Origin of the sequence: Azospirillum endophyticum, assembly GCF_016595245.1 — a bacterium.
GTDB classification, from domain to species: Bacteria; Pseudomonadota; Alphaproteobacteria; order Azospirillales; family Azospirillaceae; genus Azospirillum; species Azospirillum endophyticum.
In genome coordinates, this window is the sequence record NZ_JAENHM010000044.1 from 284,978 (window position 1) to 397,737 (window position 112,760).

The window sequence follows — 112,760 nt, forward strand, 5'->3', positions numbered from 1 at the left end:
TCGATCTGGTTGCGCACGCCGTCGGGGTTGGCGGGCTGGCCGCAATCCACTGCGGCGACCGCCCGGCGGACCAGCGTGCGGCCGGTCTCGCGGTCGACCTCCACCTCCATCGCCACCGCGCAGTAGGCGCCCAGATTCTTGTAGCGGGCGAAGGCCATGCCGCAGCCGCGCCGGCCGTCGCCCCTGGGGCGTTTCGCCCAGCCGAAACGGTCGGCGGCCGCCTGCATGACCTCGCGCGCCCGCTCATCCCGCATATGGTCGAGGCGGATCGCCAGCGGATCGATCCCCGCCGCGGTGGCCAGTTCGTCCAGCATGCTCTCGATGGAGAAGACGTTCAGATGCGCGCCCAGCGAGCGCAGGGCGGAGACGCGTGCCGGCATGTCCTTGAGGAAATGATAGACGACATGGGTGTTGGCGAAGTTGTAGAGGGGGTTGGAGTTGCGGCTGCCGTCGCCCTCCGGCATCGGGATCGGCTTGCCTTCGGGGACGGGGAAGGGCGGGTCGGCCTCGTTGCCGGCCAGCACGCCGCCGGCCCCGACCGGGCGGTTGTTGTGCGGGTTGCTCCAGACCGCATGGGTCCACGACACGATGCGGTTGTCGGCGCCCAGTGCCGCCTCCAGCTCGGTCATCATGCCGGGGCCGAGCGGCTCCCAGCCGAACTCCTGCTCGCGCATCCATTGCAGGCGGATCGGCCGGCCGGGCACGGCCTTGGCGATCACCGCCGCGTCGGCCGCCACGTCGTCGGCGCCGTTCTGGCCGTAGCAGCCAGCGCCCTCGGCATGGATGGCGTGGACCTTCTCCGGTGGCAGGCCGAGCAGTTCCACGACCACGCGGCGGACATCGAAAGTGCCCTGGCTGTGGGTCCAGACCGTCATCGTCCCGTCCAGATACTGGGCGATGGCGCAGGACGGACCGATGGAGCCGTGGCTGATCCAGGGGCGGGTGTAGCGCGCCTTGACGGTGCAGACCGCCGGTCCCGCCGGCTCGCTGGTGTCCATGATCGCGATGTCGCGCGCCGGCAGCGCTTTCAGCGTCGTGGCCACGGCATCGCCGGCGCCGTCCGCCGGCAGGGGCGGCTGTGGGGCACGTTCGTAAGCCGCGCGCTGCAGATGGCGCATCGCCTGGATCGCCGACCATTGCCGCTCCGCCACCACCGCCAGGAAGCCGCCCTGCCGGACGATCTTCACCACGCCCGGCATGCGGGCGACGGTGTCGAGGTCGGGCGATTTCAGGCTTGTACCGACGCTGGGGCCGCGGACGACGCGGGCGTGCAGCATGCCGGGCAGGCGCATGTCGTGCAGATAGGCGGCACCACCGGTCAGCTTCGCCGGGATGTCGACCCGCGGCAGCTCCCGCCCCAGCGTGCGGTAGTCGGACGGCCTGCGGAGCGGCGCGTCGGGCACCGCCTGCACATGCAGAGACAGCCGCGCCGCGACATCGCCGTAGGAAAGCGTCCGGCCATCCGGCGCGCGCAGCCTGCCGTCGCCGCCGGTGGTCACCTGTTCGGCGGGCACGCCCCAGTCGCGCGCCGCTTCGGCGGCCAGCAGCATGCGGACATTGGCGGCGGCGTTCTGGATCGCCGTGCCGCTGTCCTGCATGGAGTGGCTGCCGGCGGTCAACCCCTCGTCCGGCGTGCGTTCGGTGTCGGCGGTGACCAGGGTGACGACGGCGGGCGGGATGTCCAGTTCCTCCGCGGCGACCTGGATCAGCGCGGTGCGGATGCCCTGGCCCAGTTCCACCTTGCCGGTGAAGACGGTGACCCGGCCATCGGCGTCGATGCGGATCCAGGCATCGAGCCAGGGCGTCGATTTCAGGCTGCCCTTCAGGTCGGGCGCCACCACGGTGGGGCCGGCACCGCCCTCGCCTCCACCGGCAAGCTGGGCGAAGGCTTTAGGCGCAAGCGCGAAGGAGACCACCAGGGCGCCACCGGTCAGGAAGCTGCGGCGGGAGAGCATCGACGGGACCGGGTTCATGGCCGCACCTCCTGCGCCGACTGGGTGCCCTTGCGCAGGGCGACGGCGCGGCGGACGGCGCGCAGGATGCGCATGTGGGTGCCGCAACGGCAGAGGTTGGTCTGCATATGGGCGCGGATCTGCGCGTCGTCGGGGTCGGGGTTCCGGTCCAGCAGCGCCTGGGCCCGCATGATCATCCCGGCGATGCAGTAGCCGCACTGGGCGGCCTGTTCCTTTTCGAAGGCCTGCTGCAACAGGCCGGGCGCCCCGGCGCTGCCCAACCCCTCCACCGTGCGGATGCGGCGGCCGGCGACGGCGCCGACCGGCGTCAGGCAGGAGAAGGCGGGCTTGCCGTCGATCTGCACGGTGCAGGCGCCGCACTGGCCGAGCCCGCAGCCATATTTCGCCCCGTTCAGCTCCAGATCGTCGCGCAGCACATAGAGCAATGGCGTGGAAGGGTCGACGTCCAGCGCATGGTCGGCGCCGTTGACGGTGATGGTGACGCTCATGGCTGGGAGTCCTCCTTGCGCACGGTGGCGGCAGCGGTTTCCAGCGAGGTCCAGGCCGGGAGGTCGCTGAAGCGGGACCGCAGATAGGCGGCGAGATCGGCGACCTGGGCGTCGGTCAGGCTGGCGGCGAAGGGCGGCATCGCCGGACCGGCCGGACCGGTGGGCGCATGGATACCTTGCAGGATGGCGCGGATCGTATTGTCCGGCTGGTCGAGCCGCAGGGCGGTCACCGTCGACAGGCCGGGGCGGCCCTGGGTCATCATCGGCGCGCCGCCGTCGTGGCAGCCGGCGCAGGCCCCGGCGAACAGGGCGGCACCGCCCGGATTCGTCTTGGCGGCCTCCGCCGGACGGTCGGCCATGGCAGGCGCTTTCGCCGCCCGATCCGCCGACAGCGAGGCGATATAGCTGGCGATAGCGCGGACATCGGCTTCCGGAGCGCGCGACAAGCCATGCACCACCGGTCCCATCGGCCCGGCGGCGGCGCCATGATGTCCGTCCACCCCGGTGCGCAGGTAGGTGAAGAGGCTTTCTTTCGTCCAGGTCACAGCCGCCGGGCTGGAGCCGTTCAGCGCCGGCGCCACCCAGCCCTCGGCCAAGCCGCCGGAATAGGCACTGGCGCCCGTCTCCTCGGCCCCAGCAAGGTTGCGCGGACTGTGGCAACTGCTGCAATGGCCAAGTCCCTCGGCCAGATAGGCGCCGCGGTTCCATTCCGAATCGCGGTCCGGCCTCGGGGTGAACTCCTCCTGATGCAGGAACAGCAGCTTCCAGCCGGCCAGCAGCGGACGGAAGCCCAGCGGGAAGATCAGGTCGTTCTCCCTGGCCGGCGCGGTGGCTGCCGGGCGGGTCATCAGGAAGGCGTAGATGGCGTCCAGGTCGCCGTCATGCACTTGGCGGTAATGGTCGTAGGGCAATGCCGGATACAGATGGCTGCCGTCGCGCGACACCCCGTCGCGCATGGCCCGCTTGAAGGCCTCCTTCGACCAGCCGCCGATTCCGGTCTCCGGGTCGGGCGTGATGTTGGTGGAATAGAGCGTCCCGAACGGCGTCGCCAACGCCCGGCCGCCGGCATAGGGAACACCCCCGTCGGCGGTGTGGCAGACGATGCAGTCGCCGATGGTGGCCAGTGCCGCGCCGCGGGTCAGCATCTCCGCCGGGAAGGCGTCGGGCTTGGGCGGGGGACTGGCGGGCAGGCCGCTGCGGTGGGCAAAGCCCAGGATCGCGCCGACGCCGACAAGGCAGGCCAGGGCGCCGCCGGCCGCCCATCTGCCCACCGTCCGGCCGGTCCATCGGGTTCGTTTCATGCTGCACCTCCTCTGGTCCGTCGGAAGGCCCCGCGGGGCGGGCGGATAAGTCCAGGGAGGGTGCCGGAAATCCCGGCCTCACTATTGAAGATTGAAAGCGGGATTTTTTGAACAAAACCCGCTTTCGCTGCCTTGAGGGCGCCTCAGCGCGTCGCCGGAGCCAGGACCGTGGTGTAGTTTGCCGGCAGCCAGCTGTAGCCGCCGTCGTCGCGCCGGATATGGCCGATGCCGGGGAAGGAGATGTGCGCGGCGGCGATCCACTCGCCGTTCTTCGCCGCTTCCGCGAACAGCCGTTCGCGCTGCCGTTCCGCCGACGCCGCGTCGCTGTCGTATTTCACCGTGGCGTCCGGCTTGGGGAACTGGATGGCGGCGACATGGACGATGTCGCCCCAGGCCAGCAGGGTCTCCCCCTCGCTGCGGATGCGGTAGATGGTGTGCCCCGGCGTGTGGCCGGGGCCGGGGATGGCGCCGATTTCCGGCAGCAGCTGCGCCTCGCCGTCGAAGGGCTTCAGCCGGCCCGCCGCGACATAGGCGCGGAGCGAAGCGATGGCCCCGTCGAACATCGGTCCCAGATAGTCGGGCACCTTGGCCCTGTTCTTCGGGTCGAGCCAGAAATCGCTGTCGCGCCGGTCGACGCGGATGACCGCGTTGGGGAAGGCCATGGCGCCGCCGGCGTCGACGCCGCCGACATGGTCGCGGTGCAGGTGCGTCAGCAGGATTTCGTCCACCTGTTCCGGCGCATAGCCGGACGCCCGCAGATTGCCCATCAGATGGCCGCCGTCCTTGCCGTACAGGACCCCGGCCCCGCTATCGATCAGCACCAGCCGGTCGCCGGTGTTGACCAGGAACGCATTGATCGACCCCTCGACCGGGGCATGGAGGTCGGAGCGCTCCAGCAGCGCGTCGGCGCCAGCCGTGCCGATGCCCTGCATCACTTCGTGGACGGGAAAGGGATGGGTGCCGTCCAGCAGGGCGGTGATCTCGATCCTGCCCAGCATCATCCGGTAGAAGCCCGGCGCCTGGGTGCGCTGCTGCGGCGCGGCCGCCTCGGCCGGCCCGGCCGGGATCGCCAAGCCACCGAGCGCCGGAACCAGGGCCAGCGCCAGCAGGGCCGGGTAGAAATGCCGCTTCATCGCGTCGCCTCATCGGATTCTTGCAGGATACCGTCGAGGCATACGTCATCGGCGATGGTGGTTCTTGAAGGAAGACGGCGGTTCTTGACGGTTCCCAGCATCACAGGCCAGGCAACACACGGAAACCCGTCCGCCTCAGTCCAGCGGCTTCAGTTCGCCCAGCAGGGTCGGCAGCAGTTCGGCGACGGTCGGATGGATGTGGACGGCGCGTTGCAGGGTGGGGTAGGGCGCCTTGGCGTACATCATGTCCAGCACGCCGTGGATCGCCTCGTCGCCGCCGGGACCGAGGATGGCGGCGCCCAGGATCTCCTTGCTGTCGGCATCGACGACGATCCGCATGAAGCCCTGGGCCTCGCCCTTCTCCACCGCGCGGCCGACGCGGGTCATCGCCCGCTGGCCGACCAGTGCCCGCCGGCCGGAGCGGCGGACCGCCTCGTCGGTCATGCCGACGCGGGCGAGCGGCGGGTCGGTGTAGAGCGCATAGGCCTGGATGCGGTCGTCGACGCTGCGCGGGTCGTCGTCCAGCAGGTTCGCGGCGACGATCTCGAAATCATTGTAGGACGTGTGGGTGAAGGCGCCGCGCCCGTTGCAGTCGCCCATCGCCCAGATGCCCGCCACGCTGGTACGCAGCCTGTCGTCCACCGTGATGTAGCCGCGGGCGTCCATCGCCACCCCGGCCTTGTCGAGGCCGAGGTCGCCGGTGTTCGGCACCCGCCCGACCGCCAGCAGCACATGGCTTCCCACCACCGACGGGCTGCCGGAGGCACAATTTACCCCAACCTCCACCCCGTCGGCATGGCGGGCGAAGCGGATGCAGTCGGCCGACAGGCGGACGGTCACCCCCTCCCGCTCCAGCAGCTCCCGGATGGCGTCGGAGACGTCGGGGTCCTCGCGGCCGATCAGCCGCTCCCCCTTCTCCACCACCGTCACCTCGGCGCCGAAGCGGCGGTACATCTGGGCGAATTCCAGGCCGATGTAGCTGCCGCCGACCACCACCAGATGCCGCGGCACATGGTCGAGGTCGAGAATCGTGCCGCTGGTCAGGATGTCGACGTCACGCACGCCCGGCATGTCCGGCACCGCGGCACGGGCGCCGACGTTGAGGAAGATGCGCTCCGCCGTCAGCAGCTCGTCGCCGACGCGCAGGCTGTCGGGCGATTCGAAACGGGCATGGCCCTGGAGCACCCGGCAATTGGGCATGCCGCGCAGCCAGCGCTCGACATTGTGGCGCGAGCGGCCGGAAACCTCGTCCTTGCGCGCCTTGACCCGCGCCATGTCGATGCGCACCGGGCCGTCCAGCACCACGCCGTACTCGGCGGCGCGCCGGGCCATTTGGGCGACGCGGGCGCTGGCGATCAGCGTCTTGGTCGGGGTGCAGCCGGTGTTGACGCAGGTGCCGCCGAACAACTTGCGCTCGACGACCGCCACGCTCATGCCGGCGGCGGTGAGGCGCTCGGCGAGCGGCGGCCCGGCTTGGCCGGCTCCGATGATGATGGCGTCGACCATGGCGGGCTCCTGCGGCCGGATTCGTTCGGCGTGCGAAAAGGCGTGGGGCAGAATGGTAACGCCGGCACTGCGGCTTGCTCAAGCAAACCTCGGTATGATTGCCGACGGCCGGTCCAGATCTGTCAAGTCATCGGCAGATTCTTCAAGAAGCGGGCCGCTCACTCAGGCAAGCTGTCGACACCGGAACGGTACAACGCGGGGTTGGAGGCGGTTGCATGGGCGCAGGGTGGAGCGGTTCGCAGGCGTGGCGGCGGCCGAACGACCGTCGGATCGGCATCCTCGCGGTTCCGCTGTCCCTCACCGTGTTCATCGTCGACACCTTCACCGACATCGAAAGCGCCATCGCCGTCCTGTATGTCCTGGTGCTTCTCCTGGGCGCCACCGCCTTGTCGCGGCGGGGCCTCCTGCGGGCGGTGTCCGGCTGCGCGCTGCTGGCGGTGCTGTCCTTCTTCCTGTCGCACTGGCACGACATGGACCTGTCGTCGGTGCTGCGTTGCGGCGTGTCGCTGGCGGCCATCCTGATCACCGGCGCGTTGCTGGTGCGGGACCATGACGCGCGGGCCTTGCTGGTACAGGCCAACGGCGCGCTGGCGCGCAGCGAAAAGCGCCACCGCTGCATGTTCGAGCAGGCGCGCTTTTCCCTGTGGGAGCAGGACTTCACCACGGTGAAGGCGGAGCTCGACGCCCTGCGGGCGGGCGGGGTGACGGAGCTCGCCGCCCATCTCCAGGCCGATCCCGGATGGGTGCGGCGGATGGGCGCGCTGATCCTCACCACCAGCGTCAACGACGCCACCGTGGAATTGCTCGGTGCCGCCGACCGGACGGCGGTGCTGGGGCCGCTCGGACGCTTCCTTCCCGCCGAGGATCCGGCGATGGCGGACGTCCTTCTGGCGCTCTGGAACGGACGCAACCGCTTCGAGGGGCGGGCGCAGCTGATCGCCGCCGACGGGCGCCGGCTGACGGTGCTGCTGGGGATCAGCTTTCCCGACGATGGGGTCGGATTCGATCAGGTGGTGGTCGGCATCGTCGACATCACCCAGCGCGAACGCACGCAGGAGGCGCTGCTGGCGGCGCAGGCCGAACTGGCCCGCGCCGCGCGCGCCGCCACGCTGGGGGCCTTGTCCGCCTCGATCGCCCACGAGCTGAACCAGCCGCTGGGGGCCATCGCGCTGAACGCGCAATCCTGCCTGCGGTGGCTGCGCCGTGATCCGCCCGACATCGACACCGCCGCCAAGGCGGTCGACCGGATCGTCCGCGACGGCAAGCGGGCCGCCGACATCGTGCAGCGGACTCGCGGGATGTTGGTCAAGGACAGCCGTTGCGACGAGACCATCGACCTGCGCCAGCTGGTGGACGAGGTGGCACTGCTGCTGGACCGCGAACTGTCGGCCGCCGCCGCCGTCCTGGTCACCGATTTCGCGCCCGACGTCCCGCCGGTGCGGGGCAGCCGGGTCGGCTTGCAGCAGGTGCTGATCAACCTCGTCACCAACGGCCTGCATGCCATGGCGGAGGCGGGCTGCGGCCGGCGGGACCTGACCATCACGGTGGAAGGGCTCGCGGATCGGACACAGGTGAGGGCGGCGGTCCGCGACCGCGGCCGGGGCATCGACGAGGACAGCCGTGCCCGCCTGTTCGACCCCTTCTTCACCACCCGGCCGGACGGGATGGGGATGGGGCTGTCCATCTGCCGATCCACCATCGAATCCTGCGGCGGCACGCTGACCGCGCACAACCATGCCGAGGGTGGGGCGGTGTTCGAGTTCACCATCCCGTCGACGCTGTCCCCGCTCCCGGCGGCGCTTCCGCCGGCCACCGCAACGTCAGCCGCAGCACCCGCTCCGGCACGAGAGGACTGACCGCCATGCCGCAGACACCCGGCGGACCATCCGCCCTCAAGCCCGCTCCGTCGACCGTCAAGGACGATCCGCTGGTTCTCGTCGTCGACGACGATGCCGGGATGCGGGAGGCGGTGGTCGACCTGCTGCGGTCCGTCGGCATCGAAAGCCGCGCCTTCGGCAGCACGGCCGAGCTGCTGGCGGCGGCGGTTCCCGACCAGCCGGGCTGCCTGATCCTCGACGTGCGGCTTCCCGGACTGGGCGGGCTGGAGTTCCAGACGAGGCTGGAGAGCCTGGGCATCGCGCTGCCGATCGTCTTCATGACCGGGTTCGCCGACGTGCCGATGTCGGTCCGGGCGATGAAGGCCGGGGCGGCGGACTTTCTCATCAAGCCCTTCCGCGACCAGGACATGCTGGATGCGGTCGACGCCGCGATCGCCCGCGACCGCACCCGGCGGCGCGGCCGGGCCGCCTCGATGACGGTCGAGACGCTGGCCGCGACCCTGACCCCGCGGGAGCGCGAGGTGATGGCCGAGGTGGTCAAGGGCCGGCTGAACAAGCAGATCGCCGGCGATCTCGGCATCAGCGAAGTGACGGTGAAGCTCCACCGCGGCAAGGTGATGCGGAAGATGCAGGTGCGCTCGGTCGCCGACCTCGTGCGCAAGGCGGAGGTGCTGGACCCCGAGAAGTGACGGCCGCCGTTTCCCGGCCCGCGTCGGATCGTCGCTCCCTTCATGGACCGCCTCCGCATAGACCTAGGTGTGGTATCTCCCCATTGCCCCGTTCGGATAGGATGTGCTCGGCACCAGGGACCGGCGCCCCCATTTGGTCGAGGCATCACGACGTGTCCAAAGCACCCCTGATAGCGGTGGTCGACGATGACGAGGCGATCCGCGAGGCGTTGGACGATCTGCTGATGTCCATCGGCTTCCGGTGTCTGTCCTTCGTTTCGGCCGAGGATTTCCTGGCCCGTGCCGACCGGCCGGGCATCGCCTGCATCATCCTGGACGTGCGCATGCCGGGCCTGTCCGGTCTGGAACTGCAGGAACGGTTAAACGCCGATGGCGGCCGCCGTCCGCCCATCGTCTTCATGACCTCCTATGCCGACGACACCACGCGGATGCGGGCGATGGGCGGCGGCGCCTGCGACGTGCTGGGTAAGCCGGTCGACGCCCACATCCTGATCGCCTCCCTGAACAGCGCCATCGCGGCGGCCTGAGGATCGGCGAAACTCCAGTGCGCCGGGAAACCCATCCGGCGGAAGCCCGGCCCATTCGGAGTCGGGCATCTTCGGCACTCCCTCTTCCCATTGCCCGCGCTCCATCGAACGCGCGGTAGCCCCGACAATCCGCCATACCCCGACCCGATTCTTGCACAGGCCGGCATGGCCTGTGCCGAATGGCAATTGGGGCAATCGGCGATTTGACGGCAGCGTCCAGCCTCCCCGATGGTTGAAAGCAGGCGCAGTACCGGACGGAGAGCGGTGCAATGGCGGTGGCATCCCATGGGGCCGAGGCCGGGGACAGGGTCGGGATCGGGGCGCCATGAGCTTCCTGACGCGCCTTCTGCTGCTGGTGTCGCTGGCCCTTGTCCCGATCTGCGCGCTTGAGGTTTGGAACCAGATCGACTTGCGCCGCCAGCGTTCGGAGGAAATCCACGAGCATGCGCGGCAACTGCTTGGCTTGCTGGGCGGCGAGCAGCAGCGCCTCGTCGAAGGCGTGCGCCAGATGCTGGAACTGCTGGTGGAAACGTCGGTGGCACAATCCCTCGACGCGCCGGCCTGTCAGGCGCTGCTGACGCGCATAAGCGGGAGAATTCCGGATTATCTGACGATCAACCTCACGGGAGTGGACGGGGTCATTCTCTGCTCCACCAACCCGGTCCTGCCAGGGCGGACGATCGCCGACCGGATGCATGTGCGCGCCGCCCTGGAAAGCGATGGCTTTACCGTCGGCGAGTTCATCCGGCTGCGGCACGACGGCAAGCCGGCGATGCCGTTCGGCCTGCCGATCCGTCGCAGCGGTGCCGGCGGCCCGCCGATCGGCGTGGTCACCGCCCTGATCGACCTCGGCTGGCTCGAACGGTATCTGTCCGAACATCCGCTTCCCGACAACGCGGCACTTCTGGTGACCGATGACAGCGGCATCGTGCTGGCGCATGCGCCGGCACGGCCCGGGACGGTCGGCACCGCGCTTCCGCAACGCTTCCGTCCGCTGCTGGACGCCGACGCCGTGGGCACCGCACAACTGGTGGGAGTCGACGGTGTCGAGCGTGTGTTCGCCTATGTTCCGTTGTCCGTCGGGGTCCGGCATATCTTCGTGGCCGTCGGCATCGACCATGATGCGGCGATGAAAGGCATCGACGACGCTCTCCGGCGCTCGCTGGTCTGGATCGCCGCCACGCTGCTGCTCGGACTGCTTGCAGCGTACCTGATCGCCAAACGGCACCTCTACAGACCGGTGACGGCGCTGATCACCGCGACCGAGCGCTGGCGCGCCGGTGACCGTTCCGCCCGCGTGGGCGCGGTGGACGGCCCGGAGATGACCCGTCTGGGACAGGCGTTCGATGCGCTGGTCGAAGACCTCGAACGACAGATACGGGTCAACGAGGCTGCCTCCGCCGCGCTGCGGGCCAGCGAGGAATGGTCCCGCACGCTGGTGGAGAACGCGCCGCACATGATGTGGGTGAATCGCCCCGACGGGACCCTGGAGTTCGTCAACGCCGCATTCCGCGCCTATACCGGCCGCATGACGGTCGAGGCGAACCGGATGGACGACCTTCATCCAGACGATGTCGGGCGGATCCAGGCGGTCCGCGCATCCGCCATCGCCGCCGGAACAGCGCACGCATACGAGCTTCGCCTGCGCCGGGTCGACGGCGCCTACAGATGGCACCTCAGCCGCACCCATCCGATCCGCCAGGACGGCCGGATCGTCGCCTGGTTCGGCGGCGCCGTCGATATTCACGACATCCACCACGCCCGCGACGCGGCCGAGGAGGCCGGCCGCTCCAAAAGCCGCTTCCTCGCCGCCGCCAGCCACGATCTGCGCCAGCCCATGCAGTCGATCCTGCTGTTCGCCGAAGTGCTCCGTCCGCACGTGAACGAAGGCCCCGGCCTCGACGCGCTCGGCCGTCTCCAGCATGGGCTGGAAATCCTGAAAGGGCTGCTGGACGGCTTGCTCGACATCTCCCGCCTCGATGCGGGCATCGTGGCACCGCAGTTCGAGGAGTTCCGCGCATCGGAGCTGCTGAGGAGTCTGGACGACGCCTATGCCCCGCTCGCGCAGGAAAAGGGCCTCCTATGGCGGGTCTCGCCCTGCCAGGCGGTGATCCGCAGCGATCGTGTCCTGCTTGGCCGCATGCTGCGCAATCTGGTGGAGAATGCCATCCGCTACACCGATCGGGGTGAAATCCTGGTCGAAGCCGCCGTGCAGGCCGACCATCTGGTGATCGGGGTTCGCGACACCGGAAGCGGTATCCCGGCCGACCAGATCGACCGGGTCTTCGAGGAGCTGTATCAGGTCGACAATCCCGAGCGGGACCGCAACCAGGGCCTTGGGCTGGGGCTGGCGATCGTCCGCCGTCTGTCGACCCTGCTGGATCATCCCGTCGCGGTGCGTTCGCAGGCGGATCAGGGCTCGCTGTTCAGCGTGACCGTACCGCTGGCGACGGGGTCCGGCGTGCCGGAGGAGCCTCCGCCCGCGGAGATGGCGCCGGCACCGCCGGATCGGACGGAGCGGCGGCTCGCCGTGGTGGTGGACGACGACCCGATCGTGCTGGCGGGGATGGAGAGCATCCTCCGGGCGTGGAAGTTCGACGTCCTCGCCGCCGACTCCACGGACCGCGCGGTGGAGAGCCTGGAACGGGATGGGCGCCGGCCGGACATCCTGGTCGTGGACTATCGTCTGCGCGACAAGCGCATCGGAACCGAGGCGATCCTCCGCATCCGGGAGATGCATGGTTCCGACATTCCCGGCCTGCTGGTAACCGGCGAGATCGGCACCGAACCGCAGAACGATGCCCTCGCGCATGGCTTCGACCTGCTGCACAAGCCGGTCACTCCCCGCATTCTCGCCGCGGCACTCAGCCGGCACCTGACGGAAGCCGATGGAAAGGCGCACCCGCCGGCCAAACACTGAGACGTGGCATCCGGTCCCTCTCGCCTTCGGAGCGGGGGTAACGGCCGATACCGATCGTGATGCCACGCCATGCCAATTTTCAAGGCGCACACCGGCTTCCACGGAACATTTTCCTTACGCCGCGTTTGTCAACAGACACGGAAGTTAAGGAGCCTTTGGTGCCAGAGCCCATCCCGATCGAAAAAGTGCAGACCGGAATTCCGGAATTCGATTTGATCTTGCGGGGCGGGCTGCCGCGTGGACGAATACATCTGCTGGAAGGGGCGCCCGGGACGGGGAAGACGACCATCGCCCTGCAGCTTCTGATCCAGGCGCGCGCGGAGGGCCGAAGGGGGCTCTACATCACCCTGTCGGAAAACGCGAAGGAGCTGGAGTCGACCGCCGCCAGCCATGGCTGGTCGCTGGACGGCGTCGCGGTGTTCGACATCGTTCCGGTCGAAGCCCAACTGGATCGCCAACAGAGCGTGCTCTACCCGTCGGAGGTGGAGCTGGGCGAGACCGTGCGCCTGATCATCGACCGCATCGAGGAGGAAAATCCCGAGGTCCTGGTGATCGACACGGTGTCGGAACTGCGCCTGCTCACCCAGGATCAGCTCGGCTACCGTCGGCAGATTCTCGCCCTCAAGCAGTTCCTGCAGGACCGCCGGTGCACCACCCTGATCCTCGACGACCTGACCCACCAGTACAGCTCGACGGAGATGCACAGCCTGGCGCACAGCGTGATCGTGCTGGAACAGAGCGAGCGGTCCTACGGTGCCGCGCGGCGCCGCCTGCGCATCGCCAAGATGCGGGGAGCCGACTATCAGAGCGGCTGGCACGACTTCGCCATCACCAGGGAAAATGTCCTGGTCTTCCCCAGCCTGATCGCCGAGGAACACCAGAGCGACTTCGAACCGACCCTGATGGAGAGCGGCCTGCCGGCCTTGGACGAGCTGATGGGCGGCGGATTGACGCAAGGGACCACGACGATGCTCGTCGGCCCGTCGGGCGTCGGCAAGTCGTCGATCGCCCTGCAATATGTCACGGCCGCGGTCAGGCGCGGCGATCATGCCGCCTATTTCTCCTTCGACGAGAATTTCAAGACCCTGGAACTGCGCAGCGTCGCGTTGGGCATCGACATCGCGGAGTCGGTGCGCCGGAACCGCCTGGGCTGGCGGCGGGCGAACCCGTCCCGCCTGTCGCCGGGACAGTTCGTCTGGCAGGTGCGCCGCGAGGTCGAGGATCACGGCGCCCGCATCGTGGTGATCGACAGCCTGAACTCCTATCTCAGCACCATGCCGGAGGAGAAGGCGCTCGTCCTGCAGATGCATGAACTGCTCACCTACCTGAGCAACAAGGGCGTGGTGACCATCCTGATCCTGGCCCAGCAGGGGATCATCGGGGACGTGCAGAATCCCGTCGATCTCTCCTTCATGAGCGACACGGTGGTCCTTCTGCGCTTCTTCGAGGTCGAAGGCGAGGTGCGCAAGGCGATCTCGGTGGTCAAGAAGCGCACGGGCGTCCACGAGCTGTCCATCCGCGAGTTCCGGCTGTTCCCGGACGGCATGCAGGTCGGTCCGCAGCTGATGGATTTCCGCGGGGTCCTGACCGGGGTGCCGGAATATGGAGGTTCGGCGGAGCCCTTGCTCACCAGCCAGGCCGAGACCGGGTGATCGATGCCGATGCGCGAGTTCATCCTTGTCCTGGCCCCCGAAGGGCGGGATGCCGAGGTGATCGGCTCGGTGCTCGGCGAGATCGGTCTGGCGACGCAGCCATGCAGCGACATGGCGGCGCTTTGCCGAAGCCTCGGCGATGCCGCTACCGCACTGATCCTCTCCGAAAGCGCCTTGACCGATGCCGAGCCCCTCAGCAGCTGGCTGGATGCGCAGCCGCCCTGGTCCGACTTGCCCATCGTGATCCTGACCTCGCGCCGCACCCGCCAGGCCGGTCGGGGCCGGCTGGCCTTCTTCCAGACGCTCGGCAACGTCACGCTCCTCGATCGTCCCCTGCATCGCGAGGCCTTGCAGAGCGCCGTCCAGGCCGCCTTGCGCAGCCGTGAACGCCAGTACCGGACCCGCAGCCATCTGGACGAGATCACCCGGGCCACCGACCGCCTCGAAGAACGGGTGGCGGAGCGGACCCAGGCCCTGCAGATGGAAATGGCGGACCGCCGGCGGGCGGAAGCGGCCCTGCTCCAAGCCCAGAAGATGGAAGCGCTCGGACAGCTCACCGGCGGCGTCGCGCATGACTTCAACAATCTGCTCCAGGGCATCGTCAGCTGTCTCGCGGTCCTGGGTCCGACGGTGCCGGACGGCACCCCGCGCCATCTCTTCGAGGCGGCCAACCGGTCCGTCGAGCGGGGAGCACGCCTGACGCAATCCCTGCTGTCCTTCGCGCGGCGCCAGACGCTGATGCCGGAGCCGACCGACATCGGCGACCTGCTTTCCGGCATGAGCTCCCTTCTGGAGCGCACGCTGGGCGGCCAGATCGGCGTGACGATCGCGGCGGAGCCCGGGCTTCCGGCTGCGCTGATCGACCGGGCACAGCTCGAATCCGCCATCCTGAACCTCGTCATCAACGCCCGCGACGCGATGCCGACGGGCGGGCGGCTGTCGTTGTCCACCTTCGTCGCGGAGGTCGGCGGGGACGGCGAGGCAGGCGATCCGGCCGACAAGGCCGCGGAACCGGCGGCAGGCACCTACGTGGCGATCCGCGTCGAGGACACCGGCACCGGCATCGATCCGTCGGTGCTGCCTCATGTCTTCGAGCCGTTCTTCACCACGAAGCCGATCGACAAGGGCTCCGGGCTGGGCCTGTCGATGGTCCAGGGCATGGCGACGCAGTCGGGCGGCGGAATCCGCATCGACAGCAGGCCCGGTGCCGGAACCGCGATCACCCTCTACCTGCCCGGCGTTCCGGCCGTCGCCGCCACGCCGGACCATCCCGGCCCCGCGGCCGAGACCGGAGACGTGGACAGGGATGCGGACAGGAACGGGCATACCATCCTGCTGGTGGAGGACGACGCGATCGTGCGGATGGGAACGATGGCGGTGCTGGAGAGCCTCGGGCACCGGGTCATCGAAGCGGACGGCGGGGAAGAGGCCCTGGGCGTTCTCCGCGACGGAACCGTCATCGACGCCCTGGTCACCGACTTCGCCATGCCCGGCATGAACGGGGCCGCCGTGGTGCGGAATGCGCGGCGATTGCGTCCGGGGATCCCGGCGCTGATCGTGACGGGCTATGCCGACACCCCGGATTTCGGCGAGGCGGTGCAACTGCTGCGCAAGCCGTTCAGTCCCCGCCAGATCGCCGATTGCCTGGCGGCCATGCTGCCGAAGTGACCGGTGCCCAGGGTAATCGCATTTGGCAAATTTGATCCTATACAAGAAAACTTGTCATTCCTGCGAAGGAGCCTGTGAAGAAATCGGACTTATATGAGAAAGTCCTGATTCGGTAGGCGCGCACGTCTCCCACTCGTCATCCCCGCGGAGGCGGGGAACCAGGATTTCCAACACAAGTATTTGTAAAGGCTGGATTCCCGCCTTCGCGGGAATGACGGCCGAGGTAAGCACACGATGCGATGCGAGGCGACGCGCTTCAAACTTGAGGCCTCTCTCAGCGAGTACCCGATTTCTTCACAGCCTCCTCCGCGGGGATGACGGAGGTCCTTATCATAGGATTTTTACTTTCAAACGCGATTGCCCTGGACAAGCGCCGGGTCCGCTCCGTCCGGACTCAGCGTCACTTCGGAGCGTAGACCTTCAGCGCCTCCGGCATCAGGCGGTCCAGCTGGCCGATGCGGTCGTCGATGCCGGGGTGGGTCGACAGGAAGACCGGCGGTTCCGTGCCGGACTGGCGCATGTTGCCCCAGAGCGCGACGGCCTCGCGCGGGTCGTAGCCGGCGCGTGCCATCATCATCAATCCGACGCGGTCCGCCTCCAGCTCCTGGTTGCGCGAATAGGGCAGGATGAGGCCGTACTGCGCACCGGTGCCGAGGGCGGCGGCGATCTGCTCGCTTCCCGGGACGCCGCCGGCGCCCAGCGCCGCGCCGACGATGCCGGCCCCCGCCTCCGACGCCATCTGGGTGCTGACGCGCTCGGCGGCATGGGCTTCCTGATTGTGGGCGATCTCATGCCCGATCACCGCGGCCAGCTGCGCATCGTTCTTCGCATAGCGGAACAGGCCCTCATAGACCCCGATCTTCCGGCCGGGCAGAGCGAAGGCGTTGGCCTCGTCGCCTTCGAAGACGCGGACCTCCCACTGTCCCGCGTCGAGACCGGCGGCCTGCAGCAGGCGCGCGGACACCTCTTCCGCGCGGCGCTGATAGGTCGCGTTGCCGGTGGGCCGTGTCGTCGACACCAGGCGCTGCCAGTCCTGCTGGCCCAAATCGGCGAGCTGTTCCTGCGAGACGAGGTTGAGGCCCAACCCCGTCGCTCCACCGCCGCCGCATCCGGCCAATGCCAGACATCCGGCCATCATCGCCACGATGCGCAGCGGACGGATCGTTTCGTTCGACATGAATGATCGCTCCGTATGCTTTCCCTCCAGCTCAACCTTGGCACGGCGTGGTGGTTCCGGGTGAAATGACGGCGTGACATTGCATGTTCGCCCCGGACGCCTCCTCCGGGAAGAAACGGGGCGTCCGGGAGCGGCGACCTCGCCGTCAGTCGTAGCGCATGGCCTCGAGGTCGGCGATGAGGCCGGGTCCCTGCGGATGCCAGCCGAGCTTCGCCTGCGTCAGGGCGCTGGACGCCGCCATGTCGATGCCCGCGAACATCGCCATCCAGCCGAAATGCCCCGCCGCTTCGTCCGGCGGGATCGAGACCGCCGGGATCTTCAGGCCGCGCGCCAGCGTCTCCACCACCGCGCGCGTCTCGATGCCCTCCTCACCGACCGCATGGTAGCGCGCGCCGGGTTCCGCAGCCTCGATCGCCAGCCGATAGAGACGGGCGACGTCGCTCAGATGACCGGCCGACCAGCGATTGCCGCCCTCGCCGACATAGGCCGCCACGCCCTTCTCCCGGAAGATCGCGATCAGCGGGGTGATCAGCCCCTGCCTTTCCGTATTGTGGACCTGGGGCAGCCGCATCACCGCGACGTTGACGCCGGCCTCCAGCAGCGCGTTGCCGGCGCGTTCGGACGCGATGCGCGGATTGGGGTGGCTGTCGTCGAAGACGTCTTCACGGGCGAGCCGGCCATGGCCCGCCCCGCCGATGCCGGTTCCCGACGTGATCAGCAGCGGCCGGTCCGAGCCCTTCAGCACCTCGCCGAGCGCGCCGATGACTTGGCGGTCCTTCTCGCAATTCTCGACGAAGCGCGAGAAATCGTGATCGAAGGCGGTGTGGATCACCGCCTCGGCTTTTTCGGCACCGCTTCGGATGCTCGGCAAATCCTCCAGCGTGGCGAGATGCGCCTCGGCGCCGGCCGCCTCCAGCGCGCGGGCACCGTCTTCGGACCGGGTCATGCCAACGACGCGATGGCCGGCCTGCAGAAGTTCACCAAGCACGGCACGGCCGATGAAACCGGTGGCACCGGTGAGAAAGACACGCATGGGACATCACCTCGTCAATTCCGTGGCCTCCAGTTTGATGCTCCGTGCTATCCTGTTAAAGTAGTGACGTTTTCCTAGTATAATCATTACCAGGGTACAGTGATTGCCGGGATCGCCCATGCAGACCGATACCAGCCCGAAGCAGCCCGACAAGGCCAACACGCTCGCCGCCTTCCTGCGCGACCGCCGCACGCGGCTCGATCCGGCGGCCTTCGGCTTCTCGGGCCGCCGCCGCACGCCCGGACTGCGCCGGGAAGAGGTGGCGCAACGCGCCAACATCAGCCCGACCTGGTACACCTGGCTGGAACAGGGGCGCGGCGGCGCGCCGTCGGCCGACGTGCTGGACCGCATCGCGGCCGGCCTCATGCTCACCGACCTCGAGCGCGAGCATCTGTTCATCCTGGCGCTCGGGCGTCCGCCGGAAATGCGCTACAAGCCGGCGCAGGGCGTCAGCCCGCGCCTGCAACGGCTGCTGGACGCGTTCGACGCCTGTCCGGCCTTCATCAAGACCGCGACCTGGGACGTGCTGGCCTGGAATCGCGCCGCCGCGCTGGTGCTGACCGATTACGGCACGCTGCCTCCCGATCAGCGCAACATCCTGCGGCTGGTGTTCGGCAATCCGGCGATCCGCGCCAAGCAGAAGGACTGGCAGGGCATGGCGCGGCATCTGGTCGGCGCCTTCCGCGTCGATGCCGCCCGCGCCGGCGCCGTGAAGGAGATCGCCGATCTCGTCGAGGAGCTGTGCCGGGCGAGTGCGGATTTCGCCGCCTTCTGGAACGAGAACGACGTCTATGCGCCGAGCGAGGGGGTCAAGCACCTCCAGCATCCGCAACTCGGCGTCTTCGAGATGGAATATTCCGCCTTCGCCGTCGACGGCCGCCCGGACCTTGGTCTGTTGGTCTACAATCCGTTGGACGAGCGGATCAAGGAACGCATCCGTACCCTGACCAACCGCAGCGCTGCGACGGATCCGACGGATACGGGATAAAAGGAAGGAACGGCACCGGTGAACCTCTTCTCCCTTCTCGATCAGGCGGCGGGCCGCTTCCCCGAACGCGGCGCCGTGTTCCGCGGCACCGACGCGGTCCACAGCTTTGCCGGGCTGCGCTCGCGGGCCCTGCGCATCGCCGCCGGGCTCCGCGCCTCGGGCCGGCCGGGCGACCGGATCGCCATCGCCAGCGGGAATGTGCCGGAATATGTCGAGCTGTTCTTCGCCGTCTGGGCCGCCGGCATGGTCGCGACGCCGGTGAACGCCAAGCTGCATCCGCGCGAGCTGGTGCAGATCCTGGAGGATTCCGCTGCCTCCACCGTCTTCGTCTCGCCCAAGCTGGCCGGCGGGCTGGAGGAGACGCTGGTCGGCTCGCCGGCGGCATCCTGCCGCCGCATCGTCATCGGCGGGGACGGGTATGCGGCGCTGGCGGCCGGGGAGGAATGGGACGGCCCGGTCGATCCCGATCCGCAGGCGCTGGCCTGGCTGTTCTACACCAGCGGCACCACCGGGCGGTCCAAGGGGGCGATGCTGTCCCACCGCAACCTGCTGGCCATGACCATCGCCCATCTCGCCGACGTCGAGGCGGTCGACGAGGACTGCAGCCTGCTGCACGCGGCACCGATGTCCCACGGCTCGGGCCTTTACATGGCCGCCTATGTCGGCCGGGGCGCCCGGCAGGTGGTTCCGGCGTCGTCCGCCTTCGAGCCGGCGGAATTCCTCGACCTCTGCGACCATCACCCCGGCTGCGGCGCCTTCCTGGCTCCGACCATGGTGCAGCGGCTGCGGCTGGAGGCCGAGCGCACCGGCCGCCGGCCGGCCAACCTGCGCTCCGTCGTCTATGGCGGCGGCCCGATGTATGTCGAGGAGCTGCGCCGGTCGCTCGCCGCCTTCGGGCCGGTCTTCGTCCAGATCTACGGCCAGGGCGAGGCGCCGATGACCATCACCGGCCTGCGCCGCCGCGACCATGCCGTCGACGACGACGCAGTTCTGGGATCGGTCGGCTTCGCCCGCAGCGGCGTCGAGGTGGCGGTGGTGGATGCCGACGGCCGGCCGCTTCCCCCCGGCGAGGTGGGGGAGATCGTCTGCCGCGGCGACGTGGTGATGGCAGGCTACTGGAACAACGCCAAGGCGACGGCCGAGGCCCTGCGCGGCGGCTGGCTGTTCACCGGCGACATGGGCTCCTTCGATGCCCGCGGCTACCTGACGCTGCGCGACCGGTCGAAGGACGTGATCATCAGCGGCGGCACCAACGTCTACCCGCGTGAGGTGGAGGAGGTCCTGCTGCGCCACCCGGACGTCGCCGAGGTCTGCGTCACCGGCCAGCCCGACCCGGAATGGGGCGAGATCGTCGTCGCCTTCATCGTCGCCGAAGCCGGCCGCGACATTTCCCCCGCCGGCCTCGACGACCATTGCAACGCCAGCATCGCCCGCTTCAAGCGGCCCAAGCGCTACCTGTTCGTCGAGGGGCTGCCGAAGAACAACTACGGCAAGGTGGTGAAGCGCGAGCTGCGGGCGCAGCTGGCCGGCGGGACGCAGGGGTAGGGCAGGGGAGAGCAGCCTCAGCGCCCGGCCGCTTGGCGGCGCAGGGCCTTCAGCTCGTCGAAGCGTGCCGTGACGTCGCGCATGACCGCCGCCATTCCCAGCATCGCGCCATCGGCGTCCTTCAACGGAACGATGGTGAACTCGACCGAGATGCGGGTGCCGTCCTTGCGCGTCGCCGGAACCGACAGCAGGTCGCCGCTGCCATAGCGGCTCACCCCCGTCTTCATCACCTCGTCATAGCCCTCCCAATGGCGCTGGCGTTGCCGCTCGGGGATGATGATGTCGAGCGATTGGCCGAGCGCGTCTTCGGCGGTGAAGCCGAACATCCGCTCCGCCCCGGCGTTCCAGAAGCGGATGGCGCCTTGGCGGTCGGAATAGACGATGGCCTCGGCCGGGCTGTTCAACAGCGCCAACCCCAGCCGTTCCAGGTCGTTCTCGGTCATGGGTCCTCCCGATGGTCGTTTCGCGGTGAAATATCCGATTTCAAATATCCAGAACCAGTCTCGCACTCCGCGCACGCGACACGCACAGCATCATCGTCTTGCCGGCGGCGCGCTCGGCGTCGGACAGGACGCTGTCGCGATGGTCCGGTTCGCCCTCCAGCACCGCCGTCTCGCAGGTGCCGCAGATGCCCTGCTCGCATGACGAGACGACCGCAATGCCGGCGGCGTCGAGCGCCTCCAGCACGCTGGTGCCCGCCGCGACCGTGACCGTCACCCCGGACCGGGCGCAGACCACCTCGAAGCTGCCGTCGGGCGCATCCGCGCGGACCGCGTCCGCGCGCGGCGCGAACCACTCGAAGCGCACGTCCCGCCCCGGCGAGGCGGCTTCGGCGACGGCCTCCATCAGCCGCTGCGGGCCGCAGCAATAGATCGGGACATCGGCGGGCGTGGCGGCAAGCAGGTCGTCCACCGCCAGCCGCCGGCCCTCGTCGGCGGCATGAAGCTCGACCCGGCCCCGGGATCCCGGCAGGTCGGCCAGGGCACGGAGATCGTCGAGGAACGGCGCCGCCGACGCGCTGCGCATGCAATAGTGGAGAACCCACTCGGCTTCCCGGCGCGCCGCGGCGCGGATCATCGGCAACAGCGGCGTGATGCCGATGCCCCCGGCGATGAACAGATAGCGCTGGGCATCATCGAAGCGGAAGTTGTTGCGGGCCATGCCGATGGTGACGGTGGTGCCGGGTTCCAGGTTGCCATGGATGAAGCCCGATCCCCGCCCGCCCGGCACCTTCAGGACGGCGATCCTGTAGGCTTGGCTGTCCAGCGGATCGCCGCACAGCGAGTAGGACCGCACCGCACCGTCCGGCAGATGGACGTCGATGTGCGCGCCCGGCTCCGCCGCCGGCAATGCCTGGCCGTCGGGGTCGCGCAGCTCCACCAGCATGACCTGCGGCGCTATCCGGTCAAGACGATGGACCCGCAACGTCCGTGTCGCCGGGGGTGGGGGCGGGGATGAGCGCTGCATCGTCTCCGGCTTGGTGTCGGTCATCGTCTTTCCTGCCTGAGGTTTTTGCGTCTTATGGTCGGAACCGGCACGAAATGTGGCATACCAGATCCAATGCGATCACCCTAAGACCTCAACCTAACTTGAGGTCAAGCGGAAAAAACCTGCTGGAACTGCCCAAGCGGAATAGGAGCCGCGCCTGGCCGGCGTCAGGGTGGCAGGAGCAAGGCAGCCGCTTCCTCCAGATCCGCCACTTCGGCATAGGGCAGCCAGTCCGGATTGCCGGCCTCGTTCCGCCGGTTCACCCAGATGCCGCGGAACCCCAATTCATGGCGGGCCTTCATGTCCCAGTACATGCCCATCGCCACATGCACGGTCTCGTCCGGCGTCACCTCCATCTTGCCGTAGGCGTATTCGAAGAGGTGCCGCGACGGCTTATAGGCCTGCGCCTGCTCGGCGGTGATGACATGATCGAAGGGCACGCCGATACGCGCCACGGTCGGCGCGATGAGGTCGTCATCGGAGTTCGTGAAGATCGCCAGCCTGTAGCGCTCGCGCAGCCGTCGCAGGACATCGGGCACCTCCGGATGCGGTCCCATCGCCCTGGGCGACGACGCGATGCGCTCGATCTCTTCCGGGGCCGGCGTCAGGCCATGCTCGGCGAATGCAGCGGCGAAGCCGATGCGCAGGATGTCCTTGTAGAGGCGGTGCGGCTTCTCCGCCGTCAGGCGCCGCCCTTGCGCGGAGAAGCCGTCGAGGATGGCGGATGCGCTCACGCCGTCCGCGCCGTGCTTGGCCAGCGTCGCGCCGACCTCGCGCAGCAGCACCTCGTACCACTGCACCAGCGTGCCGTAGCAGTCGAAGGTGATGATTTTCGGCACGGGATCGAGCGTGAAGGTCGGGTTGTCGGGTATTGGCATGGGAAGAGCCTTGCTGCCGGTGGACGGTGGAAGGCTTGGCCGGGCGATGCCGGGCCGGACGACAGCGGTATGAATCCTGCCGGACCGCTTGGCCAGCCTTCGATATCGTCAAACAGCGTCCCGGCGCCATCGGCACCGGAAGACGGCAGCGGCAAGCCCGATCCTTGCGCGCGGCCGGTGGATCATCCGGCACTTGCCATGCGTTGTTGGCGAAACGGTGCGCAGTCGGCACCCCCAGCGGGAGGAACGGGCATGTCACGGAAGACGATCAAGGTCCTGGTTGCGGCAGTCGGATTGGCGGCAACGCCGGCGATTCCGGCGCTGGCCGCATCCGGCGACATCCAGGCGGTGGTCGGGGAGAAGGTCAACCTGCGCGCCGGCCCCTCGGACGACGCGGCGGTTCGCTCCACCATCGCCCGCGGCGAGGAGGTGGTCGAGTTGAGACGGGAAGGGAGTTGGCTGGGCGTCCGGGTGCTGCGCACCGGGGAGGAGGGCTGGCTCTTCTCCGATCTCGTCAAGCGGCAGACCGCCAGCACGCTGGGCGGCGGCGATACCGCCCCGGCGCAGGCCGGCTTCAGCCGGCTTTCCCCCGGCTTCGACGGGCTGGTCGCCAGCATCAGCGACACGCTCGGCTACCGCTTCGCCGACAAGGTGGAGCAGGGCGCCAACGGCAGTTTGCGCGTCGTACCGACCCAGGAATGGCTGTACAACACCGGCCGCGACGCCAAGATGTTCGCGGCGCTGTCGCTGTACCAGATGTGGAAGAACTACAACAACGGCAAGCCGGTGACGGTCACGCTGGGCGCCCAGGGACCGGCCGCCATCACCATCGCCGACGCCGCGAAGGGACCCGAAATCACCGGCCCAACCTTGGGGTCCGCACGCTGACGGCAGCCCGGGAGCGGCCGTCGCGCCAATCGGCGCGGACGCCTGCGGTCACCGTCGATGACCGCAGGCATTACAGGAACCGCCAAGCGAAGCCGCTCCCGTCGCGGGTCACGCGCCCGGCCGAGCTTTCGGCAAAATGGGCGGTGAACAGCGTCGTGCCGGTGTCGGCCACGGCGTCCAGCACCTTCACCCGCGACCGCCGCGCCTCGTCCGGCCTTTCGCAGAACATCGAATTCCAGTCGGGATGGTAGACCTGGATGGGATGGTGCATCAGGTCGCCGGTGAAGAGCGCCTTCCCGGCATCGCCGCAATCGAGCGCGATGCACATATGTCCGGCGCTGTGCCCCGGGGTGGGGTGGAAGCGGAAGCCACCCGCGACCTCGCCGCCGTCCGCTCCCACGAACTCGGCGAGGCCGGCGTCCAGCACCGGCTCGACGCTGTCGCGGAACAGGGCGGCGCGGTCACTGTCCGGTGCCGCCGCCGTCATGGCTTCCAGTTCCACCCGCGGCATCACGTAGCGGGCCCTGGGAAAGGTCGGAATCCAACGCCCCTCGGCCAGCCGGGTGTTCCAGCCGACATGGTCGGTGTGCAGGTGGGTCAGCAGAACCGTGTCGATGCTCTCCGGCTCCGCCCCGGCCGCCAGCAGGCGTTCCAGAAAGGGATCGCGCCGCCGGTGGAACAGCGGCTTACCCGGCCGCTCCTTGTCCGCGCCGGCCCCGGTGTCCACCAGGATGCGCCGGCCGCCGGTCTCGACCAGCCAGGCATGGACGCTGATTACCACACGATCCTGCGCCGCATTCAGGCTGCCGGGCACCAGCCCGGCGGCGTGCCGGCGGTCCGTCCCGAGGTCCCAGTCGGGCAACAGGCGCTCCGGAGCGAAGGCATCGCTGGCGAATTCCTCGATGCGGGTGATGCGGACGTCACCCAGATGGCGGGGTTGCGAATGGCTGAGCATGATGGTCCCACGACTCCTGCTTGCACGGACAGGGTGCTTCGACGGGCATCCCCTGTCCAATGCCGATGCGGGGAACGCATGATGCCCGGCAGGCATCGCAGCCGCCGCTTCCCAAACCGGGCGATGCATGTCATGGCTGGAAGCGGGCCGGCCGCGAGCGCCTTTCGAAGGTCACCGATCCATGGAACTGCGCCATCTCCGCTACTTCATCGCCGTCGCCGAGCATGAGAGCGTTCGGCTGGCGGCCAAGCGGGTCAACATCACCCAGCCGGCCATATCCCGCCAGATCCAGTATCTGGAGGAGGAGCTGGGGGTTTCGCTGTTCGACCGCGGCCCGCGCGGCCTGCGGCTGACCGCCGCCGGAACCCTGTATCTGGCGGAGGCGCGCAAGGTGCTGGCCCTGCTGGACGCGGCCGGCCGCTCGGCCCGTCTGGTCGCCGCCGGACAGGAGGGGCAACTCCGCATCGGCTTCGTCGAGAATGCCGGCTGGGACGGGCTGGTGCCGGAGTTGTTCAGCCGCTTCCAGCGCGAGGCGCCCGGTGTCCGGGTCGAGCTGGCGCCGCTCAACACCCCGGCACAGTTGGAGGAGCTGGCCGACGGGCGGCTCGACGGCGGCTTCGTCTACCTGTTCGGACCGGCGCCGGCGGGCCTGCACGTCCGTCCTTTGCTGGAGCACGACGTGGTGCTGGCGGTCCCCTGCGCCTGGAACCTGCCGGCCGACGCCCCCGTCCATGCCCGCGATCTCGCCGGCCGGCCTTTCGTCACCTTCCCGCGCCACACCTACCCGGCCTATTACGACCGCCTCATCGGCGCCTGCCAGCAAGCCGGGTTGACGCTGAACGTGGTGCAGGAGGTTTCCACCGAGGCGGCGATCCTGTCGCTGGTCTCCGCGGGCATCGGCGCCGCCATCGTGAACTCCGCCAACCGCGGGCGGCCGCCGGCCCTGGCCCGGTTCATCGAACTCGCCGACCTGTCGATCCCCCTGCCGCTGGCCTTCGCCTGCCTCGACGCCACGCACAATCCGGCGCTCGACCGCTTCCTGCGCGTGATCGATTCCGCAAGCTGACGCAGCGCCATGCGGTTGCCATCCATCGGGGGGAACGGCGAAGCTCCGCGCTGGGTGATGCCTTTCAGGCATCGATAGGGCGATAAAACGGTATTCGCCAGCATTCCGGCAATCCGCCACACTTTCAATCAGGCGCCGCTCCCGACGACCATCTCCACCGATCGTCGCGGGGCCGCAAATTTCCGAATTCCCCGACAGGCGAGATCCGCATGACCACCGCGACCTCCCATATCACGACGTCCCGCATTACGACCGACGTCGATTTCGAACGCGACGGCTTTCAAACCGGTACGCTGCGCGTTCCCCATTCCCACGACCGCTCCGCCTACGGGCACATCGCCATTCCGCTGGCGGTGCTGAAGGCCGGAAGCGGTCCGACCCTGCTGCTGACCGGCGGCAACCACGGCGACGAGTATGAGGGGCCGGTCGCCCTGATGAAGCTGATCAACCGCATGCCGGCGCTGCGGATCGCCGGGAGGCTGATCGTCGTTCCGGGGCTGAATTTCCCGGCCTACATGAACGGCAGCCGCACGTCGCCCATCGACAAGGGCAACCTGAACCGGATGTTTCCGGGGGCCCGCGACGGCACGCCGACCCAGATGATCGCCCATTACGTCGAGACGGTGCTGCTGCCGCTGGCCGACGTGGCGCTCGACCTTCATGCGGGCGGGGCGTCGATGAACCATCTGCCGACGCTGCTCGCCTCGCCGCCGCCGGACCGCGACCGGCACGCCCTCTACTGGCGGCTGGTCGACGGCTTCGGCGCCCCGCATGTGATGGTCGCCGACCTGCTCGGCGAGGACCGGACCTTCGCCGCCGCCGCCGAACGCCGGGGCAAGCTGTTCCTGTGCGGCGAGTTCGGCGGCTTCGGCACCTGCAACCCCGACGGGCTCGCCATCGTCGAGGATGGGGTGGAGCGTCTGATCGCGACGCTCGGCCTGCTGCCCGGCCACCCGGTGCCCGATCCGCGCCCCGGCCGGCTGATGCGGGTGGAGGGCGCGCGGCATTACCTCTTCGCGCCCGCGCCCGGCCTGTTCGAACCGGCCTTCCGCCTAGGGGACGAGGTGGCCGACGGCCAGATCGCCGGCCGTCTGTACGACCCGCATGCGCCGTGGCGCGAACCGGTGGACCTGCGGTTCCGCGGCTCGGGCGTGGTCGTCTGCGTCCGCAGCTTCGCCCATGTCCAGCCCGGCGACTGTCTCGTCCATCTGGCGTCCGACACCGTCCGGACCTGATCCCGCTCCTCCCCGACCGTCGTTCCGTCCGCCCTTCCGACCGGAGGCCCGCCATGCCGACCGCCCACCGCCCTTTCCCGCTCAAGCGCGCGATCCTGGGTGCCTGCGCCGCCCTTCCGCTGCTCACCGCCGGCACGTTCGCCGCTGCCGCATTCGCCGCCGACGCGCCTCCGGTCACGCTGCGCATGGTGCCGCAGGCGGATTTGAAGATTCTCGACCCGATGTTCACCACCAACTATGTGACGCGCAACTTCGGCTATCTCGTCTACGACACGCTGTTCGGACAGGATTCGCACGGCGTGGCCAAGCCGCAGATGGTGGAGCGCTACAGCCGGTCGGAGGACGGCCTGACCTGGCATTTCACCCTGCGGCCGGGCCTGGCCTTCCATGACGGCAGCCCGGTGCGCGCCGCCGACTGCGTCGCCTCGCTGCGCCGCTGGGCGGCACGCGACAATTACGGCCGCGCCATGACCGCCGCCGGGGCCGAATGGCGGGTCGACGACGCCGAGGATGGCGGCCGGAACTTCACCCTGACGCTGAAGAAACCCTTCGGACTGGTGCTGGAGGCGTTGTCGAAGGTCTCCGGCATGATCCCGGTCATCATGCCGGAGAAGCTGGCCGAACAGTCGCCGTCGCAGCCGGTCACCGAGGTGGACGGCTCCGGCCCCTACATGTTCAAACGCGACGAATGGGTGCCGGGCAGCAAGGTCGTCTTCGTGCGCAACCCGCATTATGCCGGCCGCACGGACGACCCCGACTTCCTCTCTGGCAACCGGACCGGCCGGATCGACCGCATCGAATGGATCTATCTGCCGGACGCCAACAGCGCGACCGCCGCCTTGACGACGGGCGAGGTCGACATGCTGGAACTGGTCCCGCCCGATTACATCGGCCCGCTGCGCGCCGACGGCGATGTCCGGGTGGTCGAAGGCGGCGCCTATCAGGCCAACCTGATCGTCAACCAGCTCCATCCGCCCTTCGACAACCCGAAGATCCGGCAGGCGGTGCTGCACGCCGTCAACCAGGAGGCGGTCGTCGCCGCCATGGGCTATCCGCCGGACCTGCGGCTGGCGCATTGCGCCAGCTTCTTCATCTGCGGCGGCGCCAACGACACGGCGGCCGGGTCGGAGCCATACCGCAAGCCGGACCCGGCCCTGGCGAAGCGCCTGCTGGACGAGGCCGGCTACAAGGGCGAGCCGGTGGTGGTCCTGCTGCCGACCGACTATGCGTCGCTGAACGCGGCGGCCCTGGTGGCGATCCAGACGCTGAAATCGATCGGCATGACGGTGACCGTGCAATCGATGGACTGGGCCACCCTGGTCGCCCGCCGGGCGAAGAAGGATCCCCCGGCGTCCGGCGGCTGGAGCGTCTATGTGACCCAGGCCGCCACCTTCGACGCCAATTCGCCGATCAACAACTTCATGCTGGGGGCCGCCTGCGGCAACGGGATGCCGGGATGGCCCTGCGACGAGGCGTTGGACGGGCTGCGCGCCGACTGGATCCGCGCCGGCACGCCGGAGGAGCGGCGAGCCCGGCTGGACGGCTTCCAGGAGCGCGCCTATCAGGTCGTGCCCTATGTGCCGCTCGGCCAGTTCTCCGCCGCCTTCGCCATCCGCAAGGACGTGAAGCACGCCGACCGCCTGTGGGGCGACGTCCCGCAGCTCTGGATGCTCGACAAGGCGGCCGGCGCGCCGTAATCCCGGCCCTCCAGCCGCTCCCCCAGCCGATTGCGGAGCCCCCGCCATGCGCCATCTTCTCAACCGCGTCGCCGCGACGCTGCCGGTCATGGCGGTGGTCGCGGTCCTGGTCTTCCTGCTGATCCATCTGTCGCCCGGCGACCCGGCGGCGCTGATCGCCGGCGACACCGCCAGCGCCGACGACATCGCGCGGCTGCACGCCGCCCTCGGTCTCGACCGGCCGCTGTGGAGCCAGTTCCTGCTGTGGGCCGGCCGGCTGGCCCAGGGGGATCTCGGCACCTCGATCTTCACCCATGTGCCGGTCAGCCGGCTTCTCGCCCAGCGGGTGGAGCCGACGCTGTCCATCGCGCTGCTGACCATGACCCTGGCGGTGGCGGCATCGATCCCCCTCGGTGTGCTGGCCGCCCACATGGCGGGGCGCTGGGTCGACCGGCTGGTGATGCTCTTCGCCGTGCTGGCCTTCTCGGTCCCGGTGTTCCTGGTCGGCTACCTGCTGATCTACGGCTTCGCCATCACGCTGGGCTGGCTGCCGGTCCAGGGCTACGTCCCGCTGTCCAAGGGCGTGGGACCCTGGCTGAGCCACCTGATCCTGCCCTGCGTGAACCTGTCGCTGGTCTACACCGCCCTGCTGACCCGGATGACCCGCGCCACCGTGCTGGACGTGCTGCACGAGGACCATATCCGCACCGCGCGCGCCAAGGGGCTGGGCGTCGTGGCGGTCCTCGGCCACGCGCTGCGCTGCGCCGCCATCCCCATCGTCACCACGATCGGCGTCGGCATCGCCTTCCTGATCGGCGGCGTGGTGGTGACCGAGACGGTGTTCGCCATCCCCGGCATCGGCCGGCTGGTGATCGATTCGGTGCAGCGCCACGACTACCCGGTGATCCAGAGCGTCCTGCTGCTGTCGGCCGGCCTGTATGTGCTGGTCAACCTGCTGATCGACCTCAGCTACCGCCTGTTCGATCCGCGCATCCGCGCCTGAGCCCCGGCGACCTCCAGGAGAATCGCATGACCATGACCTCTCCGGCTCCGGCGTCGGCCGCCCCCGCCGCCACAGAGCGCCACGCCCGGCGGAGCGCCCGGCGGCGGCGCTGGATGCGCAAGCATCCGCCCCTGATCCTGGGCGCCGTCCTGCTCGTCCTGGTGGCGGGGCTGTCGCTGGCCGCCCCATGGATCGCCACCCACGATCCGCAGGCGCTCGACCCGCTGGCCCGCCTGGCTCCGCCGTCGGCGGCCCATCCCTTCGGCACCGACGCGCTCGGCCGCGACCTGTTCAGCCGCGTCATGTGGGGCGGCCGGGCCTCGCTGGTGGTCGGCCTGACGGTGGCGGTGCTGGCGACCTCGGCCGGCGTCCTGCTGGGGCTGGCCGCCGGCTTCGTCCGCCGGGCCGACGGGCTGGTGATGCGGCTGATGGACGGGCTGATGGCGATCCCCGACATCCTGCTCGCCATCGCCCTGATGGCGGTGACGCGCGCCAGCCTGACCACGGTGATCGTCGCCATCACCGTGCCGCAGGTGCCGCGGGTCGTGCGGCTGGTCCGCTCGCTGGCGCTGTCGCTCCGCGAGCAGCAATATGTCGAGGCGGCACGCGCGCTCGGCACCCGCCTTCCGGTGATCCTGTGGCGCCATGTGCTGCCCAACATGGTAACGCCGCTGGTGGTCCAGGCCACCTTCATCGCCGCCACCGCCATGCTGACCGAGGCGCTGCTGTCCTTCCTCGGGGTCGGCCTGCCGCCGCAGATCCCGAGCTGGGGCACCATGATGGCGGACGGCCGCAACTTCGTCGCCGTCGCCTTCCATGCGGTGCTGTTCCCCGGCCTGTTCCTCGCCGCCACCGTGCTGTCCGTCAATCTGGTCGGCGACGGCCTGCGCGACGCGCTCGACCCCCGCCTTTCCCGCCAGCTTTAGGAGCCGGCCATGACCGTTCCATCCCCGCAGGCCGACCAAGCCGGCCGGCCGCCCCTGCTGGACATCCGCGACCTGCGCACCCATTTCGACACGCCGGACGGCACGGTACGATCGGTCGACGGCGTGTCCTACCGGCTGGAGGCCAGGGAGACGCTGGGCATCGTCGGCGAGTCCGGCTGCGGCAAGAGCGTCACCGCCCTGTCGGTGCTGCGCCTGCTGCCGACGCCGCCGGCCCGCTTCGCCGGCGGCGAGATCCGCTTCCAGGGCACCGACCTGCTCGGCCTGTCCGAACGCGAGATGCGCCGGATCCGCGGCAACCGCATTTCGATGATCTTCCAGGAGCCGATGACCTCGCTGAACCCGGTGCTGACCGTCGGGCGCCAGATCGCCGAGGCGGTGACGCTGCACCAGAAAATCGGCCGGCGACAGGCGTGGCAGCGCGCCGTGGAGATGCTGCGGCTCGTGCAGATCGCCGATCCGGAACGGCGGGCCGGCGAGTACCCGCACCAGATGTCGGGCGGCATGCGCCAGCGGGTGATGATCGCCCTGGCCCTGGCCTGCCATCCCGACCTGCTGATCGCCGACGAGCCGACGACCGCGCTCGACGTCACCATCCAGGCCCAGATCCTGGAGCTGCTGCGCGACCTTCAGGCGAAGCTGGGGATGGGGATCGTCATGATCACCCATGATCTGGGCGTGGTGGCCGAATGCTGCGACCGGGTGGTGGTGATGTATGCCGGCCGCAAGGTGGAGGAGGCGTCCGTCGCCGACCTGTTCGAGCGCCCCCTGCATCCCTACACCCGGGCGCTGATGGCCTCCATGCCGTCACTCCAGGGACGGGGAGGGCGGCTGGCCGAGATCCCCGGCATGGTTCCGGCGCCGCAGGAACTCGGCACCGGCTGCGCCTTCGCCCCGCGCTGCCCGCTCGCCACGGAACGTTGCCGGCGCGAGACGCCGGACTTCACCGGCGCGGCCACCGGTCACGGCGTCGCCTGCTTCGAGGCCGCGCCGGCCCGTCACCAGCCCGTCGTCCTTCACCGCCACGCCGGAGCCCGCCCATGATCCCGCCCATGATCGCGCCCACGAGCCCGCAAGCAGAACCGCAGCCGAATCCGCGACGCACGGCCACGCCGTCCGCACCGCCGCTTCTGGAGGTGTCGGATCTGACCAAGCATTTTCTCGTCGGCGGCAAGGCCGGGCGGGGCAGGGCGGGCGGCGTCAAGGCGGTGGACGGGGTGTCCTTCGCCCTGGACCGCGGCGAGACGCTGTCCCTGGTCGGGGAGTCCGGCTGCGGCAAGACCACGACCGGCAAATCGGTGTTGCGGCTGATCGAACCCACCGCCGGTTCGGTCCGGCTGGAGGGGGAGGAGTTGCTGGGGCTGGCTCCGTCGCGGATGCGGTCGCACCGCCGCGACATGCAGATCATTTTCCAGGATCCCTACGCCTCCTTGAACCCGCGCCTGTCGGCGGCCGAGATCGTCGCCGAGCCGATGCGCAACTTCGCCGATCCGGCTTGGCGCGGACCGGGGGCGCTCCGCGACCGGCTCGCCTGGCTGTTCGCCAAGGTCGGCCTGCGGCCGGAGGCGATGGCCAAGCTTCCCGGCGAATTCTCCGGCGGCCAGCGTCAGCGGCTGGGGATCGCGCGGGCGCTGGCGCTGAAGCCCAAGCTGATCGTCTGCGACGAGCCGGTCTCGGCGCTCGACGTCTCGGTACAGGCGCAGGTGGTCAACCTGCTGATGGATCTGCAGGCGGAGTTCGGCCTCTCCTATCTGTTCGTCGCCCACGACTTGGCCGTGGTCCGCCACATCAGCCACCGCGTGGCGGTGATGTATCTGGGGCGCATCGTCGAGATCGCGGAGTGCGAGAGGCTGTTCACCGACCCGCAGCACCCCTATACGAGGATGCTGCTGTCGGCGGCACCGATCCCGGCACCGGGGGCCAGGACCACGCGCGTGCTGCCCATCGGCGATCCGCCGAGCGCGCTGAACCCGCCTGCCGGCTGCCGTTTCCATCCCCGCTGCCCAATGGCCCGCCCGATCTGCCGGGAGACGGCGCCGCCGCTCATTCCCCACGGATCGGCGACGGGTGGGGCGCACCGGGTGGCCTGTCACCTGGTATCGTGAGACGCGCCGGCACCGGCACGCCTTCCTGCCGGGGAGCCTTCCTGCCGGGGAGAATGCCCGAAGACGCGCTTGTAGGCATGGCCGAAAGCGCTTTCCGAGGCATAGCCGAGCGCCGCCGCCAGATCCCCGACGGGGATTCCGCCATGGCGCAGGGCGGCCCGGGCACGTTCCATCCGGAGCCGCCTGAGATAGTCGAGCGGGGCGACCCCGGCCAGCCGGCGGAAGCGGGAGGCGAAAGCCGATCGGGACATGCCGGCGGCCGAGGCAAGCGCGGCGACGGTCCAGGAGCGGGCGATCTCGCCATGCATCAGGGTCAGGGCGCGGCCGATCCGCGGATCGGTCAGCGCGCCGACCCACCCGGCGCTCTCCTCGCCATGGTCGGCCACATAGGCGCGCAAGGCCTGGACCATGACGATGGCGGCGAGCCCGCGCGCCACCATCGCGCCGCCGATCTGCGGCTGCCTCATCTCCCGGTCCAGCAGTTCGAGCATACTGCGCAGAACCGCCGCCGCCGGACGGTCGGCCGGGATCGGCATCACCGGAGGCAAAGCCTCGACAAGCAGCCAGGCGCTGGTCTCCTCGAAGACCAGCCCGCCGCCGAGCATGACCGTGCCGCCATCGCCCAGGCGGACCGTGTCCTGTCCGTGATCCGGGAAAAGCGCCATGCCGTCGGCCGCCGGCAGGTCAGGATCGCTCGCCACGCTGTAGGGAGTGTCGCTGAGCAGGAAAAGATCGCCGGCTTGCAGAGGATGCGCGGGACGGTCGGGCAGCAGCAGCCAGCATTGCCCCTGCAGCACCGCCACCAACTTCAGGCGTGAGCGTCCGGGAAATGCCAGCGCCCAGGCCCCGCCGGCCTCCAGCCGGGTACAGCGCATGCTGCGGACCTGGAGCAGGGACAGGACGTCCGAGAACGGATCGGCTGCGGAATTGAGCGGAGAATTGGACGGTTGCGACGAAATCATGGAGCGTCAAGCATAGACCATCCAGGCCTGCCGCGCAAAACTGAAGGCCTCAACCACAGGACTGCGAGGCGAAACAATGGGAATCGACGGAAAGATCGTCGCCATCACCGGGGCCAGCAGCGGCATCGGGCACGCGACCGCACTGCTGCTGGCGGAGCGGGGGGCACGGCTCGTGCTCGGCGCCCGTCGGCTGGACCGGCTGGACGCGTTGGTGGACACCATCGAGGCGAGGGGCGGCGAGGCCGTCAGAATCGCCACCGACGTCAGCAGGCGAGGGGACCTGGAGGCGCTGGTGTCGCTGGCGGGAGAGCGGTATGGGCGGCTGGACGTTCTGGTCAGCAACGCCGGGATCGGTCCCATCGCCCCCTTCGACAACATCGCGGTCGATGACTGGGAGGCGATGATCGACGTCAACGTGAAGGGCGTCCTCTACGGCATCGCCGCGGCGCTGCCGGTGTTCCGGCGGCAGGAAGCCGGACATTTCGTCAACGTGATCTCGACCGCCGGCCTGAAGATCGTGCCGACCCAGGGGGTGTATGCCGCGACCAAGAACGCGGTGCGGACGATCACCGAGGGCCTGCGGCAGGAGGCCGGACCGAAGCTTCGCGTCACCGCGGTTTCGCCGGGAATGGTCAGGACGGACTTCGCCGGGTCCATCCGCGATGCGGCAACCAGGCAGACGATCGTCGAGAGAGTGGCGGAGACGGCGATCCCGCCGGAGGCCGTCGCCCGGGCCATCGCCTTCGCGATCGAGCAACCCGCCGATGTCGAACTGGGCGAGATCGTCATCCGTCCGACCGCGCAGGCATGACCGGAGAGATTCCGACACATAAGCTGTATTATGGAAAATATGCACTGAATTTCTCAAGCCTTCGAAAAGGTTTTGAACAAATGGGCCGGCAAGATCGTCACAGCCGCTTTTCTACCTCCATCAGCACGAACAGTCCGGCGCTGGTGGCGATCATCGCCGTCCAGGCGGTGCCCCCGACGGGGGCGGTGCCGAACAGGGCCTGCAAGGGCGGCGCATAGGTGAAGCCCAGCTGCAGCGCCGTCATCAGCACGACGGACAGCCAGACCGGCCGGCTGCCGGCCAAGCCCGACAGCAGCATGGTCCAGCTTCCGCCTTGTCCGCCCAGGCCGCGGGCGCTGAGCAGGAAGAAGATCTCTCCGACCACCAGGGCATTGACGGCGATCGTCCGCGCTTCCTCGATCCCGTCACCCTGCAGCCGGTGGAAATGGAAGAAGCCGAAGCTGGACGCCACCAGCAGCGCCAGCACCACCAGCATCCGCCGCACCAGCCGGCCGCCGATGATCGGTTCGTCGCGCGGGCGCGGCGGACGGGCCATCACACCGGGTTCCGGCGCCTCGAAGGCCAGCGCCAGCCCGAGCGTCACCGCCGTCACCATGTTGACCCACAGGATCTGCACCGGGGTAATCGGCAGGATGGTGCCGGACAGCACGGCCAGCAGGATCACCACCGCCTGGGCGCCGTTGGTCGGCAGCATGAACAGGATCGTCTTGCGCAGATTGTCGTAGACGGTGCGCCCCTCCTCCACCGCATGGACGATCGAGGCGAAATTGTCGTCGGCCAGGACCATCGCCGCCACCTCCTTGGCCGCCTCGGTGCCGTTGCGGCCCATGGCGACGCCGATGTCGGCGCGCTTCAGCGCCGGGGCATCGTTGACGCCGTCGCCGGTCATGGCGACGGTGTCGCCCGCCGCCTGCAGCGCCGCGACGAGGCGCAGCTTGTGCTCCGGCGTGGTGCGGGCGAAGACGCTGTTGGCCCGGGCGGCTGCGGCGAATCCGGCTTCGTCGAGCCGGTCCAGCTCTGGACCGCTGGTGACGCCGTCCGGCAGCCCGAACAGCCGTGCGATGGCGGCGGCGGTGGCGGCATGATCGCCGGTGATCATCTTCACCGTGATCCCGGCCTGCCGGCAGTCCGCGACCGCGCGCAGCGCCTCCTCCCGCGGCGGGTCGATCAGGCCGCAGAGGCCCAGCAGTTCGAGCCCCTCCTCCCCCAGATCCCCGGCGATCAATTCGGAGACGTCGACCGGCGTGCGGCGCATCGCCAGTGCCAGGACCCGCTGCCCCTGCCCTGCCAGCCCGGCGGTCAGGGCGGTCCAACGCTCCTTGTCCAGCGGCGCGGTGCCGCCCCCACGACGCTCCCGCTCGCAGAGCGCCAGCACCCGTTCCGGCGCGCCCTTCACCAGCAGGATGCCGTGGCCGGCATGGTCGTGGTGAAGGGTCGCCATGTACTGGCGTTCGGATTCGAAGGGAAGCGCGTCGCGGCGCGGGCATCGTCCCGCTTCGGCAGCCGGGTCCAATCCCACCTTCATCGCCAGTGCCAGCAACGCGCCGTCGGTCGGGTCGCCGGCCAGCTGCCACTCCCCGCCCGGATCGCGGTGCAGCGCTGCATCGTTGCACAGCAGGGCGGCAAGCGCCAAATCGCACAGGAGTGGCTCCCGGGCGGGATCGATCGACCGGGAGCCGCAGCGGATCTCGCCCTCCGGCGCATAGCCGCTGCCGCCGACCCGATAGGCGGCGTCGGCGGTGACGATATCGGTCACCAGCAATTCGTTGCGCGTCAGGGTGCCGGTCTTGTCGGTGCAGATGGTGCGGACGGAGCCAAGCATCTCCACGGCCGGAAGATGGCGGATGATGGCGTTGCGGCGGGCCATGCGGGTCACGCCCACCGCCATGGTGATGGTCATCACCGCCGGCAGCCCCTCCGGGATCGCCGCCACTGCCAACCCGACCGCGCTCAGCACCATGTCCTGCCACGGTTCGCCATGGACCAGCCGGCCGAAGGCGACGGTGACCGCCGCCAGCAGAAGGATGCCGCCGGTCAGCCAGCGCCCGAACCGCGCCATCGCCACCAGCAGCGGCGTCGCCACCGGCACCACGGAGGCCAGCAGATGGCCGATGCGTCCGACCTCCGTCGCATCGCCGGTCGCCACCACGATACCGCCGCCCTGCCCCTGGACGACCATGGTCCCGGCATAGGCCATGCCGCCGCGGTCGCCGAGCGCCGCATCGGCAGCAACGGCGGCGGCGGATTTCGCGGCGGGAACGGATTCCCCGGTCAGCGCCGCCTCCTGCACCAGCAGCCCCTTCGTCCGGTCGAGCCGGAGGTCGGCCGGAACCCGGTCGCCCGAAACCAGGAAGACGCGGTCGCCCGGCACCAGCGCCTCCGCCGTCACGGTCACGGCATGGCCGTCGCGCAGCACCATTGCCTGGGGCGACAGCAGGTTGCGGATCGCTTCCATCGCCTGTTCGGCCTTGTCCTCTTGGATGTAGCCGATCAGCGCGTTGACCAGCACGACGCCGAAGATCACGCCAGCATCCGTCCAGTGCCGCAGCAGCAGCGCGACGGTTCCGGAAGCGAGAAGCACATAGATCAACAGGTTATTGAACTGCGCCAGGAACCGCATCCAGGCCGGCTTTCGCTTCGGCGGGGTCAGCCGGTTGGGACCGAAGCGCGCCAGCCGCGCCGACGCTTCCGCGCTGTCCAGCCCCTCGGCCGGACTGTCGAGCCGTTCGGCCGCGACGGCGGCGTCCAGCGCGTGCCACGGGACGTCAGCCGGTAAAAGGGCGGCCGGCGAGGAGACGCTTGGGCCCGTGTCTGCCAGCGGTGCCATGTGATCTGCTCCCCCGGATAATCCCGCCGATGGGTCGGCGGCCGTCGGCACCCCATCAGAATACATGATTGTCTAATATATTGCCGGCTCGAATGTCGTGCGAGCAACCGTACCGGGCACCGCCACCCAAGCGCGGCCGCTCGCTCTCGTCCGTCGCACTGGCGCGGATGGCTGGCATTCGATCACCACGCCGCGGCCCGGCGCCGCATTCATCCGCCGGAATGGACCTCCCGTTCGACGCGCGTCAGCAGATCGACGAAGAACGCCGTTTCCTCCGCCGTCAAGCCCAGCTTCGCATGGCGCGGCAGGAATTCGGCGACGGCACGACCGCTCTCGCGACCCAGCAGCATGCCGTCGCGGATGACCAGGGTCTCACGCGCCAGATCGGCTGCACTTTCGTGGCAGCGTCCGCACCGCTCCTTGAAGCGCGGCGACGTGGTCGCCTGGGCGAGCAGCATCTCGTACATCGGCTGCACCAGGTCCTGCGGCAGATAATGATGCCCCATGAAGACGAGAAGATCGTCCTTGTGATGGCCGCCCTCCAACCGGCCATCCCTCACGGTCAGGTATCGCCGGGCAAAATCCCCGGCATGCCGGTGGCAATCGCCACAGGTCTGTTCCCAGAATCGGTGCAGGTCGGTTGACCCGCCGGGTCCGGCCAGGAGGAGAGCGGGCGCGATGAGTGCCAGTGCCAGAACCGTTCTCATGCTGCATCTCCTTGAGAAGCAACGCATCAGCGGCAACAAGCAGCCAGCCGGCGCAGGTGTGCCGCGGCTGCATGGCATCGACCAGCATGCCATGTTTCCCCGTCGGACGATATTCACCCCTCCGCCGAAAGGAGCCGGCGAATGGTGCGCGAACCCTGCCCGGATGGGCGGGTGCGGGCATCGGCGGAACCTCCGACGGTGCGCGCTGTTTATTAGTAATTACTTATGTCATGCGTTAACGTGGCCGCCAAGCCGTCGCCGCATCGATCGCGGAAATCCGCGGACCGGCCCGGCCCAACAGGAGGAACGCACCATGAAAGCTCAGCGAGTCCGCAGCATCGTCGCCCCATTGGCCCTGACAGTGATGCTGATCGCCGGAAGCGCGACGGCCCAGCAGTCCCCGCCGGCTTCACAAGGCCCGACCACCGCCCCGGCCGGCGGTCCCGATATGGACGCAAGCCAGGGCATGAAGCCGGGGCAAGGAATGCACCATGCCGGAACACGGGCTCGGAACATGGCCAAGGATCCGGCTTCCCGCGCCTATATGCAAAGCATGCGGACGATGAACCAGGACATGCGCGGCAAGCCGATGACCGGCGACGCCGACCGTGATTTCGCGCAGATGATGGCCCCTCATCACCAGGGAGCCATCGACATGGCCCGTGTCGAGCTTCAATACGGCAAGGATCCCGATTTGAAGGCCATGGCTCAGAAGCTGATCGACGACCAGTCGAAGGAGATCCGGCAGCTTCAGGATTGGTTGAAGCAGCATCCGGCCAAGCCCACGGACGGCAGATAACCGCCGGCGATCATGATGCCGTAGCCCGCCCGTGATCCTTCGGGCTATGCTGGCGATTATGCGGAAGTGGCTGATTGTTTCCTGTGTCGCGCTGACCTGCGCGTCGACCGCGCGGGCGGAGCCGGACACGGTGCGCGTCGGCGTGCTCGCCTATCGCGGGTCGGAGCGGGCCGCCCGCGACTGGGAGCCGACGCTGGCCTATCTGGAGCGCGCGATCCCCGGCCACCGCTTCGTCATGCAACCGCTCGACCTTGCCGGCATGGTGCTGGCCGTCGCCGACCGGCAGGTCGATTTCGTCATCACCAACCCCGGCAGCTACGTCACGCTGGAGGCGCGCTTCGCGGTGACGCGGATCGCCACGCTGGAGTCGGGCTCGCCCGACGTTCCGATCGCCGCGGTCGGATCGACCATCATCCGCCGCGCCGACCGGACGGACATCCGCGGGCTGGCCGACCTGAAGGGCAAGCGGCTGGCGGTGGTCTCGACCGACGCCTTCGGCGGCTTCCAGATCGCGTGGCGCGAGATGGAGGAGGCCGGCATCCGTCCCTTCACCGATCTGGCGGAGCTGACGACGACGGGCTTTCCGATGGAAAGCGTGGTGGCGGCGGTGCGCAGCGGCGGCGCCGACGCCGGGGTGCTGCGCGCCTGCCTGCTGGAGGAAATGACGGCACAGGGCCGCGTCGCGCCGGACGAATTCGCCGTGGTCGGGGAAAAGCTGCCGACCGACCTGCCCTGCCGGGTCTCGTCTAGGCTCTATCCCGACTGGCCCTTCGCCCGGCTGGCGCACACGCCGCGCGACCTGGCCCGCCGGGTCGCCGCGGCGCTATTGACCATGCCGGCGGCGGACGGGCAGATGGCCGACGGGCCGAGCTGGACCGCCTCGCTCGACTACACCTCGGTGCATGAGCTGTTCCGCAAGCTGCACATCGGCCCCTATCCGAAGACTCCGCCGACCCTGGAGGAGGTTCTGCGCCGGAACTGGCACTGGCTGGTGGTCGCGGCGGCGGCGGTGCTGTGGTGGATCGTCCACGCCGCCCGCGTCGAGGTTCTCGTCCGCCGCCGCACCGGCGAACTCGAACGTGAGATCGCCGAGCGCGAACGCGCCGAAGCCATCGCCGTCCGCCTGCGCGAGGAGCGCGACCAGCTCTCCCGCCTCGGCATCGTCGGCGAGATGGCCAGCAACATCGCCCATGAACTGAACCAGCCGCTGGCGGCGATCGGCAATTTCGCCGGCGGCATGACCCGCCTCCTGGACACGCCGTCGCCCGACCTCGCGATGCTGCGATCCGGTGCCCGATCGGTGGCGGAACAGGCCGAGCGGGCCGCCGCGATCATCCAGCGCACCCGCGGCTTCGTCAGCCGCCGCGGCGCCCAGCGCTCCACGCTGTCGGTCAACGCCGTGGTGGCGGAGACACTGTCGCTGTTCGGCGCACCGCCGGAGTCCGGGCTGTCCATCACGGCGGAGCCGGGCGACGGGCTTCCCCCGGTCAAGGCCGACAAGGTGGAGCTTCAGCAAGTGCTGCTGAACCTGCTGCAGAATGCCGTGGATGCGACGCGGAGCGGAGGGAACGGCGACATCGTGGTGCGAACCGGGCTGTCCGCCGGCATGGTGATGATCGAGGTGCGCGATCCCGGTCCCGGCGCCCCGGAGGAGTCGAGGCGGCGGATGTTCGAGCCCTTCTTCACCACGAAGCCAGGGGGCCTCGGCCTCGGCCTGTCGATCTGCCGCACCATCGTCGAGCGCCATGGCGGCCGCATCTGGGCGGTGCCGGGGGCGCCGCACGGGCTGGCCGTCCGCTTCATCCTGCCGCCCGTGGCAGGGGATAGCCCTGGGAACGGCAGTGGGGACAATCCCGGGAGCGCCGTCCCGTCATCGCCCGTTCAGGAGATCGACACATGACCGAGTCACCATTGGTTCTGGTGGTGGACGACGACGAGGCGATGCGCAGTTCGGTCCAGTATCTGCTGGCGTCCATGGGCATCGCCTGCGAAAGCTACGCGTCGGCCGAAGCCTTCCTCGCCTCGCCGCACCTGCGCCCGCCGCTGCGGCCCGGCTGCCTCCTGCTCGACGTCCGCATGCCCGGCATGAGCGGGATCGAGCTGCTGCGCCACCTGAAGGAGCGCGGGTGCAAACGTCCGGTCATCATGGTCAGCGGCCATGGCGACGTGCCGCTGGCCGTCGCCGCGCTGAAGGGCGGGGCCGAGGACTTCATCGAAAAGCCCTGGAAGGACCAGGCTCTGCTCGACGCGGTCAACGCCGCCATCCGCAAGAGCCGCGAGGTGCTGGCGCGCAGCGCCGGGCGCGAGGCGGTGGAGGCCCGGTTGGCTCAGCTGAGCCGCCGGGAACGCGAGGTGCTGGCCCTGGTTCTCGACGGCCGGCAGAACAAGGAGATCGCGACGGCGCTGTCGATCTCGGTCAAGACCGTCGAGGGTCATCGCCAGATGGTGATGGAGAAGATGGGGACCCGATCCGTCGCCGAACTGGCGCGGCTGGCGCTCATTCCCGAATGACCGGGTCTGACGGGGCCGCGGCAGGCCGTCTCACGCGGTGCCGACCAGTTCCTCGCTCTTCGTCCAGAGCCGCTGCGCCCTGTCCCCATCCAGGGCATAGGATCGCACGCCGTCGGCGAACGGATTGGGGGTGTCGTTGACGGTCGCGATCGCGACATCCTCGAGATACTTGCCGCCGATCACGTCCTTGTCGGCGACGACCGCCGCCCACACCGTCGTTGCGGCGGCCTGCCCGATGTCCTTCAGTTCCGCCGGCGGAAGCCCCGCCTCGGCACGAGCGTCGGCCACCGTCGCGAACAGGCCCTGCAGGTCTCCCTCGGAAAAATGGCGGGGGAGGTTGGTGAGGCTGTTCCCGGGCATCACCGACGCGGCACGGATCCCGCGCCGCCGATGCCGACGATCGAATTCGACGGCGAACAAGGCGTTGGCGGTCTTCGACCGGCCATAAGCCAGGAAGGGTTCATACGCCTGCCGCTCGAAATTGGGGTCCTCGAGGTCGACATCGGCCACGCGATGGGCCTGGGACGACAGCACCACCAAGCGTCCACCGTCGACAAGCAGCGGCTCGATTCGGGTGAGGAGAGCAAAATGACCGAGGTGATTGGTCCCGAACTGAGTTTCGAAGCCGTCGACCGTTCTTCCTTCAGGCGTCGCCATTATCCCGGCGTTGGCAATGATGGCATCGAAACGGCGGCCGTCCGCCAGCAGCTTCTCCGCAGCGGAGCGCACGCTTTGCAATGACGCGAGATCGAGTTCGATCAATTCGAGGCTGCCGCCGCCCTGCGAGGCGGCATCGCGGACCTGTGCCGTGGCGGCCTCCGCCTTGGCCGGGTCCTTGACCGTACCGACGATGCCGGCGCCGCGTGCCGCCAGGGCACGGGCGGTTTCCCGGCCGATGCCCGATGCCGTCCCCGTCACCAGAAAGCGCTTTCCCTTGAGATCGACACCGGCGAGAACCTCGTCGGCGGTCGACTTGGCGCCAAAGCTGTTGGTCATTTCCTGTCCTAACCTGTTGGGATGGTGATCGCCGATCACTGCGTTGCGTGTGACGGCCTTGCGTGGTCAGATGCCGAGGCCGCCCGCCACGTCGATGACGCCGCCGGTCATGTACCCGGCATCCGGCCCCGCCAGGAAGCAGACGACTGCCGCCACTTCCCCGACCGTCGCGATCCGGCGGATGGGGTGGAGATCCAGGAAGGCATCCGGAGCATTCGTGTTGCCGAAGACTTCCGCCATCATGTCGGTCGGCATGGCGCCGGGCTGGACGACGTTGACGGTGATGCCGCGTGGGCCGAGGTCGCGCGCGGCTCCCTTCGCATAGCCGTTGATGGCCGCTTTCGTTCCCACATAGTCGGCAACCCCCGGTACCAGGGAACGGGTGCCGTTGAGGGAGCCGATGAAAACGATCCGCCCACCGTCGGAAAGTACCGCCGCCGCCGCGCGGGTGGTCGCCACCGCACCCATGACGTTGATCTGCCACTGACGGTCGAGTGGCGCCGTGTCGAGATCGGGATCCCCGAGCAACTGGCCCTTGGCGACGATCGCAGCGTTGTTGACGAGGATGTCGAGCTTGCCCAACTGCGCGACAACCCTCTCGACAAGAGGCTTGGCGGCTGCCGTGTCCGCCTGATCGCTCTGGATCGCGAGGGCGCGCACGCCCTTCGCCTTCAGTTTCCCGACGACCGCCTCGGCCTTGCCGGCGGAGGCGACATAGCTGATTGCGACGTCCGCTCCACGGTCGGCAAGCGCCTCGGCAATCGCCGCGCCAAGCCCGCGGGAGCCGCCGGTGACGAGCGCGACCTTCCCCTTCAAATCATCCGACATGCCCATATCCCCTCTCGAGTGGTCCGGCGCGCCACGGCGGACCTGCCGCCGCCGACGAGACGATAATCAGTAACGATCGTTACGATAACGATCGTTACAAAATCTGGACGCGGGCCGTCAAGCATATTATAATGATCGTTATCAAAATTGCGGGGATGACCGGATGGGCCGCCATCGCGAGATCGACGTGGAAAAGGTTCTCGACGCCGCCCTGTCCGTCTTCTGGCGGAAGGGGTACGAGGGCACGAGCTACGCGGATCTGGTCGAAGCGGCCGGCGTGGAGCGGCCTGCCTTCTATTCCGCCTTCGGCAACAAGGAGGCACTCTTCCGCAAGGTGCTGGCGCGCTACGACGAGCTGTATCTGGACTATATCCCGGAGGCGCTTCAGCTCCCGACGGCGCGCGAGGTCGCTGCCCATATCCTGCGCAAGGCCGTCGAGCACAACACGCGCTACCCCGACCGGATGGGGTGTCTGGGCATCAACGGGGCGGTCGCGGCCTCGGATGAGGCGGAGCCCATACGGCAAATGCTGGCCGAGTTCCGGGCCGCCGGTCGGGAGCGGCTTCGCGAGCGCTTCGAACGGGCAAAGGCGGAAGGCGACCTTCCGAGGACGGCCAAACCCGATGCGCTGGCGGCCTTCGTGATGACGATCACCCAAGGCATCGCGGTCCAGGCCAAAGCCGGGATGAGCCGCGAGTTGCTGGAGGAGGTGGCGGAGCAGGCGCTGGACTCATGGCCCGCCGGTCGCCGGTCGCGTTCCGGAAAATCCCCGACACAAGCCTCGGGTTGACCGGCAATCGGGCTGGCAGACCGCCTCCCCCAAATCCGGGGACCATGCCGGAGCTGCGCGCCGTCCGAAACCAAGGGTTTTCCCTTGGTCCCAACCGGAATCGTCCCGGTAGCGGCAATTGTTCGCTGCACGTACCATAAGCGCGACAAGGACACCGGCAGCGAACCGGAAGGAATTCAGACGGACATGAGCAATTTGCGGCCAACGGGAGAGGCGACTCCCCGAACCGATCCGCTTGTCCCCGGCGCGGACATCTCCAGCGCGGATATCCGGGCCGGCCGGTTGCGGCGGGCGCCCGAGAATTTCCTGACCGCCGACGACATCCGGCAGGTCGGCAAGGGACGGCGCGATTTCCTGCGCAGCAGCTTCCTGGCGGCGGCAGCCGCCACCGGCGCGGCGGCGCTGGGTGGCCGTGCCGCCATTGCCGCGACCACCGTCGCCGGCGACGGCGACCCCAACATCCTGACCCCCACCCCCTGGGGCAGCAGCCTGGGGCTGCCGGTGGCGGCCAATCCCTACGGCCAGCCGTCGAAGCACGAGCGCGCCCTGGTGCGCCGGCAAAGCCCCGGCCTGACCCAGGTGCCGGCCGCCAGCGTGTCCTTCGCCCCCCTGCAGGGGCTGTTCGGCATCATCACGCCCTCCGGCCTGCATTTCGAGCGGCACCACCAAGGCTGGCAGGACATCGACCCGACCCGGCACCGGCTGATGGTCAACGGCGCCCGGCCCGACTTCGTGAAGACGCCGAAGGTCTACACGATGGACGACATCATGCGCCTGCCGCCGGTGTCGCGGATGCATTTCATCGAATGCGGCGCCAACACCGGCATGGAATGGGGCAACGTCGCGGTTCCCACCGTGCAGTACACCCATGGCATGCTGTCGTGCAGCGAATTCACCGGAGTGCCGCTGCGCACCCTGCTGGAGGATTGCGGCGCCGACCTGAAGGCCGCCAAATTCGTCCTCGCCGAGGGCGGCGACGGCTCGTCGATGACCCGCACCATCCCGATCGAGCTGGTGCTGTCCGGCGAGGTGATGGTGGCCTACGGCCAGAACGGCGAGATGCTGCGGCCGGAGAACGGCTATCCGCTGCGCCTCGTGGTGCCGGGGGTGCAGGGCGTCTCCTGGGCGAAATGGCTGCGCCGGATCGAGGTCGGCGACCGCCCCTACGCCACCAAGGACGAGGCGGTCCACTACATCGACCTGATGCCCGACGGCCAGCACCGGCAATACACCTCGATCCAGGAATGCAAGTCGGTCATCACCAGCCCGTCGGGCGGCCAGACCCTGCTGGACAAGGGATATTTCACCATCAGCGGCCTCGCCTGGTCGGGCCGCGGGGCGGTCAAGCGGGTCGACGTCTCGACCGACGGCGGCATGAACTGGAGCCAGGCGACCCTGCAGACGCCCGTCCTGTCGAAATGCCTGACCCGCTTCACCCTGGCCTGGAACTGGGACGGCCGCCCGGCACTGCTGCAATCGCGCGCCACCGACGAGACCGGCTTCGTCCAGCCCGCCTACGGCCAGCTTCGCGCGGTGCGCGGCACACGGTCGATCTACCACAACAACGCGATCCAGACCTGGCAGGTCGCCGAAAGCGGGGACGTGAACAATGTCCAGATCCTGTAAAGCGGCGCTGCTCGCTTCGGCCGTCGGTGCCCTTCTCGCCTGGACGGCGCCGGCGCTGGCGGACGGCTTCGCCAATGTCGGCCGCCCGGCGACCCCGGCCGAGATCAAGGCCTGGGACATCGACGTCGGTCCCGACTTCGCCGGGCTGCCCAAGGGCTCCGGCACCGTGTCGCGCGGCATGGAGATCTGGGAGGAGAAATGCGCCAGCTGCCACGGCACCTTCGGTGAGAGCAACAGCGTCTTCAACCCGCTGGTCGGCGGCACCACCGCCGAGGATATCAAGACCGGCCATGTCGCCGCCCTGAAGCGGACCGACTTCCCGGCGCGGACGACCTTCATGAAGGTCGCCACCGTCTCCACCCTCTACGACTACATCCGCCGCGCCATGCCGTGGAACGCGCCGAAGTCGCTGAGCGACGACGACGTCTATGCCGTGCTGGCCTATCTGCTGAACCTCGCGGAGATCGTGCCGGACGACTACACCCTGACCGACGCGACCATCCGCGACGTGCAGAAGCGGATGCCGAACCGCGACGGCATGACCACCGCCCACGCGCTCTGGCCCGGCCCTGACTTCCCCGGCATGGCGGCCAAGCCCGACACCGCCAACGCCGCCTGCATGACGAACTGCAAGCCGAAGGCCGAACTGGCCTCGCAGTTGCCGGAGCACGCCCGCGGCGCCCACGGCAACATCGCCGAGCAGAACCGCCTCATCGGCCCGGTCCGCGGCCAGCGCACCGGCCCGGACACGGCCGCCGCGGAGGCACCCTCCCCCGCCCTGGCGCTGGCCGAACAGTCCGGCTGCCTGTCCTGCCATGCGGTCGACACCCGCGTCGTCGGCCCGAGCTACAGCGAGATCGCCGCCCGCTACCGCGGCAAGAACAGCAACGAAACGGCCGACGCGCTGGTGTCGAAGGTCAAGGCAGGCGGCGACGGCGCCTGGGGCGCCGTGCCGATGCCGCCGCAGGACGATCTGAGCATCGACGACGCCAAGACCCTGGTCGCCTGGATCCTGTCCGGCGCGCCGCAGAAGTAACGAGACCGAGGAGGAGCATCTCACATGACACAGGCAGTGATGGAACGGCGTCAGGTGCTGACGTTCCTGGGGGCGCTGGCGGCGGCCGGATTCGTGGTGCCGCAGGCGGCCTTCGCCAACTGGGACAAGCCCGCCTTCGACGCCAAGACGATGGACGACGCGCTGAAGGCGCTCGGTGCCGGCGCGCCGGCCAACAGCGGCGACGTGCAGATCGTCGCCTCCGACATCGCGGAGAACGGGGCGGTGGTTCCGGTCCAGGCGATCAGCCGGCTGCCCAACACCGAACGCATCGCCATCCTGGTGGAAAAGAACCCCAACATGCTGGCGGCCGCCTTCGACATGGCGCCGGACACCATTCCGGAAGTCACCGCCCGCATCAAGATGGGACAGACCTCCAACGTCATGGTGCTGGTCAAGGCCGACGGCAAATTCTACGCCGCCGCCAAGGAAATCAAGGTGACGCTCGGCGGCTGCGGCGGCTGAGCGGACGGGAAAGGAGCACGATCATGGGCAATCCGATGAAGATCCGCGCCTCCGCCAAGGACGGCGTCACCGAGATCAAGATCCTGATGAGCCACGAGATGGAGACCGGCCAGCGCAAGGACGCCAACGGCACGGTCATCCCCGCCTGGTTCATCAACGAGATCACCGCCAAGCTCGACGGCAAGACGGTGATGCAGGCGCAATGGGGGCCGTCGATTTCCAAGAACCCCTACCTCGCCTTCAAGGTCAAGGGCGGCAAGGCCGGCGACAAGGTCTCCGTCACCTGGGTCGACAACCGGGGCGACACCCGCACCGACGAGGCCGCCGTGACTTGAGAAGTCGGCACCTGACGCGGCGCCGCTCAAGCCGGCAGGGGCGGGCCGGCGGGGGCGGACAAGAACGAGAGGATGGGAGGGGGGAGACATGGTGGATCGTGTAAGCGTCGGGGTTGCGGCGTTCCTTGCGGTGTCGGCAGTGGCCGCGACGGCGGCCTACGCCCAGAAGGATGCGGCGCAGGAGGGCATCGAGGCATATCGCGAAGCCTTGCAGGACGGCAACCCGGCCGAACTGTACGAGGCGACCGGCGAGGAGCTGTGGAAGACGCCGGCCGGCCCGAAGAAGGCCTCGCTGGAGCAATGCGACCTCGGCCTCGGCCCCGGCGTCGTCAAGGGCGCCTATGCCCGGCTGCCGCGCCATTTCCAGGACACCGACCGCGTCCAGGATCTGGAGTCGCGCCTGCTGACCTGCATGGAGACTTTGCAGGGCAAGGATCCGAAACCCTATGTCGAGTCCGCCTTCACCGCCCCGCCGAAGGAGGAGATGATCGCGCTCGCCGCCTATGTCTCCGGCCAGTCCAAGGGCGACGCCATCGCCGTCGCGCCCAAGCATCCCAAGGAACAGGCGATGTACGATTTGGGCAAGCGGATGTTCTACTATCAGAGCGGTCCCTACGACTTCTCCTGCGCCACCTGCCACGGCCAGGAAGGCACGCGCATCCGTCTCCAGGACCTGCCCTACATCCCGGGAACCAAGGGCGCGGCGGCCGGCTGGGGCAGCTGGCCGGCCTACCGGGTCAGCGCCGGCCAGATGTGGTCGATGCAGTGGCGCCTGAACGACTGCTTCCGCCAGCAGCGCTTCCCCGAGCCGGTCTACACCTCCGACGCGACCATCGCGCTGTCGATGTACATGGCGGCCAACGCCAGCGGGGAAACCATGAAGACGCCCGGGATCAAGCGTTGAGGGAGACCGCCATGAAAAACGCCATGACCCACCTTGCCGCCATTGCCGCCCTGCTGCTGGCCGGCCCGGCGCTCGCCCAGGGCAAGGCCGCGCCGTCCTGGGGACCGGGGGCCGACGATGCCGCCTTCACCCGCATGCTGGCCGCCAGCTTCAAGGACAAGGGCATCGCCAAGGTCGACCGCCTGACCCAGGACGAGACGCAGGCCTTCTGCTCCGACCCCGAGGCCGCCGCCAGCCCGGCCGCGGCGGAAAAGCGCCAGCGGATCGAGGCCGCCAACATGGCGACGGTCAAATGGCCGTCGGACGGCAAATGGCTGGGCGACTGGAAGGAAGGCGAGAAGATCGCCCAGAGCGGCCGCGGCAACACGTGGACCGACAAGCCGGGCGAGCCCAACGGCGGCAACTGCTACAACTGCCACCAGATCAGCCCGGCGGAGATCTCCTACGGCACCATCGGCCCCAGCCTGCTGCAATACGGCGCGCTGCGCGGCGGCGACGAGGAGACGATGAAGGCGGCCTGGGCCAAGATCTACAACGCCAAATCGCTCAACGCCTGCTCCAACATGCCGCGCGCCGGCCATATGGGCATCCTGGCCGAGGCGCAGATCAAGCACCTGATGGCCCTGCTGTTCGACCCGGCCTCGCCGGTCAATGCCAAAACGGGGCCTGCGAAATGAACCGCCGCGAGTTCCTCACCGTCCTGGCCGCCGCCAACGCCGCCGGCCTGCTGCTGCCCGGCGCCGGCCTCGCCCGCGCCGAGGCGGCGGCGGAAGCGGTCTACGACGCGCCGGCCTTCGGCAACGTCTCGCTTCTGCACATCACCGACTGCCATGCCCAGCTTAAGCCGATCCATTTCCGCGAGCCGAGCGTCAATCTCGGCATCGGCGGCATGGCCGGCCGGGTGCCGCATCTGGTGGGCAGCCGGCTGCTGGAGCATTTCAACCTCAAGGCCGGCAGCCGCGAGGCCTACGCCTACTCCTGTCTCGACTTCGAAAATCTCGCCGGGCTGTACGGCAAGGTCGGCGGCTTCGCCCATCTGGCGACGCTGGTCAAGCGGGTGCGGGCCAACCGGCCGGGCGCCCTGCTGCTCGACGGCGGCGACACCTGGCAGGGGTCGGGCACCGCGCTGTGGACTCAGGGACAGGACATGGTGGAGGCCGCCAAGCTGCTGGGCGTCGACATCATGACCCTGCATTGGGAATGCACCTACGGCCAGGACCGCGTGAAGGAGATCGCCGAAAAGGACTTCGCCGGCAAGATCGAGATCGTCGCCCAGAACATCAAGACCGCCGATTTCGGCGACGACGTCTTCAAGCCCTACACCCTGCGCGACGTCAACGGCGTCAAGGTCGCGGTGATCGGACAGGCCTTCCCCTACACGCCGATCGCCAACCCGCGCTACATGGTGGCCGACTGGACCTTCGGCATCCGCGAGGAGGAGATGCAGGCGACGGTCGATGCCGCCCGTGCCGCCGGCGCCGCGGTGGTCGTCGTGCTGTCGCACAACGGCATGGACGTCGACCTGAAGATGGCGTCGCGCGTCCGCGGCATCGACGCCATCCTCGGCGGCCACACCCATGACGGCATGCCGGCGCCCAGCATCGTCGCCAACCCCGGCGGCAAGACGCTGGTCACCAACGCCGGCTCCAACGGCAAGTTCCTGGGCGTGCTCGACCTTCAGGTGACGGGCGGGCGGGTCGCCGACTTCCGCTACCGGCTGATGCCGGTCTTCGCCACCCTGCTGCCCGCCGACCCGGAGATGGACGCGCTGATCACCCGCGTCCGTGCCCCCTACGAGGCCAGGCTGGGCGAGACGCTGGCGGTGACGGAAGGAACGCTCTACCGGCGCGGCAACTTCAACGGCAGCTTCGACCAGCTGATCCTCGACGCGCTGATGGCGGAGAAGGATGCCGAGATCGCCTTCTCCCCCGGCTTCCGCTGGGGCACCACGCTGCTGCCCGGCCAGCCGATCACCATGGAGAACCTGCTGGACCAGACCGCCATCACCTATCCCTACGTCACGCTGAACCGGATGACCGGCGAGCAGATCAAGACGGTGCTGGAGGATGTCTGCGACAACCTGTTCAACCCCGACCCCTATTACCAGCAGGGCGGCGACATGGTGCGCGTCGGCGGCCTGTCCTACGCCTGCGACCCCGCCGCCCCGGCCGGCCGGCGCATCCAGGACATGACGCTGAACGGCCAGCCGCTGGAGGCGTCGAAGAGCTACAAGGTCGCCGGCTGGGCGCCGGTCGCGGAGGAGGCGAAGGCGGCCGGCGGCGAGCCGGTCTGGGACCTCGTCGCCCGCCATCTGCGCGCCCGCAAGACGGTGGCGCCGCCGCAGCTCAACCTGCCGACCCTGAAGGGGGTGGACGGCAACCCCGGCCTTGCCGCCTGACGGCTTGGCCCAGCTCCGAACCGGAAAGGCTCAGACCATGAGCGTTCGTCGTTTCCTGGCCCCCCTGCTGATGCTGTTCATCCTGGCCGGCGCCGCCCCGGCGCTGGCCCAGGACAAGGTCGTCTACCACATCGACAACGCCGCCGAGCAGGGCACCAAGGCGCTGCGCAACATCCGCAACCATCTGGACGTGGCACCGAAGACCGAGATCCGCGTGGTCACCCACGCCGAGGGCATCGACCTGCTGATGGAAGGCGCCAAGGACCAGAAGAACAACATCGACTATGCCCCGCTGATCTCCGACCTGAAGGGGCGCGGCGTCCACTTCGAGGTGTGCGAGATCACCATCAAGCGGCGCAACCTGAACAAGGACCAGTTCGTGATGGACGCGGAGTTCACGCCCTCCGGCGTCGTCCGCATCACCGAGCTGCAGGCGCGCGACCACTACGCCTACATCAAGCCCTGAGAGGGCCGCCGCCATGGATCCCGCCATGGGTCTCACCCTCGACGCCCTGATGGAAAGCCTGGGCGAGGACCGCTTCATGGCGCTGGGCGGGCTGGCGGTCGGCCTGCTGTTCGGGGTCGTGGCGCAGCGGTCGCGCTTCTGCCTGCGCGCTTCGACGCTGGAGGTGGCGCATGGCCGGCTGGGCGACCGGCTGGCGGTGTGGCTAATCGCCTTCTCCACCGCGCTGATCGCGACCCAGGGGCTGATCCTGCTCGGGCTGTTCGACACCGGCAGCGTCCGCCAGCTCAACAATCCCGGCAGCCTGTCGGGGGCGGTGATCGGCGGGCTGATGTTCGGCTGCGGCATGACACTGACCCGGGCCTGCGCCAGCCGCATGCTGGTGCTGTCGGCGACCGGCAATCTGCGGGCGCTGCTGTCCGGGCTGGTGTTCGCGGTGGTCGCCCAGGCGGCGATGCGCGGCGTCCTGGCGCCGCTGCGCGAGACGGTCAACGGCTGGTGGGTGATCAGCGGCCAGCAGCGCGACCTGCTGGCGCTGGCCGGCATCGGCCATGGCGGGGCGCTGCTGTTCGGGATGGGCTGGCTCGCGGCCGGGGTGGCGATCGCCCGGCGCAACCGCTTGTCGGGCTGGTCCTGGCTGGGGGCGGCCGGGGTCGGCGCGACGGTCGCCGCCGCCTGGTGGTTCACCTGGCGGGCCGCAGCATCCGCCTTCGACCCGGTGACCGTCCATTCCCTGAGCTTCACCGCGCCCTCGGCCGATTTCCTGATGCTGGTGCTGTCGCCGCCGGGCACCCGCTGGGGCTTCGACACCGGGCTGATCCCCGGCGTGGCGCTGGGCGCCTTCCTCGCCGGTCTGGCCGGGCGCGACCTCAGGCTGGAGGGCTTCAACGACGGTTCCACCATGCGGCGCTACATCGTCGGCGGCTGCCTGATGGGATTCGGCAGCGTGCTGGCCGGCGGCTGCGCGGTCGGGGCCGGGGTGTCCGGCGCCTCGATCTTCACGGCGACGGCATGGCTGGTGCTGTGGTCGATGTGGATCGGCGCCGTGCTGACCGACTTCGCCATCGATCGCCCGGCGCGGACGGGCAATGGCGGCATCGCCACCGTCCCGCCGGTCGCGGCGCGATGAGTCAAAGCAATATCCAAACAACGCCCAGAGGGAGGCCCGCATGCTTCGCCTGCCCCGCCGCCTGCTGACCGGCACGGCCGCCACCCTGGCCGCCCTCCCCGGCCTTGCCGCGGTCCGCGCCTTCGCCGCCGGGGTGGAGGCCTTCGTCAAGGGGCCGCCAGTGCCCGACCAGCCGCTGGTCCGGGTCAGCCCGCATGTCTGGATCATCCAGTCCCCCGACGGCTTCCCGACGCCGCAGAACCAGGGGATGATGGCGAACGTCACCTTCGTCATCGGCCGCGACGGCGTGATCGTCGTCGACAGCGGCGCCTCGCTCCAGATCGGCGAGATGGCGATCCGCATGCTGCGGACACTGACGCCCAAGCCGGTCGTCGGCATCGTCAACACCCATTATCACGGCGACCATTGGCTGGGAAACCATGCCTTCGCCGAGGCGTTCGGCGCGGACCTGCCCCGCTACGCCCTGCCCGGCACGCGCGCGGCGATCCTGGGCGTGCAGGGCAGCTTCTGGCAAAGCTCCATGGTCAAATGGACGGCACAGGCCTCGGCCGGGACGCGGATCGTCGCCCCCAACCGCGACGCCGCCCATGGCGACGAGCTGTCGCTGGGCGACGTCCGCCTGCGCCTGCACCATTACGGCACCGCCCACACCCCGTCCGATCTGGCGGTTTCGGTGGTGGAGGACGGCGTCATGTGCGTCGGCGACATCATGATGGACCGCCGCATCGCCAACATGGACGACGGCTCCTATCTCGGCACCTTCGAGACCATGGACCGGCTCCGCGCCGACAGCGACACCCGCATCTGGCTGCCGGCCCACGGCGTGCCCGGCCCCGGCGTGCCGGACTGGCAACGCGCCCTGTTCGAGGGCATCTTCGAACCCTGCGTCGCCGCCGTGAAGGCCGGCCGGTCGGTCGAGGAGGCGAAGGCCGCGGTGCTGGCCGACCCGCGCGTCGCCTCCCGCGCCGCGGAGACCAAAGGCTGGGACAGCAACATCGGCAAATACGTCAGCCTCGCCTATCTGGAGGCGGAACAGGCCGACTTCTGACGCTCCGTCAATCCCGTCCGCCGTCCGCGACGAGTTACCGATAGGCCGTACACAGTAGGATGCGGTGCCCATCCTGCCCTCGATACCCTGACCGTTCCAGGGGCGCCCCGGTCAGGCGGCGCCCCTTTCCATTGTCCGGCGTCCGGGCCGGCGTCGGTCAGGCGACCGCGGCCTTCGGGATGGTCGTCGGATCGAAACGCAGAACCTCGGCGAGGGCGACGTCGATCAGGCGGTGCTGTTCGCCGGTCGAGACCGGCATCGGCCGCCGCGGCAGACCGGCGGCGCAGCCCTGAACGCCCAGCGCGTATTTCACGTTCGCAGGCAGATTGTCGGCGGAAATCGTGTTCCAGAAGCGCAGCAAGGCACGATGAATCTCATGCGCGGTCTTGTGGTCGCCGCGCTGCACCGCATCCCAGAGAGCGACGCAGACGCCGGGGACCGCAGCCGGGTTGGCGGCTATCGTGCCATGCGCGCCGATCGCGAAGGAAGGATAGAGAAGCGCATCGACAGCCGTCAGCACGATCTTGCCGGCCGGCACGGTGATCATCAGGTCGGCCATCAGCTTCAGGTCGCCGGCACTCTGCTTGACGCCGATCACGCCCGGATTGTCTGTCATGATGCGGACGAGCAGTGACGGGCTCAGGTAGTTCCAGGGAATGACGTTGTAGATGATCACCGGCACTTCGACCGCGTCGGTCAGACGGGCGAAATGGTCGACGGTCGCGTCCTCGCTCGGTTTGAAGACATAATGGACGGGCGTGACCTGAAGCGCGGCGATCGGATATTCGGCAACGGCCTTCGATCGCTCGATCGCATCGCCCGTCGAATTGGCGATGACGCCGGCGACCACCGGCACGCGACCGGCGACCTCCTCCGTGGTGATCTCGATCAGGCGGGCAAGCTCCGCCGTCTTCAAGGTATGGCCTTCGCCGGTCGAACCGCCGACGCAAACCCCGTGAACGCCTTTGGAAACCGTGAAGCGGACGACGTCGCGGAAGGCATTCTCGTCGATCCGTCCCTCTGCGGTGAACGGCGTCACGAGAGGCGGAATGATTCCCGTCAGTGAGGGCACCATAGAAAATCTCCTTTTATCCCGTATTGCGGGTTAAAGGCTAATTTTGAATTGGGCAGGCGTCAAGCCCGAGAATTTTGATTCTCAGCAAGACAACGAATAACTTGCTGCAAAGCAGCGTATTTTTTGCATGGCAAAACGATTTTAGCCGCGCAGTTTCGGCAATGCAGCGACGAATCTCCGTTGACATGCAGCGGATACGAGTGTCGTCATTGTCCCGTAATGAGAGATAACACATCACAGCCTTTTCCGTTGTGATGACCGGGAGGAAGGACATGTCACAGAAGGCTTTCGACGGTCGGATCGACCTTGCCGAACCACCGGCACATGCGGTGGTCGAGGATGCGGACTGCGGGCTCGTCAAGCGCGTCGCATTCGCCAGCGCGATCGGGAACGCGATCGAGTATTACGACTTCACGCTCTACGCGACCGCCACGGCGCTGGTGTTCAACAAAATCTTCTTCCCGAGCTCCGATCCGCTCGTCGGGTCGCTCGCGGCTTTCGCGACCTTCTTCGTCGGCTATTGCGCAAGGCCGATCGGCGGCATGCTGTTCGGGCATTTCGGGGACCGGGTCGGCCGTAAGGCCATGTTGCTCATCACGATCATGATGATGGGTCTCGGCACGGTCCTGATCGGATTGATGCCGTCCTACGATCAGATCGGGGTGTTCGCACCGATCGGGCTTCTCGTCCTGCGGATCGTTCAGGGCATCGGTCTCGGTGGCGAATATGGTGGCGGCATGGTGATGACCGTGGAACACGCCGCACCGGAGAAGCGCGGCTATTACAGCGCTCTCGTGCACATCGGGGTGCCCGCCGGCTTCCTGATCCCGATCGTGCTGCTGTCGATCATGTCGGCGGCGATGACGGAAGAGGTCTTTCTCTCCTGGGGTTGGCGCCTGCCGTTCCTCTTCTCGATCGTCCTGGTCGGCGTCGGCGTCTTCATCCGGCGGCGGATTTCCGAGACGCCCGCCTTTGCCAAGATGCTGAAGGAGGAGAAGCCGGCACGCCTGCCCCTCGTCGAAGCGGTCACCGGCCATTGGCGCGACATCCTGCTGGGCATCGGCGCCAAGATCGCCGAGAGCGGGCTTTTCAACGTCTATGCCGTCGTCGCGATCACCTATTGCATGACGACGCTCGGCCTGCCGAAGCAGACCATCCTGAACGGCGTTCTCCTCGGATGCGCGCTCGAATGCGTCACGCTGCCCTTTTTCGGCGCCCTGTCAGACCGCATCGGCCGCAAGGCGGTCTACGTCATCGGCATGGGCTTCCAGGCCGTGCTCGCCCTCGTCTTCTTCCCGATGCTCGACACCGGCAACACCGGGATGATCTGGCTTGCCATCGCACTTGGTCTGGCGATCGGCCACGGCTCGGTCTACGGGGCGCAGGGAGCCTTCTTCAGCGAGCTCTTCCCGGCGCGCATCCGCTACTCCGGCCTGTCGCTCGTCCAGCAGTTGGGGCCGATCCTCGGCGGCGGCCTTTCCCCGCTCGTCGCCACGGCAATCCTCGCGGGTTACGGCACGACGACCCTCGTGACGGCCTACATGGTGGGAATGGCGCTCCTCTCGGGGCTTTCCGCGCTCGCGCTGAAGCCCCGACACGCCTGAGAGACGGCGGGGGAAGGAGCGACGGCTCCTCCCCCGCTCAATTTCCCGGCTGACGTCCCGCCCCAAGGCACGCTAGAACGTCGAGGGAATCCATCGTGACGACCCCGACGAGCCCCCATGGCATCCGATTACGGCGTGAAGTCCTTCCAGAAGATCATGACGATTCTCGAGTGCTTCTCGACCGTCGATCGTAGCCTGTCGGTTTCGGAGATTGCCGAGCGATCGGGGTTGCCGCGCTCGACGGCGCACCGGTTGGTGCTGTCGCTCCGCCAGATCGGTCTTCTCGACCAGGACGGCAACCGCCTCGAATATCGACTGGGCCTCAAGCTGTTCGAACTCGGCACCGCCGTTCTCATCAACATGGACATCCATCGCGAGGCCCGCACCTTCGTGGAGCTGCTTGGGCAGGCCACCGGCGAATCCGTGCATCTCTGCGTTTTCGACGGCTGGCGCATGTCTTTCGTGGAGCGGGTGCTGGGCGGCCGGTCCGGGCCGAACAATTCGACCATCGTGATGGAATCCTCGCCCTGCCACTGCACCGGGGTGGGCAAGGCCGCGCTCGCCTTCCAGGAAGAACAGGTGATCGACCGGATTTGCGGTCTCGGCCTGCCGGCCTACACGCGCAACACCATCACGGATCCGACCGCGCTCAGAGCCGAGCTCATCCGCATCCGGGAGCGGGGCTATGCGATCGACAACGGCGAGATGGAAGCCGGCGTGCGCTGCGTCGCCGCTCCGATCCGCAACAGTTCAGGCCGCGTGTTCGCGGCGATCAGCGTGAGCGGGCCGGACCGGCGGATCACCGAGACCCGCGCACTCGAACTCGCCCCCAAGGTGATCGAGCACGCCGAACTCGTCTCGGCGCGGCTCGGCTGGCAACCGCCGAAGCGTGCCCGCGGGCGGGGACGCCCCCCGGCGGCCGCGGTTACGACCAACTCGTAGCCACGACCAGCCGAGGCATGCATCGGCGGATGCCATCAGCGAATTCGGGCGTCGGATCGGATCTCGATCCGATCCCGCCGATCAGAGCACGACGGTCAGCACGACGTTCGCAGGCCTCACGCAGCAGATCGACGCTCCGCGACGCCGGCTCCAGCGTCAGCCCGGCACGGTAAGGGGCGGGGAGCTCGATCCAAACGGCGGGCGTTCGGTGCGGCGGTTCGCCGGATCGATTCCACCCTGCGGCAGGCCAAAATGGTCGATCACCACGGTCGCGCCAACGGCGGCGATGGCGGGGACGACCTCCGCGAGGTCGTCGAAGCGGCGCTGGATTTCGACCTGCCAGCGGCGGGCGGCGAGGCGACGGAAGAAATCCTGCCTGTGCGCCGTCGTGTAATCCTCCAATTCGCGACCACGCGCAGCCGCTGCGGATGTGGGCGCAGCGCGACCTCGATGAAACTGTTGTCGGTACCGAGGAAGCTGGGCTGGAGCAGCACGCCATGGCTGAATCCCGCCCGATCCTGCAGCGAGAGTCAGTCCAAGAGTTCCGCCGCATGGGCCGGGCTGTAGCGTCGGCCCGCCGCCATCGGTAGGTCGGGGCGGAAGATCTGGGCATGCGTGTCGATGCCCCTGATCTGGGGGTGTGCGGTCATCCGTCGATCCATGCAGACAAAGAGGGATCGGCCCCTGCGCGGCGGCGTTCTGCAACGCCGTCGCACGGGGGCCGATCGAAGCGCCGGCATCGGTCGGACGATGCCATGGCTCGCGTTGTCTCGCGGTCAGACCTGGGCCATCCCGCCGTCGGCGAACAGCTCGACGCCGTTGATGAAGCTGCTGTCGTCGGACGCCAGGAAGACGGCGGCCTTGGCGATCTCGTCGGCGTCGCCGACCCGGCCCAGCGGCACCTGGGCGGCCAGGTAATCCACCAGCCCCTGCTGCTGTGCCGCGTCGGGACCGGCCAGTTCGACCAGGCCCGGCGTGCGGATCGGACCGGGGCTGAGCGTGTTGATGCGGATGCCGCGGTCCTTCAGGTCCAGGATCCAGCTGCGGGCGAAGTTGCGCACCGCCGCCTTGCTGGCGCTGTAGACGCTGAAGGCCGCCGTGCCCATGCTGCCGGCGGTGGAGCCGGCCAGGATCACCGACGCACCCTTGCCCAGCAGCGGCAGCGCCTTCTGCACGGTGAACAGCACGCCTTTCACATTGCGGTTGAAGGTATCGTCATACTGCTCCTCGGTGATGGAGCCCAGCGGCAGCATGCCGCCGCCGCCGGCATTGGCGTAGAGCACGTCGAGCCGGCCCGCTTCGCTTTGGATTTGGGCATAGAGCCGGTCGAGATCGGTGAGGTTGGAGGAGTCGGCCTGCACTCCCGTCGCCGTGCCGCCGGCGCTGCGGATCGCCGCGACCGCGGCCTCCAGTTCGGACTGGCGGCGGCCGGTGAGATAGACGGTGGCGCCTTCGGCGGCGAAGCGCCTGGCCGCGGCGAGGCCGATGCCGCTGGTGGCGCCGGTGACGAGGGCGATCTTGCCATCGAGTTTGCGTGACATCCGAAGTCTCCTTGGAATTGCGTTGTTCGCTGGAGACAAAGCTATCGACGACGCGTACCCATCGAAATAGAAATGACTGAAAATCATCGTTGCAGGATTGTCGATGTCGAAGCTGCCGGATTTCGAGGGGCTGGCGATGTTCGCCAAGGTGGTGGAAGAACGATCCTTCGCCGGTGCGGCCCGCACCATGGGCGTGTCGGTCGCCACCGTGTCGCGGGCCGTGGGCCGGCTCGAAGAGCGGCTGGGCGCGAGGCTGTTCAACCGCACCTCCCGCCGGCTGGCCCTGACCGATTTCGGCCATTCCCTGGCCGAGCGGGCGACCCGCCTCTATGACGAAGCGGAGGCGGCGGAGAATGCCGTGCGCGAGATGTCCAGCCGGCCGCGCGGCCTGATCCGCCTGGCGGTGCCGATGTCGTTCGGCCTGCGCTGGGTGGCGCCCTTGCTGCCGGATTTCTTCCGCCTCTATCCGGAGATTTCCATCGACCTGCATCTCAGCGACGCCGCCGTCGATCTGGTCGGCGACGGCTTCGATGCCGCCCTGCGTATCGCCGTTCTGCCCGACAGCTCGCTGGTGGCGCGGCGGCTGTGCGGGGTAGCGCCGGTGGTGCTTGCCGCGCCGAGCTATCTTGCCCGCCATGGCGAACCCCGGCATCCCCGCGAACTGAACGGCCATCATTGCCTGGGCTATGCCTATCGCCGCCGGCAGGACATCTGGCGCTTCACCAACAGCGCCGGCGAGGAGGAGAGCGTCACGCCCACCGGCCCGCTGCGCGTCACCAACGCCGACGCATTGGTGCCGATGCTGCTGGAGGGGCTGGCCATCGCCGAACTGCCGGAATTCATGGCGGCGGACCTCCTGGCCGATGGACGGCTCACCGCCATCCTGACCGACTGGTCGCTGCCGAAGGGAGGCCTCTATTTCGTCACGCCGTCGGCCCGCTCCCGCCCGGCGAAAATCGGCGTGCTGGCCGACTTCCTGATCGATCGCCTGTCGGAACCGGCTTGGCGGCGCGGGACCGGTCTGTAGACGAGCCTATCGAGGCTATCGCGCCTCCGGAGCCATTGGAGCAGCAGAGGGGAATACGAACGACAGCGTTTGGCATCGCCGGTCAGCTGCGGCAGCCCGAGCACCGCCGCATGAGGTCGAGAAGCACATTGGTTTTGACCATCGCCATCGGGCGATCAGTCCGCGCCCCGAGTCAGCGCCATGATCTGATCCGTGGTCAGACCCGCCGTGGCCCGGCCCCGCAGCCGCTCGAACCGGCTCCTTACCGGTGCCGTTCGGTCCGCCCGTCTCAGGACAACGCGCCCGTCCTCCGCAATCTCGAATTCCACCGCGCTACCGGGCTTGAGGCCCAAAAGGTCGCGAATCGGCTTGGGAATGGTGACTTGCCCGTTGCTGGTGAGCATTGTGGCCATGATCACTCCAATACCATCGAAAGCCCAAGGATCGCCCAGCAGGGTGCGGAGCGTTCCGCAACGGACGTCTTGAAAAACCGAACGGGCGCTCGCCTTATGTAGCGGCCGGTCCCCGGGCCGGGACATCGATCAACGGCACGCAAGACGGAGCAAAGCGGAATGGGCAGCGTACAGGAGTTCCAGGCACGGTTCGACCTGTCGATGGAAGCGCTGTGCGCCCGCATCCTGGAGCGCCATGCCGCGACCATCCGGGTGAAGAAGCCGGCCGTCGCCGTCGCCAACCTCGCGCGCATCGTCGAGACCACCCTGACGCTGGCGAACCGCAAGGGTTTCCATTCCATGAGCCTGCGCGACCTGGCCGAACAGTCGGGGCTGAGCATGGGGGCGCTCTACGCCTATTTCGACGGCAAGGACACGCTGTTGCTGATGATCCTGAACCAGGTGGTCGGCGCGGTGGAGGAGGTGCTGGGCCGCCCGCCGGACGCCTTGGCGACCGATCCGGCGGCCCGGCTGCGCTGGCTGCTGGAGACCCACCTGTTCTTGACCGAGACCATGCATCCCTGGTTCGTCTTCGCCTACATGGAGGCGAAGGCCTTCTCCAAGGAGGGGCGCGACCTTGCGATCGGCAGCGAGATGATGACCGAAAGCATGATCGCCGACGCGCTGGCCGAAGGGGTCGCCCGTGGCCGATTCAGGGTGCCGGACGTGGCGATGACCGCCGCGCTGATCAAGCCGATGCTGCAGGACTGGTACGTCAAGCGGGCCAAGCACCGCCGCCGCGGCATCACGCCCGAACATTATGCCGCCTCCCTGATCGACTTCGTCGAGATGGCGGCGGGGCTACGGACATAGAAAAGCCTCCGGCATCATGCGATGTCGCATGATGCCGGAGGCTTGTGGCAGGAGAAGGGGTCAGCGGTCGGAGCGGGTGAAGAGACGCAGGATCAGGGCGGCGGTCGAGGCGGCGGTGGCGACGGCGATCACGCCATTCCAGCCCCAGATCGCCAGCGCCTGGCTGCCCAACGTGGCGCCGGCAGCCATGCCAATGAACATGCCGACCATCAGCACCGCGTTCAGGCGGCTGCGGGCGGCCGGGTCGATGCCGTAGACGATGGTCTGGTGGGAGATCAGCGAGGCCTGGACGCCCAGGTCGAAACCGACGGCGCTCGCCACCAGCAGCCACAGGCGGCCTCCTTCGGGCAGCAGAGGCGACAGGGCCATGGCGGCGAAGGACAGGGCGGCCAGCCCGGCGCCCAGCCGGGTCATCAGGGCCGGGCCGCGGCTGTCGGCGATGCGGCCCGCCACCGGCGCCACCAGCGCACCCGCCGCTCCGGCCAGCCCGAAGGCACCGGCCGCGGCGGCACCCAGATGGAACGGCGCACCGTGCAGCATCACCGCCAGGGTCGACCAGAAGGCGCTGAAGCCCACCGACAGCAGGCCCTGGGCGATCGCCGCCCGGCGCAGCCCCGGATGGCGGGCCCACAGCGTGACCAGCGAACCCAGCAGTTCACCGTACCCAAGATCGGTCGTCGGCTTGAAGCGCGGCAACCCGCGCCACAGCGCCACGCCCAGCAGCGCGATGCTGCCGGCCGCCGCCACGAACACGGCGCGCCAGCCGTAATGCTCGGCGATGACGCCGCTGACCACCCGCGACAGCAGGATGCCCAGCAGCAACCCGGTCATCACCGTGCCGACCACCCGGCCGCGATGTTCCGCCGGAGCCAGGGTGGCTGCGGCGGGAACGATGTCCTGCGCCAGCGTCGCCGACAGGCCCAGGACCAGGCTCGCCGCCAGCAACCCGCCGATGGAAGGCGCGAAGCCCGCCGTCAGCAGCGCCGCAGCCAGGATGGCGGTCTTCGCCAGGATGATGCGGCGGCGGTCGATGCGGTCGCCCAGCGGCGCCAGCAGCAGGATGCCGAAGGCGTAGCCGAGTTGCGTCAGCGTCGGCACCCAGCCGACCGTCTGGTCGGCGGCCCCGATGTCGGCGCCGAGAACGCCGAGCATGGGCTGGCTGTAATAGAGGGACGCCACCGCCAGACCGGCGCCCGCCGCCATCAGGAAGACCAGGGGCCGGCTTATCCCGGCGTCGCGCGCCGGTGCCAGGATGACCGGGCTTGCATGCGCGGATTGAATGGTCGACATCGTTTGAACCCCTCAAGGACGTCCTGTCAGGACCGTCATGACCGTGATTGAGGGTGAGTATGGCGGCGGCGCGCTGGCGACGGTAGCCGGAGCAGGTGTAGATTTGCTATACGTTGAACGTATGAGCCATGATCTTTCGGCGATCGGCAGCGATCGCATCGCCCTGCTGGAGACCTTCGTCCGCATCGTCGAATCCGGCAGCCTGTCGGCGGCGGCGGCGCAGCTGGGCAGCACCCAGCCGACGGTCAGCCGCCGCCTGCAGCAGCTGGAACGCCTGCTGGGCGTCCGGTTGCTGCAGCGCTCCACCCACCGGATGAACCTGACGGAGGACGGGACGCGCTGTTTCGAGCGGGCCAAGGATCTGCTCGCCGACTGGCAAATCCTGGAAAGCGACGTTCGCGGCGCCGACGACCAGCCGGCCGGCCATCTGCGGGTGGTGGCGCCGCATGCCTTCGGACAGCAGCAGCTGGTCGGGCCGGTGGCGGAGTATCTGCGCCGCTATCCGCGGATGACGGTGGAATGGCTCCTGCACGACCGCATGCCCGACTTCATCGGCGAGGGCATCGACTGCGCCATCCGCGTCGGCGAGATCCTCGACCCGTCCGTCGTCGCCCTGCGGCTGGCCGAGGTGCCGCGCATCGTCGTCGCCTCCCCCACCCTGCTCGGCGGCCGTCCGCTGCCGCAACGACCGGACGAGTTGGCGGACCTGCCGTGGCTGGCGCTGCACACCTTCTATCGGGACGAGGTGACGCTGACCCATGCCGGAACCGGCGAGACGGCGCGCTTCAGCATCCGGCCGCGCCTGTCGACCGACGGGCTGCAGGCGATCCGCAACGCCGCGATCCTCGGGCTGGGTGTCGCCATCGGCTCGCAATGGGCGCTGGTGGAGGATCTGGCGGCACGCCGGCTCGTGCAGCTGGTGCCGGAATGGCAGGCGGCCACGCTGCCGGTCAGCCTGGTCTATCCGCCGGTCCGCCACCAGCCGGCCCGCCTGCGCCGCTTCATCGACGTGATGCGCGTCGCGGTGCCCCTCGCGTTCAGGACGTTTCAGACACCTTGAACGCGGAACCCCGCGGCAATTGCTGCCGCGGGGCTTCCTAGACAATCGATCCTTGCCGCGCGAGACGGCGTCAGCTCTTGCCGCGCAAGGCGTCCTTGGCTCCGCCGACGGCATTCTCGACCTTGCCCTTCGCCTTGTCGGCGGCACCTTCGGCCTTCATCTTCTCGTCGCCGGTGACGTTGCCGACGCCCTGCTTGATGGCGCCCTTGGCCTTGTCCATGGCGCCCTTGGCCCGATCCTCGTCCATGACGTCCTCCTGAATCCGTGGGTTCGACCGGCCGGAGCCGGCCGTCATGGACAACAACGGCCGGGCGGGCCATTCGTCACGGATGCGTTCCTCACAAACTTGCAGGCTGGGAAACTGCCGCCGACATCGGATCCGTCGCCTCGCCGGCGAGTTCCCTGGCCGGCGCCGTCGCCAGTGCCGTCTGAAGATAGTCGAGGAACGCACGCTCGGCCCGGTTCAGCTTGGCCTGCTCGTTCCAGATCAGATGGACGTTGACCGGAGCGATGCCCTCATAGGGCGGCAGCTCCCACAGCAGGCCGTCGGCGACGTCGCGGGCGGCGATGTGTTCCGGCAGCGGGCCGATGCCGAGGCCGCAGACGATCATCCGCCGCACCTCCTCCAGGTTGGCGGACGACGCGACGACGCGGCCGGCGAAGCTTTCCCGCGCGCGGAACAGGGTCAGCGGCGACAGGGCGCCGTCGATCTGGTCGGAGGTGAAGGACACGAAACTCTCGTGGCGCAGTTCGGCGATGTCGATGTCGCGCCGGCCGAACAGGCGGAAGTCGGGACCGCAGTAGAGGCGATAGGTCTGGCGCAGGAAGATCCGGCTGGACAGGCCGGGGATCGGTTCGCGCAGGAGGCAGATCGCCATGGCGCCGACCCGCTGCTGCAACGCGATGTGCGCGTCGGCCGAGGCCATGACGTCGATGCGGAAGGTCACCAGCGGGTACATCCGGTGAAACTCCCGCAGCGAGCGGTCGAGCAGCGGGGTCTGGATGCGGCTGGTCATCAGGATGTGGACATGGCCGCTGACCTCGTCCTTGGCGTCGCGCACCAGGGCGCCCAGCCGCGACACGGTGGCATGGATCGACACCGCCTCGTCGTAGACCTGCTCGCCGGCGGCGGTGACGGCGAATCGTCCGGGACCGCGGTCGACCAGCGTACGGCCGAGCTGCTCCTCCAGCCGCTTCAACGCGAGGCTGACCGCCGGCTGCGTCAAAAACAGGCGGACCGCGGCCTTGGTGATGCTGCCCTCCTGCACGATCACCATGAAGGTGCGCAGCAGGTTCCAGTCCATCTGCTGGCCCAGTCGGGCCAAAGCCTGCCGTTCCGCCTCGGTTTCGTTCACCGCCTCGCCCTCTCCATCGCTGCCCGCTTCCGGTGCATCCGTCCTGCCGCCCAAATTCTACGCACATGAATGCGTTGTGAGCAACTGCGGCATAAATCAGATTCATGGGCGAAATGAAAAATGCTTATTTGCCTGATCGATTGGACGGTTGCCTAATCGGCATATGGCGGCCTTCAAGCATCGCCAAGCCGGACCTTACAGAACGCGCCGTTATGGCGGCCATATCCATTGGGGATAGGCCGTGACGCAACTGCTTCGTCTTTTTTCACCCGCCCCTGCACTCACGACGCAGTGGCGAAGAGGACTCGGGCAGAGGATTTGGGCAGAGGATTTGGAATGACACGGGATACGGCCGACAGTCTCGACCATGCGTTGCCGGATAGCGGCCTGCGCGCCGCGATCCTGGATGCCGCCGACGCGGCGCAGGGCGATTGCGTCGCTCACCTCTCCGACCTCGTCCGCCAGCCCTCGCTGCTGGGGGAGGAATCCTCAGCGCAGGCGCTGATGGCCGACCGCTTCGCCCGCCTGGGGCTGGAGGTCGACCGCTTCGACATCGACGAACAGGCGATCTCCCGCCTGCCGGGCTTCTCGCCGCCGGTTCTCCCCGGCGCCTATGCCGGCCGCGAGAACGTCGTCGGCGTGCATCGGCCGCGCGAGGCGAAGGGCCGCTCGCTGATCCTGAACGGCCACATCGACGTGGTGCCGGCCGGCCCGGCGGAGCTGTGGACCACCCCGCCCTTCGAACCGCGGATCGCCGACGGGCGGCTCTACGGCCGCGGCGCCGGCGACATGAAGGCCGGCATCGCCGCCTACACCGCCGCCTTTTCAGCATTGCGCAGCCTGGGCTACCAGCCGGCCGCGCCGGTCTATCTGCAATCGGTGATCGAGGAGGAATGCACCGGCAACGGCGCGCTCGCCTGCCTGCATCGCGGCTACCGTGCCGACGCGGCGGTGATCCCGGAGCCGTTCAACCATTCCATCTCCATCGCCCAGGTCGGCGTGATGTGGCTGCGGCTGGTGCTGACCGGCACGCCGGCCCATGTGCTGGACACCTCGGCCGGGACGAACGCGATCGAGGCGGCCTATGCCCTGGCTGCCCACCTGAAGGCGCTGGAGGTGCGGTGGAACGAGCCGTCCTGCCGCCATCCCGCCTTCTGCGGCCATGCCCATCCCGTCAACGTCAATCTCGGCCGGATCGAGGGCGGCGAGTGGCCGTCGTCGGTCCCGACGCGCTGCGCGCTCGACCTCCGGCTCGGCTTCTTCCCCGGGCAGGAGCCGGAGGCGGTCCGCGCCGAGGTGACCCGGGCGGTGGAGCAGGCGCGCTCCACCGACCCGGCCCTGTCCGGCGTGGGGATCGAGCTTCAGTGGAACGGCTTCCAGGCCGCCGGCTGCGAGATCGACCCGGCGCACCCGCTGGTGACCCTGCTGGCCGACAGCCACCGCGCCGTGCGCGGCGGCGATCCGGAGCTGGTGGCGCTGACCTGCACCACCGACGCCCGCTTCTTCCAGTTCTATGGCGACACGCCCGCCACCTGCTACGGCCCGGAGGCGACGCGCATCCATGGCATCGACGAATCGGTGTCGCTGGACAGCGTCCGCGACGTGACCCGCGTGCTGGCGCTGTTCATCGCCGGCTGGTGCGGCCTGGAACCCATCTGACCCCCTCCCTGACGAGACCCGCCCGATGATCGCCGTTCCCCTGAAAGCAAACGCCGCCCACGCTCCGCACGCCACCCGCGACTGTTCCGACGTGGAGTGGAAGGCCCGCACCGATCTGGCTGCCGCCTACAAGCTGTTCGACCGGCTCGGCATGACCGACCTGATCTACACCCACATGTCGGCGCGGATTCCCGACACGCCCGACCATTTCCTGATCAACCCCTATGGCCTGATGTTCCACGAGGTGACGCCCGACAACCTCGTGAAGGTCGACATCGACGGCAATCTGGTGGACCGCCGCGACGGCGACGAGATCAACCCGGCCGGCTTCACCATCCACAGCGCGGTGCACCACGCCCGCCCGGACGTCGGCGCCGTCATCCACCTGCACACCGACGCCGGCATGGCGGTCAGCGCCCAGGCCGACGGGCTGCTGCCGATCACCCAGCATTCGCTGCGCTGGTACAACCGCATCGCCTATCACAGCTACGAAGGCATCGCACTCGATCTGGCCGAGCGCGAGCGGCTGGTCGCCGACCTCGGCAACCATCACAGCATGATCCTGCGCAACCACGGCCTGCTGACCGTCGGCCAGGACGTCGCCGAGGCCGCCGTGCTGATGTACTACCTGGAGCAGGCCTGCAAGCAGCAGATCATGGCGATGGCCGGCGGCCGTCCGCTGATCTACCCGTCGCCCGAGGTGTGCGAGCACACCGCCCAGCAGTATGAGCGCGCCTATCCGCGCGCCGGCGTCCTGGAATGGGACTCGCTGCTGCGCTGGCTGGACGGCACCACCGGCCCGACCGGGCCGCGGTAAGTGTGGGTAGGTTAGACCCCCACCTAACCTCCCCCGCTGGGCGGGGGAGGGACTGCCGCCGCTCTCCCGCCTAAGCACTTGCCCCCTCCCCCGCCCAGCGGGGGAGGGTTGGGGTGGGGGGCCTCGCCAACCGACACCCTCCCAACAAAAAACACCGACACGACAGGGTCGCCGACACCATCGACACCACTGGAGACGAGGACACCCGCATGACACGACGCCTTTCCGGTATCCCCGCCAGCTTCCGCCGCAGCCTCCACCGCGCCGCCGCCGCCGGCCTGCTGGCAGCATCCCTCGCCATTCCCGGCACCGCCGCCCTGGTCGCCGCCCCAGCCATGGCCCAGGAGACGCCGGTCCGCGGCGGTGTCCTCAACTCCATCGTCCAGCCGGAGCCGCCGACCCTGATGCTGGGCCTGAACCAGCAGGGCCCGACCCAGACCGTTGCCGGCAAGATCTACCAGGGCCTGCTGACCTACGACCGCAAGCTGAACCCGATGCCGTCGCTCGCCGAGAGCTGGACAGTGTCGCCGGACGGCCTGACCTATACCTTCAAGCTGTACCAGAACGTGAAGTGGCACGACGGCAAGCCGTTCAGCGCCAACGACGTGGTCTTCTCGACCTCCAAGTTCCTGATGGAGGTCCACCCGCGCGCGCGAGCCGTGTTCAGCCGCTGCGAGTCGATCAAGGCGCTGGACGACCACACCGTCGAATTCAAGCTGAAGGAGCCGTTCCCGGCCTTCATCCAGGCCTTCGAGGTGTCGTCGGCCCCGATCGTCCCGGCCCATATCTATGAAGGCAGCGATTTCCGCGCTAACCCGGCCAACAATACGCCGATCGGCACCGGCCCGTTCAAGCTGAAGGAATGGGTCAAGGGCAGCTACATCCAGCTCGTCCGCAACGAGGATTATTACAAGAAGGACCTGCCCTATCTCGACGGCATCACCTTCCGCGTGATCCCGGACGCCGCCAGCCGCTCGCTGGCGCTGGAAAGCGGGCAGGTGCAGCAAACCCAGTACAGCGACCTGGAACCCTTCGAGGTTCCGCGCATGAAGACGCTGCCCAACGTCACCCTGACCACCGAGGGCTACGAGTTCGTCGCGCCGATGGCCTGGCTGGAGATCAACCACCGGGTCAAGCCGCTGGACGACAAGCGTTTCCGCAAGGCGATCGCCTACGCGATCGACCGCAAGTTCATCCGCGACAAGATCTGGTTCGGCCTCGGCCGGGTGCCGACCGGCCCGATCAACTCGGTGGTCAAGTTCTACGACCCCAAGGTCACGACCTATGAGCCGAGCCCGGACAAGGCCAAGGCCCTGCTGGACGAGATGGGCCTGAAGCCCGACGCCAAGGGCGTGCGCGCCACCGTCAAGCTGATGCCGATGCCCTATGGCGAGACCTGGACCCGTCTGGGCGAGTATCTGAAGCAGGCGCTCGGCAAGGTCGGCGTCGCCGTGGTGCTGGAGAGCACCGACGCCGCCGGCTGGGCGCAGCGCGTCGCCAACTGGGATTACGAGATCACCACCAACTTCCTCTACCAGTACGGCGACCCGGCACTGGGCGTGGCCCGCACCTACATCTCGTCGAACATCCGCAAGGGCGTTCTGTTCACCAACACCATGGGCTATTCCAACCCGAAGGTGGACGAGCTGTTCGACCAGGCCTCGCGCGAGAACGACCCGGCCAAGCGCCAGGAGCAATACAGCGAGGTCCAGCGCATCCTGTCCGACGACCTGCCGGTGGTGTGGCTGCTGGAGATGGAATTCCCGACCTTCCTCGACAAGCGCGTGAAGAACGCCAACACGACCGCCATCGGTGTCAACGACACCTATGAAAGCGTCTGGCTGGCGAAGTAGTCGTCCGACTCCTTGAAGTATCCCCTCTCCCCCCGGGGAGAGGGTTAGGGTGAGGGGGACGCGCGGCGGCCCTTCTCCGAGAATCCACGCTATGCATCCCCCTCACCCCGACCCTCTCCCCGGGGGGGAGAGGGGGAATCTGCGCTTACGTGTGAGCGGGAGAGAGGCCAGAGCGCGGCAATTGAAATAGGACCACGCCCATGCTGGGATTCGCCCAACTCTTCGCGAGCCGCCTCGTCAAGGCCGCCGCGATCCTGATCGCCATCGTGGTGATGAACTTCTTCCTCGTCCATGCCGCCCCCGGCGACCCGGCCATGGTGATGGCGGGCGAGGCGGGGGCCGCCGACGAAAAGTTCGTGACGCAGCTGCGCGAGCAGTTCGGGCTCGACCGGCCGCTCTACGAACAGCTCGGCACCTATGTCGGCAAGGTCGTGCGGGGTGATCTCGGCTTCTCCTACCGCCAGCAGCGGCCGGTCTGGGACATCCTGGCGGAACGGCTGCCGGCCACCCTGGTGCTGACGCTGACCGCCTTCCTGCTGGCGCTCGCCGCCGGGGTGGCGCTCGGCACGCTGGCCGCCGTCGCCGTCGGCACCTGGGCCGACAGCGCCATCACCGTCGTGGCACTCCTGGCCTACGCGACGCCGATCTACTGGATCGGGCTGATGCTGAGCCTGCTGTTCTCCATCCAGCTCGGCTGGCTGCCGGCCTTCGGCTACGAGACCATCGGCGCCGGCTATACTGGGCTGGCTCATGTGGCGGATGTCGCCGTCCACCTGATCCTGCCGGTCATCACGCTGGCGCTGTTCTACATGGCGGGCTATGCGCGCCTGACCCGCGCCTCGATGCTGGAGGTGCGCGGCCTCGACTTCGTCAAGACGGCCAAGGCCAAGGGGCTGACGCAGAGCCGCATCGTCACCCGCCATGTCCTGCGCAACGCCATCCTGCCGGTCATCACCGTGGCCGGCATCCAGGCCGGCCAGCTGGTCGGCGGCTCCATCCTGATCGAGACGGTGTTCGCCTGGCCCGGCATCGGCCGGCTGGCCTTCGAGGCGGTGCTGCAGCGCGACTATCAGGTGCTGCTGGGCATCTTCCTGGTCACGTCGATCATGGTGATCCTCTTCAACATCCTGACCGACATCCTCTACGGCCTCGTCGATCCGCGAATCCAGGTGTCGCAATGATGAACTCCGATTTCTGGCGGGCCTTCGTCCGCAACAAGGGCGCGGTCCTGGGGCTGGTCATCCTGATCGCCATCGTCGTGCTGGCCGTCTTCGCCTCGGTCTTCTTCCCCGGCGACCCGTGGGAAATGGCGACGGCGCCTTTCCAGCCGCCGCTGTCCGAAGACGCCCTGCTGGGATCCGACATGCTGGGCCGCGACATCGCGTCGGGCATCGCCCATGGGGCGCGGGTGTCGCTGCTGATCGGCCTGACCTCCACCGCCGCGGCGCTGGCCATCGGCGTCACGCTGGGGGCGCTGGCCGGCTTCCATGGCGGCAAGGTGGACGACGCGATCATGCGCTTTACCGAGCTGTTCCAGACCATCCCCAACTTCGTGCTGGCCGTGGTGCTGGTCGCCATCTTCACCCCCAGCCTGACCACCATCGTCGCCGCCATCGCCATCGTCAGCTGGCCGCCGCTGGCACGGTTGTCCCGCGCCGAGTTCCTCAGCCTGCGCTCGCGCGAGTTCGTCCAGGCCGCCATCACCACCGGCCAGAGCAACGGCACCATCATCCTGCGCCAGATCCTGCCCAACAGCCTGTCGCCGATCATCGTGTCGGCCTCGCTGATGGTCGCGACCGCCATCCTGCTGGAAAGCTCGCTGAGCTTCCTCGGCTTGGGCGATCCCAACGCGATGAGCTGGGGCTACATGATCGGCGCCGCCCGCACGGTGATCCGGCAGGCCTGGTGGATGAGCGTTTTCCCCGGCCTCGCCATCGTGCTGACCGTGCTGGCGCTGAACCTGGTCGGCGAGGGGCTGAACGACGCCCTGAACCCGAAGCTCGCCCGGTCGCGGGGGTGATGCGATGAGCCAGTTCGACCTGATGCGCACCCCGCCGGAGACCGCCGCCATGATCACGCCGCTTCTCGATGTGCGCGGCCTCAGCATCGCGCTGCCGCCGGGCGCCGACCGCCCGCTGGCGGTGGACAACCTGACCTTCACCCTGAACCCCGACGAGATCCTCTGCGTGGTCGGCGAGTCCGGCTCCGGCAAATCGATGACCGCGCATGCCATGATGGGCCTGCTGCCCGCCCCCCATGTCCGGGTCGCCGGCGGCAGCCTGCTGTTCAAGGGCAAGGACGTGCTGGCCATGCCGGAGGCGGAGCAGCGCAGCCTTCGCGGCGGCCGCATCGCCATGGTGTTCCAGGAGCCGATGACGGCGCTGAACCCATTGATGCGGGTCGGCCGCCAGATCGGCGAGTCCTTGCGCGAACACACCGCCCTGCCCGCCCCCGCCCGCCGCGCCCGCGTGGTCGAGCTGCTGGACCAGGTCGGGCTGCCCAACCCGGCCGAACTGGCCGAGGCCTATCCCTTCCGCCTGTCGGGCGGCCAGCGCCAGCGCGTGATGATCGCCATGGCGCTGGCCTGCCAGCCCGACATCCTGATCGCCGACGAGCCGACCACGGCGCTGGACGTCACCACCCAGAAGCAGATCCTCGACCTGATCCGCTCGATCCAGGCCGAGCGTCACATGGGCATGATGTTCATCACCCATGATTTCGGCGTGGTGGCGGAGATCGCCCACCGGGTGGCGGTGATGCGCCACGGCAAGCTGGTGGAATACGGTGCGGCGTCGGATGTGCTGAACCGGCCGCAGCATGCCTACACCCGCCAGCTGATCGCCTCGGTCCCGCACTACATCGAGCACCGCGACGACCATGCCAAGGCCGGCGCGCCGCTGCTGGTCGCCGACAAGGTGCGCAAGGTCTTCCATGTCGGCGGCGGCCTGTTCAAGAAGTCGAAGGAAGTCGTTGCCGGCGACGACCTGTCTCTGACCATCCATCCCGGCGAGACCGTCGGGCTGGTCGGCGAATCCGGATCGGGCAAATCGACGCTCGGCCGTTCCATCGTCGGGCTGATCAAGCCGGATTCGGGCCGCATCCTGTTCGAGGGCACCGACCTGCTGGCGCTCGACCGCAAGGGCTTCCGGCCCTACCGCCGGGCAGTGCAGATGGTATTCCAGGACCCCTACGCCTCGCTGAACCCGCGCCACCGCGTCGGCGACATCGTCGCGCAAGGGCCGGTGGCCTTCGGCGAGGACCGGACCAGGGCCCTGACCCGTGCCCGCGAGCTGCTGGCGCTGGTCGGACTCGACGGCTCGGCGGCCGACCGCTTCCCGCACGAGTTCTCCGGCGGCCAGCGCCAGCGCATCGGCATCGCCCGCGCGCTCGCCATGGAGCCGAAGCTGCTGGTGGCGGACGAGCCGGTCTCGGCGCTCGACGTCTCGGTGCAGGGACAGGTGCTGGAACTGCTGGACGACATCCGACGGCGGCTGAATCTCGCCATGCTGTTCATCACCCACGACCTGCGGGTGGCGGCCCAGGTCTGCGACACCATCGCCGTGATGCGCCGCGGCAGGATCGTCGAGATGGGCACCGCGCGGGAGGTCTTCACCCACCCGCGCGACGCCTACACCCGCAGCCTGCTCGACGCCATTCCGGGGAAGTCCTGGCACATCCCGGACGACCTGCAAAAAGTCAAAACGGGCTCCGGCCTGGCGGGAGCGCACTGAATGAAGGTCGCCATCATCGGCGCCGGCGCCGTCGGCGGCCTGCTGGCCGCCCGGCTGGGCGCCACCGAGGCCGAGGTGACGCTGGTCGCCCGGCCGAACGCGGCATCCGCCATCCGCCGCAACGGCCTGACCATGGTGACGCCGCTGAACCGCGTCGCCCGGCTCAGCCCCCGCGTCACCGACGACAGCCTGTCGCTGGGACCGCAGGATCTGGTGTTCCTCTGCGTCAAGGCCCATGCGCTGCGCGGCACCATCGACACGCTGGCCCCGTTGCTGGGACCGGAGACCGCCCTGGTGCCGATGGTCAACGGCATTCCGTGGTGGTACCCGCACCGCCAGCCGGAGCCGCTGGCCGACCGGCCGCTCGCCAGCGTCGACCCCGACGGGCTGCTCTGGCGCTCCATCGATCCCGACCGGGTGGTGGGGGCGACCAGCTTCGTCGCGGTGGAAGGCGACGGTCCCTGCCGTATCCGCCATGTCAGCGACCAGCGTTTCGTCTTCGGTGACGCCGCCAATAGGGACAATCCTGCGGTCGACCGCGTCGTGACGCTGTTCGGGCAGGCGGGATTCCAGCCGGCGAAGACCGCCGACATCCGGCAGGCGATCTGGGTGAAGCTGTGGGGCAACCTCGCCTTCAATCCCCTGAGCGTGCTGACCGGATCGACGCTCGGCCGCCTGTGCAACGACCCCGGCACGCGCGAGACCGGCCGCGCCATGATGCTGGAGGCCAAGGCGGTGGCGGAGAGGCTGGGGATGGTCTTCACCACCAGCGTCGACGAACGCATCGCCATGGCCGCCGGCGTCGGCGACTTCAAGACCTCGATGCTCCAGGACTATGAGGCCGGCAGGCGGCTGGAACTGGACGCCATCCTGGGATCGGTGATCGAACTGGCCGAACGGACCGGCGTGGACGTGCCGATGCTGCGCGCCGTCCTGGCGATGGTCGACCTGCGGGCACGGGAGCGGCGGGAGGCGGCGGCTTAGCCCTCGCTCACTTACCCCCACCCTAACCCTCCCCCGCTCTCAGCGGACCTACGGTCCGCCTGCCGCGTCAGCACAAAGCGAAGCTTTGTGCGAGAGCTGGGCGGGGGAGGGGATCAAGCGCTTGTTCGGAAAAGCGGCGGCAGTCCCTCCTCCGCCCAGCGGGGGAGGTTAGGTGGGGGCATTCGAAGCCGACACCTCCCTGATCGAAACATAACAAGCCTCACCTGGAGCCCCCATGTCCCTCCCCTCCAATCTGCCCATCGACGGCCAGCGCCTGTGGGACAGCCTTGCCGAGATGGCGAAGATCGGCGCCACCGCGAAGGGCGGCAGTTGCCGCCTCGCCCTGTCGGACGAGGACAAGGCCGGCCGCGACCTGTTCGTCTCCTGGTGCGAGGCCGCCGGCTGCACCGTGACAATCGACCGCATCGGCAACATCTTCGCCCGCCGCAAAGGCCGTGACGACAGCCTGCCCCCGGTGGTGATGGGCAGCCATCTCGACACCCAGCCGACCGGCGGACGCTTCGACGGCGTGTTCGGCGTGCTGGCGGCGCTGGAGGTGGTGCGCTCGCTGAACGACCGCGGGGTGGAGACCCTGCACCCGGTCGAGGTCGCGGTGTGGACCAACGAGGAAGGCTCCCGCTTCTCGCCGCCGATGATGGGGTCGGGCGTCGTCACTGGCGTCTTCACCCTGGAGGAGATCCTCGACAAGGTGGCGCAGGACGGCGCGCGGCTCGGCGACGAGCTGGTCCGCACCGGCTATGCCGGCGAGGCGCCGGTCGATCACCCGATGCACGCCTATCTGGAGGCCCATATCGAACAGGGTCCGGTGCTGGAGGTCGAGGGCAAGGAGATCGGCGTCGTCACCGGCGCCCAGGGCCAGCGCTGGTACGAGGTGACGGTGACGGGTGTCGAGGCCCATGCCGGCCCGACGCCGATGCGCCTGCGCCGCGACGCGCTGGTCGCCGCCTCGGCGATGGTGCAGGCGGTGCAGCGGGTCGGGCTGGAGACGGCGGGCGATCCCTGCGCCACGGTGGGCATTCTCGATGTCCACCCGCATTCGCGCAACGTCATCCCCGGCCGGGTCTTCTTCACCGTCGACCTGCGCCATCCGAACGCCGACACGCTGGCCGACATGGACCGTCGATTCCGCGCCGCCGTCGCCGCGATTGCCGAGCAGAACGGGGTGGGCGCCGAGATCGCCGATTTCTGGCACTTCCCGCCGACGCCCTTCGCCAAGCCGCTGGTCGACCGGGTGCGCGAGGCGGCGGGCGGCTTCGGCTTCAGCCACCGCGACATCGTGTCGGGCGCCGGCCATGACGCGGTCTATGTGGCGGGCAAGGTGCCGACGGCGATGATCTTCATCCCCTGCGAGGACGGCATCAGCCACAACGAAGTCGAGAACATCGCCCCCGCCGATGGTGCCCGCGGTGCCGCCGTGCTGTTCGAAACGCTGGTCGCCACGGCTGGAAAGCCCTGAGCGCATAGCAAGCCCTCTCCCGCCCCGGGAGAGGGAGGGGACCCATGCGGCAGCATGGGGAGGGTGAGGGGCGACCCAAGAATCCCGTAGCGCATGGTTTCTTGGGCTACCCCTCACCCTTCCCACCGCTTCGCGGCGGGCCCCTTCCCTCTCCCGGGGCAGGAGAGGGAGACCTCCAACGGAGTCTCCCCCATGAAGTTCGTCCATCACCCCGACGTCGCCCTGCACCGTCCCGCCACCTATTTCAACAAGGGCCTGCTGCGCGCCCTGCCGGAGAAGCCGGAGCGGGTCGGCGCGCTGGCCTCGCTGATCGAGAAGCGGGGCGAAACGCTGATCCTGCCCGACGATTACGGCTCCGCCCCGCGCGCCGCCGTCCACACCCCCGCCTATCTCGCCTTCCTGGAAACGGCGCACGCCCGCTGGGTGGCGGCCGGCGACATGGGCGACGTGGTGCTGCCCAACGTCCACCGCATGCAGGCGGCTCCCAACTACCCCACGAGCATCGTCGGGCAGGCCGGCTGGCACATGTTCGACACCGCCTGCCCGATCGGCGAGGGCACCTGGGCCGCCACCTGCGCCGCGACCAACGCCGCCATCCACGCGGCGAAGCTGGTCGCCAGCGGTGCCGACACCGCCGCCTACGCGCTGTGCCGGCCGCCGGGGCACCATGCCACCCGCGACATGGCCGGCGGCTTCTGCTACCTGAACCATGTCGCCGTCGCCGCGGAATCGGTGCTGCCGCTGCTGCGCGCCCAAGGCCGCCCGGCGCGGGTGGCGATCATCGACGTCGACGTCCACCATGGCAACGGCACGCAGGACATCTTCTACGAGCGCGACGACGTGTTCTTCGTCTCGGTCCACGGCGACCCGGCCGAGTTCTATCCGCACATGGCCGGCTATGCGCAGGAGCGCGGCATCGGCCGCGGCGAAGGCTACACCCTGAACCTCCCCCTGCCGATCGGCAGCGACGAGGCGACGGTGCTGGCGACCATCGGCAAGGGCCTGGACGAGATCCGGCGCTTCGCGCCGGAGATGCTGTTCGTCTCGCTGGGCTTCGACACCTTCATCAACGACCCGCTGGCCGCCTTCGGCGTCACCACGCCGGGCTTCGCCCGCATGGGCGCCCTGATCGCCGCCGCCGGGCTGCCGACGGTGCTGGTGCAGGAAGGCGGCTACGCCATCGATGACCTGTCGGCCAACCTGTCGAGCTTCCTGGACGGGTTTGAAGGCAAGACAGCCGCATGACCGCCACCGCCGCCAGCGGCACCGGCCGCGATCCGGCGAAATACCTGCTGATCGCCGCCATCAGCCTGTTCTGGGGCCTGAACTGGCCGGCGGTGAAGACGATCCTGACGCAGATGCCGATCTTCAGCCTGCGCGCCATCGGCTTCAGCGCCGGGGCGGTGCTGCTGCTGGGTGCGGCGCGGCTGGCCGGGCACCGGCTGCGGGTGGAACGGGGGGAATGGCCGGCGTTGGTAACGGCCGGGCTGTGCAACGTGCTGGTCTTCAACCTGTGCACGGCGCTGGGCCAGAGTCTGATGGCGACCTCGCAGGCGGCCATCGTCGCCTTCACCATGCCGGTGTGGGCGACGCTGCTGGCGATCCCGCTGCTGGGCGAACGGCCGGGACCGCGCCAGATCGCCGGGCTAGCCTGCGGGCTGGCCGGCCTGCTGGTGTTGCTGGGGCCGGAGGCGCTGACGGCGCCGCCGTCGCAACTGGCCGGGCCGGCGGTGATGCTGGTGGCGGCGGTGGCCTGGGCGCTCGGCACCATCGTGATGAAGCGGCGGGTGTGGCGCACCCATCCGATGGTCATCACCGGCTGGCAGTACGTGCTCTGCGCCCTGCCGATGATCGGGCTGGCGGCGACGGAGGCACGGCCGGCCCTGGCCGAGATTCACGCCACGGTCTGGACCGGCTTCGCCTGGCACATCGTCTGTTCGATCTGCGCGGCGCAGGCGCTGTGGTACGTCACCGTCCGCCGCCTGACCGTAGGGGAGGCGGCGGTCAGCACCCTGCTGATCCCCGTCGTCGGGGTGGGCGGCGCGGTGCTGCTGCTGGGCGACCCGGTGACGCCGCGGCTTGCGGCGGCGCTGGTGCTGATCCTGGCCGCCGTCGCCTGCGTGCTGGGTCCGAAACCGGGCGGGGGACGATGACCCTTTCCAACCTGCGAAAATCCCCCTCTCCCCCCCGGGGGAGAGGGTCGGGGTGAGGGGGATGCATTGCTTGGCTATCCCGAGAATCCTCGCCGCGCGACCCCCTCACCCTAACCCTCTCCCCGGGGGGGAGAGGGGACTCCTCCTGCGACCTACAGCCCAATCACCCCAGTTGCCGCTCTACCCAGGCGGCGGCACCCGACAGGCTGCGGAAATCGGACACGGAGCGGACGGCCAGTTCCGGATGCCGCTCGGCGGCCATCCGCGCCAGAGCATTGCCGGGGCCGGTTTCCAGCAGAACGGTGCAGCCCATCTCGACCAGCCCGTCCAGGCAAGCGACCCAGGCGACCGTCTCCGTCATCTGCCGGGTCAGCGCCGCGATGGCCCGCTCGCGCGTGTAGACCGGGGTGCCGTCGATGCCGGCCAGCACCGGCAGCGGCGGCGCCTGCAGGCCGCTTGCGACCAAGACCGGGGCGAACTCCTCGGCGGCGGGCGCCATCAGGCGGGTGTGCGAGGCGACGGTGACCGGCAACGGCGTGACCGTGGCGCCAAGCGCCAGGACCACCCGCTCTAGCGCATCCAGCGTCGCCCGGTGCCCACCGACCACGAACCGGTCGGCACCGTTCTCGATGGCGATGTCCGCACCGCAGTCGCGGCAAACCCCCTCCAGCTGCAAGCGGTCGAGCCCGCGCACGGCCAGCAGCCCGCCCGGTTCGGGGTCGGCGCGGTCCATCGCTTCCGCACGGCGGATCGCCAGCCGAACCAGGTCCTCCGCATCGAGCGCACCGGCGACATGATAGGCCGACAACTCCCCCAGGCTGTAGCCGGCGACCGCCCGCAGCAGCGGCAGATGGGGGCGCAAGGCCGCCCAGGTCGCCGCCTGGACCGCGCAAAGCAGCGGCTGGGCGACGGCATTGTCATGCATCCCGGCCTCCGGCCCGGCGACGAGGGCGCGCAAATCTCGACCCATGGCCGTGGCGGCCCGGTCTAGCACCGCCTGCGCCGCCGGTTCCCGCCGCAGCGGATCCAGCATGCCCGGCCCCTGCCCGCCCTGGCCGGAACAGAGGATCCCCAGGCTCATGCCCAGCCCTCCCGCAGGGCATGGACGAAATGCGCCGCCGCCAGCATGTCGGCGCTGCCGCCGGGCGACAGGCGGCGGGCGACGCAGGCGCGGTGCAGGGCCAGGGCCTCGGCCCGCCAGCCGGCCTGGAACACCCCGCCGCGGTCGAGGAAGCGGCGCGCCTCGCCCTGGACGAAGGTCAGCCCGGCCGAACCGCCACGGTGCAGCAGGTTGGTGTCCTCCAACTCCGCCATCAATGTGAACAGGGTCTGCACCAGCGCCCGCTCCGGATCGGCGCCGTCCGCTAGCGCGCGGTCCAGCGCCGGCAATGCAAGCGTGAACAGCGTGGGGAAGCCGTCGGCCGCCTCCTGCCGGGCGCCGCGGGCGCCATAGCGCTGGACGGCCCGCGCGCCGTGGCTGACCGGGGCCTGCGGCGCGGCGGCCAGGATGTCGGCGCCCCACAGATCGCCGACGGTCCCGCCCAGCGCCGTTCCCCGAAGTGTCCGGCCCCGCCGCATCCGCCAACCCGCCGCCGCCGCGAGGAAGCCGATGCCGAACACCGCGCCGCGATGCGTGTTGATCCCGCCGGTGGCCGCCAGCATCCGACGCTCCCCGGCGATGCCGAGATCGCGCAGGACGGCGAAATCCGCCCCCTCGGCACCGGCGGCGGCGATGGCGCGGAAATAGCCACGCAGGGCGAACAAGCTGCGCAGAAAGGTCCCCATGTCCATGTCGTCATGGCTGCCGCTGTCGAACGGGCTGACCAGCCCCGGCTTGGGGTGCAGCGCCAGCTCGGCATAGAGCGCACGAACCGCCGTCCGTCCGGCCAGCGCCGCAACCGGGTTGGCGAAATCGGCCGGAACCTGGGTGACTGCGGCATTGCTGCGAATCATACGGCGTCCTCCCGGTCGAACAGCGCCAGCACGGCGGACAGGTCGCGCAGGCTGACCTCCGCCGGTCCCTTCACCAGCAGCCGGCGGGGCCGGCCAGCCAGCTCCCGCCACGCGACCGCCGCACCGTCCGGCAGCAGGATTTCCCCGTCCAGGCGCGGAGTCGCATCGCCGACCGCCACCAGCAGATCCAGCAGGCCATCCAACTGCCGGCGGTCGCGCGGGGCGAACAGCAGGTCGATGTCGGACTCAGGCCGGACATAGCGCAGGCCGGTGCGGTGCTGCCAGGCCAGCGAACCATAGACCGCGGCGGCCGTCCCCAACTCCTGCGCCCGCAGCGCCAGATTCGTCAGCATGGGCCGCCACCCCTCCGGCGCCGACGCTGCCGCCTCTGCAAGCGGCAGCGGGTCCAGCCGCTCGGCCACCGCATCGGCCGTCACATGCAGGCCAATCCGCCGCTTGTCCGGCGTGGCGAGGCCCAGCCGAAGCTCCCCCGTCCCGTCTTCCGGCCGGCCGCGCGCGATCACCAGCGGCCGGCTGGCCCGGCACCAGTCCTCGGCCTCCGCCAACTTCGCCGGAGCCAGGGGAGAGCGCAGGCGGCTCGCCCAGCCCTCCCCCAGCCGGACCCAGCCATGGCGCGGCCAGGGAACGGTGTCAGACGGCATCGTGCCGCACCCGGTCGGCCACCTTGCGGGCAAGCTGCCGTCCGCCGCGCTCCTCGCCCAGCGCCCGGCGCGGATCGCCGTCGGTCGGCACCGCCAGCGCCTCGGCAAGGCAGGCGGCGAGGTCGCCCTCCCACAAGGCGGTGATGGCGCCCATCCGGCGATAATTCTCGACACCGGGGGCGAAGACCGGGGAGGACGCGCTCAGCTCCGTCAGCCGTTCCAGCGGGATCTTGGTGACGCGGGACATCGCCGGCAGGTTCATCACCCGGATCTCGGCGTCCGGCAGGGCATAGCAGCGGTCGGCCAGCAGGCTGGTGGCGAGGAAGCCGCCGCTGACCGCCTGCCCATGGACCAGCCCGAGCACCCGGTGCCCGTTGCGCCGGGCGAGGTCGATGCATTTGGCCAGATGCGCCATGTAGCCGTTGATGCCCAGCAGCTCGTCGCGATGGCTCAGCCGCTGGCCCTGGGTGTCGACCAGCAGCAGGATCGGCCGGCCGGGATGGCGGCGCACCACCTCCAGCACCGCGCCGGCCATGCGGAAGGCCAGCTCGATGCCGATCGGCGTGTTGTCGATGGTGCCGATCACCGCCACCTCGGTGCCGAAGACCCGGCCGGCGCCGTCGAAATAGACACCGTCTGCGGCGATCTCGTGCCCGTCGGGAAACAGCCGGTTCAGAAGACTCGTCAAATCCATGGCTCAGGCCCTCCGGTCGCAGACGGTGGCGAGGAAGTCGGCGGTGTCGAGGATCGGCAGCCTTTCCGGCTCCTCCACCCCCAGCCGCTCCCAGATGTCGAGCGCGTCGCGGCAGTCGCCGAAGCGCTCCAGCCGGCTGGCCAGCGCGGCATGCTCAGCCTCAAGCGCCGACAGCGACACATCCGGCTTGTGGTCCAGCAGGGCCAAGGCGGCGGCGCGAAAGGCGGAAACGTCGTCCTCGACCAGGGTCGCCGCCTCGCCCAGCAGATAGCGGTGCTTGCCGCCGACGGTGCGCCAGACCAGAGCGCGGTCGCGGCTGTCGAACTCCTCGACCCCCATGGTGGTTTCGATCACCTCGGGACCGGAAAGGCCAAGCCGCCCCTCCTCGCTCATCACCACCGCGTCGCACAGGCGCGACACGATGCCCATGCCGCCGAAACAGCCGAAGGTGCCGCCGTCCAGCACGATCACCGGGATCCCGGATGCCCGCACCGCCAGCACCGCGCGCATCACCTCCGACACCGCGATCAGCCCGGCATTCGCCTCGTGCAGCCGCACGCCGCCGGACTCGACCAGCAGCAGGACGCCGTCGGGACGCGTGTCCAGCGCACGCTCCAGCAGCCCGGTCAGCTTGGCGCCATGCACCTCGCCGACCGCGCCGCCCATGAAGCCGCCTTCCTGGGCGGCGACCAGCACCCGCCGGCCGGCCAGCCGTCCCTCGCCGACGACGATGCCGTCGTCGAAGGCCGCCGGGGTGTCGAGCTGCCGCAGATGCGGGCTGACCACCCGCTCGGTCGGCGGCAGGATCTCGGTGAGGCTGCCGGGGTCGAGCAGCCCGGCGAGCCGGCCGCGGGCACTGTCCTCGTAGTAACTGGTCATGGCTGCGCTCCTCCGGCGAAGGCGTCCAAAGCCTGGTCCAGCCGCAAGCCGACCACGGCCGGGGTGGCGCCGACATCGTTGATGGAGATGCGGACGTCGGCCAGCGGATGGCGGGCGAAGACGTCGTCGAGCACCGCCTGCCAGGTCGCGCCGAAGCCGACCGCAGCGGTCTGGACCTCGACCCGGCAGAGGCCGCCGAGCGGCGCCGGCTCCACCAGAACCTCCAGATTGCCGGAGCCGACGACGCCCACCAGGACGGACGGCGGCGGGGAGGCCACGGGACGGCCGCCGCGATATTCGTAAGTCAGGATTTCCATGGGGTTCGGCTCACCAGTTGCGGAAGCGCTTGGGCGGGTCGTACAGGCCGCCCGATGCACGCACGAGGTCCTTGACCGACCGCGCGGCCAGCAGGTCGCGGGTCGCCATCCGCTTGTCGATGCCCAGATCCTCCGCCCGGCGGATGATGCCGCGGTCGCGGAGATTCTCCACCATCCGGCGGTCGCGCCCACGCCCCACGGGCGTGTAGCCGGCAACGCCGCGGATCGCCTGTTCCCGCTCCTCGTCGGTCCGGCAGAGCAGCAGGTTGGCGATGCCCTCCTCGGTCAGGATGTGGGTCACGTCGTCGCCGTAGATCATCACCGGCGGCAGTTCCATGCCGGCGCTCTCCGCCAGGTCCCAGGCGTCGAGCCGGTCGACGAAGGCCGGCTGCATGTGCTCGCGGAAGGTCTCCACCATCTGGACGACCAGCTTCTGGCCGCGCGGCATCCGCCCGCCGTCGCCGCGCGCTTCCCGCCCGGCCTTCAGCCACGCCGGGCTGGCATGGCGGCGTCCGCGGGCGTCGGCCCCCATGTTGGGCGCGCCGCCGAAGCCGGCGATGCGCCCCAGCGTGGCGGTGGAGCTGTTGCCGGCGAGGTCGATCTGCAGGGTCGAGCCGATGAACAGGTCGCAGGCGTAATGGCCGGCGGCCTGGGACAGCGCCCGGTTGGACCGCATGTTGCCGTCGGAACCGGTGAAGAACACGTCCGGCCGGGCGCGGATATAGGCCTCCATCCCCAGCTCCGAGCCGAAGGAATGGACGCTCTCGACGAAGCCGGCCTCGATGGCGGGGATCAGCGCCGGGTGCGGGTTCAGCGCCCAGTGCCGGCAGATCTTCCCCTTCAGCCCCAGCGACTCCGCATAGGTCGGCAGCAGCAGTTCGATGGCCGCGGTGTCGAAGCCGATGCCGTGGTTCAGCCGCTGGATGCCGTATTCGGCATAGATGCCCTTGATGGCCATCATCGCCATCAGCACCTGGATTTCCGAGATCTGCGCGGGATCGCGGGTGAACAGCGGTTCGATGTAATGCGGCGTCGGGCTCTGGATGACGAAATCGACCCAGCCGCCGGGGATGTCGACGCGCGGCACGCTGTCGACCAGCTCGTTCACCTGGGCGATGACGATGCCGCGCTTGAAGGCGGTCGCCTCGACGATGACCGGCGTGTCCTCGGTGTTGGGACCGGTGTAGAGGTTGCCGGCGGCGTCGGCCGCCTGGGCGGCGACGAGGCTGATCCGCGGCGTCAGGTCGACGAAATAGCGGCCGAACAGCTCCAGATAGGTGTGGATGGCACCGACCGCGATCCGCCCGTCCGCCACCATGCGCGCCAGCCGCGCCCCCTGCGGGCCGGAGAAGGAGAAGTCGAGCTTCGATGCGATGCCGCGCTCGAAGACGTCGAGATGCTCCGGCAGCGCCAGCACCGACTGCACCATGTGCAGGCCGTTCACCCGCGCCGGATCGACCGAGGCCAGGGTGCGGGCCAGGAAATCGGCCTGCTTCTGGTTGTTGCCCTCCAGGCAGACGCGGTCGCCCGGTTCCAGCACCGCTTCCAGCAGGGCGCGGGCATTCGCGGCGGCGACGCGCTTTCCGTCGACAAGACTGGCGGCGCGGGCCAGCCGGGCATCGCGGTTGCGCCCCTGCAGGTTCCAGTCGCGCATGGTGTCAGCTTCCTTCTTCACTGGTTTCGTATCAGCCGGCGATCGCCTTGATCGCCAGGAAGAGGACGGACGGTCCCATCAGGCAGCCCAGGCCGGTGTGGAAGGTGGCGACCAGGGCGCCGTAGGGCACCAGCCGGCGGTCGGTCGCCGCCAGCCCGGCGCTGACGCCGCTGACCGTGCCGGCCAGCCCGCCGAAGACCATCGCGGCCTGCGGATTGTCCAGCCGCATGAAGCCGGCCAGGACGGGGGTGAAGACCATGACCAGGATCGCCTTGACCACGCCGGTGGCGATGCTCAGCGCGATGACGTCGGAACTGGCGCCGATGGCGGCTCCGGTCACCGGGCCGACGATGTAGGTGATGGCGCCAGCGCCGATGGTGGTCAGCGCCACCGGGTCGGTGTAGCCGAAGGCCATGGCGACGGCGACGCCGACGATGAAGGGCAGGAGGGTGCCGAGGAACAGCGCGATGAAGCCGAGCCAGCCGGCCTTGCGCGCCTCGTCGATCTGCACCTCGCTGGCGGTGGCGACGATGCAGAAGTCTCGCATCATCGCGCCGCCCATCAGGGCCATCCCGCCGAACAGGGTCAGGTCGGCCATCCCCTTGGTCTTGCCGGTGACCAGCCCGCCCCAATAGGCGAGCGCCAGCCCGGCCAGCACGGCGATCGCCGAGCCGTGAACCCGGCCGCCGGTCAGGTGGCGGGCCAGCAGGTTCGAGACCCAGACGATGATGCCGACGACGGCGAAGGCGGCGACCAGCTGGTTGTCCGCGATCTCATGGACGAACTTGTCGAGCATGGCGGCCCCCTTAATCGAGTTCGGCGGCGGGGGCGCCGGCCTGCCAGGCGGCGGCGGCTCCGGTCCGATGGATGGCGCGGTTGATCAGCGAGATGACGCAGGCGCAGAGCGCGACCGAGCCGAAGGCGGCCAGCAGGGCGACGGGACCGCTCTTGACGGCGACGATGACGTTCTGGGTGGCGGCCATCGCCACCACCACCGGGATGTACATCATCGCCCAGAAGGTGACGCCCTTCTCGGTTTCCGGCCGCATCAGCCCGCGCTTGCGCATGTGGTACTGCGCCGCCATCAGCAGCATCATGGCGATGCCGACGCCACCGACATTGGCCTTGACCCCGATCAGGGCGCCCAGGACATCGCCGAGCAGCACGCCCAGCAGATAGCAGCCCGCCAGAAGGGCGGTGCCGAAGATCACCATGGCGTGCCCTCCCGTCCGGTGGAGGCCACGGCGAATGGAATTGGTTTTTCGTTTCGACCCGTCATGTGCGCTTCCCCATTTCCGTCGTTTCATGCGGCCCGGCGGTCCGTCGGCGGACCTGAGTTCGAGCATGACCGGGCACGAAGCCACGACGGCGGCCGACATTGGCTGCCCCGCCGGAAGCGCATCCAGTCCGTGTATGCGCTTCGTCCCGGCAGTGGGCTTTTGGTATTTTTTGATCAGCCGCCGTTACTGTTGTGCATACATACCACTGGAATCCCGGTCGGAAAACATAATTTTGACCGAACCTCCCTTTTTTGTATACTTATCTGTGATGAGGCCGGCTTGTGCGCATACACGGCCAGGCAGTTCCGGAGGGTTGTGTACGCAATGGATGCTCTTCAGTCGACGGAAGCGCCTGACCGGGATGTGTCGGACGACGGCAAGAGTCTGCTCTCCGACGTCATCCGGGTGGCCCTGGCCGACGAGATCGCCACCGGGCGGCTGAAGCCCGGCACGCCGCTCGACGAACAGCAGATCGGCCAGCGGTTCGGCGCGTCCCGCACCCCGGTGCGCGAAGCCCTGCGCCAGCTCGCCACCACCGGCATGGTGGAGGTCCGGCCGCGCCGCGGCGTGGTCGTCGCCACCGTGACGGCCGAGCGCATCATGGACATGTTCGAAACGACGGCGGAGATGGAGGCGATGTGCGTCCGCCTCGCGACATACCGTATCACGCCGATCGAGCGCAGCCGGCTGCAGACCATGCATGAAGCGTCGGCGGAGATGGTGCGGGGCGGCGATCTCGACGCCTACGACGATTTCAACCGCCGCTTCCACGAGGCGATCTACCAGGCGACCCACAACCAGTTCATGGCGGAACAGGCGGTCGGCATCCGTGCCCGCCTCGCCGCCTTCCGCCGCACCCAGCTCCGCCACGGCGACCGGTTGGCGACCTCCCATGCCGAACACGGCGCCATCCTCGGCGCCATGGCGCGCGGCGACGGGGAGGAGGCCGCCCGCAGCATGCGCGCCCACATGCTGAACGCCAGCTGCGCGCTGACCCGCTACATCCAGGACCTGGATCTGCCCTGACCTGCCGCTCCTCTCCGGCAGGTCATGATGTAGCAACACTACAGACGCGCAACCGACGCAAACACGCCGCCTGTTTTCCATGAAAAGCCCTTATTTTCCAGCATCGACCGACCGTCCTCCCGCAGTGCCCCCTGCGACGGAATTGCTCAGGCGGCGCCCTTGCCAGCGTCCTCCCGACAGGAGTATGTAGTAAAGCTACATGGTGGGAGCGAAACCCGCCGACGGGCCCGCACCGATGCGCGGCAGCGAGGACATCGACCGATGAACATGGACAGCAAGGATGTGGGCGGCTGGAGCCAGCCCACCCCGCAAACCCTCGACGCGCTGATGCCCGACGCCATCGCGCTCGCCGCCGAGAATCTCGGCGTCAAGAAGGCGCATTACGACACCCCCACCCTGTTCGCCCTGGCGGTCCTCGCCGGCGCCTTCATCGCGCTGGGCGGCCTGTTCGCCACCGTCGCGATGTCGGGCGCCGAAGGCATGCTGCCCTACGGTCTGACCCGGCTGCTGGGCGGGCTGGTCTTCTCCATGGGGCTGATCCTGGTGATCGTCGGCGGTGCACAACTGTTCACCGGCGACGCGCTGATGGTGATGGCCTGGGCCAGCGGCCGGCTGCATGCCCGCGAGATGATGCGGGTGTGGACCACGGTGTGGATCGGCAACTTCGTCGGCGCCGCCGGCACGGCGCTGCTGGTCTTCCTGTCCGGGCAATATACCTTCGGCCATGGCGCGGTCGGCGCCTCGGCGCTGTATTTCGCGGTGGCCAAGAGCTCGCTGCCGACCAGCCAAGCCTTTTTCCTCGGCATCCTCTGCAACGTGCTGGTCTGCCTCGCCGTCTGGCTGGCGCTCGGCGCGCGCAGCGTCGGCGACAAGATCCTGGCGATCACCTTCCCGGTCGCCGCCTTCGTCGCCGCCGGCTTCGAGCACTGCGTCGCCAACATGTATTTCGTCCCGCTCGGCCTGCTGATCGAATGGGGCGCACCGGACAGCTTCTGGCACGACCTCGGCCGCGCCGCCCCCGCCATCCCGGTCGGCCAATATCTGGTCAACCTCGTCGCCGTCACGCTCGGCAACTGGATCGGCGGAGCGGTGATGGTCGGTGCCGTCTACTGGTTCATCTACCGGCGCCCCAAGCTGCACTGAGCACGCCCTCAAAAACTCTCCCGACACCTCTGCGATCTGTCATCCCCTCAAGAAACGGGACATCCCTTCCCATGAGCGCCATCACCGAAATCCGCGCCCGCGAAATCCTCGACAGCCGCGGCAACCCCACCGTCGAGGTCGACGTTGCCCTCGATACCGGCGCCTTCGGCCGCGCCGCGGTGCCGTCGGGTGCCTCGACCGGCGCCCATGAGGCGGTCGAGCTGCGCGACGGCGACAAGTCCCGCTTCGGCGGCAAGGGCGTGCTGAAGGCCGTGCAGTCGGTCAACGGCGAACTGGCCAAGGCGCTGACCGGCATGGATGCCGCCGACCAGCGCGTGCTCGACATGACGATGATCGAGATCGACGGCACCGAGAACAAGGGCCGTCTCGGCGCCAACGCCATCCTGGGCGTGTCGCTGGCGGTCGCCCGCGCCGCCGCCGAGGATGCCGGCCTGCCGCTCTACCGCTATGTCGGCGGCGCCTTCGCCTCGCTGCTGCCGGTGCCGATGATGAACATCATCAACGGCGGCGCCCATGCCGACAACCCGATCGACATCCAGGAATTCATGATCATGCCGGTGGGCGCCGAGACCGGCGCCGACGCCATCCGCATGGGCTCCGAGATCTTCCAGTCGCTCAAGAAGAAGCTCAAGGACGCCGGCCACAACACCAATGTGGGCGACGAGGGCGGCTTCGCCCCCAACATCGGCTCGACCGACGAGGCGCTCGGCTTCGTCATGAAGGCGATCGAGGCCGCCGGCTACAAGCCGGGCGACGACGTCATGCTGGCGCTCGACGCCGCCTCGACCGAGTTCTTCAAGAACGGCAGGTACGAGCTGGCCGGCGAAGGCAAGTCGCTGTCGCCGGAACAGATGGTCGCCTATTGGGCCGACCTGGCCGCCCGCTACCCGATCATCTCGATCGAGGACGGCATGGCCGAGGACGACTGGGAGGGCTGGAAGGCGCTGACCGACGCCATCGGCTCCAAGGTGCAGCTGGTCGGCGACGACCTGTTCGTCACCAACCCCAAGCGTCTGGCCCAGGGCATCCGCCAAGGTGTCGCCAACTCGATCCTGGTGAAGGTGAACCAGATCGGCACGCTGTCGGAGACGCTGGAGGCGGTCGACATGGCGCACAAGGCCGGCTACACCGCCGTGCTGTCGCACCGTTCGGGCGAGACCGAGGACAGCACCATCGCCGACCTGGCGGTCGCCACCAACTGCGGCCAGATCAAGACCGGCTCGCTCAGCCGCTCGGACCGTCTGGCCAAGTACAACCAGCTGATCCGCATCGAGGAGCAGCTCGGCGCAGCATCCCGCTTCGCCGGCCGCGGCATCCTCAAGGCCTGAGGTTTTTCGAGTTCCTGAAGTCCCCTGCCCGGCGATCCTTCCGCCCGCCCTCTCCCGCCCCCGGAGAGGCGACACCGGCGGCGGGATCGCACCTGACGGGACTTCAAGGACGGGCGGCGGGCGTCATGATCGCTGAGGCGTCCCGCCGTTGTGCCCCCTCCCTCCGTCTCTCCCCGGGGGGAGGGGGAAGCCCCGCCGAACCATCCCGCAGACGTCGGCCACCAACCACCTGCGGCATAGTGTCAAGCGCCGGGCTTTTCGACGGTTCCATGTTGCGATGCACAGTTAATATATTAATATATCTAAGGTCCCCGGTGCGGCACGGAACGCTGACGCAGAACGGGCGACGACCCCGGATGAAACACTGGACGGTCCCCTCTCCGTCCCTTCCCGGCGCCGCCCCATCGGACCCTAGAAAACGGGCCGCTCGCTCGACCCGGTCAACCGGAGTGTTCAAAAATGCGTGCCAGTGGTGAAGCCTCCGGCAACGGCGCCAGCGCCGTCGTCGAGAATGTGACCTTCGACGAAATCCAGATCGGCCAGTCGGCCAGCCTGTCGCGCCAGCTCACCTTGATGGATGTGGAGCTGTTCGCCACCGTGTCGGGCAACATCAACCCGGCCCATCTCGACGCGAAGTTCGCCGCCGACAGCCGGTTCCAGAAGGTGATCGGTCCGGGCATGTGGTCGGGGTCGCTGATCTCCGGCGTGCTGGGCACCTATCTGCCGGGCGCCGGTTCGCTCTATGCCGGCCAGAGCCTGCAGTTCCGCCGCCCGGTGGGCCTGGGCGACATCGTCACCGCCACCGTCACCGTGATCGAGAAGCGTCCGGCCAAGAACGTCGTCGTCTTCGACTGCGTCTGCACCAACCAGGATGGCGAGGTCGTCGTGCTCGGCACCGCCGAGGTGATCGCCCCGACCCAGAAGGTCATCCGTCCGGCGCATGAGCTGCCGCAGATCCAGATGATCCGCCACGACAAGCACGACGCCCTGCTCGCCAAATGCGACGAGCTGCCGCCGGTCGTCACCGCCGTCGCCTATCCCTGCGACGCCAGCTCGCTCCAGGGCGCCGTCGAGGCTGCCGAGGCCGGGCTGATCGAGCCGATCCTGGTCGGACCCGAAGCCCTCATCCGCAAGGTCGCCGCAGCGGGCGGCCTCGACATCGCCCGCTACCGCATCGTCGACGCCGCCCACAGCCGCGCCGCGGCCGCCGCCGCCGTGGCACTGGCCCGCACCGGCGAGGCCGAGGCGGTGATGAAGGGCAGCCTGCACACCGACGAGCTGATGGGCGAGGTGGTCAAGAAGGAGACCGGCCTGCGCACCGCCAGCCGCATCAGCCACGTCTTCCTGATGAATGTGCCGACCTACTCCAAGACGCTGCTGATCACCGATGCGGCGATCAACATCTACCCGACGCTGGAGGACAAGGTCAGCATCGTGCAGAACGCCATCGACCTCGCCAAGGTGCTGGGCGTCGCCACCCCGCGCGTTGCCATCCTGTCGGCGGTCGAGACGATCAACCCGAAGATCAACACCACGCTGGAAGCGGCGGCGCTGTGCAAGATGGCCGACCGCGGCCAGATCACCGGCGGCATCCTCGACGGTCCGCTGGCCTTCGACAACGCCATCTCCGCCGAGGCCGCCCGCACCAAGGGCATCGTCTCCCCGGTCGCCGGCCAGCCCGACATCCTGCTCGCCCCCGACCTGGAAGCCGGCAACATGCTGGTCAAGCAGCTGTCCTTCCTGGCCAACGCCGACCTCGCCGGCATCGTGCTCGGCGCCAAGGTGCCGGTCATCCTCACCAGCCGCGCCGACAATGTGCGGGCACGGCTCGCCTCCTGCGCCGTCGCCTCGCTGGTCGCCGCCGCCAAACGCCAGCCGAAGCTCGCGCTGGCCGCCGAATAGGATTTTTCGTCATGGTCGCACTCTCGAACTCCAGCGAGGACGCCTGCCTCGTCATCAACGCGGGATCCTCCAGCCTGAAATTCTGCGTCTTCCAGGGGGGAAGCGTCGCCGAGCTGGCGCCGGTCGTCACCGGCCAGATCTCCGGCATCGGCACCGCCCCCCGTTTCGAGGCGAAGGACGCCGCCCGCCACAAGATCGCCGACCACGGCTGGGCCGACGGCGAGAATCCCGGGCGTCCGGAGCTTCTGCACCATCTGCTCGACTGGATCGGCGACACGCTGAAGGGCGCCACGCTGGTGGCCGCCGGCCACCGCGTCGTCCATGGCGGCAGCCGTTTCTCGGCACCCGTCCGCGTCACCCCGGCGGTGCTCGACCAGCTGGAGGAGTTGATCCCGCTGGCTCCCCTGCACGAGCCGCACAACATCGCCGCCATGCGGGCGCTGGCCCAGGTCTATCCGTCGCTGCCGCAGGTCGCCTGCTTCGACACCGCCTTCCACCAGACCCAGCCCTGGCAGTCGCAGACCTTCGCCATCCCGCGCGAGCTGACGGCGGAAGGCATCCGCCGCTACGGCTTCCACGGGCTGAGCTACGAGTATGTCGCCCATCGCCTGCCCCAGGTGGCGCCGGAACTGGCCGACGCCCATGTGGTGGTCTGCCATCTCGGCAGCGGCGCCAGCCTGTGCGCCATGCGCGGCGGGCACAGCGTCGACACTACTATGGGCTTCACCGCGCTCGACGGCGTGCCGATGGGCACCCGGCCGGGCACCATCGATCCCGGCGTGCTGATCTACCTGATGCGCGAGAAGGGCTACGGCGCCGACGAGCTGGAAAAGCTGCTCTACCACAAGTCGGGCATGCTGGGCGTCTCGGGCCTCTCCAACGACATGCGCGACCTGGAGAGTTCCGACCTGCCGGCGGCGGCCGAGGCGGTGGAGCTGTTCTGCCACCATGTCGCCAAGCAGGTGGCGGCGCTGGCCGGCTCGATGGGCGGGCTGGACGCGGTGGTCTTCACCGCCGGCGTCGGCGAGAACTCCACGCTGGTGCGGGCGCGGGTGGCGGAGAAGCTGTCCTGGCTCGGCGTTTCCATCGACCCGGCGGCCAACCGGGCCAAGGCGACCCGCATCTCCGCCCAGGAGAGCCGCGTGCCGGTCTTCATCATCCCGACCGACGAGGAACGGATGATCGCCCGCCACACGCTGGGCGTGATCGCCGCAGGGCAGTTGGACAGGGCGGCGTAAGCGCTGCGGACGTTGGCAAAATGCCCTCTCCCGCCCCGGGAGAGGGAGGGGACCCGCCGAAGGCGGGGAGGGTGAGGGATAGGGCGAGAATCCCAAACCGCATGGTTCCTTGGATCACCCCTCACCCCTCCCATGCTCCGCATGGGCCCCTTCCCTCTCCCGGGACGGGAGAGGGAAATCTTCCCGGGCAGGAAAGCGTCATCATGGAACAGGTCCCCACAAATCCCACCGCCGCCCCTCCGGAAAACGTCCGGCTCGGCATCCTGTCGATGCTGCTGGCGATGGTCCTGATGACCATCATGAACGCGCTGGCCAAGATCCTGGCGGAGACCTATCCGCTGGGCGAGGTCACCTTCTTCCGCAACCTGTTCGCCCTGCTGCCGGCGGTCGCCATGGTCGCCGCGGCGGGCGGGCGGAGCTGCCTGCACACCGACCATTGGCAGGGGCATCTGTGGCGGGCCGTCGTCGGCCTGGTCTCGATGGCGCTGCTGTTCTGGGCCTACCACCTGATGCCGCTGGCGAACGCGGTGGCGATCTCCTATTCGGCACCGCTGTTCCTCACCGCCCTGTCGGTGCCGCTGCTGGGGGAGCGGGTCGGCCCGTTCCGCTGGGCGGCGGTGGCGGTCGGCTTCGCCGGCGTGCTGATCATGGTGCAGCCCGGCGCCGGCATGCTCGACCGCGGGGCGCTGGTCGCGTTGACCGCCGCCGTCTGCTACGCGCTGGCGATGATTGCCATGCGCCAGCTCGGCCGCACCGAAAGACCGGTGACCACGGTGTTCTACTTCACCGTGATCTCCACCCTGCTCAGCGCGCTGGCCCTGCCCTTCGCCTGGACCACGCCGGACAGCCATGCACTAGCCCTGATGGCGGCGATGGGGATCGCCGGCGGCGGGGCGCAGTATTTCAGCACGCGGGCCTATTCGCTGGCCCGGGCGGTGGTGGTCGGACCCTTCAGCTACGCCAGCCTGATCTATGCGACGATCCTCGGCTGGGTGGTCTGGGGCGACGTGCCGGCCCCGCATGTGATCGTCGGCGCCACGGTGGTGATCGGTAGCGGATTGCTGATCCTCTACCGCGAGACCCGCCGGGCCGCCACCCCGCCGACGGAGCGGTCCCCCCAGGGCGCCGGACCGATCCGGACCGCCTGAGCGGCAAGACACCAACGACAAGACTGGTTCGAAGAAAAGGACAGGCATCATGCTTACGACCGATGTCCGAGGCAATCAGGGTTCACGGCCGGCCTCCCGACCGGCCGGCCGGCTGCATCTGATCACGGGTGGTCGTGACGCGGCCGCCCCATCCCGGCCGACGCTGTTCACCCCGGCCCGCAAGGCCGGAAGACCCGACCACGCGGCCTGCGCCATCGTCGGCGGCAGCGCCCTGGCCACCAAGCTGGACCTGCTGGGCCGCCTGGTGACGCGGGTCGACGTGCTGGCGCTGGGCGGCGGCGTTGCCAACACCGTCCTGGCGGCGACCGGCACCGACATGGGCGCCTCGCTGTGCGATTACGGGCTGATCGACGAAGCCCGCAAGCTGCTGGACCGGGCGAAGGCCTGCGGCTGCGAGCTGCTGCTGCCGGTCGACGTGGTGGTGGCGAGCGATGCGCGGAGCGGGACGGAGGACCGGATCGTCCCCTGCGCCGCCATCGGGCCGGAGGACATGGTGCTCGACATCGGTCCGGCGACGATCGCGCGGCTGACCGCCTGCGTCGAGGCCGCCCGCATCGTGGTGTGGACGGGGCCGCTCGGCGTCTACGAGATCGCCCCCTTCGACGGCGGCACCGACGCGCTGGCCTGGTTCATCGCCCGGCGCACCCGCGACAACGGCCTGCGGTCGGTGGCGGCCGGCGACGACACCATCGCGGCGCTGACCGCCGCGGGGGTGGAGAACCGCTTCAGCGAATTGACCAGCCGCGACGCCCTGCCGGACCGGCTCGATGCCGCCACCCCGCGCGCCGTCCCCGCCTGACCGCGGGCTTGCGCGCCGACATTGCAATTCCCGCGGGCCGAAACCCGCCTTATGAAAGACTGGAGCACATCATGGCTGTACGGGTAGCGATCAATGGGTTCGGCCGCATCGGCCGTCTGGTTCTGCGCGCCATCTACGAGAGCGGCCGCAAGGACGTGGAGATCGTGGCGATCAACGACCTCGCCGATCTGAAGGCCAACGCGCACCTGCTGAAATACGACAGCGTCCACGGCCGCTTCCCCGGCACCATCGAAACGGGTGACGGCGTTCTCATCGTCAACGGCCACGCCATCAAGGTCGTGCAGGAGCGTGACCCGGCCAAGCTGCCGTGGAAGGATCTGGGCGTCCAGATCGCCATGGAATGCTCGGGCATCTTCACCAAGCGCGCCGATGCCGCCAAGCATCTGGAAGCCGGCGCCGAGAAGGTGCTGATCTCCGCCCCGGCCACCGACGAGGACATCACCGTCGTCTACGGGGTGAACCACGACAAGCTGACGGCCGAGCACAGGATCGTCTCAAACGCGTCGTGCACCACCAACTGCCTGGCCCCGGTCGCCTTCGTGCTGAACAACCTCGTCGGCATCGAAAAGGGCTTCATGACGACGATCCACTCCTACACGGGCGACCAGCGCATCGTCGACACCAACCACAAGGACCTGCATCGCGCCCGCGCCGCGGCCCTGAACATGATCCCGACCTCGACCGGTGCGGCCAAGGCGGTCGGCAAGGTCCTGCCGGAGCTGAAGGGCAAGCTGGACGGCACCGCCATGCGCGTGCCGACCCCGAACGTCTCGGTCGTCGACTTCAAGTTCACGTCCAAGCGCGCCACCTCGGTCGAAGAAATCGTCAAGGCGATCTCCGAGGCCGCCAACGGGCCGCTGACGGGCATCCTGGCCGCCTATGACGAGGAGCTGGTGTCGTCGGACTTCAACCACGACCCGCACAGCTCGACCTTCGCCTGCAGGGAGACCAAGGTCGTCGACGGCAATTTCGTCCGCGTCATGGCGTGGTACGATAACGAGTGGGGCTTCTCCAACCGGATGGCCGACACCGCCGTCGCGATGGCGAGCGCCAAGTAAGGCAAGCACCGCCAACCCAGACCAGCCCGACCCAGACCAAAAGGAGCCGGACGATGAGCAAGACGATCATGTGGGCCGAAACCGACGCCAGGGGTTTCGAGTCCGAGTGCCTGTTCAACGAGGACAGTCGCCAGTACGAAGTGATGGTCTGCGCCTCGGGTCGCCGGCTCTGCCGGTCGGAGTCCTTCCCGGCCCAGTCCGACCCGATGCAGGGGATGACCGCCGACGACCGCCGGCGCGCCTTGCAATGCGCCGAACGGTTGGTGATCGAGATCGAGCACGATCTGGGCGACCACTGAGCGGACACCCGATGACTTCATGACGCGGTCAGGGCCGGCATCCTTGCGGTGCCGGCCCTGACCGTCTTTCTCGGCCGCTCAATCATGCGCGGCGAAATCCGCCGTCCGCTCCACCAGATCGTCCAGATTGCGGCGGAACTGCTCCAATGCGAAACCGGTGCCGAACATCCGCCACAGCCAGTCGGTCGGCATGTGGCGCGTCTGCCTTTCGCTCCGCATGCGGTCGATGCCGCTGCGGTAGGCCGCGAGCGCATCGGCAAGTGCGGGAGACCGGTCGGGCGGCAGGCCGGAGGCCAGGGCGGAGGCCAGACCGCGCAGGATGGCCGCCCCCGCTGCGGCGACCGGGGTCCAGTCGGGGCAGGCGTCGCGGTCGCCAACGTCCTGCCGCGGCTCGCCCACCGTCCGGCGCAGCATCACCACGTCGTGCCGCAACCGCATCAGCGTGCGCAGAAGCGGATCTGGATCGGGCATGTCGGCCAGCCGGCTGCGGCGCTCCCGCGCCGCTTCCCCCACCAGCGTCTCCAGCCGGGTCAGGGTCTGCCGGGTGCGCACCACCAGCCGGCTCATGGCGGCTTGGGACGCTTCGTCGGCGACGGCCAGCGTGTCGAGCTGGTCGGCCATCAGTCGGGCCGCGTCCGCCGCCGTATCCAGCACCGAGCGCGAGGCACGGGCCGGCACCACCAGAAGCGAGATCAGGATGCCGACGACGCAGCCGAGGCCGACCTCCAGCATCCGGTCGGTGGCGAAGCTGAGCGGGCCGAGGCTGGTCCCCGCGGTGCCCAGCAGCACGATGATCGCCGTGATCGGGGCGATGCGGAAGCCGGCCGACAGCGCGGCGAGGTAGGACAGCGGCGCCACCGCCACCAGCAGCGCCGCGGCACGCGCCAGCCCGTCCGTGTGGGGGATCAGCATGGCGATCACCCCGCCATAGGCGACGCCGACCAGCGAACCGGCGAAGCGGTCCAGCGCCGCCTTCAGCGATCCGCCGACATTGCTCTGGGTGACGATGAGCGCGGTGATGACCGCCCAGAAGCCCTGGGGCAGGTCCAGCACGTCGGCCAGCGCGAAGGTCGCCAGGGAGGAGACGGTCATCCGCAGCGCATGCACCAGTTTGGACCGGTTCCGCGCCATCCACGACCCCAGCACGCTCCGCCACCCGCTCATCCCGTCAATCCCGGTCCATCTCCGACTGATGCTTGGTGTCCGGCATGAAGACGTAGATCACCAGCGACAGAGCAATACAGCAGGTGACGTACCAGTAGAACCAGCTTTCATGCCCGGCCTCCTTGAACCACAGGGCGAAATACTCCGCCGTGCCCCCGAAGATCGACACCGTCAGCGCATAGGGCAGCCCCACCCCGAGCGCGCGGATGGAGGCCGGGAACAGCTCCGCCTTCACCACCGCATTGATGGAGGTGTAGCCGCTGACGATCACCAGCGCCGCGCAGATCAGCCCGAAGGCGGCCCAGCCGCTCTTGGTCTCGCTCAGCGCGGTCAGGATCGGCACGGTCAGCAGCATCAGCAGCGGACGCCGCCCGATCCGGTCCGACAGCGCGCCGACCAGCGGCTGCAGCAGCATGAACAGGACCAGCGATCCGGCGGAAATCAGCGTGGCGTCGTCCTTCGTCAGCCCCACCGTGTTGACGAGGAATTTCTGCATGTAGGTGGAGTAGGTGTAGAAGGCGACGGTGCCGCCGAGCGTCAGCCCGACGACGATGGCGACCGCGCGCGGGTGCCGCGCCAGCTGCCGCAGCAGGCTGCCGCGCGGCTGGGCGCCGCGGTGGCGGGTGAAGGACTGCGTCTCCTCGATCCGCCGGCGCAGGTACAGGGCGGTGACCGCGCACAGCGCGCCGATGACGAAGGGAATGCGCCAGCCCCAATCGTGAAGCTGCTGTTCGGTGAGGAACACCCGCTGCAGCAGGACCAGCACCAGCAGCGCCAGCAGCTGCCCCATGATCAGCGTCACATACTGGAAGCTGGAATAGAAGCCGCGGCTTTCCCTGGCCGCCATCTCGCTGAGATAGGTGGCGCTGGTGCCGTATTCGCCGCCGACGCTGAGCCCCTGCAGCAGCCGGGCGGCGACCAGCATGATCGGCGACATCAGCCCGATGGTCTGGTAGGTCGGCGTCACCGCGATCATCAGCGAGCCCAGACACATCAGGGTGACCGACAGGGTCAGGGCCGACTTGCGGCCATGACGGTCGGCATACCATCCCATCAGCCAGCCGCCGATCGGCCGCATCAGGAAGCCCACCGCGAAGATCGCCGCCGTGCTGAGCAGTTGCGCGGTCAGATCCTCGCCGGGAAAGAAGGCGTGGGCGAAATAGAGCGAGAAGGCCGAATAGACGTACCAGTCGTACCATTCGACCAGATTGCCGATCGAGCCGCCGAAGATCGATCGCAGCCGGCTGGCCGTCGACAGCTCCCGATCCGGCAACCCACCCGTATTGCCTGCCCCGATCCCGGTGCCGCGCTCCATCGCCATCGTCGCGTTCCCATCATTTCGATTGCCAGCGGCTGCGGCGGGCAGCCGACCGCCGCAGCACCTCTGATGGGAAACAACAGCACGGGAGGACGGTCGGGTCCGCAGGCGTGGCCTCTTGCCTCGGTTCGCCTGGACCGGCGTCCTTCCCGTCGACGCCCCGCAACCCTGTTGACCCGGCGTCGACTATCTGGAAAGAAGGAGGTATACGAATTACTTGCGGGTTACCGTCTTGGCCGCGCAGACCGTTCCGTTCCGGCGTTTCTCCACCAGCTTTCTACCGGAGCGGGAACGTTTCGCCGCATGGCGCGATGCCATGACCTCGGTCTACGAGATCGCCCCACTCGAAGAGGATGCGTGCCGGCGCTTCGCCGGGACGGCGACCAGCGCCCATCTCGGGCCGATCATCGTCGGCACCATGGATGTCGATGCGCTGGCCTATCACCGCTCGCCGGCGAAAATCCGATCCGATCACATGGACCATTTCATCATCCGCCTGGACCGCTCCGGCGCCGACGGAAAGGTGGGCGATGAAATCCTGATCAAGGACATGGGCCAGCCGCTCGGCTTGCCGCCGATGCGGCTGGACGGCGCCTGCATCATCATTCCCCGCGACGTCATGACCGGCATGCTGCCGCGGGCCGACGCGCTGCACGGCACGCGCCTCGGCGGTATCATGGGACGGCTGCTGGCCGACCACATGCGGACCCTGGCCCAAGCGGTGCCGTCGGCGACGGTGGAGGAAGCGCCGCAGGTCGTGCGCATCATCCGCGACATGGTCACCGCCTGCCTGGCCCCCAGCCGGGACGCGCTGGTCCAGGCCCAGCCGCAGGTCGCCGCCACCCTGATCATGCAGGCGCGGCGCCACATCGACGCCAACCTGACGAACCCGGATCTGTCCCCCGACCGGCTGTGCCGGGCGCTCGGCCTGTCCCGTTCGGCCCTCTACACGCTGTTCGAGCCCCATCATGGGGTGAACCGCTACATCCAGGAGCGCCGCCTGCTGCGCATCCGCGAGCATCTCTGCGATCCCGCGGAGCGGCGGCGCATCGGCGAAATCGCCTTCGCCTACGGTTTTTCCAGCGAGGCCCATTTCAGCCGTGCCTTCCGCCGGGCCTTCGGCTGCTCGCCGTCCGAGATGCGGGCCGGAGCCTCTGCCGGTCCGATGAACGGCCCGGTCCGATTGGACGCCGCCGACGGCATCGCCGGGGGGTTTCCGGACTGGCTGCGCCGGCTTCGCGCCTGATTTCCGCCCTCGAAGTCAGTGGCTTCCCGCAAGACCCGTGGACGCACGGTCAAGGAAAATTGGACGCCCAGTCATGGCTCGTCCCCCATTGCCACGCTAGCGTAACCCCGGTCCGGCGCACCGATCCGGACCGCCGCACCGACGGCGATGGAGCTCAACGACTTGCCCTGGGGTGACGCGGTGTCATACGACTTCAACCGGCTCTTGAACGCCAATCTCAGCCTGAACGAGCGCCCGATGGTGCTGATGTGGGCGGCCGTCAGCGGTGGCGCGGCGGAAGCGGTGTTTCTGACCTGCCTGGAACAGTTCAAGCAGTCGCCGTCGAAGGCGAAGGTGAAGGTCATCCATGAATGGCTGCTGGACCAGGATTCGACGAAGGGCGACGGCCACTGGGGACCGATGAACCTGGAAGCGGACGGCGTCAGCAACACGACCAAGGCATCGGCCACCACCATCGCCGCCGCCTCCACCTACTACATCGGACGCAAGAGCTGGTGGGGGAAGAAAAGCTCCACGCTCAACGCGGCACTGGGCAACAACCCGGCGCCCAACATGTTCGACGTTCTGGTCGAGCCGGCGGCAACCGCGCTGGGGACCGTGCAGCCATGGTTCGGCAGTTGGTCGCTGTCGAAGGTCGACAGGAAGGACAGCATTGTCGTCAATCGACTGAAGGGCATGGAGTACATGAACAATGCCTTCATGTCGGCCGGCTTCAACACGGCTGCCATGGGAGTTCGCCTACCCTTCAAATTCCGCTGAGGAAACTGCAGAGCCGGTATCGGCCGCCGGTCAAGTCCAGCGGCCAATTCCACAGCGGCCTATGCGGTTACGCCGCGCTTCGCGGCCGTCAGTTCACCTGCGCCAGCGTCTTGCGCATTTTCGCCACGTCGTCGGCGCTGACCGGCGGAGCCGCGTTGCTCCAGCTGTTGCGGATGTAGGTGACGACCGCCGCCACATCGGCATCGGTCAGCCGCCATCCCAGCGGCGGCATCGCCGGGCCGGTCGGACGGTCGTCGGTCGCCACCGCGCGGGATCCGTCCAGCACGAGCCGGATCAGCGTCGCCGGATCGTCGGCCTGCACCACCCCGCTGCCGGCCAGCGTCGGGAACAGGAAGGTCTGGCCCTTGCCGTCGCCGCCATGGCAGGCCATGCAGGTATCGGTGTAGACCGCCCCGCCCGTCCTCATCCGCGCGTCGTCCGCCGCCACGGTCGCCGTCTGGGCCTGCGTCCCCGGCGGCTTCCGGTCCAGCAGATAGGCGGCGATCGCCTTCAAATCGGCGTCCGTCATCCTGGAGCTGGAGTTCTGGATCTCCTCCGCCATCGGGCCGGAGGCCAGTGACTGGTGGTTCGCCCCGGTCTTCAGATAGGCGACGAGTTGATCCGCCGTCCAGCCGCCGATGCCCTGCCGCTTGTCGGCGGTGATCGACGGCGCGTACCAGGCCTGGAGGTTGGCACCCTGGAGCGCCCGGCCGGTGTCGTCGGCGCCCAGCATGGTCTTGGGTGTGTGGCAGGTGCCGCAATGACCCAGCGCCTGTACCAGATAGGCGCCGCGGTTCCACTCCGCCGACTTCTGCGGATCGGGCTTGAAGGGCTCCGGTTCGAAGTTCAGCAGGTTCCAGCCCGCCATCAGCAGCCGGATGTTGAAGGGGAAGGGCAGCTGGTTGGCCTCGACGGCGTTGCTCACCGGCTCCAGAGTCCGCAGATAGGCCCACAATGCGCGGATGTCGTCGTCGGTCATCCGGGTGTAGGCGGGATACGGCATGGCGGGGTAGAGCCGCTTGCCGCCGCGGCCGATGCCTTCGCGCAGCGTGCGCCGCAGGTCCTCCTCCGTCCAGTTGCCGATGCCGGTCCCGCGGTCCGGCGTGATGTTGGGGGCGACCAGCGTGCCGAAGGGCGTCTGCAGGGCCGATCCGCCGGCATAGGGCTTGCCGCTTGGCAGGCTGTGGCAGGCGACGCAGTCTGCGGTGGTGGCGACATAGCGGCCACGCTCGATCAGGGCGAAATCCTGGTCGTCGGCCCGGGCCGGAGCGGAGAGGATGGACGGCACCGCCGCGAACAGCAGGGCCGCCGCAGCGGCGACGGCGAGACGGGTCCTGGTCATGCCTGCACCAAGGGGCCGGGGGATTTCAGGTAGCGGCTGCGGATCGCGTCCGCCGCGCGGTAGGCCAGCGCCCCGACGGTTCCGGTCGGGTTGTAGCCGGAGTTCTGCGGGAAGACGTTCGCCCCCACCGTGAAGACGTTCGGCACGTCCCAGCTCTGCAGGTACGGGTTGACCACGCTGGTGGAGGGATCCGCCCCCATCGCCGTGCCGCCGACCACATGGGTGGATTGGTAGGGCACCACCGACCACGGACCGGTGCGCGGATTCTCGTCGATCGCCTGCGCCCCCATCGCTCGAACGATCTCCGCCACCTTCTTCGTGACGTAGGCCGACATCTTCACGTCGTTCTCGGGGAAGTCGAAGGTGATGCGCATCAGCGGCCGGCCGAGCCGGTCGGTGTAGGTGGGGTCGAGGTCGAGGAAATTGCCGCGGTTGGCATAGCTGCTGGCCTCGCAGCCGACGCTGAGGTTGCTGAGATAGCTGTCCCGCATCGCCTTCTTCCAGCCCGAGCCCCAGGTCGGGCTGCCCGGCGGGGTCGGCCGCTTGGAGATCGGCTCCGCCCCGATCGGCGCGCAGCGCGTGCTGCCGCCGCCGAGGAAGCCCAGCGGCCCATGGTCGAAATTGTCGTTGTTCAGCTCGTCGATCGCCATGCCGGTGGCGCCGCCGCCGATGAAGTTGTTGAAGTTGTACTTGGCGGGATCGAAGAAGCCGACGACCTGGTTGGCCATCTGGTAACAGAAGTTCCGCCCCACCACGCCCGTGCCGCTGCGGACGTCGTAGGGCTTGCCGATGCCGGACAGCAGCATCAGCCGCACATTGTCCAGCATGAAGGCGCAGAGGATCACCAGATCGGCCGGCTGTTCGAACTCGTCGCCCGACGTGTCGACATAGGTGACGCCGGTCGCCTTCTTCCCCGTTGAATCCAGGTTGACCTTCAGCACCTCGCACAGCGTGCGCAGCTCGAAGTTGGGCTTACGCATCAGGACCGGCAGCACGGTGGTCTGGGCGCTGGCCTTGGAATAGTTGGCGCAGCCGTAATTGGTGCAGAAGCCGCAGAAGGTGCACTGCCCCATCGTCACGCCCAGCGGGTTGGTATAGGTGCGCGACAGCAGCGAGGACGGGATCGGGAAAGGCTTGTAGCCCATCTTCGCCGCCGTCTCGGCGAACAAAGTGGGGCCGAAGGTCTGCATCATCGGCGGGTTGGGATATTCGCGCTTGCGGGCGCCCTCGAACGGATTGCCTCCCTCCTGCATCCGGCCGTCCAGGTTCCCGGCCTTGCCCGACACGCCGGCCAGATACTCGAACCGGTCGTAATAGGGCTCCATCTCCTCATAGGTCAGGCCCCAGTCCTGGATCGTCATGTCCTCCGGTATGCTCTGGGCGCCATAACGCTCGGTATAATGAGACTTCAGCCGGAAGTCGGCCGGCGAGAAGCGCCAGGTGATGCCGGCCCAATGCACGCCGGCCCCGCCGACGCCGTTGCCGGGATGGAAGGATCCGTATTGCCGCATCGGCAGCGCCGTCTGGTCGGCGTTGTTGCGGGCGGTCACCGCGGTCTGCGCCGGGCGCAGCATCAGCTCCTGCCGCGCGTTGTAGCGCAGCTCGTCGGGGGCATAGCCGATGTTGAAGTCGGTGGCGGTGTCGCGCCAGGGGCCGCGCTCCAGCGCCACCACGTCCAGCCCTTCGTCGCACAGCTCGTTGGCGATGATCGACCCGGTCCAGCCGAGACCGATGACCACCACATCCTTGCGGGGAAGTTTTCGCGCCATTCCTCAGCCCTTCCTGGCCCAGTCGCCGCGGCCGCCGATCGACACCGGCGGTGCCGTATATTTCTGATTGTGCTTCAGCACATGGTCCCGATAGTCGTAGCGGGTGCCGGGGAAGCCGATCATCTTCCAGCTGACCATGTCGCGGTTGCCGCCATAAATCGGGTCGGCGAAGAAGCCCTCCATGGTGTTCTGCAGGATCAGGCTGAAGAAGCTGCCGGCGCCGACCGGGCCGTCGAACGTCACCTCGTCCTTCTCCATCGCCGCCAGAAGCTGGTCCTTCTGCTCCGGCGACAGGTCGGTGAAGCTCTTGCCGCCCATGGTCCGGCGGCAATGGTCGTCCAGCGCCTTCAGCCCCTGGCGGTACTTGACCACCGGGGTCAGGTCGCTCTGGTCGCCCTGGGTCGGCAGGCCGGGCTGGAACGGCCCCTTCATGTAGAGCCGGTCCGAGGTGCCGTAATGGCCGGACAGCTGCCGGTCGATGAAGACGGCGCAGCCGGCATCCTTGCCGCTTACGCTGAGGTCGTCGGCGGGGATCAACCGCTCGGCGATGGCCTCCACCATCTCCCCCTCGCGCGGGGTGAAGAAGGTCCAGGGGCCGGGAAGCACCTGCCGCGGCGGCTCGATCGAACCCGAATCCCAGGGCAGTCCGGTTCCGAACAGGATTTTCGCACTGGCGCCGGAGGCGGACAGCGCCACCAGCCCCATCGCCGTGGTGGCGAGGAAGCGGCGGCGGCTGGTGTGGAACACGCTTGGCTGGCCCGTCTTCGGGGCGTCGCTTGGGGTCATGTCAATCATCCTGGAGTCGTCGCGACCGCTCCCGCCGCGTCGCGCGACAGGGCAGCGGTGGAACGAAAGATTCCAATGATTGAAAGACATACACCCGGCCTCAAGACCACGCGCAGCCATCATTGGGCGATGATCGCGCACAAACGGTCAGTGAGGATGACGCAAATGCAGCCCCCCGCCGGTGGTAGCCGTTTGCGGTACCCGGCCTTGGACGGCGCCTCGTATCGAGCGTCCGATCACTCCTCTTCCGCGTCTTCCTCCTCTTCCGGCACCTCGTCGAGGACGATCCTGTCATCGACGGCGTAGAGCATGCAGTCGTCCTTGCCGGACTGCCCGCAGCGCTCCAGCGCCGCCTCCTTCGCCTCCTCCTCGCTGTCGCGGTCCCAGACCGTGGCCCAGCGGCCGGCCAGGGTCACGGCCAGCGCCTTATGCCCGGTGTTGCGCTGGTAGTTCACCATGCCGACCTTGCGGGTGTGGTCGCTGACGAAGGGGACGCGCGCCGGATCGAAGCGGCCGGTCCCGACGAGCTCCACCGGCATCGGCGTGAAGCCCTTCGCCCCCATCACCACCGCATCGTCCACGGCGTAGAGGGTGCAGGGTTCCTCCGCGCGGTACTGGCAATATTGCAGGGCGCCGCGTTTGACGTCGTCCTCGTTCCGGCTGTTCGATTTGTTGGAGAAATAGGCGTAGTTCCCCTTGGTGGAGATCGCCAGCGCCTTGGGCGACGGCAGGCCCGGATACAGCGCCAGGGCATCGCGCGCCTTGGCGCTGAGATAGGGGATCGCCGCCACATCCACCGCTTTGGCCGGCGGGGCGGCCGGGGCCGGAACCGGCGGGGCGGCCAGCGCCGCGACCGACACCGGCGCCCGCTCCGAAGCGGCCGGAGCGACGGTGCCGGTCGCGCCAGGATTGGTTGCGCCAGTATCGGTCGCGCCACCCGCCACCCCGCCCAGCTCGGCGACGCGCGCCTCGGCGATGGGGGCGAAGATGCCTTGCGGGAACTGCTTCAGATAGGCCTCGAACAGGCCGCGGTTGGAACTGCCCTTGATGCTATCCCAGAACAGCGCCTCCTTGTCGGCGGGCGCGGCCGATGCCTTGTTCCCGGTGTCGGCGGCAGGTGCCGTCACCACGGTGGTCGGCCCCAGGAAATAGAAGCGCCCCTCGATGGGGGAGGCCGACACCCAGGGCTGCTGGACGCCGCCGGTGTTGCGCTTCACCGCGATGCCGACATCGTTGAAGACGTCGAACACCGTCTCCCCCGGCTTCAGCAGGGCCTTCGACAGCGCTTCGGTGTAGGGGCTGTTCGAACCGGCGCCATCGGCCGCCACCGCGCCCGGCTGGGTCGCATAGGCGATGATGGTTCCGGCCGGCGCCTGCATCTGCGCCAGTCCCGGCGACACCGCGCGCAGGCCGCGGCCGCCGAAGGGATTGTTGCGGCAGGCATCCAGGATGACGATGTTCAGCCGGCTTTCCGCCTGCGCCATCTCGTCCAGCACCATGGCGACGTCGATCAGCTCGTAGCGGACGTCCGCTTCCTTCTCCAGGTTGGCGGAGACCGGCAGCAGGAAATTGGTGCCGCGCGCCTGCATGCCATGCCCGGCATAGAAGAACAGCCCGACATCCGCCCCGGCCAGCTTGGTGCCGAAGCTGCGGATCGCCCGCTCGGTTCCGGCCCGATCCAAGTCGAGTTGCGGCGCCCCGCCGATCAGTTCGAATCCGGCCGCGCGCAGGGACTCCGCCATCGCCTTGGCGTCATTGGTCGGGTTGGGCAGCCGAGGCGCGAACTGATAGGTGCTGTTGCCCAACACCAGCGCCACCCGCCGCTCCGCCACCGCCTCGCCCGGGCCTGCCACCCAGACGAAAAGGGACAGGATCAGCGACGAGGCCACCGCAACGGTGCGTCCCAGGGTGCTCACGGAGATTTTCCTTCGAAGCGGAAGCGTTCCGGCCACTCTGCCCAGGCAACGGCACGGGTTTCAAGGACGGCGACCATCCTCCTGCGCCGGCCGCGCATCCGTCTTGCCAGCCGTCCCGGCATCGGCGGCGCGAACCGCGTCGATGAAGGCCCGCAGGGCCGGCGCCATCTGCCGCTGGCGCGGATAGCACAGGAACCGGCCGGGAAAGGCGGCGGACCAGCCCTCCAGCAACGGAACCAGCTCTCCCGCCGCGACAGGCCCGGCCACCGCATCCTCGACGCAGAAGCCGATGCCGAGTCCCCGCAGGGTCGCGCGCAACGCCATGTCCTTGTCGTTGAAGATCAACGGCCCGTCGACCGCGACCTCGAACCAGGAGCCGTTCTCGAAGAACTCCCAGGCATAGGGCATCACATGGCCCGGCCAGCGCCAGCGGACACAGCGGTGGTCGACCAGGTCGCGCGGATGCTCCGGCCGGCCATGGCGGTCCAGATAGTCGGGCGACGCCACGGCGATCTGCCGCAGGTCCGGACCGAGACGGACGGCAACCATGTCGCGGTCGATCACTTCGCCGATCCGGATGGCCGCATCGAAGCCGCCCGCCACCAGATCCACCACCGCATCGTCCAGCGTGATGTCCAGCACCACATCGGGAAAATCCTGCGCGAAGGCCGCCAGCATCGGTTCGATGTAGAGTTCCGCCGCCGCGCGGAAGCTGTGGATGCGCACGGTGCCGGACGGACGGTCGCGATACCGGCGCACCTGCCCGATCGCGTCGCCGAGTTCCGAGACGGCCGGCTGCACGCGGCGGAACAGATTCTCGCCGGCGTCGGTCAGCGCGACGCTGCGCGTGGTCCGGTTGAGCAGCCGCACCCCGACCCGCTCCTCGAAGCCGCGCACCAGCTGGCTGAGCGCCGAGGGGGAAACGCCCAGCCGCTCCGCCGCGCGGCTGAAGCTCAGCGTCTCGCCGACGGCGAGGAACGCGCGAAGCTGATTGTAGTCGCTGCCGGAGAGCAAGGGATCCATGCGGATCAGAAGAGCATTCTTCATCCAGGCTTACAAGTCTCATCAGAAATCCGGGCATTCTGTGAGCAACCCACCGGATGTATCTCTGGCCGCGAAAGGAGACTTCCCATGACCACATGGTTCATCACCGGCATCTCGCGCGGCCTCGGGCTGGCACTCGCCAAGGCGGCGCTGGCGGAGGGGGACACCGTCATCGGCACCGTCCGCGGCGGCAGGCCGGACCTCCCCGCCGGGCGCGGCACCCTGCATGTCCTCACCGTCGACCTCGCCGACGGCGACGCGGCCGAGGCTGCCGTCGGCCAAGCCTTCGCCCTCGCCGACCGTCTCGACGTGATCGTCAACAATGCCGGCTACGGTCTGCTGGGGGCGGTCGAACAGGCGACCGATGCCGAAGTCGCCCGGCTGTTCGCGGTCGACGTGTTCGCCCCCTTCCGCATCATCCGCGCCGCTCTGCCCCGCCTGCGCGCCCAGGGGGCCGGGCACATCGTCAACATCACCTCCATCGCCGGACGGGCGCCCGGCGCCGGCGCCGGCCTCTATGCGGCGGCCAAGCATGCGCTGGAAGGTCTGTCCTCCAGCCTCGCCCAGGAGGTGGCCCCCCTCGGCATCAAGGTGACGGCGGTGGCGCCCGGTGCCTTCCGCACCGACTTCCTGTCCCCCCATTCGATCCGCAAGAGCGCTGCCGAGGATGTCGCCTACGCCGACAGCGTCGGGCGGGTGTCGTCCGCCTTCGACGGCATGGCCGGCCGCCAGCTCGGCGATCCGGATCGCGGGGCGCAGGCCATCCTGGCCGCCGTCCGCTCCGACGCCCCGCCGCTCCACCTGCTGCTGGGGTCCGACGCCCTCGGCCGCGCCCGCGCCAAGCTCGGCGCCGTGATCGCGGAAATCGACGCCTGGGAGGCGGTGACCCGCGGCACCGACTTCGCCGACCGGGCCTGAGCCGCGGGGAAACCGACGGATGGGCAACCTGCAGGTGGGTGGCTACAGGTAGGCGATCAGCCGTCCCGATGCCAGCACGCCCACCCACAGCAGGAGGGAGACCGCTCCGGCGACGCGTGCGGCCGGCGGCGGCCTCCCGCCGCCGCCCCAATCGAGAATCCGCCGGCCGGCCCCCCGGTGGAACAGGGCGACGTTGCCCAATGCCAGCACCATCAGGCCGATCTTGACAAGGAAGGCGGGATTGCGGGCCAGCGCCGTCGCCTCGCTGATGAACAGCAGCAGGCCGGTCGGCACCACCAGGACGAAGCCGACGGCCGCCACCGGCAGCAGCAGCCGCGACAGCGCCTCGGCCGGCAGGCGGGCGTGCAGTCCCATCAGCCGCAGGTCGAAGGCGGCGATCGACCCGATCAGCAGCGCCAGCCCCAGGATGTGCAGCACCTCGACCAGCGGATAGAGCCACAGCGACTGGCGCAGCGTATCCCCCAGGCCGGAGGTCTCCAGCGCCACCAGCCAGCCAGGGCCTGTCGGGCCCAGACTATGGTCCATCAGCGCAGCTCGACGGTCTGGCCGCCGACGGCAATGCGCTCCGCCCGCAGCTCCGCCGGGTCGGACTTGCTGGCATAGCCGACGACGGTGACCGTCTCGCCGGGCTTGATCGTGCCGTCCGGCAGGCCGCGCGCGGTCATGCGGCCCGGCGGCGCCAGCACCACATGCCACAGCCTGCCGTCCGATTGAAGGTTCAGCATCGCGTGGGGGTTGCTGAAGGCGAACTGCTCGACCGTGCCGGTCAGGGTCAGCGTCTTGCCGGCGTCGTAGCCGCCCCAGCCATGATGGGCGAGCGCCGGCAGGGCGACCGCCGCCGTAACCGCGAAGCTGGCGGCAACAAGGATACGGGATCGGGTGTCGGGCAGGCGGTTGCGGGCCATGATGACGCTCTCCCTTATCGTCGGGCATCCCCGCCACACATGGGGCGGGCCGCCGCTCCGGCAAGCGGAGACTGGACGGCGATGCAGTTGCGAACGGCCGTTCACATTTGTTGTGCAAACTGTTCATGGCCCTGAGCAAGGGCATTCAATGGCATTGCGTAGGTTGCGCACTCCCAAGGGCTGGCAAGGGCCGGCCAAGAAAATCGTAATGGGAGAGGAACGCCATGCTGAAGACCACCGCCCGCACCGTCATCGCCGCTGGGCTCGCCGCGCTGCTGCTGACCGGAACCGCGGCCGTTGCCGCCGACGCGCTGCCGAACGTGACCATCCTGGCGACCGGCGGCACCATCGCCGGCACCGGCGCCACCAGCACCACCACCGTCGGCTACACCGCGGCCAAGGTCGGCGTCGAGAAGCTGATCGAAGCGGTGCCGGAACTGAAGAAGGTCGCCAACGTCAAGGGCGAACAGGTCTTCCAGATCGCCAGCGAGAACATGACCAACGACCATTGGCTGAAGCTGGCCAAGCGGGTCAACGAGTTGCTGGCGCAGAAGGACGTCGACGGCATCGTCATCACCCATGGCACCGACACCATCGAGGAAACCGCCTATTTCCTGAACCTGACGGTCAAGAGCACCAAGCCGGTGGTGATCGTCGGCGCCATGCGTCCCTCCACCGCCATCAGCGCCGACGGCCCGGTCAACCTCTACAACGCGGTGACGCTGGCCGGCTCCAAGGACGCCGTCGGCAAGGGCGTGCTGGTCTCGCTGAACGACCAGATCAACGCCGGCCGCGACGTGACCAAGACCAACACCTCGACCGCCGACACTTTCCGCACGCCGGAACTGGGCTTCCTCGGCTACATGCAGGACAACAAGGCGCATTTCTACCGGCAGGTCGTGCGCAAGCACACTGCCGAGGCCGAGTTCGACATCTCCACCCTCGACAGCCTGCCGCAGGTCGACATCGTCTATGGCTACGCCAACAACAACCGCACGGCGCTCGACGCTTTGGTGAAGGCGGGCGCCAAGGGCATCATCCATGCCGGTGTCGGCGACGGCAGCCTGTCCAACGCGATGAAGCCCGGCCTGACCGACGCCCGCAAGCAGGGGGTGGTGATCGTCCGCTCGTCCCGCGTCGGCAACGGCATCGTCGCCCGCAACGGCGAGGCCAACGACGACGAGCTGGATTTCGTCGCCAGCGACACCCTCAACCCGCAGAAGGCGCGCATCCTGCTGATGCTGGCCCTCACCAGGACGACCGACAGCAAGGCCATCCAGACCATGTTCTACACCTACTGACCGGACTGCCGGACCGGCTACGGCAGTCACGGATCTCACGGGTCATTGAGGCAATGGCATCAGGTGACTTATTCGACCGTCATTCCCGCGAAGGAGCCTGTGAAGAAATCGAACGCACATAAGAGAACCCTGATTCCGTAGGCGCGCACGTCTCCCACTCGTCATCCCCGCGGAGGCGGGGAACCAGGATTTCCAACACAAGTGCTTGTGAAGACTGGATGCCCGTCTTCGCGGGAATGACGGCCGAGGAAAGCGCACGATGCGATCCAACGCGACATGGTTCGAACTTGGGGCTTCTCTCAGCGAGTCACCGATTTCTTCACAAACTCCTTCGCGGGGATGACGCAGAGTTTCTTTGATTCCAGAGGTTTAATGGTGCTCTGAGTTGTGTGAATCCGCCAGGCCGGACCGGAGGGAGCGCCGGGGCATCTCCGGCGCCGGCGCCCCTTCCCATTGGCACCGGTCCCGCACATCATCCGTCCTGATGGCGCTTCTCCGCTGGCGGGATCGCTGCGAAGCGGGCGTTCCTGAAGTCGTGAAGCAGGCGGGCGGCGTCGCCCCCCGGTCGCGCATGGCCTCCGAGGGCGCTTTCCGGCAACCGGTAGAGGCAGCCGTCGCGGGCGAAGACGAGGTCGCCGCCGTCCCAGTCGGCCCAGTCGCTTCCGGGGAGATCGACCAGCACCTGTCCTTCACGATCAAGGACGCGATGGCTGAGGTCGTACCAGGCGCTTTCCCTCCGTCCGATGGCATGCAGCAATTCTTGCAGCCGCCGTCCGCCCTCTCCCTCCTTCTCGACGATCCGCGGGGCTTCGAATGCGTAGAACGCGCCGGCCCGCCGTCCGCCCTTCCGCCCCTGGCCTTCGGCGACCATGCGCCAGCCATCGCGGCTGCGGATCGCCCAGTTGACCGGATTGTCCTCGCCACTGCCCGATCGCTCGCCGAGCGGCTTCACCCGCATGTCCGCGGCCAACCGGAACCCTTCGGCCAGTTCGAAGCCCTTTGAATCGGGGGCGGCCCGATGGTTGAGAAGGAGCGTCTCCTCGTCCTCGAACATGCCGCCGCCGCCCCAGCCGTCGCCCTTCGGCCACAGCGCCAGCGCCGTGAGGAAGGGGGGCTCGGACAAGGCCGTCCAGCTTCCGTAGGGCGGGCGATAGGTCGCCGCGAAGTAGACCAGCAGCCTGCCCGAGGGGGAGAGATCGCAGCGCCGTTCATAGATGCGGCCCTTGAACCACTGGCCATGCTCGACTGTGTCGTCGTGCAAATCCCAGCGGATCAACTGAACCTGTCGCGACGGCCCGCGCCGGAAGATCACGCCCGTGCGCGCCGTCCGGGCAAGGATCGCATAGAGCCGTGTCGCCGACGATCTGCCTGCCGCTTCGGAGACGCCCATAGCCTCGCTGCCCTCGATGGCCGACACGGTATTCTTCACGTCATCGTTCAATCGGTCGCCTCGCAGATGGCCGAATGCATTTAGATCGGATCACGGCCCACGTCGAATCCGGCTTTCGGTGATCCGGCCTGATGACCGGCCGAGCGCCGCCACACGGAAGACCCTTGAGGTAGCCTCCGCGCGCCATGTGGGTAACGGCGAACACCCCTCCTCTCCTTTTCGCCCATTGGAAAATACGCGAACAGCCGGTTAAGCCAAGATCGAGTTCGCCAGTGAACCCGTCTCCGGATCGATCCTGCTACCGTCCATGCGTGACCCAACCGATAGCGGCCCATTGCCGTATTTCCCAGCGCGGCCAGGAGACGGGTGCCTGTCCCCTCTGCGACCGGCCGTGGGCGAAGCCCGTTGGACTTCGGCCCGACGCCGCCGGTCGATCGTCACAAATCCAAGGAGATTTTCGATGAAGGCTGTTTGCACGCTGTCGACGGGGACGGTTCGCGCCGCGCTCCTGGCTTTCACCGCCGTTTCGACGCTCGCGCTCCAGCCCGCCGCCACCCGGGCGCAGACGCCCGATCCGGACAGCTTCCATCAGATGATGAGCAACCAGCCTTCGGCCAGTTGCTCATGATGAAGGCCGACACGCTGTTCGACATCGAGGACTACGAAGCCTTCCTGCCGGTCTACGAACACTGCCTCTCCCAGATCGACCCGCCCGGCATCCGCGGCAACTGCGAGCTGGCGAAGGGGCTGGCCAAAAAGCGGAAAGGATTCTTTTCCAGACTGTTCCCCTGAGGGGCCGGCGAATCCTCTCCCGTCAAAGCCATTTTGGAGGGCCCCGGGTTGAGACATCCTCGCGCCGGACCGGGTGCCGGCTGCGGAGCATGGTGACGCCCTTCCTTTCCTCAGGCATGCTCGGCGCCAACGAGACGCCGACGAGACTGCCCGCCGATCCGACAGGAAGGGTCGGCCGCACCACCCAAGGAAGCACCGATGCCCGTCCTGCGCCGCCGCGTCCTGATGGCCCTTTCCGCCGCGGCGCTGCTTGCCATCCCGGTCGCCAAGCCGGCAGCGGCGCTGGAGACGGCCGGCCTCGTCGTCTTGATGCGCCATGCGGAGGCGCCCGGCACCGGCGACCCGCCGGGCTTCAAGCTGGACGACTGCTCCACCCAGCGCCTTCTCAGCGACGACGGCCGTGCCCAGGCAGGGCGGATCGGCGAACGGATGCGGCAACTCGGCATCGGAGAGGCCCGCGTGCTGTCCAGCCAATGGTGCCGCTGCCTGGACACCGCCCGGCTGCTGGATCTCGGCCCGGTCAAGGAGATGCCGGCCCTCAACTCATTCATCGGCAGCCCGGAAGAGGAGAAGGACAGGGTCACCGAACTGCGCCAGTTCCTGGCCGACCTGCCGCCGGACGGCAAGCCGGTCGTGCTGGTCACCCATCAGGTCACCGTCACCGCCCTGACCGGCATCTTCCCCACCTCGGGCGAGGCCATCCTGCTGCGGGCCAACGGTACCCCCGCGCCCGAGCTGCTCGACCGTCTGCCGGCCCGCTGACCGCGCGCAGCGGGACTGTCCAATCCGGCTAGCAGCCCGGCCTTTCCGGCATCCCGTCGACGGGCGGAGCGGGCACGCAGGGCTTTCCCGCGCCCTCCGCCGCCCTGCCATCCGCCGCTCCCGGAACGGCGCGGCCCGCGGATCCGGCCAAGTCGTAACCGGTCCAGGCCAGATGGCCCGGCGACATCAGCAGAGGCGCCCAGATCAGCGCGGACAGGATGTTGAAGGTCTGGAACTTCCGGTGGGGCATCGCCATCATGCCGGCCGTCGTCGGCACGACGGCGCGCAACGGGCCGATGAAGCGGGCCAGAAACACGCCTTTGCCGCCATGCCGAAGGAAGAAGGCTTCGCCACGGCGGCGCAGGTCGGGCTGCCTGCTGAGCGGCCAGAGCCGGAACATGCGCTCGCCGTAGCGCCGGCCCAGCCAGTAGGACGCGGCGTCTCCCAGAATGGCGCCGCCGGCGATCGCCAGATAGACCGACCAGAAATCGAGAACCCCCGCCGCCACGAGCGCACCGGTCGCGGTCAGCATGACCACGCCGGGAATGAGAAGCCCGACGAGGGTCAGCCCTTCCGCGAACGCCATCAGGAAGATGATGACTTCCGCCCACTCCGCATGCGCCTCGATGAAGCCGGCGAGCGCGGTCCCGTACTCTGCGAAATCCGGGAATCCCGTCAGCACGATGTCTGCGCCCGCGTCCTCTCAGGCCCTGATGGGCGTCGGCGGCCGATGCGCCATCGTT

At 68.7% G+C, this 112,760-nt stretch carries 104 protein-coding genes (1 of these 104 cut by a window edge); 61 read left to right on the forward strand and 43 right to left on the reverse strand.

The window, feature by feature from the left end; all coding sequences use genetic code 11:
- The 5 genes from JHL17_RS14635 to JHL17_RS14655 all read right to left on the reverse strand — a co-directional run.
- Nucleotides 1–1,973, reverse strand: the 5' portion of a protein-coding gene (locus tag JHL17_RS14635; protein ID WP_200194216.1) for a xanthine dehydrogenase family protein molybdopterin-binding subunit. 298 nt of this gene lie to the left of the window's left edge; only the first 1,973 of its 2,271 coding nucleotides appear in the window; it begins with the start codon at nt 1,971–1,973; the stop codon falls past the left edge of the window.
- Entirely contained in the window at nt 1,970–2,461 is a 492-nt protein-coding gene (locus tag JHL17_RS14640; RefSeq protein ID WP_200194217.1) for a (2Fe-2S)-binding protein, read from the reverse strand. The genes JHL17_RS14635 and JHL17_RS14640 overlap by 4 nt, the downstream gene beginning before the upstream one ends.
- Complete coding sequence (locus JHL17_RS14645; RefSeq protein ID WP_200194218.1) at nt 2,458–3,762, reverse strand: c-type cytochrome; 1,305 nt, start codon at nt 3,760–3,762, stop codon at nt 2,458–2,460. Before JHL17_RS14645 ends, JHL17_RS14640 begins: the two co-directional genes overlap by 4 nt.
- Before the next feature lie 143 nt (nt 3,763–3,905).
- Nucleotides 3,906–4,895: an MBL fold metallo-hydrolase gene (locus tag JHL17_RS14650; RefSeq protein WP_200194219.1), complete on the reverse strand. Its 990-nt coding sequence runs from the start codon at nt 4,893–4,895 to the stop codon at nt 3,906–3,908.
- A 135-nt stretch (nt 4,896–5,030) separates the two neighbouring features.
- Nucleotides 5,031–6,401, reverse strand: a complete 1,371-nt coding sequence (locus tag JHL17_RS14655) for an FAD-containing oxidoreductase (RefSeq protein ID WP_200194221.1) — start codon at nt 6,399–6,401, stop codon at nt 5,031–5,033.
- A 215-nt stretch (nt 6,402–6,616) separates the two neighbouring features.
- On the opposite strand from JHL17_RS14655, the gene JHL17_RS14660 reads away from it, so the two are divergent.
- The 6 genes from JHL17_RS14660 to JHL17_RS14685 all read left to right on the forward strand — a co-directional run bounded on the left by JHL17_RS14660 (nt 6,617) and on the right by JHL17_RS14685 (nt 15,695).
- The gene (locus tag JHL17_RS14660) at nt 6,617–8,257 is read left to right on the forward strand and encodes a sensor histidine kinase (RefSeq protein WP_200194222.1); all 1,641 of its coding nucleotides are present in this window, start codon (nt 6,617–6,619) and stop codon (nt 8,255–8,257) included.
- Between the two features lie 5 nt (nt 8,258–8,262).
- On the forward strand, nt 8,263–8,928 hold the full coding sequence (locus tag JHL17_RS14665; RefSeq protein ID WP_200194223.1) for a response regulator transcription factor: 666 nt from the start codon (nt 8,263–8,265) through the stop codon (nt 8,926–8,928).
- A gap of 152 nt (nt 8,929–9,080) precedes the next feature.
- Nucleotides 9,081–9,455 (forward strand): response regulator transcription factor, encoded by a 375-nt coding sequence (locus JHL17_RS14670; protein ID WP_345773815.1) that lies wholly within the window; start codon nt 9,081–9,083, stop codon nt 9,453–9,455.
- Nucleotides 9,456–9,780: 325 nt separating this feature from the next.
- Nucleotides 9,781–12,375, forward strand: a complete 2,595-nt coding sequence (locus JHL17_RS14675) for an ATP-binding protein (RefSeq protein WP_247893538.1) — start codon at nt 9,781–9,783, stop codon at nt 12,373–12,375.
- Between the two features lie 158 nt (nt 12,376–12,533).
- Nucleotides 12,534–14,027 carry a DUF7125 family protein gene (locus JHL17_RS14680; RefSeq protein ID WP_345773816.1) on the forward strand — a complete coding sequence of 498 codons (1,494 nt, stop codon included), beginning with the start codon at nt 12,534–12,536 and terminating at the stop codon, nt 14,025–14,027.
- 9 nt (nt 14,028–14,036) lie between these two features.
- Nucleotides 14,037–15,695: an ATP-binding protein gene (locus JHL17_RS14685; RefSeq protein WP_200194224.1), complete on the forward strand. Its 1,659-nt coding sequence runs from the start codon at nt 14,037–14,039 to the stop codon at nt 15,693–15,695.
- Nucleotides 15,696–16,095: 400 nt separating this feature from the next.
- Here JHL17_RS14685 and JHL17_RS14690 read toward each other — a convergent pair whose 3' ends face one another.
- Together JHL17_RS14690 and JHL17_RS14695 are read right to left on the reverse strand one after the other, a co-directional pair.
- The gene (locus JHL17_RS14690) at nt 16,096–16,872 is read right to left on the reverse strand and encodes a M48 family metallopeptidase (RefSeq protein WP_200194226.1); all 777 of its coding nucleotides are present in this window, start codon (nt 16,870–16,872) and stop codon (nt 16,096–16,098) included.
- A gap of 145 nt (nt 16,873–17,017) precedes the next feature.
- Nucleotides 17,018–17,905, reverse strand: coding sequence for an SDR family oxidoreductase (locus tag JHL17_RS14695; RefSeq protein ID WP_200194227.1), 888 nt, complete (start codon nt 17,903–17,905; stop codon nt 17,018–17,020).
- Between the two features lie 118 nt (nt 17,906–18,023).
- Here JHL17_RS14695 and JHL17_RS14700 point away from each other — a divergent pair, with 118 nt between their 5' ends.
- Both JHL17_RS14700 and JHL17_RS14705 read left to right on the forward strand, forming a co-directional pair.
- Nucleotides 18,024–18,893 (forward strand): helix-turn-helix transcriptional regulator, encoded by an 870-nt coding sequence (locus JHL17_RS14700; RefSeq protein WP_200194228.1) that lies wholly within the window; start codon nt 18,024–18,026, stop codon nt 18,891–18,893.
- Between the two features lie 18 nt (nt 18,894–18,911).
- Nucleotides 18,912–20,438: an AMP-binding protein gene (locus JHL17_RS14705; protein ID WP_200194229.1), complete on the forward strand. Its 1,527-nt coding sequence runs from the start codon at nt 18,912–18,914 to the stop codon at nt 20,436–20,438.
- 17 nt (nt 20,439–20,455) lie between these two features.
- Here JHL17_RS14705 and JHL17_RS14710 read toward each other — a convergent pair whose 3' ends face one another.
- The 3 genes from JHL17_RS14710 to JHL17_RS14720 form a co-directional block, all read right to left on the reverse strand.
- Complete coding sequence (locus JHL17_RS14710) at nt 20,456–20,881, reverse strand: PAS domain-containing protein (protein WP_200194230.1); 426 nt, start codon at nt 20,879–20,881, stop codon at nt 20,456–20,458.
- A gap of 40 nt (nt 20,882–20,921) precedes the next feature.
- Nucleotides 20,922–21,929: a PDR/VanB family oxidoreductase gene (locus tag JHL17_RS14715; protein ID WP_247893539.1), complete on the reverse strand. Its 1,008-nt coding sequence runs from the start codon at nt 21,927–21,929 to the stop codon at nt 20,922–20,924.
- A 164-nt stretch (nt 21,930–22,093) separates the two neighbouring features.
- The gene (locus JHL17_RS14720) at nt 22,094–22,804 is read right to left on the reverse strand and encodes a haloacid dehalogenase type II (RefSeq protein ID WP_200194232.1); all 711 of its coding nucleotides are present in this window, start codon (nt 22,802–22,804) and stop codon (nt 22,094–22,096) included.
- A gap of 252 nt (nt 22,805–23,056) precedes the next feature.
- On the opposite strand from JHL17_RS14720, the gene JHL17_RS14725 reads away from it, so the two are divergent.
- Complete coding sequence (locus tag JHL17_RS14725) at nt 23,057–23,692, forward strand: SH3 domain-containing protein (RefSeq protein WP_200194233.1); 636 nt, start codon at nt 23,057–23,059, stop codon at nt 23,690–23,692.
- A gap of 70 nt (nt 23,693–23,762) precedes the next feature.
- Here the strand turns inward: JHL17_RS14725 and JHL17_RS14730 are convergent, their stop codons facing one another.
- Complete coding sequence (locus JHL17_RS14730) at nt 23,763–24,647, reverse strand: MBL fold metallo-hydrolase (protein ID WP_200194234.1); 885 nt, start codon at nt 24,645–24,647, stop codon at nt 23,763–23,765.
- 181 nt (nt 24,648–24,828) lie between these two features.
- Between JHL17_RS14730 and JHL17_RS14735 the strand changes: the two genes are divergently transcribed.
- From JHL17_RS14735 to JHL17_RS14765, 7 genes are all read left to right on the forward strand, one after another.
- Nucleotides 24,829–25,713 (forward strand): LysR family transcriptional regulator, encoded by an 885-nt coding sequence (locus tag JHL17_RS14735; protein WP_200194235.1) that lies wholly within the window; start codon nt 24,829–24,831, stop codon nt 25,711–25,713.
- Nucleotides 25,714–25,922: 209 nt separating this feature from the next.
- Nucleotides 25,923–26,948, forward strand: coding sequence for a succinylglutamate desuccinylase/aspartoacylase family protein (locus JHL17_RS14740; protein WP_200194236.1), 1,026 nt, complete (start codon nt 25,923–25,925; stop codon nt 26,946–26,948).
- Between the two features lie 53 nt (nt 26,949–27,001).
- Complete coding sequence (locus JHL17_RS14745) at nt 27,002–28,645, forward strand: ABC transporter substrate-binding protein (RefSeq protein ID WP_200194237.1); 1,644 nt, start codon at nt 27,002–27,004, stop codon at nt 28,643–28,645.
- A gap of 46 nt (nt 28,646–28,691) precedes the next feature.
- Complete coding sequence (locus JHL17_RS14750) at nt 28,692–29,627, forward strand: ABC transporter permease (RefSeq protein ID WP_200194239.1); 936 nt, start codon at nt 28,692–28,694, stop codon at nt 29,625–29,627.
- 26 nt (nt 29,628–29,653) lie between these two features.
- On the forward strand, nt 29,654–30,553 hold the full coding sequence (locus JHL17_RS14755) for an ABC transporter permease (protein ID WP_345773818.1): 900 nt from the start codon (nt 29,654–29,656) through the stop codon (nt 30,551–30,553).
- A gap of 9 nt (nt 30,554–30,562) precedes the next feature.
- Nucleotides 30,563–31,615, forward strand: a complete 1,053-nt coding sequence (locus JHL17_RS14760; RefSeq protein WP_200194240.1) for an ABC transporter ATP-binding protein — start codon at nt 30,563–30,565, stop codon at nt 31,613–31,615.
- Between the two features lie 8 nt (nt 31,616–31,623).
- Nucleotides 31,624–32,676 (forward strand): ABC transporter ATP-binding protein, encoded by a 1,053-nt coding sequence (locus JHL17_RS14765; protein WP_200194241.1) that lies wholly within the window; start codon nt 31,624–31,626, stop codon nt 32,674–32,676.
- On the opposite strand, the gene JHL17_RS14770 is transcribed toward JHL17_RS14765, so the two are convergent.
- On the reverse strand, nt 32,661–33,638 hold the full coding sequence (locus JHL17_RS14770; RefSeq protein WP_200194242.1) for an AraC family transcriptional regulator: 978 nt from the start codon (nt 33,636–33,638) through the stop codon (nt 32,661–32,663). The genes JHL17_RS14765 and JHL17_RS14770 overlap by 16 nt on opposite strands.
- Before the next feature lie 76 nt (nt 33,639–33,714).
- On the opposite strand from JHL17_RS14770, the gene JHL17_RS14775 reads away from it, so the two are divergent.
- Nucleotides 33,715–34,449, forward strand: coding sequence for an SDR family oxidoreductase (locus JHL17_RS14775; RefSeq protein ID WP_200194243.1), 735 nt, complete (start codon nt 33,715–33,717; stop codon nt 34,447–34,449).
- Nucleotides 34,450–34,546: 97 nt separating this feature from the next.
- On the opposite strand, the gene JHL17_RS14780 is transcribed toward JHL17_RS14775, so the two are convergent.
- Nucleotides 34,547–37,276, reverse strand: coding sequence for an HAD-IC family P-type ATPase (locus JHL17_RS14780; RefSeq protein WP_200194244.1), 2,730 nt, complete (start codon nt 37,274–37,276; stop codon nt 34,547–34,549).
- Nucleotides 37,277–37,485: 209 nt separating this feature from the next.
- Nucleotides 37,486–37,983 carry a hypothetical protein gene (locus tag JHL17_RS14785; RefSeq protein ID WP_200194245.1) on the reverse strand — a complete coding sequence of 166 codons (498 nt, stop codon included), beginning with the start codon at nt 37,981–37,983 and terminating at the stop codon, nt 37,486–37,488.
- On the opposite strand from JHL17_RS14785, the gene copM reads away from it, so the two are divergent.
- The 3 genes from copM to JHL17_RS14800 are packed head-to-tail and all read left to right on the forward strand — an operon-like array spanning nt 37,982 to nt 41,293.
- A complete protein-coding gene (copM, locus tag JHL17_RS37035) occupies nt 37,982–38,782 on the forward strand; it encodes a CopM family metallochaperone (protein WP_247893540.1) in 801 nt (266 codons plus the stop codon). The genes JHL17_RS14785 and copM overlap by 2 nt on opposite strands.
- Nucleotides 38,783–38,828: 46 nt before the next feature.
- Nucleotides 38,829–40,682 carry a sensor histidine kinase gene (locus JHL17_RS14795; RefSeq protein WP_247893541.1) on the forward strand — a complete coding sequence of 618 codons (1,854 nt, stop codon included), beginning with the start codon at nt 38,829–38,831 and terminating at the stop codon, nt 40,680–40,682.
- A complete protein-coding gene (locus JHL17_RS14800) occupies nt 40,679–41,293 on the forward strand; it encodes a response regulator transcription factor (protein ID WP_200194246.1) in 615 nt (204 codons plus the stop codon). The genes JHL17_RS14795 and JHL17_RS14800 overlap by 4 nt, the downstream gene beginning before the upstream one ends.
- Nucleotides 41,294–41,323: 30 nt before the next feature.
- Here JHL17_RS14800 and JHL17_RS14805 read toward each other — a convergent pair whose 3' ends face one another.
- Complete coding sequence (locus JHL17_RS14805) at nt 41,324–42,289, reverse strand: SDR family NAD(P)-dependent oxidoreductase (RefSeq protein ID WP_200194247.1); 966 nt, start codon at nt 42,287–42,289, stop codon at nt 41,324–41,326.
- Between the two features lie 66 nt (nt 42,290–42,355).
- Nucleotides 42,356–43,117 carry an SDR family NAD(P)-dependent oxidoreductase gene (locus JHL17_RS14810; RefSeq protein ID WP_247893542.1) on the reverse strand — a complete coding sequence of 254 codons (762 nt, stop codon included), beginning with the start codon at nt 43,115–43,117 and terminating at the stop codon, nt 42,356–42,358.
- A gap of 163 nt (nt 43,118–43,280) precedes the next feature.
- Between JHL17_RS14810 and JHL17_RS14815 the strand changes: the two genes are divergently transcribed.
- The 11 genes from JHL17_RS14815 (at nt 43,281) to JHL17_RS14865 (ending at nt 53,329) form a co-directional block, all read left to right on the forward strand.
- The gene (locus tag JHL17_RS14815) at nt 43,281–43,907 is read left to right on the forward strand and encodes a TetR/AcrR family transcriptional regulator (protein ID WP_200194250.1); all 627 of its coding nucleotides are present in this window, start codon (nt 43,281–43,283) and stop codon (nt 43,905–43,907) included.
- Between the two features lie 186 nt (nt 43,908–44,093).
- Nucleotides 44,094–45,533 (forward strand): sulfite dehydrogenase, encoded by a 1,440-nt coding sequence (gene soxC, locus JHL17_RS14820; RefSeq protein ID WP_200194251.1) that lies wholly within the window; start codon nt 44,094–44,096, stop codon nt 45,531–45,533.
- Nucleotides 45,517–46,569: a c-type cytochrome gene (locus tag JHL17_RS14825; RefSeq protein ID WP_200194252.1), complete on the forward strand. Its 1,053-nt coding sequence runs from the start codon at nt 45,517–45,519 to the stop codon at nt 46,567–46,569. The genes soxC and JHL17_RS14825 overlap by 17 nt, the downstream gene beginning before the upstream one ends.
- 24 nt (nt 46,570–46,593) lie before the next feature.
- Nucleotides 46,594–47,052, forward strand: coding sequence for a thiosulfate oxidation carrier protein SoxY (gene soxY, locus JHL17_RS14830; RefSeq protein WP_200194257.1), 459 nt, complete (start codon nt 46,594–46,596; stop codon nt 47,050–47,052).
- Between the two features lie 23 nt (nt 47,053–47,075).
- On the forward strand, nt 47,076–47,387 hold the full coding sequence (soxZ, locus tag JHL17_RS14835; protein ID WP_200194258.1) for a thiosulfate oxidation carrier complex protein SoxZ: 312 nt from the start codon (nt 47,076–47,078) through the stop codon (nt 47,385–47,387).
- A gap of 88 nt (nt 47,388–47,475) precedes the next feature.
- A complete protein-coding gene (soxA, locus tag JHL17_RS14840) occupies nt 47,476–48,291 on the forward strand; it encodes a sulfur oxidation c-type cytochrome SoxA (protein ID WP_200194259.1) in 816 nt (271 codons plus the stop codon).
- An 11-nt stretch (nt 48,292–48,302) separates the two neighbouring features.
- Nucleotides 48,303–48,968, forward strand: coding sequence for a sulfur oxidation c-type cytochrome SoxX (gene soxX, locus JHL17_RS14845; protein ID WP_200194260.1), 666 nt, complete (start codon nt 48,303–48,305; stop codon nt 48,966–48,968).
- The gene (gene soxB / locus JHL17_RS14850; protein ID WP_200194261.1) at nt 48,965–50,689 is read left to right on the forward strand and encodes a thiosulfohydrolase SoxB; all 1,725 of its coding nucleotides are present in this window, start codon (nt 48,965–48,967) and stop codon (nt 50,687–50,689) included. Before soxX ends, soxB begins: the two co-directional genes overlap by 4 nt.
- 37 nt (nt 50,690–50,726) lie before the next feature.
- The gene (locus JHL17_RS14855; RefSeq protein ID WP_200194262.1) at nt 50,727–51,155 is read left to right on the forward strand and encodes a DsrE family protein; all 429 of its coding nucleotides are present in this window, start codon (nt 50,727–50,729) and stop codon (nt 51,153–51,155) included.
- 25 nt (nt 51,156–51,180) lie between these two features.
- A complete protein-coding gene (locus JHL17_RS14860; RefSeq protein WP_247893543.1) occupies nt 51,181–52,281 on the forward strand; it encodes a YeeE/YedE family protein in 1,101 nt (366 codons plus the stop codon).
- A gap of 40 nt (nt 52,282–52,321) precedes the next feature.
- Nucleotides 52,322–53,329 carry an MBL fold metallo-hydrolase gene (locus tag JHL17_RS14865; protein WP_200194263.1) on the forward strand — a complete coding sequence of 336 codons (1,008 nt, stop codon included), beginning with the start codon at nt 52,322–52,324 and terminating at the stop codon, nt 53,327–53,329.
- A 157-nt stretch (nt 53,330–53,486) separates the two neighbouring features.
- Here JHL17_RS14865 and JHL17_RS14870 read toward each other — a convergent pair whose 3' ends face one another.
- On the reverse strand, nt 53,487–54,404 hold the full coding sequence (locus JHL17_RS14870; RefSeq protein WP_200194264.1) for a dihydrodipicolinate synthase family protein: 918 nt from the start codon (nt 54,402–54,404) through the stop codon (nt 53,487–53,489).
- 272 nt (nt 54,405–54,676) lie between these two features.
- On the opposite strand from JHL17_RS14870, the gene JHL17_RS14875 reads away from it, so the two are divergent.
- Together JHL17_RS14875 and JHL17_RS14880 are read left to right on the forward strand one after the other, a co-directional pair.
- The gene (locus JHL17_RS14875) at nt 54,677–56,008 is read left to right on the forward strand and encodes an MFS transporter (RefSeq protein WP_200194265.1); all 1,332 of its coding nucleotides are present in this window, start codon (nt 54,677–54,679) and stop codon (nt 56,006–56,008) included.
- Between the two features lie 117 nt (nt 56,009–56,125).
- On the forward strand, nt 56,126–56,950 hold the full coding sequence (locus JHL17_RS14880; RefSeq protein ID WP_200194266.1) for an IclR family transcriptional regulator: 825 nt from the start codon (nt 56,126–56,128) through the stop codon (nt 56,948–56,950).
- Nucleotides 56,951–57,106: 156 nt separating this feature from the next.
- Here JHL17_RS14880 and JHL17_RS37040 read toward each other — a convergent pair whose 3' ends face one another.
- Together JHL17_RS37040 and JHL17_RS14890 are read right to left on the reverse strand one after the other, a co-directional pair.
- Complete coding sequence (locus JHL17_RS37040; RefSeq protein WP_247893544.1) at nt 57,107–57,352, reverse strand: hypothetical protein; 246 nt, start codon at nt 57,350–57,352, stop codon at nt 57,107–57,109.
- Between the two features lie 374 nt (nt 57,353–57,726).
- Entirely contained in the window at nt 57,727–58,491 is a 765-nt protein-coding gene (locus JHL17_RS14890) for an SDR family NAD(P)-dependent oxidoreductase (protein WP_200194268.1), read from the reverse strand.
- Nucleotides 58,492–58,594: 103 nt separating this feature from the next.
- Between JHL17_RS14890 and JHL17_RS14895 the strand changes: the two genes are divergently transcribed.
- Nucleotides 58,595–59,518: a LysR family transcriptional regulator gene (locus JHL17_RS14895; RefSeq protein ID WP_200194269.1), complete on the forward strand. Its 924-nt coding sequence runs from the start codon at nt 58,595–58,597 to the stop codon at nt 59,516–59,518.
- A 155-nt stretch (nt 59,519–59,673) separates the two neighbouring features.
- Here the strand turns inward: JHL17_RS14895 and JHL17_RS14900 are convergent, their stop codons facing one another.
- Nucleotides 59,674–59,910 (reverse strand): AbrB/MazE/SpoVT family DNA-binding domain-containing protein, encoded by a 237-nt coding sequence (locus tag JHL17_RS14900; protein ID WP_200194270.1) that lies wholly within the window; start codon nt 59,908–59,910, stop codon nt 59,674–59,676.
- 159 nt (nt 59,911–60,069) lie between these two features.
- On the opposite strand from JHL17_RS14900, the gene JHL17_RS14905 reads away from it, so the two are divergent.
- A complete protein-coding gene (locus JHL17_RS14905; RefSeq protein WP_200194271.1) occupies nt 60,070–60,762 on the forward strand; it encodes a TetR/AcrR family transcriptional regulator in 693 nt (230 codons plus the stop codon).
- Nucleotides 60,763–60,822: 60 nt separating this feature from the next.
- Here the strand turns inward: JHL17_RS14905 and JHL17_RS14910 are convergent, their stop codons facing one another.
- Nucleotides 60,823–62,052 (reverse strand): MFS transporter, encoded by a 1,230-nt coding sequence (locus JHL17_RS14910; RefSeq protein WP_200194273.1) that lies wholly within the window; start codon nt 62,050–62,052, stop codon nt 60,823–60,825.
- Between the two features lie 121 nt (nt 62,053–62,173).
- Between JHL17_RS14910 and JHL17_RS14915 the strand changes: the two genes are divergently transcribed.
- Entirely contained in the window at nt 62,174–63,112 is a 939-nt protein-coding gene (locus JHL17_RS14915; protein ID WP_247893545.1) for a LysR family transcriptional regulator, read from the forward strand.
- 70 nt (nt 63,113–63,182) lie between these two features.
- Here JHL17_RS14915 and JHL17_RS14920 read toward each other — a convergent pair whose 3' ends face one another.
- Nucleotides 63,183–63,359 (reverse strand): CsbD family protein, encoded by a 177-nt coding sequence (locus JHL17_RS14920; RefSeq protein ID WP_200194275.1) that lies wholly within the window; start codon nt 63,357–63,359, stop codon nt 63,183–63,185.
- A 91-nt stretch (nt 63,360–63,450) separates the two neighbouring features.
- Nucleotides 63,451–64,467 (reverse strand): LysR family transcriptional regulator, encoded by a 1,017-nt coding sequence (locus JHL17_RS14925; RefSeq protein ID WP_345773819.1) that lies wholly within the window; start codon nt 64,465–64,467, stop codon nt 63,451–63,453.
- Nucleotides 64,468–64,803: 336 nt separating this feature from the next.
- On the opposite strand from JHL17_RS14925, the gene JHL17_RS14930 reads away from it, so the two are divergent.
- The 10 genes from JHL17_RS14930 (at nt 64,804) to JHL17_RS14975 (ending at nt 77,141) form a co-directional block, all read left to right on the forward strand.
- Complete coding sequence (locus JHL17_RS14930) at nt 64,804–66,126, forward strand: M20 family metallopeptidase (RefSeq protein WP_200194276.1); 1,323 nt, start codon at nt 64,804–64,806, stop codon at nt 66,124–66,126.
- A 25-nt stretch (nt 66,127–66,151) separates the two neighbouring features.
- Nucleotides 66,152–66,943: a class II aldolase/adducin family protein gene (locus tag JHL17_RS14935; protein WP_200194277.1), complete on the forward strand. Its 792-nt coding sequence runs from the start codon at nt 66,152–66,154 to the stop codon at nt 66,941–66,943.
- 209 nt (nt 66,944–67,152) lie between these two features.
- Nucleotides 67,153–68,796: an ABC transporter substrate-binding protein gene (locus JHL17_RS14940; protein ID WP_200194279.1), complete on the forward strand. Its 1,644-nt coding sequence runs from the start codon at nt 67,153–67,155 to the stop codon at nt 68,794–68,796.
- 200 nt (nt 68,797–68,996) lie between these two features.
- Nucleotides 68,997–69,977 carry an ABC transporter permease gene (locus tag JHL17_RS14945; protein WP_200194280.1) on the forward strand — a complete coding sequence of 327 codons (981 nt, stop codon included), beginning with the start codon at nt 68,997–68,999 and terminating at the stop codon, nt 69,975–69,977.
- The gene (locus tag JHL17_RS14950; protein ID WP_200194281.1) at nt 69,974–70,816 is read left to right on the forward strand and encodes an ABC transporter permease; all 843 of its coding nucleotides are present in this window, start codon (nt 69,974–69,976) and stop codon (nt 70,814–70,816) included. Before JHL17_RS14945 ends, JHL17_RS14950 begins: the two co-directional genes overlap by 4 nt.
- A gap of 4 nt (nt 70,817–70,820) precedes the next feature.
- On the forward strand, nt 70,821–72,527 hold the full coding sequence (locus tag JHL17_RS14955) for an ABC transporter ATP-binding protein (protein ID WP_200194282.1): 1,707 nt from the start codon (nt 70,821–70,823) through the stop codon (nt 72,525–72,527).
- Nucleotides 72,528–73,511, forward strand: coding sequence for a ketopantoate reductase family protein (locus JHL17_RS14960; protein WP_200194283.1), 984 nt, complete (start codon nt 72,528–72,530; stop codon nt 73,509–73,511).
- A 235-nt stretch (nt 73,512–73,746) separates the two neighbouring features.
- Nucleotides 73,747–74,988 carry a Zn-dependent hydrolase gene (locus JHL17_RS14965; RefSeq protein ID WP_200194285.1) on the forward strand — a complete coding sequence of 414 codons (1,242 nt, stop codon included), beginning with the start codon at nt 73,747–73,749 and terminating at the stop codon, nt 74,986–74,988.
- Between the two features lie 192 nt (nt 74,989–75,180).
- A complete protein-coding gene (locus JHL17_RS14970) occupies nt 75,181–76,233 on the forward strand; it encodes a histone deacetylase family protein (RefSeq protein ID WP_200194286.1) in 1,053 nt (350 codons plus the stop codon).
- Nucleotides 76,230–77,141 carry a DMT family transporter gene (locus JHL17_RS14975; protein ID WP_200194287.1) on the forward strand — a complete coding sequence of 304 codons (912 nt, stop codon included), beginning with the start codon at nt 76,230–76,232 and terminating at the stop codon, nt 77,139–77,141. The genes JHL17_RS14970 and JHL17_RS14975 overlap by 4 nt, the downstream gene beginning before the upstream one ends.
- Before the next feature lie 163 nt (nt 77,142–77,304).
- Here the strand turns inward: JHL17_RS14975 and JHL17_RS14980 are convergent, their stop codons facing one another.
- Genes JHL17_RS14980 through madL form a run of 9 tightly spaced genes read right to left on the reverse strand, consistent with a single transcriptional unit; the run spans nt 77,305 to nt 84,514 of the window.
- Entirely contained in the window at nt 77,305–78,222 is a 918-nt protein-coding gene (locus JHL17_RS14980) for an ACP S-malonyltransferase (RefSeq protein WP_200194288.1), read from the reverse strand.
- Nucleotides 78,219–79,094, reverse strand: a complete 876-nt coding sequence (gene mdcB / locus JHL17_RS14985; RefSeq protein ID WP_200194289.1) for a triphosphoribosyl-dephospho-CoA synthase MdcB — start codon at nt 79,092–79,094, stop codon at nt 78,219–78,221. The genes JHL17_RS14980 and mdcB overlap by 4 nt, the downstream gene beginning before the upstream one ends.
- Nucleotides 79,091–79,756: a malonate decarboxylase holo-[acyl-carrier-protein] synthase gene (gene mdcG, locus JHL17_RS14990; RefSeq protein WP_200194291.1), complete on the reverse strand. Its 666-nt coding sequence runs from the start codon at nt 79,754–79,756 to the stop codon at nt 79,091–79,093. The genes mdcB and mdcG overlap by 4 nt, the downstream gene beginning before the upstream one ends.
- Complete coding sequence (gene mdcE / locus JHL17_RS14995) at nt 79,746–80,450, reverse strand: biotin-independent malonate decarboxylase subunit gamma (RefSeq protein ID WP_200194292.1); 705 nt, start codon at nt 80,448–80,450, stop codon at nt 79,746–79,748. Before mdcE ends, mdcG begins: the two co-directional genes overlap by 11 nt.
- A 3-nt stretch (nt 80,451–80,453) precedes the next feature.
- On the reverse strand, nt 80,454–81,329 hold the full coding sequence (locus tag JHL17_RS15000; RefSeq protein WP_200194293.1) for a biotin-independent malonate decarboxylase subunit beta: 876 nt from the start codon (nt 81,327–81,329) through the stop codon (nt 80,454–80,456).
- Nucleotides 81,326–81,646 carry a malonate decarboxylase acyl carrier protein gene (gene mdcC, locus JHL17_RS15005; RefSeq protein ID WP_200194294.1) on the reverse strand — a complete coding sequence of 107 codons (321 nt, stop codon included), beginning with the start codon at nt 81,644–81,646 and terminating at the stop codon, nt 81,326–81,328. Before mdcC ends, JHL17_RS15000 begins: the two co-directional genes overlap by 4 nt.
- A 10-nt stretch (nt 81,647–81,656) precedes the next feature.
- The gene (gene mdcA, locus JHL17_RS15010) at nt 81,657–83,300 is read right to left on the reverse strand and encodes a malonate decarboxylase subunit alpha (protein WP_200194295.1); all 1,644 of its coding nucleotides are present in this window, start codon (nt 83,298–83,300) and stop codon (nt 81,657–81,659) included.
- 31 nt (nt 83,301–83,331) lie between these two features.
- The gene (gene madM, locus JHL17_RS15015; protein WP_200194297.1) at nt 83,332–84,096 is read right to left on the reverse strand and encodes a malonate transporter subunit MadM; all 765 of its coding nucleotides are present in this window, start codon (nt 84,094–84,096) and stop codon (nt 83,332–83,334) included.
- Nucleotides 84,097–84,106: 10 nt separating this feature from the next.
- Entirely contained in the window at nt 84,107–84,514 is a 408-nt protein-coding gene (gene madL / locus JHL17_RS15020) for a malonate transporter subunit MadL (RefSeq protein WP_200194298.1), read from the reverse strand.
- A gap of 390 nt (nt 84,515–84,904) precedes the next feature.
- Here madL and JHL17_RS15025 point away from each other — a divergent pair, with 390 nt between their 5' ends.
- The 9 genes from JHL17_RS15025 to JHL17_RS15065 all read left to right on the forward strand — a co-directional run bounded on the left by JHL17_RS15025 (nt 84,905) and on the right by JHL17_RS15065 (nt 94,584).
- The gene (locus JHL17_RS15025) at nt 84,905–85,606 is read left to right on the forward strand and encodes a GntR family transcriptional regulator (RefSeq protein WP_200194299.1); all 702 of its coding nucleotides are present in this window, start codon (nt 84,905–84,907) and stop codon (nt 85,604–85,606) included.
- Between the two features lie 261 nt (nt 85,607–85,867).
- The gene (locus JHL17_RS15030; protein ID WP_200194300.1) at nt 85,868–86,749 is read left to right on the forward strand and encodes a formate/nitrite transporter family protein; all 882 of its coding nucleotides are present in this window, start codon (nt 85,868–85,870) and stop codon (nt 86,747–86,749) included.
- A 71-nt stretch (nt 86,750–86,820) separates the two neighbouring features.
- Entirely contained in the window at nt 86,821–88,098 is a 1,278-nt protein-coding gene (gene eno, locus JHL17_RS15035) for a phosphopyruvate hydratase (RefSeq protein WP_200194301.1), read from the forward strand.
- A gap of 459 nt (nt 88,099–88,557) precedes the next feature.
- A complete protein-coding gene (locus JHL17_RS15040) occupies nt 88,558–90,000 on the forward strand; it encodes a bifunctional enoyl-CoA hydratase/phosphate acetyltransferase (RefSeq protein ID WP_200194302.1) in 1,443 nt (480 codons plus the stop codon).
- A gap of 11 nt (nt 90,001–90,011) precedes the next feature.
- Nucleotides 90,012–91,238, forward strand: a complete 1,227-nt coding sequence (locus tag JHL17_RS15045) for an acetate/propionate family kinase (protein WP_200194303.1) — start codon at nt 90,012–90,014, stop codon at nt 91,236–91,238.
- A gap of 203 nt (nt 91,239–91,441) precedes the next feature.
- Nucleotides 91,442–92,386, forward strand: a complete 945-nt coding sequence (locus tag JHL17_RS15050; RefSeq protein WP_200194304.1) for a DMT family transporter — start codon at nt 91,442–91,444, stop codon at nt 92,384–92,386.
- Between the two features lie 49 nt (nt 92,387–92,435).
- Nucleotides 92,436–93,206 (forward strand): phosphoglycerate kinase, encoded by a 771-nt coding sequence (gene pgk, locus JHL17_RS15055; RefSeq protein WP_200194305.1) that lies wholly within the window; start codon nt 92,436–92,438, stop codon nt 93,204–93,206.
- A gap of 71 nt (nt 93,207–93,277) precedes the next feature.
- Complete coding sequence (gene gap / locus JHL17_RS15060) at nt 93,278–94,285, forward strand: type I glyceraldehyde-3-phosphate dehydrogenase (RefSeq protein ID WP_200194306.1); 1,008 nt, start codon at nt 93,278–93,280, stop codon at nt 94,283–94,285.
- Nucleotides 94,286–94,338: 53 nt separating this feature from the next.
- Complete coding sequence (locus JHL17_RS15065; protein WP_200194307.1) at nt 94,339–94,584, forward strand: hypothetical protein; 246 nt, start codon at nt 94,339–94,341, stop codon at nt 94,582–94,584.
- A gap of 78 nt (nt 94,585–94,662) precedes the next feature.
- Here the strand turns inward: JHL17_RS15065 and JHL17_RS15070 are convergent, their stop codons facing one another.
- Nucleotides 94,663–95,748, reverse strand: coding sequence for an FUSC family protein (locus JHL17_RS15070; RefSeq protein ID WP_200194309.1), 1,086 nt, complete (start codon nt 95,746–95,748; stop codon nt 94,663–94,665).
- 4 nt (nt 95,749–95,752) lie between these two features.
- On the reverse strand, nt 95,753–97,069 hold the full coding sequence (locus JHL17_RS15075; protein ID WP_425599613.1) for an MFS transporter: 1,317 nt from the start codon (nt 97,067–97,069) through the stop codon (nt 95,753–95,755).
- Nucleotides 97,070–97,298: 229 nt separating this feature from the next.
- Here JHL17_RS15075 and JHL17_RS15080 point away from each other — a divergent pair, with 229 nt between their 5' ends.
- Nucleotides 97,299–98,312, forward strand: coding sequence for a helix-turn-helix domain-containing protein (locus JHL17_RS15080; RefSeq protein WP_200194310.1), 1,014 nt, complete (start codon nt 97,299–97,301; stop codon nt 98,310–98,312).
- Between the two features lie 147 nt (nt 98,313–98,459).
- A complete protein-coding gene (locus tag JHL17_RS15085) occupies nt 98,460–99,071 on the forward strand; it encodes a hypothetical protein (protein WP_200194311.1) in 612 nt (203 codons plus the stop codon).
- Nucleotides 99,072–99,159: 88 nt separating this feature from the next.
- Here JHL17_RS15085 and JHL17_RS15090 read toward each other — a convergent pair whose 3' ends face one another.
- The 5 genes from JHL17_RS15090 to JHL17_RS15110 form a co-directional block, all read right to left on the reverse strand.
- Nucleotides 99,160–100,413, reverse strand: coding sequence for a cytochrome c (locus JHL17_RS15090; RefSeq protein WP_200194312.1), 1,254 nt, complete (start codon nt 100,411–100,413; stop codon nt 99,160–99,162).
- Nucleotides 100,410–102,182 carry a GMC family oxidoreductase gene (locus tag JHL17_RS15095; RefSeq protein WP_200194313.1) on the reverse strand — a complete coding sequence of 591 codons (1,773 nt, stop codon included), beginning with the start codon at nt 102,180–102,182 and terminating at the stop codon, nt 100,410–100,412. Before JHL17_RS15095 ends, JHL17_RS15090 begins: the two co-directional genes overlap by 4 nt.
- Nucleotides 102,183–102,185: 3 nt before the next feature.
- Entirely contained in the window at nt 102,186–102,968 is a 783-nt protein-coding gene (locus tag JHL17_RS15100; protein ID WP_247893546.1) for a gluconate 2-dehydrogenase subunit 3 family protein, read from the reverse strand.
- 236 nt (nt 102,969–103,204) lie between these two features.
- Nucleotides 103,205–104,884 (reverse strand): caspase family protein, encoded by a 1,680-nt coding sequence (locus JHL17_RS15105; protein WP_345773820.1) that lies wholly within the window; start codon nt 104,882–104,884, stop codon nt 103,205–103,207.
- 60 nt (nt 104,885–104,944) lie between these two features.
- Nucleotides 104,945–105,931: a LysR family transcriptional regulator gene (locus JHL17_RS15110; protein ID WP_247893547.1), complete on the reverse strand. Its 987-nt coding sequence runs from the start codon at nt 105,929–105,931 to the stop codon at nt 104,945–104,947.
- Between the two features lie 84 nt (nt 105,932–106,015).
- Between JHL17_RS15110 and JHL17_RS15115 the strand changes: the two genes are divergently transcribed.
- Nucleotides 106,016–106,846 carry an SDR family NAD(P)-dependent oxidoreductase gene (locus JHL17_RS15115; protein ID WP_200194315.1) on the forward strand — a complete coding sequence of 277 codons (831 nt, stop codon included), beginning with the start codon at nt 106,016–106,018 and terminating at the stop codon, nt 106,844–106,846.
- Between the two features lie 42 nt (nt 106,847–106,888).
- Here the strand turns inward: JHL17_RS15115 and JHL17_RS15120 are convergent, their stop codons facing one another.
- Both JHL17_RS15120 and JHL17_RS15125 read right to left on the reverse strand, forming a co-directional pair.
- Nucleotides 106,889–107,392, reverse strand: a complete 504-nt coding sequence (locus JHL17_RS15120; RefSeq protein ID WP_200194316.1) for a hypothetical protein — start codon at nt 107,390–107,392, stop codon at nt 106,889–106,891.
- Nucleotides 107,392–107,772, reverse strand: coding sequence for a DUF6152 family protein (locus JHL17_RS15125; RefSeq protein ID WP_200194317.1), 381 nt, complete (start codon nt 107,770–107,772; stop codon nt 107,392–107,394). Before JHL17_RS15125 ends, JHL17_RS15120 begins: the two co-directional genes overlap by 1 nt.
- A gap of 224 nt (nt 107,773–107,996) precedes the next feature.
- On the opposite strand from JHL17_RS15125, the gene JHL17_RS15130 reads away from it, so the two are divergent.
- Complete coding sequence (locus tag JHL17_RS15130; RefSeq protein WP_247893548.1) at nt 107,997–109,073, forward strand: type II asparaginase; 1,077 nt, start codon at nt 107,997–107,999, stop codon at nt 109,071–109,073.
- 472 nt (nt 109,074–109,545) lie between these two features.
- Here JHL17_RS15130 and JHL17_RS15135 read toward each other — a convergent pair whose 3' ends face one another.
- A complete protein-coding gene (locus tag JHL17_RS15135; RefSeq protein WP_200194318.1) occupies nt 109,546–110,502 on the reverse strand; it encodes a hypothetical protein in 957 nt (318 codons plus the stop codon).
- A gap of 366 nt (nt 110,503–110,868) precedes the next feature.
- Between JHL17_RS15135 and JHL17_RS15140 the strand changes: the two genes are divergently transcribed.
- Both JHL17_RS15140 and JHL17_RS15145 read left to right on the forward strand, forming a co-directional pair.
- On the forward strand, nt 110,869–111,255 hold the full coding sequence (locus JHL17_RS15140) for a hypothetical protein (protein ID WP_200194319.1): 387 nt from the start codon (nt 110,869–110,871) through the stop codon (nt 111,253–111,255).
- 198 nt (nt 111,256–111,453) lie between these two features.
- Complete coding sequence (locus tag JHL17_RS15145; protein WP_200194320.1) at nt 111,454–112,017, forward strand: histidine phosphatase family protein; 564 nt, start codon at nt 111,454–111,456, stop codon at nt 112,015–112,017.
- A 28-nt stretch (nt 112,018–112,045) separates the two neighbouring features.
- On the opposite strand, the gene JHL17_RS15150 is transcribed toward JHL17_RS15145, so the two are convergent.
- Nucleotides 112,046–112,699, reverse strand: a complete 654-nt coding sequence (locus tag JHL17_RS15150) for a VTT domain-containing protein (protein WP_200194321.1) — start codon at nt 112,697–112,699, stop codon at nt 112,046–112,048.
- Between the last annotated feature and the right edge of the window lie 61 nt (nt 112,700–112,760).

Bases quoted from the DNA above. Each gene is read 5' to 3' on its own strand.
- JHL17_RS15125 (WP_200194317.1), bottom strand. From the start codon at position 107,772: ATGGCCCGCAACCGCCTGCCCGACACCCGATCCCGTATCCTTGTTGCC.
- JHL17_RS14730 (WP_200194234.1), bottom strand. From the start codon at position 24,647: ATGCTCAGCCATTCGCAACCCCGCCATCTGGGTGACGTCCGCATCACC.
- JHL17_RS15115 (WP_200194315.1), top strand. From the start codon at position 106,016: ATGACCACATGGTTCATCACCGGCATCTCGCGCGGCCTCGGGCTGGCA.
- mdcG (WP_200194291.1), bottom strand. From the start codon at position 79,756: ATGCCGTCTGACACCGTTCCCTGGCCGCGCCATGGCTGGGTCCGGCTG.
- JHL17_RS14975 (WP_200194287.1), top strand. From the start codon at position 76,230: ATGACCGCCACCGCCGCCAGCGGCACCGGCCGCGATCCGGCGAAATAC.
- JHL17_RS14870 (WP_200194264.1), bottom strand. From the start codon at position 54,404: ATGGTGCCCTCACTGACGGGAATCATTCCGCCTCTCGTGACGCCGTTC.
- JHL17_RS14685 (WP_200194224.1), top strand. From the start codon at position 14,037: ATGCGCGAGTTCATCCTTGTCCTGGCCCCCGAAGGGCGGGATGCCGAG.
- JHL17_RS15145 (WP_200194320.1), top strand. From the start codon at position 111,454: ATGCCCGTCCTGCGCCGCCGCGTCCTGATGGCCCTTTCCGCCGCGGCG.
- JHL17_RS14655 (WP_200194221.1), bottom strand. From the start codon at position 6,401: ATGGTCGACGCCATCATCATCGGAGCCGGCCAAGCCGGGCCGCCGCTC.
- JHL17_RS14910 (WP_200194273.1), bottom strand. From the start codon at position 62,052: ATGTCGACCATTCAATCCGCGCATGCAAGCCCGGTCATCCTGGCACCG.
- JHL17_RS14770 (WP_200194242.1), bottom strand. From the start codon at position 33,638: ATGATTTCGTCGCAACCGTCCAATTCTCCGCTCAATTCCGCAGCCGAT.
- JHL17_RS15050 (WP_200194304.1), top strand. From the start codon at position 91,442: ATGGAACAGGTCCCCACAAATCCCACCGCCGCCCCTCCGGAAAACGTC.
- JHL17_RS14645 (WP_200194218.1), bottom strand. From the start codon at position 3,762: ATGAAACGAACCCGATGGACCGGCCGGACGGTGGGCAGATGGGCGGCC.
- JHL17_RS14695 (WP_200194227.1), bottom strand. From the start codon at position 17,905: ATGCGTGTCTTTCTCACCGGTGCCACCGGTTTCATCGGCCGTGCCGTG.
- soxB (WP_200194261.1), top strand. From the start codon at position 48,965: ATGAACCGCCGCGAGTTCCTCACCGTCCTGGCCGCCGCCAACGCCGCC.
- JHL17_RS14940 (WP_200194279.1), top strand. From the start codon at position 67,153: ATGACACGACGCCTTTCCGGTATCCCCGCCAGCTTCCGCCGCAGCCTC.
- JHL17_RS15090 (WP_200194312.1), bottom strand. From the start codon at position 100,413: ATGACCAGGACCCGTCTCGCCGTCGCCGCTGCGGCGGCCCTGCTGTTC.
- JHL17_RS14755 (WP_345773818.1), top strand. From the start codon at position 29,654: ATGACCATGACCTCTCCGGCTCCGGCGTCGGCCGCCCCCGCCGCCACA.
- pgk (WP_200194305.1), top strand. From the start codon at position 92,436: ATGCTTACGACCGATGTCCGAGGCAATCAGGGTTCACGGCCGGCCTCC.
- JHL17_RS14640 (WP_200194217.1), bottom strand. From the start codon at position 2,461: ATGAGCGTCACCATCACCGTCAACGGCGCCGACCATGCGCTGGACGTC.
- JHL17_RS14690 (WP_200194226.1), bottom strand. From the start codon at position 16,872: ATGTCGAACGAAACGATCCGTCCGCTGCGCATCGTGGCGATGATGGCC.
- JHL17_RS15000 (WP_200194293.1), bottom strand. From the start codon at position 81,329: ATGACCAGTTACTACGAGGACAGTGCCCGCGGCCGGCTCGCCGGGCTG.
- mdcC (WP_200194294.1), bottom strand. From the start codon at position 81,646: ATGGAAATCCTGACTTACGAATATCGCGGCGGCCGTCCCGTGGCCTCC.
- JHL17_RS15040 (WP_200194302.1), top strand. From the start codon at position 88,558: ATGCGTGCCAGTGGTGAAGCCTCCGGCAACGGCGCCAGCGCCGTCGTC.
- JHL17_RS14935 (WP_200194277.1), top strand. From the start codon at position 66,152: ATGATCGCCGTTCCCCTGAAAGCAAACGCCGCCCACGCTCCGCACGCC.
- JHL17_RS14740 (WP_200194236.1), top strand. From the start codon at position 25,923: ATGACCACCGCGACCTCCCATATCACGACGTCCCGCATTACGACCGAC.
- JHL17_RS14920 (WP_200194275.1), bottom strand. From the start codon at position 63,359: ATGGACGAGGATCGGGCCAAGGGCGCCATGGACAAGGCCAAGGGCGCC.
- JHL17_RS15110 (WP_247893547.1), bottom strand. From the start codon at position 105,931: ATGAAGAATGCTCTTCTGATCCGCATGGATCCCTTGCTCTCCGGCAGC.
- JHL17_RS14745 (WP_200194237.1), top strand. From the start codon at position 27,002: ATGCCGACCGCCCACCGCCCTTTCCCGCTCAAGCGCGCGATCCTGGGT.
- JHL17_RS14905 (WP_200194271.1), top strand. From the start codon at position 60,070: ATGGGCAGCGTACAGGAGTTCCAGGCACGGTTCGACCTGTCGATGGAA.
- JHL17_RS15085 (WP_200194311.1), top strand. From the start codon at position 98,460: ATGGAGCTCAACGACTTGCCCTGGGGTGACGCGGTGTCATACGACTTC.
- soxY (WP_200194257.1), top strand. From the start codon at position 46,594: ATGACACAGGCAGTGATGGAACGGCGTCAGGTGCTGACGTTCCTGGGG.
- gap (WP_200194306.1), top strand. From the start codon at position 93,278: ATGGCTGTACGGGTAGCGATCAATGGGTTCGGCCGCATCGGCCGTCTG.
- eno (WP_200194301.1), top strand. From the start codon at position 86,821: ATGAGCGCCATCACCGAAATCCGCGCCCGCGAAATCCTCGACAGCCGC.
- JHL17_RS14650 (WP_200194219.1), bottom strand. From the start codon at position 4,895: ATGAAGCGGCATTTCTACCCGGCCCTGCTGGCGCTGGCCCTGGTTCCG.
- JHL17_RS15100 (WP_247893546.1), bottom strand. From the start codon at position 102,968: ATGACCCCAAGCGACGCCCCGAAGACGGGCCAGCCAAGCGTGTTCCAC.
- JHL17_RS15065 (WP_200194307.1), top strand. From the start codon at position 94,339: ATGAGCAAGACGATCATGTGGGCCGAAACCGACGCCAGGGGTTTCGAG.
- soxC (WP_200194251.1), top strand. From the start codon at position 44,094: ATGAGCAATTTGCGGCCAACGGGAGAGGCGACTCCCCGAACCGATCCG.
- JHL17_RS14815 (WP_200194250.1), top strand. From the start codon at position 43,281: ATGGGCCGCCATCGCGAGATCGACGTGGAAAAGGTTCTCGACGCCGCC.
- JHL17_RS15095 (WP_200194313.1), bottom strand. From the start codon at position 102,182: ATGGCGCGAAAACTTCCCCGCAAGGATGTGGTGGTCATCGGTCTCGGC.
- JHL17_RS14930 (WP_200194276.1), top strand. From the start codon at position 64,804: ATGACACGGGATACGGCCGACAGTCTCGACCATGCGTTGCCGGATAGC.
- JHL17_RS14700 (WP_200194228.1), top strand. From the start codon at position 18,024: ATGCAGACCGATACCAGCCCGAAGCAGCCCGACAAGGCCAACACGCTC.
- JHL17_RS14795 (WP_247893541.1), top strand. From the start codon at position 38,829: ATGCTGGCGATTATGCGGAAGTGGCTGATTGTTTCCTGTGTCGCGCTG.
- mdcE (WP_200194292.1), bottom strand. From the start codon at position 80,450: ATGGATTTGACGAGTCTTCTGAACCGGCTGTTTCCCGACGGGCACGAG.
- soxZ (WP_200194258.1), top strand. From the start codon at position 47,076: ATGGGCAATCCGATGAAGATCCGCGCCTCCGCCAAGGACGGCGTCACC.
- JHL17_RS14980 (WP_200194288.1), bottom strand. From the start codon at position 78,222: ATGAGCCTGGGGATCCTCTGTTCCGGCCAGGGCGGGCAGGGGCCGGGC.
- JHL17_RS14665 (WP_200194223.1), top strand. From the start codon at position 8,263: ATGCCGCAGACACCCGGCGGACCATCCGCCCTCAAGCCCGCTCCGTCG.
- JHL17_RS14720 (WP_200194232.1), bottom strand. From the start codon at position 22,804: ATGCCAATACCCGACAACCCGACCTTCACGCTCGATCCCGTGCCGAAA.
- JHL17_RS14860 (WP_247893543.1), top strand. From the start codon at position 51,181: ATGGGTCTCACCCTCGACGCCCTGATGGAAAGCCTGGGCGAGGACCGC.
- JHL17_RS15075 (WP_425599613.1), bottom strand. From the start codon at position 97,069: ATGGCGATGGAGCGCGGCACCGGGATCGGGGCAGGCAATACGGGTGGG.
- JHL17_RS15070 (WP_200194309.1), bottom strand. From the start codon at position 95,748: ATGAGCGGGTGGCGGAGCGTGCTGGGGTCGTGGATGGCGCGGAACCGG.
- JHL17_RS14950 (WP_200194281.1), top strand. From the start codon at position 69,974: ATGATGAACTCCGATTTCTGGCGGGCCTTCGTCCGCAACAAGGGCGCG.
- JHL17_RS15130 (WP_247893548.1), top strand. From the start codon at position 107,997: ATGCTGAAGACCACCGCCCGCACCGTCATCGCCGCTGGGCTCGCCGCG.
- JHL17_RS14895 (WP_200194269.1), top strand. From the start codon at position 58,595: ATGTCGAAGCTGCCGGATTTCGAGGGGCTGGCGATGTTCGCCAAGGTG.
- JHL17_RS14765 (WP_200194241.1), top strand. From the start codon at position 31,624: ATGATCGCGCCCACGAGCCCGCAAGCAGAACCGCAGCCGAATCCGCGA.
- JHL17_RS14675 (WP_247893538.1), top strand. From the start codon at position 9,781: ATGAGCTTCCTGACGCGCCTTCTGCTGCTGGTGTCGCTGGCCCTTGTC.
- JHL17_RS14890 (WP_200194268.1), bottom strand. From the start codon at position 58,491: ATGTCACGCAAACTCGATGGCAAGATCGCCCTCGTCACCGGCGCCACC.
- JHL17_RS14970 (WP_200194286.1), top strand. From the start codon at position 75,181: ATGAAGTTCGTCCATCACCCCGACGTCGCCCTGCACCGTCCCGCCACC.
- JHL17_RS14800 (WP_200194246.1), top strand. From the start codon at position 40,679: ATGACCGAGTCACCATTGGTTCTGGTGGTGGACGACGACGAGGCGATG.
- JHL17_RS14880 (WP_200194266.1), top strand. From the start codon at position 56,126: ATGGCATCCGATTACGGCGTGAAGTCCTTCCAGAAGATCATGACGATT.
- JHL17_RS14750 (WP_200194239.1), top strand. From the start codon at position 28,692: ATGCGCCATCTTCTCAACCGCGTCGCCGCGACGCTGCCGGTCATGGCG.
- JHL17_RS14875 (WP_200194265.1), top strand. From the start codon at position 54,677: ATGTCACAGAAGGCTTTCGACGGTCGGATCGACCTTGCCGAACCACCG.
- JHL17_RS14775 (WP_200194243.1), top strand. From the start codon at position 33,715: ATGGGAATCGACGGAAAGATCGTCGCCATCACCGGGGCCAGCAGCGGC.
- soxX (WP_200194260.1), top strand. From the start codon at position 48,303: ATGAAAAACGCCATGACCCACCTTGCCGCCATTGCCGCCCTGCTGCTG.
- JHL17_RS14865 (WP_200194263.1), top strand. From the start codon at position 52,322: ATGCTTCGCCTGCCCCGCCGCCTGCTGACCGGCACGGCCGCCACCCTG.
- JHL17_RS14955 (WP_200194282.1), top strand. From the start codon at position 70,821: ATGAGCCAGTTCGACCTGATGCGCACCCCGCCGGAGACCGCCGCCATG.
- JHL17_RS14715 (WP_247893539.1), bottom strand. From the start codon at position 21,929: ATGACCGACACCAAGCCGGAGACGATGCAGCGCTCATCCCCGCCCCCA.
- JHL17_RS14660 (WP_200194222.1), top strand. From the start codon at position 6,617: ATGGGCGCAGGGTGGAGCGGTTCGCAGGCGTGGCGGCGGCCGAACGAC.
- JHL17_RS14810 (WP_247893542.1), bottom strand. From the start codon at position 43,117: ATGTCGGATGATTTGAAGGGGAAGGTCGCGCTCGTCACCGGCGGCTCC.
- soxA (WP_200194259.1), top strand. From the start codon at position 47,476: ATGGTGGATCGTGTAAGCGTCGGGGTTGCGGCGTTCCTTGCGGTGTCG.
- JHL17_RS14855 (WP_200194262.1), top strand. From the start codon at position 50,727: ATGAGCGTTCGTCGTTTCCTGGCCCCCCTGCTGATGCTGTTCATCCTG.
- mdcB (WP_200194289.1), bottom strand. From the start codon at position 79,094: ATGATTCGCAGCAATGCCGCAGTCACCCAGGTTCCGGCCGATTTCGCC.
- JHL17_RS14710 (WP_200194230.1), bottom strand. From the start codon at position 20,881: ATGACCGAGAACGACCTGGAACGGCTGGGGTTGGCGCTGTTGAACAGC.
- mdcA (WP_200194295.1), bottom strand. From the start codon at position 83,300: ATGCGCGACTGGAACCTGCAGGGGCGCAACCGCGATGCCCGGCTGGCC.
- JHL17_RS14945 (WP_200194280.1), top strand. From the start codon at position 68,997: ATGCTGGGATTCGCCCAACTCTTCGCGAGCCGCCTCGTCAAGGCCGCC.
- JHL17_RS15030 (WP_200194300.1), top strand. From the start codon at position 85,868: ATGAACATGGACAGCAAGGATGTGGGCGGCTGGAGCCAGCCCACCCCG.
- madM (WP_200194297.1), bottom strand. From the start codon at position 84,096: ATGCTCGACAAGTTCGTCCATGAGATCGCGGACAACCAGCTGGTCGCC.
- JHL17_RS14785 (WP_200194245.1), bottom strand. From the start codon at position 37,983: ATGAGAACGGTTCTGGCACTGGCACTCATCGCGCCCGCTCTCCTCCTG.
- JHL17_RS14735 (WP_200194235.1), top strand. From the start codon at position 24,829: ATGGAACTGCGCCATCTCCGCTACTTCATCGCCGTCGCCGAGCATGAG.
- JHL17_RS14960 (WP_200194283.1), top strand. From the start codon at position 72,528: ATGAAGGTCGCCATCATCGGCGCCGGCGCCGTCGGCGGCCTGCTGGCC.
- copM (WP_247893540.1), top strand. From the start codon at position 37,982: ATGCTGCATCTCCTTGAGAAGCAACGCATCAGCGGCAACAAGCAGCCA.
- JHL17_RS14915 (WP_247893545.1), top strand. From the start codon at position 62,174: ATGAGCCATGATCTTTCGGCGATCGGCAGCGATCGCATCGCCCTGCTG.
- madL (WP_200194298.1), bottom strand. From the start codon at position 84,514: ATGGTGATCTTCGGCACCGCCCTTCTGGCGGGCTGCTATCTGCTGGGC.
- JHL17_RS14825 (WP_200194252.1), top strand. From the start codon at position 45,517: ATGTCCAGATCCTGTAAAGCGGCGCTGCTCGCTTCGGCCGTCGGTGCC.
- JHL17_RS14760 (WP_200194240.1), top strand. From the start codon at position 30,563: ATGACCGTTCCATCCCCGCAGGCCGACCAAGCCGGCCGGCCGCCCCTG.
- JHL17_RS14780 (WP_200194244.1), bottom strand. From the start codon at position 37,276: ATGGCACCGCTGGCAGACACGGGCCCAAGCGTCTCCTCGCCGGCCGCC.
- JHL17_RS14725 (WP_200194233.1), top strand. From the start codon at position 23,057: ATGTCACGGAAGACGATCAAGGTCCTGGTTGCGGCAGTCGGATTGGCG.
- JHL17_RS14805 (WP_200194247.1), bottom strand. From the start codon at position 42,289: ATGACCAACAGCTTTGGCGCCAAGTCGACCGCCGACGAGGTTCTCGCC.
- JHL17_RS15045 (WP_200194303.1), top strand. From the start codon at position 90,012: ATGGTCGCACTCTCGAACTCCAGCGAGGACGCCTGCCTCGTCATCAAC.
- JHL17_RS15120 (WP_200194316.1), bottom strand. From the start codon at position 107,392: ATGGACCATAGTCTGGGCCCGACAGGCCCTGGCTGGCTGGTGGCGCTG.
- JHL17_RS14965 (WP_200194285.1), top strand. From the start codon at position 73,747: ATGTCCCTCCCCTCCAATCTGCCCATCGACGGCCAGCGCCTGTGGGAC.
- JHL17_RS15025 (WP_200194299.1), top strand. From the start codon at position 84,905: ATGGATGCTCTTCAGTCGACGGAAGCGCCTGACCGGGATGTGTCGGAC.
- JHL17_RS14900 (WP_200194270.1), bottom strand. From the start codon at position 59,910: ATGGCCACAATGCTCACCAGCAACGGGCAAGTCACCATTCCCAAGCCG.